Genomic DNA, 108,070 nt, shown 5'->3' on the forward strand with positions numbered 1-108,070 from the left:
AATGGAATTGTCCGGAATGCCAGACAAGCCATGACCGTGACATTAATGCGGCACGGAATATAAAAGCTGCCGGGCTGGCAGCGTTAGCCCACGGAGAGCCTGTAAATCCTGAATCGCATCAAGCGGCTTAGGTTCGACTCAGTGAAGTGGGAATCCTCGCCCTTTAGGGCGGGGAGCAGTCAACTGCGCATGTATAATGGGCGCGTGCCGAAATGCCATAGCGAGATGAGATGAAACCACATCAGGGCGAGATGCCCCACTACCTGCAAATCAAGGATCAGTTACAGGCACGCATCACCCAGGGTGCGCTGCAGGCGGGTGACAAGCTGCCTTCTGAGCGTGAGCTGTGCGCCATTTTTTCCACCACCCGCGTGACGATCCGAGAAAGCCTGGCACAGCTGGAGGCCACCGGTGCGATTTACCGCGCCGACCGCCGCGGTTGGTTTGTTACGCCGGAACGGCTGTGGCTGGATCCGACGCAGAACACCAACTTTCACCGATTGTGTCTGGAGCAGGGGCGCACGCCGCGTACCGAGTTATTATCCGCTGAAAAAACTACCGTACCGCTGGATGTGATACAGCCGCTGGCCCTGGAGCCGTTTGATCAAATCTATCTGCTGCGCCGCGTGCGCCATGCCGACGGACGGGCGATTTGCTACTGCGAAAACCACTGTCTGCCGCAACGGGTGCCAGACCTGCTCAAACAGGATCTCAACGGCAGCCTGACCGAGATTTATCAGCAACACTACGAGCTGATTTACCGCAAAATGCACCTGTCGTTTTATCCGACCGCCTTGCCCTACCACGCGGCCACTGCCCTGGGCGCCATGGTTGGCTTGCCCGCACTGCTGCTGCGCCGGCTGAATTACGATCAGCATGGTCACATACTAGACTTTGATATCGAGTACTGGCGCCACGACAGCCTGCGCATTGAAGTGGATACGCTGTAGCTCTTGGTATAGACCAAAAAAAAGCGCTGCCTGTGTATGGCAACGCCTTTTAATGGGTAACAATGGGATCAGAATGGGTAGTGGTGGTAACCCATTTGCTCAGAAATATTGCGCGCGGCGGTGTGCAGACGTTTGACGTAATCTGCTCTGGCGTCTTCAGAATAACGAATGGAGGGGAATGAAATGCTCAGGCCGGCGGTCACCACGCCGAAGCGGTCAAACACCGGCACCGCGATACAGCGCAGTCCTTCTTCCTGCTCCTCTCTATCTTCACCCACGCCTTGCTCACGCACCTGATCCAACAGCGATAACAGCGCCGCGGCGTCGGTCAAAGTATTCGGGGTGCTGCGGGTAAACTCAATCTGCGACAGGATTTTTTCCACTTCAGCCCGATCCCGCCAGGCCAACAGCACTTTACCGATCGCAGTGCTGTGCAGCGGGTTGCGACGACCAATACGCGAATACATGCGCAGGTTATACATGGCATCAATTTTATGGATATAGACAATGCTATCTTCATCCAGCGCCCCGAGGTGAATAGCTTCGCGGGTGTGATTCGACAGTTCACGCATTTGGATATCGGCGCTGCGGATCAGATCGACGCTCTGCAGTGACTTGGCTCCCAGTTCAAACAGCTTGAGCGTCAGCGCGTATTTTTCCGACTCGTCCTCCTGCGATACATAGCCCAATGACTTCATGGTCTGCAGAAAACGGTAGACGGTGCTTTTGGACATCATCACCCGTTGCGAAAGCTCAGTAATGCCGATCTCGCGCTCTTCGCCCAACGCCTGCAAGATACCGAATACCTTCAGCACGGACGAAACCGCATCCGGTTGTTTATCTGAGTCTGCGTTAACCATAGTCAATATCCTACCCGGCATTTTCTGTTTTAAGAAATTTGAACAAGGGTTTCAGTATACGCGGTACCTCAGAGGCCACGCAATCTGCCCCAGGGATAAATGCCTGAGCAAGATCGTATTGGGCGCGGTGCTCTCATCGGTTATTACAATTACGCGGGAAACTGTGGATGCAATCGCAGACGAATATGATTAGCATGTTAATACTCCCACGGATTAATACCTTTGAGATCACCATGCGTTCTTGTACTGACGGCCTGCCCGTCCCGCAACGCTATGGGGCAATCCTCGCCATTGCCCTGGGCATTACCGTTTCAGTGCTGGACGGCGCCATTGCCAACGTGGCCCTGCCGACCATCGCCCGCGATCTGAACGCCAGCCCGGCCAGTTCCATCTGGGTGGTTAACGCCTACCAGTTGGCCATCACCATTTCGTTGCTGTCCCTGGCCTCGCTGGGCGACCTGATTGGCTATCGCCGTATCTATCAGGCCGGTCTGTTGGTGTTTAGCATTACTTCGCTGTTTTGCGCCCTGTCCGACTCGCTGACGACGCTGACCATCGCCCGTGTGCTGCAGGGCTTTGGCGCAGCCGCCATCATGAGCGTCAACACCGCCCTGATCCGCATTATCTACCCGCAGCGTTTTCTCGGCCGTGGTATGGGGATTAACTCGCTGATTGTCGCCTTTTCCTCGGCGGCCGGCCCCACGGTAGCGGCGGCGATCCTGTCGGTCGCTTCCTGGCAATGGTTGTTCGCCATCAACCTGCCGATTGGTATTGTGGCGCTACTGTTGGGGATGAAGTACCTGCCCGGCAATAGCCAGAAAAGCTCCAACCAGCGCTTTGACCCGACCAGCGCCGTGATGAATGCTTTAACCTTCGGGCTGTTGATTACCGCCATCAGCGGCTTTGCCCAGGGCCAGAGCCTGACGCTGATTTTCGGCGAAATCGCTGCGCTGCTGGTGATTGGCTTCTTCTTTATCCGTCGCCAACTGCGCCAGGAGTTCCCACTGCTGCCGGTAGACCTGCTGCGCATCCCGATTTTCGCCTTGTCGATGGGCACCTCAGTTTGTTCATTCGCCGCACAGATGCTGGCCATGGTCTCGCTGCCGTTCTTCCTGCAAAGCACGCTGGGCCGTGATGAGGTCGCCACCGGGTTGTTACTGACTCCCTGGCCTTTGGCGATTATCGTCATGGCGCCGCTGGCAGGGCGGCTGGTGGAGCATATCCACGCCGGATTATTAGGCTGTATCGGCCTGGCGGTATTTGCACTGGGGCTGTTCCTACTGGCACTGCTGCCGCATAACCCGTCGGATCTGGATATCATCTGGCGCATGGTGCTGTGCGGTGCGGGCTTTGGCTTGTTCCAGTCACCCAATAACCACACCATTATATCCGCCGCCCCGCGCAACCGTAGCGGTGGCGCCAGTGGCATGCTGGGCACAGCCCGACTGTTGGGACAAACCTCCGGTGCCGCCTTGGTGGCGTTGATGTTTAACCTGTTCCCCACCTCCGGCACCCACGCCTCGCTGATCCTGGCCGGCAGCTTCGCCGCGCTGGCGGCGGTGGTCAGCAGCCTACGCATTACTCAACCGCGTGCTCAACAGGCAGAGAACAGCCGCCCCGCCAAATAGCAGGCATAAAAAAACCCCGGCAAGCCGGGGTTTTTAACGTTCTCAGGGTTACTTCAGATACTGACCGGAACGCAGCGCTTCGATACGTTTATCGAGCGGCGGGTGCGACATGAACAGTTCGCTGAACGACTTGGATTTGCCGTTGATGCAGAACGCCATCATGTTGCCCGCTTCCTGCGGTTCATAGCTGGTTTTCAGCCGTTGCAGTGCGGCAATCATCTTCTCGCGACCCACCAGTTTGGCGGAACCTGCGTCAGCATAGAACTCACGGTGACGTGAGAACCACATGGTAATAATGCTGGCCAGGATGCCGAAGACCAGCTCCAGTACCATCGACACGCCGAAATAGATCATCGGGTTGCCGTTACCTTCCCCTTCGCCGTCACGGTTGCCCAGGAAGCCGGCGGCCGCCTGTGCGATCAGCCGCGAGATGAAGATAACGAAGGTGTTCACGATGCCCTGAATCAGCGTCATGGTGACCATGTCGCCGTTGGCAACGTGGCTGATTTCGTGGGCAATAACCGCTTCCGCTTCGTCACGGCTCATGCTTTGCAGCAGGCCGGTACTGACGGCAACCAGCGACGCATTACGGCGCGCACCGGTGGCGAAGGCGTTAATGTCTGGTGCGTGATAAATAGCCACCTGCGGCATGGCAATGCCTGCCTGCTGCGACTGACGGCGTACCGTTTCCAGCAACCAGTTTTCGGTTTCGTTACGCGGCTGTTCAATCACTTCCCCGCCGACGGAGCGCAGCGCCATCCATTTGGACATCAGCAGTGAGACAAACGAGCCGCCGAAGCCGAACAGACCGGCCATGATCATCAGGCCCTGAACGCTACTGGATTGGATTCCTGTCAGGCTGAGCACCAGCCCGAAAACCAACATCACCGCCAGGTTGGTGAGCAGGAACAGAGCTATACGCATCATAAAATGTTTACTTCCTCATAAATGTTAACAAAACGCTGCCTCGGATACCCTAAATGGTATGGGCATTCGTCACAGTTTCAAGAGTTGCACGCCATTAACCTACTAAAAATACGAAACTTTACAAAAACGGCGCTCAAGCAATACTTTTCAAATTGTAAACGATTGTTGCGCAAAACGGTGGCTTTTTGGGTACGCAATCAGCGTCGTGGGTTATTCAAACGCCCAAGGTGAGTATAGGCAAACCCTTCGGCATATTTCAGCCCGTAACCCAGCGTGCGATCAAAACCGATATGAGCACACCAAATCAACGCCGCCATCAGCCAGCCGGGCTGTTGGAACCCCATAAAGGCCAGGCCACACAGCGCCGGCCCTATGTATGAATGGGCAATGTTGTAGCCTATGGCCCCGGCCTTTTTACCCAGCACATAGGCCAGGAAAGAGATATCGGGTATCAGGAAGCAGGCAGCGAAAAGCCCCCAACCATAGTGCTGGCTGTGATAGACCACGACCGACAGTATCAGGGCCAGTAGTGCTTCCAGCCGCAACAGCCTACGCATCGGGGGGGTTAAATCGCTCATCATGACCTCACAGTATGTTGAATGCCAGTCAGCGTGCCCTCAGGAGCGCTCATTAAAAAACGCACCCGAAGGTGCGTTTTTCATTACTGATACCCGGCTGCGTTATTTCGCCGCCGCTGGCTGCGCCTGTTCAAGGTGCGCCAAATCCAGGGCGATGTGCACGGTTTCATCCAGGTATGGATCGGGTTCCTGGTAATCCTTCGGCAAATCGTCCAGTGCCTTCAGCGGCTTCTTACCGGCGCGCTGCAGGCGATCATTAACGCGTTGCAGACGGGTCGCGTCATCGTCGTGGTTCTCTTTCTCACGCTGGGCAAGGTTGAGTGAGACGATGTTACGCTTATCCTTCAGCGCCTTGTAATGAGCAATATCCTGCGCGATGTACTGGAACTCCGGATCCTTGGCGATACGCTGCTCATGGTCTTTCAACAGCTCAGGTTCGAACGGTTTCAGATCACCGGTTTTGGTGTAGGTCGCTGCATTGATGCTGTCCCACGGCATGGCGTTGTCTTCAAACGCTTCACCGGTTTCCGCCGGATCGACACCGCTCGGCATCAGGATATCCGGGGTAACCCCCTTACGTTGGGTACTGCCGCCATTAACGCGGTAGAACTTCTGAATGGTGTATTGCACCGAGCCCAACGCCGGCCATTCCGGACGCAGCATCTGATCGTAAATACGGTTCAGCGAGCGATACTGCTGCACGGTGCCTTTCCCGAAGGTTGGTTCACCGACAATCAGCGCGCGACCATAGTCCTGCATCGCAGCGGCAAAGATCTCGGAAGCCGAGGCGCTGAAACGGTCAACCAGTACCACCAGCGGTCCCTTGTAATAGGTCACGCCGTCGGTGTCCGCATCTTCACGCACTTTGCCGTTGTTGTCACGCACCTGCACTACCGGGCCGCTCGGAATGAACAGGCCGGACAGCGATACCGCTTCAGTCAGTGCGCCACCGCCGTTAGTGCGCAGATCGATGATCAGGCTCTTGACGTTCTGCTTGGCCATCTTCTGCAACTGAACTTTCACGTCATCGGTCAGGCCAACGTAGAAGCCTGGAATGTCCATCACCGCGACTTTCTCTTTGCCGACGGTCTTGATGGTCATTTTCACCGCGCGGTCTTCCAGACGGATACGCTCACGGGTCAATGTGACTACCCGGGTTTTGGTGCCCTTGCCGGCCGGCAGGATATCCAAACGTACCTTGCTGCCCTTCGGCCCTTTAATCAGGGAAACCACGTCGTCCAGGCGCCAGCCGATCACATCGACCATCGGCTTGCCCGCCTGGCCAACGCCGACAATACGGTCACCCACGGTGATCGCCTTGCTCTTCGCCGCCGGGCCACCTGGCACCATGGAGTTGATCAGGGTGTAGTCGTCATCCATCTGCAACACCGCACCGATACCTTCCAGTGACAGGCTCATTTCGGTATTGAACTGTTCGGTGTTACGTGGAGAGAGATAGTTGGTATGCGGGTCGATTTCATGCGCAAAGGCATTCATCGCCAGCTGGAAAACGTCTTCGCTGTTGCTTTGTGTCAGGCGCTTGATAGCGAACTGATAGCGTTTGGTCAGCGTTTCACGGATTTCCTTGTCGGTCTTGCCGGTCAGCTTGAGGTTCAGCTCGTCATATTTGACTTTAGCGTTCCACAGCGCGTCCAGTTCGGACTTGTCTTTCGGCCACGGCGCTTTGCTGCGGTCGAGATCGATAGTGTCGTTACCGGTGAAGCTCATTGGCTTTTCCAGCAGCGACAATGCATAGGTATAACGCTCAAAACGGCGTTTCTGCGCCAGATTGTACAGCGCGTATGGCGTATCCAGCTTACCGCTTTTCAGCTCTTCGCCCAGCTGATTGCGCTTGTTGGCGAATTGCGCCACGTCGGAGGCCAGCAGCACGTTATGGCTGTAGTCCAACATATTCAGGTAACGATCGAAGATCTTGCCTGAAAAGTCCGCGTCGAGGGCAAACTGACGGTAATGAGAGCGAGTGAAGCGCGAGGTTACGCGCTCACTCACCGTTGCATGTTGCGGTTCCTGCTGAAGCTGAGGCAGTTGATCGATGCGGATGTTGGCTGGTTCCGCTCCGTAACTGACACCCGCCCACAACAGACCCGCGACTGCTGTTAATCTGACAAATTTGTTCATGCCTTGGTTGGCCTCCGTATCAGAACTGCAAGTGTTCTGCGCGCACAATCATCGCCAGACCGGAAGAGAGCTGCACACGTACGCCATCTTTGGCGATTTCAAGTACGGTTGCATCCATCGCACTCTGGCCTGCTCTGACTTTGATTTCTTGGCCAATTTGCAGTTTAGAGATATCCGTGACTGGCACACGACGCTGCTGGCTTTCCTCTTTGACTTCACGAGGTTGGCGAGCGGGCTGTGGGCGAGTTTGTGGGCGCGGCTTGCGGTTCTCCGGTGCGGCTCCGCCTTCGCGACGTGCAGCAGGTTTTTTACCGGCTGGACGTGGACGACGAGGTTCCACAGCGGCTGATTCACCGGCAGCTTCACGTTTTTTGGCGTTTTGCTCGGCACGCTGTGCCTGAACTCGCGCTTTTGCTTCTTCAAGCTGTTGACGGGCATGATCGACATGCTGCTGTTCCAGCTCACCGCACGGGTTACCGTCCAAATCGACGCGCTGGGCGCCAACTTTGACACCGTACAGGTAACGCCAGCTTGAGGTGTACAGGCGCAGTGCAGAACGCAATTGCGTTTTGCTTAGGTTTTCTTCCCCCTGAACACGCTCGACCAGATCCTGAAAAATACCGATTTTCAACGGGCGAGCTTCGCCCTCGGCGCTAAAGCAGAGCGGAAAACGCTCGGCAAGAAAAGCAATGACTTCTTTACTAGAGTTCAACTTAGGTTGATTTTCCATGAAATTTCCTGATTACAACGGGTTTGCCAACCAGCGCAGGCATGAACAGGCGTCATTATAATGACGCCATCGGTAAATGCCACGTTAACCGTAGATCAACTTGCTGCCACAGTGACATATTTCGCACTATCACACTGCTCCAGCTGCGCGCAAAGCCCCGCCACCACTGCTTCCAGGCCCCTTTCGTCCTGTTCGTCGAAACGTTGATAAACTGTGCTGTCGATATCGAGAACGCCGATAATCTGACCACCCACATTGAGCGGCAGCACAATTTCTGCATTACTGGCCGCGTCACAGGCGATATGACCAGGGAACTCATGGACATCACCAACCCGTTGCACGCGATTTTCCGCCACTGCGGTACCACACACTCCCTTGCCGACCGGAATACGCACGCAGGCGATTTTTCCCTGGAACGGACCCAGCACCAGTTGTGTGCCATCCATCAGATAGAAACCGGCCCAGTTGACGTCGTCAAGACGCTCGTTGATCAACGCACTGGCGTTGGACAACGCGGCGATAAAGTTGGTTTCCCCGTCAAGCAGCGCGCACAAATCACGTTTTAATTCCGCGTAGAATTGTTCTTTTGTCATGTGTTAACCATTAATACAGTGAGGATGGCCACTAGCCCAAGTCTTAAGCCCTATAAAATAAGCATTAAATGCGTATAGCCACAAGGTTAATCATCTGTTGCTTCACAAAACCCTACCGGGCGAGGTATGTTTGCCGGTCGGAAACCCTGTTTTGCCGTCCGGTGCCTGGCCTTATAAGGTACAGACAGATTTATTTTTCAGCTACGCTAACCGAATACGGCGAGCTCTGGGGCAGCTTTTGTCATGATGAAAATACACGCGATCACCGGTCCGCTATCCAAAGCACGTCACCAGCGCTGTTGCGAATGCGACCTGCTGTTTGTGTTGCCCCCCCTGAGCAGCAAGCAGGCGGCCTACTGCCCGCGCTGCGATGCCAAGATCGTGAGTGGCCGTGACTGGTCGATGACCCGCCTGACCGCTATGGCGGTCACCATGCTGCTGTTAATGCCCTTCGCTTTCAGCGAGCCATTGATCAGCATCCGCTTGCTGGGGGTGCGCATAGATGCCAGCCTGCTGGAAGGCATCTGGCAGATGAGCCACCAGGGAGATCCTCTCACCGCCAGCATGGTGGCGTTTTGCACCGTTGGCGCCCCACTGACGCTGGCACTGTCGATACTTTACCTGCGTTTCGGTCACGCGCTGGGCATGAACCTGCGCCCGGTGCTGCTGATGCTGGACCGATTGAAAGAGTGGGTCATGCTCGATATTTACCTGATCGGCATGGCGGTCGCGACCATCAAAGTTAAAGAATATGCAGATATCCAGGCCGGCAGTGCGCTGATCGCCTACCTGTCGCTCACCCTGCTCAGCATCCTGACGCTGATCCACGTCAATCTGGAACAATTGTGGGAGCGCTATTATCCGCAGGAACAACCGAAAGGCCTGCCGACGGCGCTGCATATCTGCCTGTCGTGCCATTTCACCGGCTACCCAGACCCACGTGGCCGCTGTCCGCGTTGCCATATTCCGATGTGTCACCGGCAGCCCTACAGCCTGCAAAAAACCTGGGCGGCGCTGATTGCGGCGATGATTTTACTGATCCCGGCCAACCTGATGCCGATCTCCATCATTTATGCCAACGGCGCACGCATGGAAGACACTATCTTCTCTGGCGTGGTCTCGCTGGCGACCTCCGGCAATGCGCCGATCGCCGCCATCGTGTTCATTGCCAGCGTACTGGTGCCCTTTACCAAGGTCATTGTGCTGATCACCTTGCTGTTCAGCATTCAGTTCAAGACCTCGCACAGCCTGAAAACGCGTATTCGCCTGCTGCGCCTGGTCACCTGGATCGGCCGTTGGTCGATGCTCGATCTGTTTGTGATTGCCTTAATGATGTCGCTGGTGAATCGCGACCAATTGTTATCTTTTACTATGGGGCCGGCAGCCTTTTACTTTGGGTCTGCGGTTATTTTAACTATTCTTGCCGTAGAGTGGCTGGATAGCCGATTGATTTGGGATGCACATGCAACAAGAAACGCCGAATACACCGACTGAAGCGCGGGTCAGAAACAAGCGCCGTATTTCGCCATTCTGGTTACTGCCGTTTATTGCCCTGCTGATCGCAGGGTGGCTGGTCTATAACAATTTCCAGGAACGCGGCACCACGGTGACCATTGATTTCCAGTCCGCGGCGGGCATTGTCGCCGGGCGCACCCCGGTGCGTTATCAGGGGGTGGAAGTCGGCACCGTACAGAGCATCAGCCTGAGCAAGGATTTGCGCAGTATTGTGGTCGAAGTCAGCATCAAGAGCGACCTGGAAGACTCCCTGCGCGACGGTACCCAATTTTGGCTGGTGACGCCAAAAGCCTCATTAGCGGGCGTGTCTGGCCTGGATGCCCTGGTAGGCGGCAACTACATTGGCATGATGCCGGGCACCGGGCAACCGAAGTCCCACTTCACCGCGCTCGACACCCAGCCCAAATACCGCTTGAACACCGGCGAGCTGATGATTCACCTGCACGCTGACGATCTCGGCTCACTCAACACCGGCTCGCTGGTGTATTACCGTAAGATCCCGGTCGGTAAGGTGTATGACTACACCATCTCCGAAGGCAATAAAGGCGTCACTATTGACGTACTGATCGACCGCCGCTTTACCCATCTGGTGAAAAACAGCAGCCGTTTTTGGAATGTTTCAGGTTTCAAGGGTGACTTCAGCCTCGCCGGTGCCTCGGTACAGATGGAAAGCCTGACCGCACTGGTCAACGGCGCCATTGCCTTCGACTCACCGCTCGACGGCCCACAGGCCAAGGCCGATCAAAGCTATACCCTGTATCCGGATCTGGCGCACAGCCAACGCGGTGTGAACATTACGCTGGACTTGCCGAGCGGCAATAATCTGAGTGAAAACCGCACCCCGCTGATTTATCAGGGCCTGCAGGTCGGCACCCTGACCAAGCTGACGCTGCAACAGGACAGCAAGGTCAGCGGTGAGCTGACCATCGACCCGTCGGTGGTCGATTTAATGCGTAGCGGTACGCGAATTGTCATGCGCAGCCCACGCCTGAGCCTTAACGATGCAAAACTCAGCCAGTTGCTCACCGGCAATACGCTGGAACTGGTACCGGGCGATGGCGAACCGCAACAGCATTTCAACGTGCTGGACAGCAGTGAAACCCTGCTGCAGCAACCGGGTGTGCTGACCGTGACGCTGAACGCGCCGCAAAGCTACGGTATTGACGTCGGTCAGCCACTGGTGGTGCATGGCGTCAAGGTCGGCCAGGTAATGAGCCGGGCCCTGACGGATAACGGCGTGGTCTTTACCGCCGCCATCGATGCGCAATATCGTCGCCTGCTGCACAAAGACAGCAAGTTCGTGGTCAACAGCCGGGTCGACGTCAAACTGGGCCTGGACGGCATGGAAGTGCTGGGGGCCAGTGCACAGGAGTGGCTAGACGGCGGCGTGCGTATCATCCCCGGCAGTAAGGGTGAACCAGTCGGCCAGTATCCGCTGTATGGCAACAGTGAAAAAGCCGAAGCCGGCATTATCGGCAACAGCCCGACGCCAACCCTGACGCTGAACGCCGTCAGCCTGCCGGATGTTCAGGCCGGTTCGGTGGTGCTGTACCGTAAATTCCAGGTGGGCGAAATTGTTAACGTTCGTCCGAAGGCCAACGAATTTGAAGTTGATGTCTATATCAGCCCGGAATACCGCAAGCTGCTGACCAACGAAAGCATCTTCTGGGCCGAAGGCGGTGCCAAGGTGCAATTGAACGGCAGCGGCCTGACGGTACAGGCTTCACCGCTTAACCGGGCGCTGAAGGGGGCTATCAGTTTTGATAATTTGCAGGGCGTGACGCTGAGCAAAGGCGCCAAACGCGTGCTGTACGCCACAGAGACCGCCGCACGTGCGGTGGGTAGCCAAATTATCCTGAAGACCTACGACGCCAGCAAGCTGTCGCCGGGCATGCCGTTGCGTTATCTCGGCATCGATATCGGCCAGGTGGATTCGCTAAAATTGGCGCCAGAGCGTAATGAAGTGCTGGTCAAAGCGGTGCTGTACCCGGAATACGTGCAGACCTTCGCACGCCTGGGCAGCCGTTTCGCCATCGTATCGCCGGAGATTTCCGCCGCTGGGGTCAGCAACCTCGACACCTTGTTGCAGCCGTACATTAATGTGGAACCGGGCCGTGGCCGTGAGCTGCGCAACTTTGAACTGCAAGAGGCCACTATCACCGACTCTCGCTATCAGGACGGTCTGAGCGTGATCCTCGACGCCGCCGAAACCGGCTCGCTGCAGATTGGCACCCCGGTACTGTTCCGCGGTGTGGAAGTGGGCACCGTCACGGGCTTCTATCTGGGCGCCATGTCCGATCGCATCCACGTCGCGCTGCGCATCAGCAAGAAGTACCAGTATCTGGTGCGTAACAACAGCGTGTTCTGGCAGGCTTCCGGCTACAACCTGCAGTTCGGCCTGACCGGCGGCGTGATCAAGAGCGGGACCTTCCAGCAGTTCATTCGCGGCGGCATTGCTTTTGCCACCCCACCGAGCATTCCGCTGGCACCGAAGGCGACGCCGCACAAGCACTTTATGCTGAATGCGGAAGAGCCAAAAGACTGGCGAGAATGGGGCACCGCCATCCCTAAAGAGTAAATTCGTCTCACCTCAAGGGCTCAGTAATGCTGGGCCCCTACTGTTTCCCGCTTTGTGGTAAACTCCCGCCCTTATTTTGATAGCTGCCAGAGAGCTCACCCCGTGGCCAAACCTGCCTCCGTTTTTTTGCCGCCCGCCTTTCTCGACGCGACGCGCGCCATCATGCCCGCCGACCTGTCGATGGACGATTTCATTGCCGCCTGCCAACGCCCGCTGCGCCGTAGTCTGCGGGTCAATACTCTGAAGATCAGCGTCGCCGATTTTCAAGCGCTGGTGCAGGACTATGACTGGCAATTGGAACCCATCCCCTGGTGTGCGGAAGGCTTTTGGATCGAACGCAAGGACGAAGAACTGCGGCTGGGCAGCGCGGCAGAACACCTGAGCGGCCTGTTTTACATTCAGGAAGCCAGCTCGATGCTGCCGGTCAGCGCGCTGTTCGCCGAGACTGAAATGCCGCGTCGGGTGCTGGACGTGGCCGCTGCGCCGGGTTCCAAAACCACCCAAATTGCGGCGTTGATGAACAACCAGGGCGGCATTGTGGCCAATGAATACTCCGCCAGTAGGGTCAAGGTGTTGCACGCCAACATCAGCCGCTGCGGCGTGAAAAACGTGGCGCTGACCCACTTCGACGGTCGGGTGTTCGGCGCGGCGTTGCCGGAAAGCTTCGACGCCATTTTGCTGGATGCCCCCTGTTCCGGTGAAGGGGTGGTACGCAAAGATCCGGACGCCATGAGCAACTGGTCGCCGGCAAGCGTAGCCGCCATCGCCGACACCCAGCGCGAACTGATCGACAGCGCCTTCCATGCTCTGGCTCCGGGTGGCGTCATGGTCTACTCCACCTGCACGCTCAACGCGCAGGAAAACCAGCAGATCGTCAACGGACTGCTGGCGACCTACGGCGACGCGGTAAGCATTGAACCTCTGGGTGGACTGTTCCCTGGCGCAGAACGGGCGTTAACCGCCGAAGGTTTCCTGCACGTATTCCCGCAAATCTACGACAGCGAAGGCTTCTTTGTGGCGAGATTGCGCAAGCACCACTCGGTTACCGCGCTGGCGAAGCCAAGCTATAAGTTGGGAAAATTCCCGTTTACCCCGCTTTCCGGCAAAGATTCCGCCGAGATCGCTCAGGCCGCAGCAGCCTCTGGATTAGCCTGGGATGAAACCAGTCGCCTGTGGGCACGCGATAAAGAAATCTGGCTATTCCCTACCGAGCTGGAGGCGCTGGTTAACAAGGTGCGTTTCTCGCGTATCGGGCTAAAACTGGCCGAACGTTTCACCAAAGGCTACCGTTGGCAGCACGAAGCGGTTATCGCGCTGGCGGTTGCCGAGGGCAAACAACGTTTTGAACTGGACGCCACGCTGGCGCAGGAGTGGTTCCACGGCCGCGACCTGTACCCAGAGCCACCGCCACTGACCGATGAATGCATCGTCACCTACCAGCAACAGCCGTTAGGCATCGCCAAACGCATCGGCAGCCGGATAAAGAACAACCTGCCGCGCGAACTGGTTCGTGACGGTACGTTGGATTTTCATCAGTAAATCCATCATCATGGGTTGGAACTGGCCGGAAAATTCCGGCCAGTTAATTTCGCTAATAATATTCCGACAGGCGAATATTATTATTCTAATCATTTTACTCTCTCGGTATTATCCCCTCCTCTCTTTGAACGATAGCGACATCTTTCAAAAATAAAGAAAATTTTCGGCCCCCTACCAAGACATTTCTGACTTCTTATTCTATTAATTAAACTGTAAATAAATTAATGCGTTTATCCTTTTCTGGATGGCGTTTTTTGGGGCTCACCTTTACACAGCAAGGAAAAAGACATGAAGAAAATTCTGATGGCATTGACCTCGGCAGCCACCTTGCTGTGCGCAAGTGGCGCAGCCAACGCAGCAGGCACTATTCAGGGTAATCTGGGTGTAACCCTGACCATCGGCGCAGGCTGCGTGGTCGGCGGCGGTGACAGCAGCGGTAGCGTTAACGACTTTGGCGCCATTAGCTTCGGCACCTATTCTTCCCTGTCCAACATTATCGACGCCAGCGCAACCGGTTCCGGCGGCGCAGGTACCCTGTCGCTGACCTGTACCACAGGGACAGCCTACACCGTGGCGTTGAACAACGGTCTGCACGTGGGTGCCGGTAACCAGCGCCAAATGGCCAGTACGGCGGGTGCCTTGATCAAATACAACCTCTATCAGGATCAGGCCCGCGCGACCGCCTGGTCAAGCGGCGCCAATGCCCTGACCGGCACCGGTACCGGCGCCGCAGTCCCCTTGATTGTCTATGGCCGTGTCCCGGCGGCCACCACCACGCCCGATCCGGACACCTACAACGATACCGTGACGATGACGGTAACCTGGTAACAGTGCGGCAGGTTGTTTTGGTTTGTGGATTGCTGGCGTTAAGCCTGGCGGTGAATGCCGATAGCAAAACCGCCACTATTGGTGTCAGCGCCACTTTGTTGAAGGCATGCGAAGCCGGCAGCAGCTCGGGGGGCAATGTCAGCTTTGGCTCGCTGGACTTTGGTACGGTCTATTTCCTCACTACCAACGTCAGCATAGCCGGACAACAAAACGCCGGCGCCATCCGCGTCAAGTGCAACAACGGTACCAGCTACAACGTCCTGCTGGGTGGCGGGCAAAGCGGCAACACCGCTGCCCGTTACCTGAAAAGTGCCGCCGGACAACAGGTGAACTACAACCTGTATACCAGCAGCGCCCACAGCACCATTTGGGATAACCTGACCGGGGTGTCGCAAACCGCCAACGGTCAGGATAACTGGTTACCGGTGTACGGCATGATCCCGGTGCAATCCACCCCGCCGATCGGCAGCTACACCGACACCGTGCAGGTCACCATCAATTGGTAAGGGTAATGCGTATTTTAAGCGGTGGTTTACTGCTCTGGATGATAACGCCGCCGGTACTGGGCGACACGGGTGTCAACGATCAGCAAAAGACTCAGGCGCTTACCGTCAACGCGACGGTAGTGAAAGGCTGTATTTTGGGCAGCGGCAGCAGCGATGTCACCACCTTCGGCAGCCTCAACTTTGGACAGATCTCCTCGTTAGCCAGCAATATCAGCATAGTTTCCAGTTCGGGAGCCGGCTCCGTGCTGTTTCGCTGTAATCCAGGGCTGAGCGTTACGCTGGCGCTGGGTATCGGCAACAACGTCACCGGTTCTATCTCCGCCGGGCGCAAATTGAAAAATACCCTTACTCCGGAGACTCTGATTTACCAGCTCTACCAGGACAGTAATTATTCCACCATTTGGGGCGATGGCAGTAATGGCGGCACTACAGAAATCGTCGCCGCGACCGGTAGCACCCAGGAAATAAAAGTTTATGCCCGTTTGTTCTCGACCAGTACCCTGCCCACCAGTGGCACTTACAGCGATACGGTCTTACTGACGGTCACTTATTAGTATTTTGAAATAAGGATGTAGCCATGCATATCCCCTTCCGACTGCCTTTAACGGCAGCGCTGTTGATCGTCGCCCAACAACAGGCGCTGGCCGCCGCCTCTATTCTGATTTGGCCCATCGATCCAGTGATTGAAGATCAACAACCCGCGACGGCGCTGTGGTTGGAAAACCGCGACAGCAAGCCGGTCTATATGCAAGTGCGCGTGCTCGGCTGGAAGCAGACCGCCGGCAAAGACGACTACAGCAACCAAAGCGAAGTGATCGCCAGCCCACCGGTTGCCTCAATTGCGCCAGGTAAACGCCAACTGATCCGACTGGTTAAACAAACACCGCCGCCCGCCGGGCAGGAGCGCGCCTACCGTATTCTGGTTGATGAAGTCCCGGTAAAAGATTCAGGCAGTCAATCCGCGCCAGAAGGCGCGCAGATGGGGCTGAAATTCCAGATGCGCTATTCAGTCCCCTTGTTTGTCAGCGGCAAGGGAGTCTGGACCAAACAAGATTCAGAAAAACCGCGCGATTACGCCACCGCCAGCCAGCCGCAACTCAGCTACCGTCTATTGCAACAGAGCAGCCAGCGTTGGCTGGAGGTGCGCAACCAGGGCATCGTACATGCGCGCATCTCCAAAGTGACGATACAGGGAAAGACGCTTAATGCCGGCCTGATGGGTTATGTGTTGCCCGGTTCGCAGATGCGCTTTGCCCTGCCGGCATCGGGCAGTTTCAGCAGCGGTCAACTGCAAGCCACGGTCAACGATAACAAGCAGCCGATAACCCTGACTGCTTATTGAGCTTCGTGTGCCGTTAACCAGGATGCCGTCCCCAAGGCGTAACGGGTTCGGGCTGAAACCGTTAGCATTCGCCGTACTGTGCGCAGTGGCCACGCCGTGGCTACCGGACGCTTGCGCCGATGATTTGCCGCCGCCGCCCAGCGCCATCAGCATGCCGGATACCACGTTGTATCTGGAGCCGGTGGTCAATGGTCGTCAGACCGGAAAAGTGGTGCCGGTGACTTACCGCGGCGGCCACTATTACCTCACTCCGCAGCAATTGCTCGACGCCGGTCTGCCGGTAGCGGATAAACAAGCAAAAGAAATTGCGGTCGACCAATTAGAGAAAGTGGACGTCACCTACAGTGGTGAAACCCAACAGTTGATGATCAACGTCCCCAACGACTGGCTACCCAATCAGAAATTCAACGCTCAGAATCCCCTGGATCGCCTGCCGGCGCAGAGCAGCCTCGGCCTGTTGTTCAATTACGATCTTTACGCCAGCCAAAGCAGCGCCAACGGCCAGCCGGGCTATCTTTCTGCCTGGACCGAACAACGGCTGTTCGATGGCTTTGGCGTGGTGTCCAATACCGGTATTTTCCGCGGCAGCTTTAACACCTCCGCCAACAGTGACCAGGACAACCGCTATATCCGCTATGACAGTCAGTGGCGCTACAATGATGATGACCGCCTGCTCAGCTATACCGCCGGCGATCTCGCCACCGGCGCCCTGACCTGGAGCAGTTCGGTGCGTATCGGCGGCGTCCAGCTGGCGCGTAATTTTGCCTCCCGGCCCGATCTGATCACCTATCCGCTGCCGCAGTTCTCCGGCCAAGCGGCACTGCCCAGCAGCGTCGATCTGTATATCAACAGTTATAAAAACAGCAGCACCAGCGTTAACCCCGGTCCTTTCACCCTGGATACCGTGCCCTACATTAACGGCGCAGGCCAAGCCACCGTCGTCACCACCGATGCACTGGGCCGACAAGTCAGTACCGTGGTGCCGTTTTATGTCGCCAGTAATCTGTTGCAGGCCGGCATGAGCGACTTCAGCCTGTCCTCCGGTGCCCTGCGGCGCAATTATGGCATTAGCTCTGCCGATTACGGCCAGTGGGTGGCCAGCGGCAGCGGACGTTACGGCGTCACGGATTGGTTAACGCTGGAAGGACGTGCCGAAGGTGCCGCAGAGCTGGCAGTGGGCGGCGCCGGGGCCAATATTCGTGTTGGACAATGGGGGGTGTTTAACGCCTCTTACAGCTACAGCCAGGCCAGCGATAACGCTTTTAATGATTATCAGCCTTCGCAACAGCCCAACTACTACGATCCGCTGACCGGTCAACCTATCCCTCAGCCCGATCCGCAGCCGGTCTATCAGTACAGCACCAACCATGGCGGTCAGAGCAGCATCGGCTACACCTACAGCAACCGCTATTACAGCCTGAATGCCCAACGTATCCTGCGCAGTGCCGGTTTCGGTGATATTTCGGTGTATAAAAGCGACTACCGTCTGAGTCGTCGCACCGATCAACTGACCGGCAGTATCGGTCTTAATCGTTTCGGTAGCATTGGCGCCGGCTATTTTGATGTCCGTGACGCCATTGGCCAACGCACTCGCCTGGTCAACTTCTCCTACAGCATTTCACTGTGGCGTAATACCAGCCTGTATGCGTCGGTGAACCGCGAAATCGGCAGCAGCGGCTACAGCGCCCAACTGCAACTGTCCATTCCGTTCGACAGTTGGGGTACCGCCAGCGTCAGCGCCTCTCGCGACAACAACAATCGCTGGAACCAACGCGTCAGCTACAGCCGCGCGGCACCGACCGACGGTGGTTTAGGCTGGAACCTAGCCTACGCAGATGGACAGAGCAGCGACAGCTATAGTCAGGCCGATATCACCTGGCGCACCCGCCTGCTCGAAGCCCGCGGCGGGATGTACGGCAACAGCGATGATTATACCCGCTGGGGGGAAGTGAGCGGTTCTCTGGTGGCAATGCAAGGCGATCTGTACGCTACCAATACCATTAACGACGCCTTCGCCCTGATCTCTACCGAAGGTTACCCGGATATTCCGGTGCGTTATGAAAATCAGTTAATCGGCGTGACCAACGCCAAAGGCTATCTGCTGGTGCCCACCGTCACCTCCTATTACCACGCCAAATTCCAAATCGACCCGCTTAATCTGCCGGCGGACGTGGCGGTTCCCACGGTAGAGAAAACCGTGGCGATCCGCGATCACAGTGGGTTCCTGATCGATTTCCCTATCCAGCAAATTTCCGCCGCCGACGTCAAACTGGTCGATGCACAGGGTAAACCACTGGCTAATGGCAGCGAGGTGGCCGTGGTCGGCAGCAATCAACAAAGCTATGTTGGCTGGGATGGCATGGTCTATGTGGATCCGGTGCAACTGCAAAACCGGCTGAGCGTCATTCCGGCAGACGGCAGCGCGCCCTGTCAGGCGCAATTTAGCCTGACCAAAACCCAGGGTATCCAAAGCATCGGACCTATTGTTTGCCAGTAACTCATGATGGAGAAAAAGATGATTAGTGGATCCAAAGCGTTATTACTGGCGCTGCTGCTGCTCACCGGTCAACAGGCGCTGGCCGACTGCACCACCACCAACGGCAGCGTCACCTTGCCAGGCAGCAGCACTTTTGCCGTTTATAATGGTTCTCTCAGCGCCCAGGGCACCGCCGGACTCAACTGCAGCGGCCTTGGCCTGTCATTGTTGACGCAAAATACCGTGACGGTAAAAATCAACTCAACCACTCACAATATGGCGTTGGCCAATACTGACGGTTCCGGCGATACCATTCCCTACCTGATTTATCCCGATGCGAATTACCAGTATCCCTACAGCGTCGGGCAAACCATCGATTACAGCTCGTTAAACCTGTTGACGCTGATCCTGATCTCCCCCAACGTCAACTTTCCGCTGTACATCAAGACCACCGCCGGGGCCAATGTCCGCTCCGGTACCTATACCGATACCGTCAACCTGGTGTGGAACTACCACATCTGCGGGCTGGGTTTGATCGGATTGTGTATTTGGTGGGATGGCACCAATAAACCCAGTACCGTGACGATTAGTCTGATCCTTACCAAAGACTGCCTGTTCGGCACCGCGCAGAACGTCAACTTTGGCAGCATGGCGCTGGTCGGGCAGTTTAACCCGGTCAACCAAAGCATTACCCTCACCTGCACCAAAACCGAGGGTTATAACACCTACTTTACCGACGGCAATAACCCGGTCACCGGCTGGCGGCAGATGAAAAACGGCACCAGCAACTATATGCAGTACCAAATTTACCTGCCCAGCAGTACCACGGTGTGGAACAGCACCAACAAGCAAGCCGGGGCCGGTACCGGGCTGGCACAAAGCATCCCTTACCTGGCGCAAATCAACCCGGCGCAAACCGAAGTGCCGGTGGGAACCTACCAGGACAACATCAGTTTTGTGGTGGAGTATTAAGCCCCTGCGCTAGCTACGGATCGTCAATGTTGCCAGTTTGTATTTTTTATGTGGCATTTTTTGCTCATTTGACTATGCTGATGATGACGGCCTCAACTGGTCACACCTCATACCAGCAGTTCAAGCAAGGAGTTCCAATGGGCAAAACCGTGGTGAAAATAGGCAGTTTCGAGGTCGATGACGCGCATTTGTCCTCCTCGTCCGAGCAGGCCAGCACGCTGGCGATCCCTTGCAAGTCGGATCCCGATCTGTGCATGCAATTAGACGGTTGGGATGAGCACACCAGCATTCCGGCGATACTGGATGGCAAGCAATCGCTGTTGTACAAGCAACATTACGACCGGCAGAGCGATGCCTGGGTGATGCGATTGGAATGAACGACGACAAACTGAAGAACGCGCGGTGTCCCCTCAGGAACACGGCGCGTTTTTTTATGTGATAACAATACCGCGACCGGCGAAGAAACGACCAAAACTGCTCAGCGGTAAAGTCACCTGTTGGCGCGTAGCCGGGCTGTCACCGGAAGGATTATGGAAGGTTACGCAATCGGCCTCAACGGCGGTCACCAACACCAGATGGCCGCCACGCTGGGGTGGCGTCTGCTCAGGCCGGCGAATGCCGGGATGCACCGAAGCGATAAAATAACGCCGCTGCGACAACACCTGTGGCAAGTCTTCAGGCTCGATACCGACCCTCACCTCAGACTCCAGCGCAAACTGCTCCCGCACATACTCGACAAAAGGCGCGTAAATCAGCCCCTTGATACGCTCGCCTTCACGTACATAAGCACCGTACGGCAGACTGCGGCGTGCCAGTTCTAACAGCGAAGGGGCCTCACCATCGCGATGGCTAAGTACCATTTTCAGACAGGCCATGCCACAGACGTGGTTGGCCCATTCGATGTATTCCGCCCGATCGCGCGCACCGCTGCGCGCCCAGTTAACATCATCCGCCAGCGTCACACGCCCGGCAATCAGATCGGCCGCCAACTCGGGCGTCGCCCATTGGCAGACGTAAGGGACAGAGGACAGCAAATCAGAAAGTCTCTGCCACTTTGAAATTCATCAGCACCAGTGTCATATCCGGTGAGAACAACTCATATTCTTCAAAGAAGCTCTGCAACTCTTTACGCCAATAGGCCAGAGAACGGTCACCTTCCCCTTCGGCAAAAGCATGGGCTTCATCAACCTGATCGTAGGTCTTCATCTCTACCGACGTCAGTTCTACCGCACACACCGGGTCACCTTTACCATCCACCACCACAAACACGTCGCCGGCCAGTGGGATGCCTTCGCCATCAAGATTGGCACAGGTTGCCGTCTTGATCCCGTTGAGGATCAGCTTGACCACGTCATCGGCCTGCTGCTCGGTGTTGCCGAACGCCCAACGCTCGGTGTTTTCGTATTTCTTCGGAATTTCGCTCGCCATTGCCATACCTTATTGAATGAATCATTGTGCAGACAGAATAGTACAACGTATTCCCTGCGGCCTCCACCTGCCGAATTCACGCCACTGTGGCCTATTCCCCCATCTTTTATAGGCCGTTTCGGGTAAATCCCTGTGCCTGCGTCAGCACAACAGGCATACTGTGGACGCAATTCACTCCATGGCTTTCGGCCAGGCGGCAACAAATGAAGAATGACGACAAAGACCCTGACGACACTTTCAGTGACTTGTTAAAAGTGCTGACGGTGGTGGTGATTATTATCTTTGTTATCGTCGGCTGGTATTTCAGCTAATCAGCAACACAGGAGGTCACATTGGCAACGAAGCGCATGCGCACCAAGCACTGGAAGATGTTTTTGATCCTGTTGCTGATCTGTCTCGCCCTGCTGTTATTACGCTGGGCAGCGATAGTCTTTGGTTAATAGCAGGGAGCAAAACAAATGGCAAAACGTAATGGCAACGGCGTACAAATCGCCTTACTGCTGCTGGCACTGGTTATTCTGGTCTGCGGCATTTTAATGATTACCACCGACCTGGGTCATCAGGTACTGGAAGAAATCGAGGATATTCTCGAGTAACGCCAGCCCGGCCGGACACTGGCGTCCCCCCCTCTTATCCGCGTTCCCGCTCTGCCGGTTGTTTGGCCTCCGGCTCCAGCAGCTCGCGCAAATAGGCGATCCGTGCCTCCCCTTGTGGCAACCACAAACGATACAGCCAATGCCGCACTTCGGCCCCTTGGCTCCGGCGATGGTACTCAGCCAGTTGCTCGACCAGTTTCATTATTCGCCCTCCGCAGATTCAACAAGGTCAGTATTGGGCGAAAAAACCAGAAGAAATACTGATGGCTTATTTTTTATGCTTCCTGATTTAATATTGTGCGATCGGTGCGGTGGCGAACCCCTGGCTCAACTGCTACATTGACCAAAAATCACCCAGCCGAGGTAAGCGATGATGTTCTCGGAGCAGGAGATAAAACCCGTGTGGGATGAAGTGGCACGTTTGATCGGCGACAGCGTGATGCAGTTGCGTCATCGCGGCGAGGTTTTATCGGTAGAAACGCTGGCAAAACACCTGACGCAACAACTGGCAGACTGTCATGACATTGAACGCCGGATCCTGATTGGCGCAGCGATCAACATGCTGAAAGATGGAAAATGAATCGCCAACCGGAAGGGTTGGCGATTCGGCAGAAGCCCGAGGTATGCAAGCCCGGCCTTCTGTGCGCTACTATGTCAGGCTAACATGACGGAATTAATAGGAATTATCGGGTTTTTCCTCAAAATGCCGAATTTTTATTGCCATCTATCCTCAGGCCAGCACGAAATCACTGGTTTCCAGCGGCTGACCCACCACTTTAACCAGAAAATCGCTGCCGTCAAAACCACCGCCCAGATTGATGGCTAAATCGCTGACGTGCGCCTGCGCGTCGTAGCTCAGCATTGCCTCACCAGCCTTGCCGCTGAACTGGTTCACAAATTCGATGCCATTGCTGCCACCGGTGTTAAACAACGACAGATCAATCTTGTCCTCACCGCTAACAAAATCCACGATCCAGTCCGGTGCATCAGCGCGCGACTCGTTGGCAGCGAAATAAACGAAGGTGTCTTTGCCTCCATTACCAAACAGATGATCCGACTCGCCACCGCCGTACAAAATGTCGTCCCCGGCGCCGCCCATCAAAATATTATTGGTGTCGTTGCCGATAATCACATCGTTTCCGGCACCGCCAAAAGCGTTCTCGATGGTCACGCCGGCAGCAATCGAAACGTTCCCCTTCAGTCCCCCCACGTCGGAGAAAGACTGCTCGTTAAGGTTAATACGCTGATTCTGGCTAAAGCCCGAGAAATCGAAAGTGTCCGTACCGCCAGCGTCCCAGGCGCTAAACACAATTTTATCCTGTGCGCCGGTGGCGGTGAGGAAATCGCGATCGGTGTTGGAGTTGAAACCGTAGGTCGTATCACCACTGCGGGTGGTCATGTTGGCGCCATAGAAATGCTGGATGGCCGTAATGTCATTTAACAACGGCGCAGAGGAGTACGCGCCCTGGAAGTCCTGGCCAGTGCTGCTTTCGCTGAAATAACTCATTACGCTGTGGGCGCGACTGTCCTCAAAATAAGTCGCATCCTTGCTGTAAGTAATACTCACACCCGGTGCGGCATTGTAATCCCCCGGATGCTGCAATCCGAGCGCATGGCCAATTTCATGGGTTAGCGTCTGACGGCCATATTCATTTTCATGGATCAGATTATTGGCGAAGACATTACTTTTGGCGTTATACCAGGTTTGGCCCGCCACCGACGCAGAAGAGTCCGGGTTATACGCAAAAGCATAAGAGCCGCGAGAACTGACATCAAACAGGCCAAATTTGATATTGGCGCTTTGGGTATTGCTGGTCTCGGTAAAAGTGATATTGGCAACGTCTGACCAGGATTGCAGTGAAAGTTTCGCCTGTTCACGCTGTTGCTGATTAAAGCTGCTGAACCCACTGATCGCCATACTCGACATATTGCCCGGTGCCTGTTCCCAAAAACTGTAACTCAGGTTAACCGGGGTATCGGTCACCCCTTTGTCGTGCCAGCTCCGGTCGCCACGGATCAGTTCCAGCCCCGCATTTTCAAAACTTTTTGAGGGATGAATCACGTTCAGCAGCGGATCGCTATCGGGTTTATAAGCCCCCTGCAGGGCCAATACGCTGATAGCTTCAGCGGAGGCGTTAGCCTGTTGATTGCTTGATGACATACCAATATCTCCATATTTGTCATTTCAGTGTGTCGACGACATCACTGACGGATGGCCTTAATGGCCCGGGTCCGGTGCTGAATAAATACGGGGATATCGGTAATGCGGCTGGCACCCTCCATGAGTACTCTTGATGAGAACGATAATCCCTTAAATAAAAGAATAGACGCTTTGGTTTAAAATACAGAATTATCTGAGGAAAAATAATCTCGACTATTCCATCTCCATTTGGCTGCTTATTATTTTCAATGGCACAAATAATAAAACCGGGGCAATCCACCCCGGTATCTATCATTCAGTCTGGACTCAGATTATCCAACCCAACAACAGCGTGGCACCAATGACGGTGGACGCACCGCCGATACGCGTGGCGATTTGCGCAAACGGCATCAATCCCATACGGTTGGAGGCGGAGAGGATCGCCACGTCGCCGGTCCCGCCTAACCCACTGTGGCAGCAGGTGACGATCGCCGCTTCAACCGGGTACATTTTCAGGTAAGGCGCAATCAGAAAGCTCACCAGCCCCATCGACAACACCACCGAACCGCAAACCACCACATAGCCTACCGAGAAGACCGCCACTACGCTTTCCAGCGGCACATACAGCATGCCCAGGCCAATCATCAGCGGCCACACCAGCGCGGTTGAAACAAACTTATAAAAACTGTGCGCGCCAGTTTCCATTGAAGCTGGGATCACCCGGCAGTATTTGCACAGCACCGCAAACAGAATCATCAGCACCGGGCCGGGAATATGCACGATGTGTTCGAACAGACCGCCGACGATAAAGAAGGCGCAGATCACCAACAGCCCACCGCCCATCAGTTGGAAATCGACGTTGCCGTTGGTTTCCTTGATGGCAAACACCGCATTTTCCTGTGCCGAACGGATCAACATGCCGTCACCGCTCAGCGCCTTGCGTTTCATCCCCAGACGCGCCAATACCCCTGCCGCCACAATGGCGAAGATATTGCCCAGCACCGCCGCCGGGGCCAGTTGCGCCACGTACACGTCAGGCGTCGATCCCAGAATGGCAGAATAAGCCAACGACAGCGGCAATATGCCCTCACCGATACCGCCACCGATAATCGGTACAATGATAAAGAAGAAGGTATGGTAAAAGGTGAAGCCAAACAGCTTGCCCACCAGCAGCCCGGTCGCTACAGCGGTCACCGTACCGATCACCAGCGGCACGAACATGCGGATCATGCCCTGGATCAGGATCACCCGGTTCATGCCGAGAATGCTGCCGACCACCAGACTGGCGATAACAAAGTACAGCAGGTTGGCGTCTTTCATCAGCAGATGGACGGTCCCCATCACGTTCGGCTGGAAGAAATTAAAGTAGACCAACACCGAAGGCACCATCAGGCACAGAATGGCCGGACCGCCGATATCCCGCAGCACCGGAATGCTTTTGCCTAAATGCGCCAGTGCAAAACCCAGCGTCATAATCACTGCCAGACCACCGATCATATTCTTTGGCAAGAAGTTGGCATAAGCCGAAACGGCAACAATGGCACAAATAGTGATAAACAACGCCACCGGCACGGCACCGATATTCATTTGCCGGATTTGGTTAATTACTCCTGATGGATCAGGCTGCAACGCTTCTTTCTCACAGGTAATTTCTGCATTTATTTGTTTCATTATTCACCCTGCTGACCAGTGTTCAGTGTGGAGCGGATCGTCTAACGACATATGAAATAATTTAAACAGTTAAAACAAATTATTATCATAGACACGATGGAAACTTTGATTTTTTATAATGATAAAAATAGTAGACAGCCCAGACGATATGATAAAAAATAAAAATACGTAATCAAATTACGCCTTATTAATTCAATATTGTGAGCCCCCACTGATGTTGGTTTTAATTAATTATCGTCAGCGTTTTGTAATTAAAATAATCAGGCGTAAATTCGCTGCTATGCTATAGATGGAAGTAAAAATCCGTGCGTTTATTAATGAGAACCGGAGCGGTAATTAGCTGAATCCGGTCAGCTGTACCCGAGCCTGCCCCTGCACGCGGCACCGTGCAGAAAACAGGCAATAATCTATGCCCACTGCTTTCAGGTTGTTGCCGACAATAGGGTACTCTGAAAGCCGGCAGGCATAGCACTAATAAGGAAGTAGGATATGTCTTCAATCGCGATTACCCCACAAACGCTGGCCCGTTACGGCATCCATCAGGCGACCGAAATCGTCCATAACCCAAGCTATGAGCAACTGTTTACCGAGGAAACCCGTGCCGATCTGCCGGCACTGGAGCGCGGTACGCTGACCCAGCTTGGTGCGGTCAACGTCGATACCGGCGAATTCACCGGCCGTTCACCGAAAGATAAATACATCGTTCGTGACGACACCACGCGCGACACCGTCTGGTGGTCCGATAACGGCACCGGCAAAAACGACAACCAACCGCTGTCGCCGCAAGTGTGGCAGCATCTGAAAACCCTGGTGGGTAACCAGCTTTCCGGCAAGCGTCTGTTTGTGGTGGACGCCTTCTGCGGCGCCAATGCCGACACCCGCCTGAAGGTGCGTTTCATCACCGAGGTGGCCTGGCAGGCGCACTTTGTCAAAAACATGTTTATCCGCCCGACGGATGAAGAACTGCAGAATTTCGAACCGGACTTCGTGGTGATGAACGGCGCCAAATGCACCAACCCGGACTGGCAACAGCAGGGGCTGCATTCAGAGAACTTCGTCGCCTTTAACCTGACCGAACGTATCCAGTTGATCGGCGGGACCTGGTACGGCGGCGAAATGAAGAAGGGCCTGTTCTCAATCATGAACTACCTGTTGCCGCTGCGGGGGATCGCCTCGATGCACTGTTCGGCCAACGTCGGCGAACAGGGCGATGTGGCGGTGTTCTTTGGCCTGTCCGGTACCGGCAAAACCACCCTCTCCACCGATCCCAAGCGTCAGTTGATCGGCGATGACGAGCACGGCTGGGATCATGACGGCGTGTTCAACTTTGAAGGTGGTTGCTACGCCAAGACCATCAAGCTGTCGCAACAGGCCGAGCCGGAGATCTATCAGGCGATCCGCTGTGACGCGCTGTTGGAAAACGTGCAGGTGCTGGCCGATGGCAGCATCGATTTCGATGACGCCAGCAAGACTGAAAACACCCGCGTCTCCTACCCGATTGAGCATATCGAAAACATCGTCAAACCGGTGTCCAAAGCTGGTCACGCGAAGAAAATCATCTTCCTGACTGCGGATGCCTTCGGGGTGCTGCCGCCGGTGTCACGCCTGACGCCGGAACAAACCCAGTACCACTTCCTGTCTGGCTTTACCGCCAAGCTGGCCGGTACCGAGCGCGGTATCACCACGCCAACCCCAACCTTCTCCGCCTGTTTCGGCGCCGCGTTCCTGACGCTGCATCCGACGCAGTACGCCGAAGTGCTGGTGAAACGCATGGAAGCGGCAGGTGCGCAGGCCTATCTGGTGAACACCGGCTGGAACGGCAGCGGCAAACGTATTTCGATTAAGGACACACGTGGCATCATCGACGCTATTTTAAACGGTGAGATTGAGCACGCCGAGACCTTCACCCTGCCGATCTTTGGTCTGGCGGTCCCGACGGCACTGCCGGGGGTTGATCCTTCTATCCTCGATCCGCGCAAAACCTACGCTGACGAATCCTTGTGGCAGGAGAAGGCGCAGGATCTGGCGCAACGCTTTATCGATAACTTCGCCAAATACACCGTGACGCCAGCCGGCGAAAAGCTGGTCAGCGCCGGTCCCAAGCTTTAAGACTGCAAGGCCTGGTGGTTAAATTGTAGGGGCCCATCGGCCCCTTTTTTACGCCAGTTGCGTATCCAGATTGAGCAGCGCCAGCGCCAGCACCCTGGCCCCATCGGCCAACTGTTGCTCGGTAATCGACTCCTCTGGGCAATGACTGCGCCCGTTCAGACAGGGAATAAACACCATCCCCACCGACCCGGTGGCTGCCATATACACCGCATCATGTCCGGCACCGCTCGGTAGCCGACGGCTGGCCAGTCCAAGCGACTGCGCAGCACCGTCGATCGCCTGCATCACCGTTTCCGCACAGGCCGTGGGCCGTGCCCGGCTGACATGTTGCAACTCCGCTTGCAAACCCAGGCTCTGCAAACGTGGCTGACAACTTTCCAGCAGTAATTCAGGGAAGCTATCCAACACCTGCTGACTGTCGCTACGCACCTCAAGCATCAGCTCCACCCGGCCCGGCACCGCATTAGGCACGTTGGGCGTCATGGCAATACGGCCCACGGTCGCCACCACATAGTGCGGATTACCGCTCTGCTGCGAGGCTGCCGCATGCGCCTGTTCGATCACCTGTGCCGCTCCCACCAGCGCATCACGACGAATATCCATTGGCGTAGTCCCGGAGTGATCCGGCTGGCCAATCACCGTCACCAAGACCCGGCGAATACCGACAATGTGCGTCACCACGCCAATCGGCAATTGCTGGCGCTCCAGCACCGGTCCCTGTTCGATGTGCAGCTCAACATAAGCGGCGGTGCCATCAGGCAAGCGCAGCGGCTGGGTCAGTTTTTCCGGCTGAGCGCCAATTCGCGTCATCGCCGCCGCCAGCGTTTCCCCCTGCGCGTTCTTCGCCGCCAGCATACCGCTGTCCAGTTCACCACTTAGCGCCCGGCTGCCCACGCAGGAAATCCCGTAATCACTCGGCTCCTCGGACAAAAAATCGATCACCTCAAACGGGTGCTGCAAAGTTATCGCCTGCTGGTGCAGGCAGTGGGCGATCTCAATGCCCGCCAGTACGCCGATAATCCCGTCATAGCGGCCGCCGCCAACCACGGTATCGCAATGCGAACCGGTGACGATCGGCGCCAAATCTTTGCGCAAGCCTGCGCGGCGACCAATCAGATTGCCGCCCTCGTCCACCGTCACCGTCAGCCCGGCCTGTTTCATTTGTTCTGCCAGCCAAACTCGCGCCTCGCTGAACAGCGGCGTAAAGGCGCGGCGCGTCCAGGGCACCTCCGGCAGTGTCATTTGCGCCAGGTGATTGACCCTGGCCCACAAACGCTCGCTATTGATTAATTCGGTCATTGACCTTCTCCTTTCGCGGCATGTGGGCGCAAAAACTGGCCCGTCCCCGGCGAATTGACAATATGGCCATCGGTAAACACCGCCTGACCGCGACAATAGGTGGTTTCCACCCGCACACTGAACTCCATGCCCTCAAAGGCGCTCCACTTCACCGCCGACAGGCTGTTGGCAGGATCGAAGCGGTAATGCTCAGGCTTCAAAATAACGAAGTCAGCATCCATACCGATATCGAACCCGCCTTTACGATCGTCGAGCAGGAAATGGCGCGCCGGGTTGCGGCACAGCAGTTGCGCTACGGTGGTCGGCGCAATGCCATGCTGTTCACAGCCGGTCCACAGCGCCGGTAATAGCGTCTCCAGCCCCGGTCCGCCAGAGGCATTTTTGAATACGTTGGCATCTCCTTTACGTTCCAGCCCCCAACTGACGTGGTCGGAAGAAACAAAAGTGCAGTTGCCCTGCGCAATATGGCTCCACAGCAGTTCGGTTTCCGCTTTCGGGCGGATCGGCGGGTAGTGCTTGGTCTTGGCGCCAAACTGACGCGTGTGCTGCTCGTGGTTCAGCATCAGGTACTGCACGCAAGTCTCAATGCTGACCGGATAGCCCGCTTGCTGATACATCCGGTACAGTTCGAAACCGCGTGAGGTGGAAACATGTACTGCGTGGGATCGCGCGCCGCTTTCTGCCCCCATTTCATAGATCAGCGCCGTCGCCAGATTCTCGATCAACGGCGTGTGAGCGCGCATAAAGGCATCCCAGCCGGTGTCACCCGCTTCGATCATCCGTTGGATATTCTTGCGCGTCAGTTCCTGCATTTGGTTGTGTACCGCACAGGCCAGCCCGGTCGGCGCAATCAGCTGAAAAGCATGCATCAGGTCGTCTTCATCTACCCGTGGGAAGCGGCCCGGTGTGGCTTCAAAGGTGGAGAACTTGAAGGCGCAGACCCCGCCTTCAATCAGCCCGGCAGCGGCGTCAAACCCGTAGGTGGGGTTCAGGGTGCCAAACAGCGCCACATCAACATGGCAGTCACGCTCTACCTCGGCAATTTTGGCCTCCAGCAGGGCACGGCTTGCCACCGGTTCCGGGTCGTCATAGGGCATATCGACCATCACCGTGATGCCCCCCGCCGCCGCCGCCCGCGATGCCCAACCCAGGCCTTCCTGATTGGCCTGGCTGCCCGAGTGCACCTGACCGTCAATCACCCCCGGCAGGATCCACTTGCCGCGGGCGTCGATCACCTGTGCAGCCTCAGGTGCCTGTCCGCAGCCGTTGCCAATGATTTTACCGCCGGCAATCGCCAGCCAGCCGTCAGGCGTCACCCGCTCGGCATCCACCAGGTTGCCCTTGACCACCAGCTCTGGCCGTTGACTCAAATTCATAGCGCCTCACCCCTTATTTCAATGCGCCCGAGAACTGCATAAAAATGCACGCTTCTCAGCTTATCAATCGGCCTGTTGTGCCGATGCCAAGGCCAGTGTAGGGTGAGGCTGTCTATTCTGTCTTATGCTTGTTTATCACTCATGCATAACAAAATGTTAACCATTGTGGAGGGTGTGTGCGTTTAAACCTCAAGCAAATCGAAGTGTTCCGCGCCATCATGCTGACCGGTTCGATCAGCGGTGCCGCCAAGCTACTGCATGTTTCCCAACCGGCGGTCTCACGGTTGATTGCCTATACCGAGCAGCGGTTGGGCCTGACGCTGTTTGAACGCATCAAGGGCCGCCTGTACCCGACACCGGAGGCTCGTCATCTGTTTGTCGAGGTCAACTCGGTGTATCAGGGGGTGCAGCGGGTCAACGAAGTCGCAGAGGATCTGATCCAAAACCGCATGGGCCACCTGCGAATTGCCTGCAGCCCAAGCCTGGGCCAGGGTCTGATCCCCTGTGCCATCGCCAAGTTCCATGCACAGTTGCCCGAAGCTCGGGTGATCCTGCACACCATGATCCCAGACGTCTTGCTGCAGGCGGTACTGACGCAGCAGGTCGAGCTGGGCGTGGCCTTTCTGCATGAAGGTCATCCCAACGTCCATTCACGCCAACTGTACGAAAACCGACTGGTGGTGGCACTGCCCGCCACTCACCCGCTGACCGCCAAAAATGTGATTAGCATCGAAGATTTGATCGACCAGCCGTTTATCGGCTACGGCAGCGAGATCCCTATCGGCCAACTGGTGCGCAAGCTGCTGGATGACGCCAATATGATCCTGCGCCCTACCGTTGAGGTACAGCAGATCCACGTGGCCTGTGCGCTGGTGCAGGCCGGGGTGGGCATCGCGCTGATCGACGAGATTACCGCCAACGGCCCGGTGTGGACCAAAGTGGTTTTCCGGCCGATAGAACCCACCGCCAAAACCCCCATCAGCATCGTACATGGCATGTACGAGCCCTTGTCACGCCTGGCCCAGGCGTTTATCACCACCCTGGAGTCGGTGCAAATCCACTGGTCACGCTAAACCCTTTTAGCGCTTCCCTTCCTGCCGCTTTCCCGAGTGATGGCGGCATAACTCATTCACCTGCCCCATGGGTTAACATTTTGTTATACACAGGTGATAAAAAGTAATGCGACATTTTAGTTAACCGCCCCCTAGTATCGAATTCCGGTAGCGCAACTATTCATAGATTATTCATTCAAGCGCAATCTCACTGATACTTTCAGGAGCAAAGACCATGGGGCGTGTTTTAACACTTAATGATGTGGAGGCCGCGGTAAAAGGCGGTTCGGTATTTGCCTGCGGTGGCGGCGGCTGGGTTGCCCACGGCCTGGAACTGGGGCGACTGGCGGTGACCATAGGTCGCCCGGAATTGGTCAGCCTCGACGAATTGGCCGATGACGCCTGGCTAGCCACCGCGGCGGCGATTGGTGCCCCCGGCGGCCTGACCGACTGGCAGATGCTTGGCGTCGACTACGTCAAGGCGGTGCAATTGGTGCAGCAGGAACTGGGTGCGCCGATCGCCGGGCTGATAGTCGGCCAGAACGGCATGTCCAGCACCCTCAACGGCTGGCTGCCTGCCGCCGTACTCGGTTGCAAGGTGGTCGATGCGGTCGGCGATCTGCGCGCCCACCCAACCGGCGATATGGGCTCCCTCGGTCTGGCTTCCAGCCCGCAGCCGATGATCCAGGCCGCCGTCGGCGGTAACCGCGCCAATAACGCCTATATCGAGCTGGTGGTGAAAGGCGCCACCGCCAAGGTGTCGCCGGTGCTGCGCAAGGCGGCCGACATGTCCGGCGGATTTATCGCCAGTTGCCGCAACCCGATACCGGCCGCCTACGTGCGCCAACACGCCGCGCTGGGAGGCATCAGCCTGGCGCTCTCATTGGGTGAAAGCATCCTGGCGGCACGGGGTAATAGCGTGGTCGATGCCATCTGTCGTCACACCGGTGGCCAGATTATTGGCAGCGGCGTGGTGGCCGCCAACAGTCTGCGCTATACCGAAGAAGCGTTTGACGTCGGCATTGTGACCATTGGTCAGGGTAACGCCCTGCGCCGCATCCACGTCATGAACGAACACATGGCGGTCGAGGACGCCCACGGCGAGCGCATCGCCAGCTACCCGGACGTGATCACCACACTCGATAGCGCCGGTAACCCGATCAGCGCCGGGCAATTGAAGCCAGGCATGGAAGTGGTCATTTTCCATATGCATCACTCACAGTTCCCCCTTTCGTCGTCGGTCACCGATCCGGCGGTCTATCCCCCAGTGGAGAAAACCCTGGGTATCGATCTGCGCAGTTACCTGCCTACAGGAGATGCCGCATGAAAAGAACCTTTGAAGTGACTTCGGGCAGCACGCTGCGCTGCCTTGGCTGGCGACAAGAAGCGCTGCTGCGCCTGCTGGAAAACGTGCTGGCGGTCGGTGAAAACCCGGATGAACTGGTGGTGTACGCCGCGCTGGGCCGCGCAGCACGCGACTGGCCGTCACACGATGCCATTGTTCACGCATTAAAAACCATGCGTGAAGACCAGACCCTGCTGGTACAGTCCGGCAAGCCAATTGGCCTGCTGCAAACTCACGCCAACGCTCCGCTGGTGATCATGGCCAACTGTAATATGGTCGGCCAATGGGCGAAGGCGGAGAACTTTTACCGCTGGGAAAAAGAAAACCTGATCTGCTGGGGCGGCCTGACCGCCGGTGACTGGCAATATATCGGTTCGCAGGGGGTGATCCAGGGTACCTATGAAATCTTCTCGCGCATCGCCGAGCGCCATTTCGACAACGATCTACGCGGACGCTTTATCCTCACCGCCGGGCTGGGTGGCATGGGCGGCGCACAGCCGCTGGCAGGCACCCTGGCCAACGCCGCGATCCTGACCATCGAAGTTAATCAGGCCAGCATCGACAAACGGTTGAAAAACGGTTTTCTGCAACACCAGGCGGCCGATCTCGACCAGGCGCTGATGATGATCGCCGCCGCGCAACAGCGCAAAGAAGCCCTTTCGGTCGCCCTGCTCGGTAACGCCGCCGAAGTCTACCCGGCCATCCTGGCGCGCGGCGTGATCCCGGACATCGTCACCGATCAGACTGCCGCACACGATCTGGTGTACGGCTACGTTCCCGCCGGTTACAGCCCGGAACAGGTGGCCAAACAGCGCGAGGAAGATATCAATGCGCTGATGGACGCCAGCCGCCGTTCCATCGTTCAGCACGTACAGGCGATGATTGGCTTTATGGATCGCGGGGCGGTGGTGTTCGACAACGGCAATCTGATCCGCACCCACGCTCATCAGGGCGGCGTTGAGCGCGCCTTCGAGATCCCGATTTTCACCGAAGCCTTTCTGCGGCCGCTGTTCTGCCGCGCCATCGGCCCGTTCCGCTGGATCGCCCTGTCCAACAACAGCGACGATATTCGGGTCATCGATGACTACTTGCTCGAGCGCTTTGCCGACAACCGCATCGTCAGCAACTGGATCATCCTGGCGCGCCAGCATGTGCCCTTTGAAGGCTTACCGGCACGCATCGCCTGGCTCGGTCACGGCGAACGCACCGAGCTGGCACTGGAAGTCAATCGCATGGTGGCCGACGGCCGTCTGTCCGGCCCCATCGCCTTTACCCGCGATCACCTCGATGCCGGGGCGATGACCCACCCGAATATCATGACCGAAAAAATGAAGGACGGCTCCGATGCGATCGCCGACTGGCCACTGCTCAACGCATTGGTCAACTGCGCCTCAATGGCCGACCTGGTGGCGATCCACTCCGGTGGCGGCGGTTACAGCGGCTATATGACCAGCTCCGGCGTCACTACCATCGCCGACGGCAGTGACGCGGCGGCACAACGTCTGCAACTGTCGATGACCAATGACACCACTACCGGCGTGATGCGTTACGCCGATGCCGGTTATCAGGAGTCACTGGATGAGATAGCTGACAAGTCCTTGCCGTACATCTCACTGCCTCGCGGAGAGTAATAATGATCAATAAAAGCACGGTTCCGCCCACCGCCCCCCTGCTGGTCGCCGATGCCGCCGCCACGCCGCGTAAAAGCAGTGGCCGCAAGGCGATTGCCGCCGCCTCGGTGGGCAACGCGCTGGAATGGTATGACTTCTCGGTGTACGCCTTCTTTGCGGTGTATATCGCACAGAACTTCTTCCATCCCAACGATGCGGGCACCCAGCTGTTTGAGGCCTTTCTGGCCTTCGGGCTCGGCTTCGTGATCCGCCCGCTCGGCGCTTTGGTGATCGGTGCTTACGGTGACCGGGTTGGTCGCAAGGCGGCCCTGACGCTCACCATCATGACCATGGCAGTCGGCACTGCAATCATTGCCTTTGCACCGCCGTACAGTGCTATCGGCATCGGTGCGCCGCTGCTGATCCTGTGTGGCCGGGTACTGCAGGGCTTTTCCGCCGGTGGCGAAGTGGGTGGCGCAGCGGCATTTTTGATCGAGCATGCCCCGGCGCATCAAAAAGGCCAATACGCTTCCTGGTTGCAGGCCAGCATGGGGATCTCCAATATCCTCGGCGCGCTGGTGGCAACCGCGGTTACGCTGACGCTCAGCCACGAGCAGATCGGTGACTGGGGCTGGCGTATTCCGTTCATCATCGGCCTGTCGATCGCACCGATTGGCCTGTGGATGCGTAAGACGCTGGAAGAAACGCCGCTGTTCGCCGAAGAGCAGGCTCGTCAGCAGCGGGAACCCCGCACGCCGGAAATGCCGCTGCGCTTGCTGTTCCGCACCCATCGCCGTGCGGTGCTGCTCGGTACCGGGCTGTCGATCCTGTGGGCGGTAAGCATCTATGCACTGATCATCTACATGCCGATTTATGTTCAGCGGGTCATGCACTTCGAGAGCCACCAGGCGTTTCTGGCGGCGCTGATCGGCAACTGCTTTATGGTGGTGTGTTGCGTGGCGGCCGGGGCCTGGTCAGACCGTATCGGCACCCTGAAAATCCTGCAGGTCGGAGCGCTGCTGTTGCTGGTGGCCAGCTACCCGCTGTTGTTGTTGCTCGATGCCTACCACACCACCGCGATGCTAATCCTGGTGCAGACACTGTTTTGCATACTGGTGTCGCTGTTCGTCGGCGTGGCCCCTGCGGCACTGTCGGATCTGTTCCCTACCCAGGTACGAGCCAGCGGCATGTCGGTGTCCTACAACCTGGCGGTAACAGTGTTCGGCGGCTTTGCCCCGGCGATCCTCACCTGGCTGACCCAGAATACCGGCACCCGTTTTGCCCCGGCCTGGTACGTAATGATCGCCAGCCTGCTGGCACTGATCACCCTGTATTTTATCGCCCGCCATCCGGCGCGGCAGCCCTGAACACAACGCAATAACAACATCACAATAATCAATAATAAGGATTCACTTATCATGCCTGGAAAACTCGCTTTATCGCTGCTGGCCGCGCTGACGCTCGGTTATAGCCAGCTTGGGTTGGCTACTGTCACGCTCGACGGCCACTCCATTACCCCGCAGATTATCGCCAACGTCGCCGATGGCGAAGCGGTGATTGTCTCTCCTGCCGCTATGAACCGCGTAACGCGGGCACACCAGGTGTTGCTTGAGGCGGCGCAAAACGGCTTGAAAATTTATGGGCTGACGGTCGGCGTCGGACTGAACAAAGACCGGCCGATGGTCGACGTGCATGGCAAATTGACGCAGGAAGTGATAGAGGCATCGAAACAATTTAACGTCGGCCTGCTGCATGCCCACTCCGGCGGTATCGGCGAGCCTATGAGCATCCGCGTGGCGAGAGCCACGATGGTCACTCGACTCAATGCCCTGCTAAGCGGTGGCGGTGGCGTTCAGCCGGCGATTGTCGATGCCTATGTCGCGTTCCTCAACAAAGGTATCACTCCGGTGATCCCAAAGGACGGTTCGGTAGGTGAAGGTGATATCACGGTGATCAGCCATGTCGGGTTGGCCATGCTCGGCGAAGGCGAGGTCTATTACCAGGGCAACAAAATAGCCGCCAGCGCGGCGCTGAAAAATAGCCAAACGCCGGCCATTACCCCCTGTGCCAAAGACGCATTAACGATCCTCAGTTCTAATGCCTATTCCGCCGCCAGCGGCGCGCTGACACTGAACTCGCTGGCCCACCTGATGCAGGTCAATACCCTGACCTATGCGCTCAGCCTACAAGCGCTGAACGGTAACGTATCGCCATTCCTCGCCAATACCCTGGCGCTGCGCCCCTATCCTGAAGTGGCGGCCATGGGGAAGAACTTGCGTGAACTGCTGGCTGGCTCCAGCCTGTGGCAGCACGACGACAACCGCCCATTGCAGGATCCGCTCAGCTTCCGCTCCGGCGTCTATCTGCTGGCGGAACTTCAGCTCAGCTACCAGCAGGCTTACGACCAGTTGCTGGTGCAATTAAACAGCTCTGAAGACAATCCGGGAGTCGCGCTGGACGTCACGGCGCCATCACAGCGCCCACAGGAAGCAATCGGTTACGTCAGCCAAGGGGACCTGCAGGGCGCGGTGCTGCCAAGCGCTAACTTTGAGCCACTACCCTGGGTACTGGCCTTTGAGCAGTTGGGACTGGCAATGGCGCACAATTCGCTGACCAGCGCCCAACAGGTGGTCAAACTGAATAACCCGGCGTTTACCGGCCTGACCCGCTTCCTCGGCACCGACCACACTGTGCACGCCTTTGGCGCGATGGAAAAACCGGTGATGATGCTGGCAATGCGCAATAAAGAGCTGGCGATGCCGGTTTCGCTCGATTACTTCCCGGTCGCCGGCGATATCGAAGACATCGCCACCAATGCCCCGACGGTGGTTGAGCGCGTTCAGCAGCAGGTGGATAACGCTTATCAACTGTTGGGCATCCTGCTGGTGCACGACGCCCAGGCGGTGGATCTGCGCCAGCAGCGGCATAATGGCTTTACGCTTTCTGCCCCCACGGCCGCACTCTACGCGGCGGTACGCAAACAGGTGCCGTTTATCGAAACCGATCGCTCGCTGGCTCCCGACTTCGCCGCCGCAGAGCAGGTGCTGCGCCAGTACGGCCGGTAATTACCCCTAATACTGGCGATATTGTCCCCTCTCCTTTGGGAGAGGGTTAGGGTGAAGGGATAGGTACTGAAGCTAAAGCCCCCACTCACAGTTCCCGCTGAAAATAATTGATTGTTTTGTCATAAGAATTTAGAACTGACTGACAATAATTCAAACGCACGGGAATGGGGATGAGCACACAAACGACGGTTATTGACGCACGCCAGTCGCGTCAGGCGTTGCTGGCCGGATCGGTTGGCAACTTTATCGAATGGTATGAATTCGGCGTGTACGGTTTTCTCGCGACCGTGATCGCCGCCAATTTTTTCACCCTGCAGGGTGAAAGTGAAATCACCAGTCTGATCCTCACCTATGCCGCCTTTGCGCTGGCCTTTTTCTGCCGCCCGATCGGGGCAGTAATTTTCGGCCGCATCGGCGACCGCATTGGCCGTCGACCGACGTTGATCGCCGTATTGCTGCTGATGACGGTGGCTACCGCGTTAATCGGCGTAATGCCGACCTATGCCTCTATCGGCGTCGCCGCCCCGCTGCTGTTGACCCTGCTACGCATGTTTCAGGGATTGTTTGCCGGCGGCGAGTTTGGTGGTGCAGTATCGCTGATGACCGAATTTGCCCCCAAGGGCAAACGTGGCCTGTTCGGTGCATGGCAGTCACTGACTGTGGCGTTCGGGCTGCTGGCCGGTGCCGGCTTGGTGGCTCTGTTGGCCGCGCTATTGACGCCGGAGCAGTTGCACGACTGGGGCTGGCGTATTCCCTTCCTGCTGGCGTTGCCGATGGGGGTGGTGGCGCTGTGGTTGCGACTGAAACTGCAGGAAACGCCGACCTTTACCCAGGCGCAGCAGACCCGCGGCTCAACCACGCAGCCACCGGTGGTGAAACTGAGCGGCGTAGCAAAAACCATTGCTCTCGGCATTGGCCGCATGATGGGCTGGTCCGCCGCCGGTTACACCTTCCTGGTGGTGATGCCGTCTTACCTGCAAACCTCGCTACACGCCACCTTCCAGCAGGCGCTGGTGGCCACGGTGCTGGCCAACGTCGGCTTCGCCCTGACCATTCTGCCCGCCGGTATGCTCAGCGATAAGCTGGGGCGCAAAACGGTAATGTTGACGGCAGTAGTGGCGGTGATCCTGTTTACCTTCCCGCTGCTGCACCTGCTGCAAGACCCGCAAAGCTCACTGCTGGCCAAAGGCATCGCGGTGATGATCGCCGGGGCGGTGGTCGGCTTGCTGGCCGGGCCTGGCCCGGCAATGCTGGCAGAAATGTTCCCCACCCAGGTGCGTTATACCGGCCTGGGGCTGGCCTATTCGCTGTCCAATGCGGTGTTTTCCGGCTCAGCGGGGTTAATCATCACCGGCCTGATCAAACAGACCGGCAATCTCGATATCCCAGCCTACTACGTGGTGGCCACCTCGGTGGTCAGCCTGTTCGCACTGATGACCCTGCGGCGCGACGATCATCTGCGTTCGCTTAACCAACATTAATTCCTGTCGGGCGCCCTGTGCGCCCTTTTCCTCTTCGGTGATTTTGATCACACCCATAAAATGTTAACGTTAACTTTTGTGATTAACATCGCAATACCTCGCTTTGATGGCTTTATCTGGCTTAAAGTTAACGTTAACAATAGAGCCAATTTCATCCATCAGGGCATTTGACATGAACCGCGAAACAAAAAAATATTATGTGCTCCTCAGCGGCCTGTTGTTTTTCTTCTTCTTTACCTGGTCGTCCAGCTTTTCACTGATCTCCATCTGGCTGAACCAGAAAATCGGCCTGAAAGGGACAGAAACCGGGCTGATCTTCGCAGCGATGTCGATCATGGCGCTGTGCGCCCAGCCGCTGTACGGTTTTATTCAGGACAAGCTTGGGCTGCGTAAGCACCTGCTGCTGTTTGTCGGCGTGCTGCTGTTGCTGACCGGCCCGTTCTTTATCTACGTCTACGCCCCGCTGCTGCAGAGCAACCTGGTGGTTGGCGCACTGGTGGGCGGCGTGTTTGTCAGCCTGGCATTCAATGCCGGGATTGGCGCGCTGGAATCCTATACCGAACGAGTCAGCCGCATCGTCGGCTTCGAATTCGGCCGGGCGCGCATGTGGGGGTCATTGGGCTGGGCCAGCGCCACCTTCTTCGCCGGTTTTAACTACAATATCAACCCCAATATCAATTTCTGGATCGCCTCGGCCTCGGCGGCGGTGTTCCTGCTGTTGCTGTGGCAGGTGCGCGAGCTGAAACCCAACGCCATGGCCGGGTTGGAGTACGGCAAGCCGGAGAACCTGAAGCTGCAGGACGCCCTGGCGCTGCTGCGTCTGCCGGGGTTCTGGGCGCTGGTAGTGTTCGTGCTCGGCACCAGCATCTACGGCGTGTTTGACCAGCAGTTCCCGGTGTATTTTGCCTCGCAGTTCGCAACCCACGAGGAAGGCAACCGCATGTACGGTTTCCTCAACTCGCTGCAGGTGTTTCTGGAAGCCGGCGGCATGTTCCTTGCTCCTCTCTTGGTTAACCGTCTTGGGATTAAACAGAGCCTACTGCTGGCCAGCAGCATAATGGCGTTGCGCATGTTCGGCTCTGGCTTTGCCAGCGGCGCACTGATGATTTCCGCCATGAAACTGCTGCACGCCGTAGAATTACCCATCCTGCTGGTGGCGATGTTCAAGTACATCACTACCCGTTTCGACAGCCGCCTGTCCGCCACGCTGTACCTGGTGGGCTTCCAGTTTATCAGCCAGATCGTCGCCGGTTTTCTGGCACCGTTGGCCGGCTATGGCTACGACCGCATCGGCTTTGCCGACACCTACTTGCTGATGGGTTGTGCGGTAGCGGCTACCACGCTGATTTCCTGCTTCATGCTGCGCGGCGAGACTGTCGCCAGTGCGCCTCAATTTCAATCCACGTTAAAATCAAGTGAGCCCACCCAATGAAAAATGCCTTAGCTCAAGCCGATCATGCGGTCGAAGCCCTGCGCGCTCAGCGTCAGGATCTCTACTACCCGCGCTTTCATCTGGCACCGGCCGCAGGCTGGATCAACGATCCCAACGGCCTGGTCTGTATTAACGGCGTCTATCACGCGTTCTACCAGCACCACCCCTATGACCAGAACTGGGGGCCGATGCACTGGGGCCATGCCACCAGCCGCGATCTGGCGCACTGGCAACACCAGCCGATCGCCCTGGCCCCCGGCGACGACTATGACAAAGACGGCTGTTTCTCCGGCTGCGCGGTGGATGATAACGGCGTGCTGACGCTGCTCTACACCGGCCACGTCTGGTTGGGTAAGGAAGGAGACGACGATCAGGTGCGCGAGGTGCAGTGTCTGGCCACCAGCGAAGACGGGATCCATTTTGTTAAACACGGGCCAGTGCTGTTGCCGCCGGAAGGCATCCAGCATTTTCGCGATCCTAAAGTCTGGCGCACCGCTGACCGTTGGTGGATGGTGGTCGGTGCCAAGGAGAATGGGCTGGGACAGGCGCGGCTTTATCGCTCCGACGACCTGCGCGACTGGCAGTTCGACCGCGTGCTGAGCGGTGCGCAGACGCTGCAGCAGGGCTATATGTGGGAGTGTCCGGACTTCTTCCCGCTGGGAGAAAAGCAGGTGCTGCTGTTCTCGCCGCAGGGGCTGGCAGCCCAGGGTTACCGTCATCGTAACCGCTTTCAGAACGGATATTTGCTTGGCCATTGGCAACCGGGCAAGGATTTCAGCGTCACTCAACCTTTCTGCGAACTGGACAACGGGCACGATTTCTATGCGCCGCAAACCTTCACCGCCGCCGATGGCCGCCGCATGCTGTTCGCCTGGATGGACATGTGGGAATCCCCGATGCCGAGCAAAGCGCAGGGTTGGGCCGGCGCCCTCACTCTGCCGCGCGAATTGACGCTGGCAGCCGAGGGCAACCTGCTGATGAACCCGGCGCGGGAGCTGGTGGCGTTGCGTGGTCAGCCACATTCACTGGCCGCGGTCAGCTTACGCAACCAACGGCAGGCTCTGGACGCCGAGGTGCAAGAACTGACATTGACACTAAAACTGGCCGACAGCGATGCCGAACGCTATGGCATTGCCATCGGTAACGCGGCACGGCTGTACGTCGACAATCAAGCCCATCGTTTGGTGTTGGAGCGTTTCAGTGAGGATGCGGGCCTGTGCGGCTGTCGCAGCGTCCCCCTGCCGGAAGGTGACGAGCTGTCGCTGCGAGTCTTTATCGACCGTTCATCGCTGGAGGTGTTCGTCAATCAGGGCGTAGCCTGTCTCACCAGCCGTATCTACCCGGCGGACGGCCAACTTGGTATTAGCCTGTTTGCCGAAAGCGGACAGGCGCAGTTTGCTGCATCACAGGCCTGGGAGTTGGAGAGTATCTGGGACTGACCGCCCAGAAATGGATTATCTGGGCGTGATTATCACGCCCAGTTTGATCACAGAGATTCGCGCAACAACAACGGGCAAGCCACCTTTCGCGTCTCCCGGTGTTCCAGCTGATTAATCAGATGCAGCGCCGCCTGCCGCCCCAGCTCGTAATGCGGTAATTGCACCGTGGTCAGCGGCGGCAGGAACAGTTGACCGATGCCGACCATATTGTCATAGCCCAAAACCCCCACCTGCTGAGGGATCTTCCAGCCCTGCGCCAACAGCACCTGATACACCATAAACGCCACCCGATCGTTGCCGCACACCACCACATCACAGTCGCGCTGCCCCGGCGAAAAGTGCCGCTCCAGCAGTTCCACGCTGTCGCGGTAGTGCTCATCGCCGTCGGTCAAATCAAGATGATATTGTCGCAACTGCTGAACATCACCCCCCGCGTCACACCAGGCGCGCTCCAGCCCACGACGGCGCAGCCCGGCCGCCAGGGTGGTTTCCGGCAGGTGAATACACAGCGGCGCGCGATACCCTTTGGCAATCAGTGTTCGCATGGCATCGTACTGGCCCTGCTCATCATCCGGGATATAACTCGCCACCGGGTTCTCCGGACTGACGCAGTTGGCCAACACCAGTTTTTTATCCAGCAATTTGGTCGGCAGTGTCACCTGCCGCAGCCCCATGGTGGTGAAAATCACCCCGTCCGGCCGGTGTGCCAGCAGCAGATCGATGGTGTGCTCCGCGCTGTCATCAGCGAACAGATTAACCACAAAGCTGTTCCAGCCGTGTTCGCGCGCGGTTTTTTCAATCGACAGGATCATGTCTACCGAGAAGGGGGTGGTCGCAGTATCCAGCGCCAGCACGCCGAGCGTTTGTACCCGGCTACTGTCACCACGAATACGCCGTGCCGCGAGATCGGGCACGTACTCCAGTTGGTCGATCGCCAGTTTGACGCGTTGGTAGGTTTCCGGCCGCAGCTTATCGGGCTCGTTGATGGCGCGGGATACCGTCATGAGCGATACCCCGGCAAGTTTTGCAACGTCTTTCAGCGAGGCCATGCGCCCTTCTCTGTGTGGGATAGAAAACCAAATAATCCCACAACTTAGCGCCGGACTCTAGCCCGGCTTAACCGGGTGTGATGTCGGCCCACAGAATAACACTCTCCTCCGTCAGCGGCGTCAGGGAGCCGGAGTGCTCGCCTGCCGCCCACCAGCCACCTTCACCTGCTGCCAGGGTGACGCCGTCCGCCACTGCCCAGCGCCCCTCCAACACATACAAAACGCCCGCATGTTGCCCCGGCAGCCGGGTCGCCGTCGTTACGCGCTGCACTCTGGCGGCCAAGCGGCCGCGCCGGGTCATGATGTTAAAGTCCTGACTGCTGCCCCCCAGCAAGGTTGCCTTTAGCGCCACATCGCCGGAGAAGGCGAACGGCTCACCGACCTGCGACAGATGATGGTCAATTTGTCCTGCGCTGAACAGGCGTACGCCGTCGCCTTCCAGCAGGGTGATCGAACGATCGATACCGCTGAATGCCGAAAACGGGCCGTCCTGCGCAATGGTGGCGATGCTGGCGCGCCAGTCAAAATCCTGAGCCCCCGGCGGCCAGCAGGCAATCTCGCGGGTTTCCCCGCCGCCATTGCGCCACGGCGTGACCGGCAGCGAAGCAAAATCAAAACGCGTCAGGCTCATTATGCCTCCTGCTGGAAGGTTTTCAGCACCTGCAAGAACTCTGCGCTGCTCTGTTGTTGCAAGACGTGGCGACCCTGATCGATCACCTGACGCCCGCCAACAAACACGTCACGAATTTGTTCCTTGCCGCCGGCGAACAACCAGCGATTCAGAATGGAAGCATCCGGCGCGGCAGCCAGGTAAGGATCGTCGCCGTCCAGCACCAGCCAGTCGGCACGGTAACCGCTTTGCAAACGGCCGATAGGGGCACCACAGGCCTGCGCCCCACCCTGCAAGGCCTGCTGGTAGAGCACATCCGCCACCGCCGGCTGTTCCGGCGTGGTCAGGCGGTTACGGCGCTGATCGCGCAGCCGTTGACCGTATTCGAACCAGCGCAGCTCCTCCACCACATTGAGCGAGACATGGCTGTCGGAACCTATGCCCCAACGGCCCTGATGTTGCAAATAGCCGTCGCCGGGGAAGATGCCGTCGCCCAGATTAGCCTCGGTGGTCAGACACAGGCCCGCCACCGCCTTGCTACGTGCCAACTTTTCCAGCTCGTCACGGTCAAGATGGGTGGCATGCACCAGACACCAGCGGCTATCCACCGGCAGATGCTCATACAGCCAGGCCACCGGCCGACGACCGCTCCAGGCCAGACAGTCGTTGACCTCTTTCTGCTGCTCGGCGATATGAATATGCACCGGCAGCGTGCTGTCCGACGCCGCCAGGATCTGCTGCATCTGGCTCAGTTCCACCGCACGCAGTGAGTGAAAACACAACCCCTGATTCTGCAACGGCTGGTCCGCCAACTGACGCGCGATCACCTGCTGCTGCTCCAGGTAGCGATCCGCATCCTGAATAAACCGTTTTTGCCCCACCTGCGCAGGCTGGCCGCCAAACCCGGCGTAGCTGTACAACACCGGCAACAGCGTCATACCGATCCCCGCCTGTGCCGCCGCCTGGCTGAGGCGACCGGTCATTTCACCGCGATCGGCATAGGGGTTGCCGTCGGCACCGTGATGCAGGTAGTGGAATTCTGCCACCTGGGTATATCCGCCTTTCAGCATTTCGATATACAGTTGGCGGGCGATCACCTCGACCTGCTCCGGCGTCAGCCGCTGCACCAGGCGATACATCAGATCGCGCCAGGTCCAGAAACTGTCCTGCGGGTTGCCCGCCACCTCCGCCAGCCCGGCCATCGCACGCTGAAAGGCGTGAGAATGAAGGTTCGGCATGCCCGGCACCACGTCGCCGTGCAGTCGGGTGCAGCCTTCGGGATCGGCGTCGACAGTCACCTGGGTCAGGTGGCCTTGCGCATTGACGTCCAGGCGAACGTTATGCGCCCAGCCTTCGGGGAGCAGAGCACGTGAGGCAAAATAAGCAGGCATGGCAGTATTCCACTGTTAGTGTAACGGCTAATAACGCGCGATAATCACGCATCAGAAAATGCACTGGCCCATCGCATTGCTGTGGCGAACCGGCCCTTAGTTGTATATACATATACATACGCCGACACCAACAGTAAACTGGTGTTATTATTTTTTTATTTGACGAGGTTAACGTCTTGGTTGATCAACAGACCGTGCTGCAACTGGCTGCTGCAATGAGCGATACCCCCGCCCCGATTTATCAACGGGTCAAGCAGGCGATCGTAAACCAAATCCGTGCGGGCCATTGGTTGCCGCACCAACGTGTCCCCTCGGAAAGCGAACTGGTGGCCGAGCTTGGCGTTAGCCGCATGACCATCAACCGCGCACTGCGTGAACTGACCACCGAAGGCTTCCTGATCCGCATGCAGGGCGTGGGCACCTTCGTCGCCGAAGCCAAGGCGCACACCGCGCTGCTGGAAGTGCATAACATCGCCGACGAAATCGCCGCCCGTGGCCATCGCCACAGCAGCAAGATCCTGCAGCTGAAAGCCCGCCCGGCCAGCGAAGAAGAAGCGCTGGCGTTAGGCATTCAACCCGGCCAACAGCTGTTCTATTCGCAGATCGTGCATTATGAAAACGACCTGCCGGTGCAGGTGGAAGACCGCTGCGTGAACCCCCTGATCGCGCCCGATTACATGAAGCAGGATTTCGACCGCGTCACACCCTATATCTACCTGACCCAGGCCGCACCGCTGACTGCCGGTGAGCACATTGTCGAAGCCGTGGTACCGACCCACCATGAGCGCGAGCTGCTGCAACTGGAAGACCACGAACCGGGCCTGCTGATCCACCGCCGCACCTGGTCTGGCAAAACCGTGGTGACCTCGGCGCGCCTGCTGTATCCCGGCAGCCGCTATCAGCTGTTTGGCCGTTTCACCAACGACGTCTGATCCCCCGCGGGTGCTCTTTTGCACCCGCTCTTCCACAACGATCACATCCCGATAACAAATTTTTATCCTGCCTCTTGTGACAACTCGATGAATGCGCTAGGTTGTTTTTAATTGTATATACAACCATGTGGGAGCCAAGGCTCCGGCGGAGAAAAGCCATGACTTCTGAGATTCACTGCGACAGCCTGTGGCACGGGGCCGACATCGTCACCATGCGCGACGGCAAGTATCACACCCTCAGCAACGGCGCGATCGCCGTGCGTGACGGCAAAATTGTCTGGCTGGGTGAATACGACGCGCTGCCGGCGACGCTGACTGCGGATGAAAAGGTGAAATTCGACGGCGGCATCATTACGCCGGGCTTTGTCGACTGCCATACCCACCTGGTGTTCGGTGGCAACCGCAGCGGAGAATTCGAACAACGGCTGAACGGCGTCAGCTATGCCGAGATCGCCGCTCAGGGCGGCGGCATCATTTCCACGGTCAGGGCCACCCGCGACGCCGAAGAAGAACAACTGCTGGAGCAGGCGCTGTTCCGACTACGGCCGCTGCTGGCAGAAGGCGTGACCTGCGTGGAGATCAAATCCGGTTACGGCTTGACGCCGGAAAGCGAACTGAAAATGCTGCGCGTGGCGCGCCGATTGGGCGAACTGCTGCCGGTAGAGGTGAAAACCACCTGTCTGGCGGCGCACGCGCTGCCGCCGGAATACGCCAACCGTGCCGACGACTATATCGATTTGGTGTGTAACACCATTATTCCTCAGGCTGCCGCCGCCGGACTGGCGGACGCGGTTGACGCCTTCTGTGAACATCTCGCGTTCTCACCGGCCCAGGTGGCACGGGTGTTCGCCGCCGCCGAAGCCGCCGGCCTGCCGGTTAAGCTGCACGCCGAACAACTTTCCGCGCTGGGTGGCAGCGAATTGGCCGCGCAGCACCATGCGCTGTCTGCCGATCACCTCGAATACGCCACCGAACAGGATGCGCGGGCGATGGGCGATGCCGGTACTGTCGCAGTGTTGCTGCCGGGCGCTTATTACCTGTTGCGCGAGACCCAATGCCCACCGGTTGATTTGTTCCGCAAACACGGCGTGGCGATGGCGATTGCCAGCGACGCCAACCCAGGCACCTCACCGGCACTGTCGCTGCGCCTGATGATCAACATGGCCTGCACGCTGTTCCGCCTGACGCCGGAAGAAGCCCTGGCGGGCGTTACGACACACGCGGCCAAAGCGCTGGGCCTGCAGGCAAGCCACGGTACGCTGGAAACCGGCAAGGTGGCTGATTTTATTCACTGGCCGCTGTCGCGACCGGCTGAACTGGCTTATTGGCTGGGTGGACAACTGCCCTGCACGGTGATTTTCCGAGGAGAAATACGTCAATGACTGTTCGCGACCCTTTTGATTTCCACGCCGGTAGCCTGCCGCTGCTGATCAGCATTCCCCACGCCGGTACCCGACTCACTCCGGCGGTCGAGGCCGGTTTAACCGAAGATGCCCAACCGCTGCCTGACACCGACTGGCATATCCCGCAGTTATACGAGTTTGCCCGTGCGATGGGTGCCAGCGTACTGGTCGGCAATTACTCGCGTTTTGTTATCGATCTGAACCGCCCGGCGGACGATAAGCCGCTGTACACCACCGCCACCACCGGCCTGTTTCCGGACGTGCTGTTTGACGGCCGCCCAAGCTTTCTGCCGGGTAAGGCCCCCTCGGACCAGGAGCGCGCCGGTTATCTGCAGCAGATCTGGCAGCCGTATCACCAGCAGTTGCAGGACGAACTGGCGCGGTTAAAGGCAAAACACGGCTACGCACTGCTGTTTGATGCCCACTCTATCGCCTCGGTGATCCCGCGTTTGTTTGATGGCAAACTGCCGGACCTCAACCTGGGCACCAACGGCGGTGAAAGCTGCGCCCCAGCGCTGAGCGATCGTCTGGTGGCCTGCTGCGAACAACAACAGCAGTTTACCCATGTGCTTAACGGTCGCTTCAAGGGCGGTTACATCACCCGCGCTTACGGCCAGCCACACGAGCAGCAGCATGCGATCCAACTGGAGTTGGCGCAGGTGAACTACATGTCCGAAAGCTACCCGTTTGCCTTTGAGCCCCAGCGTGCCGCCGCTCTGCAGCGCCTGCTGAAACAAATGATCGACAGCCTGCTTGCCTGGGGCGGCCAGCCGCGTTAAGCCTTTTCTAGCCTGATACGGGGTGACACTGTCACCCTGCATCCTCCCTTTCTCCCCCGCAGCTAACTTCCTGATTTAGTGACAGACCTCTGGTATCCCTGCTCGCCATCGTTTCGATTTGCGTACTGCATCGCAGTTTTGACTGAAAATCCCCCAATCTGGTCGGAACAGCGCACAAAACAGCGGCCCACGGATTTCGCGGTGCGCGACAATCTGGCGAAAAGTCCGCTGAGTCACAAATCGATCATTCACTCTGGAGGCAAAGTATGTCTGAAACCCCGCTAAACTGGCGCGCCGCACAGGCAGTCGCCGAGCGGCTGCTGGCTGACTGGCAGCCCGACGGCGAACCCGGTGGAGCGATTACCCTGTTCGACGCCGCGCAAATCCGGGCAACGGCCAGCGCCGGCCTGGCCGATCTGGCGCAAAACACCCCTTTTACCGCCGACAGCGTGGTGCGTTACGCGTCGGTCACCAAACATATATTTGCCGCGCTGGCGCTGAATGCCACCGACAACGCCCTGAGCCTGGATGACCGCCTTGGCGACTTGCTGCCAGAGCTACACGCCCCGCTGGCGGACGTCACCGTCGGCCAGGCGCTGGATATGACCAGTGGGCTGCCTGACGTGCGGGAAACCCTCGGGCTGCTGGGCATCTCGGTGCATACCCGCAGCGAGGCACAACCGGTGATGCAGTTCCTTCAGGGGCTGGGTGGGCTGAACTATCCGGCCGGCAGCGAAATCACTTATACCAATACCGGCTACCGCCTGGTTGAGGCGGCCCTGCAGGCCAAGGGGTATGACTTTGACCAACTGGTGCAGCAACACATCGCCCAACCGCTGCAAGTGCAACTACGGGCGCCTGAGAGCTGGTTTGACGTGGTGCCGGGGCTAACGCCCGGTTACTGGCGCTCAAAGCAGGGTTGGCAACTGGCCAGCGCCGGCCTGCATCTTTCCGCCTCCGGCAGCCTGACCGGCAGCGCCAATGCCCTCACCTGCTGGCTGCAGACACTGCTGGCCGACCAGGGCCCGGGGCAAGGCGTACTGGCACAGCTGAGCGCACCGCGCTATCTCAATCAAGGCCAACTCAGCGCTTACGGGCTGGGACTGGCGCAAACGCCACTCGGTAAACAACGCCTGCTGGGGCACGGTGGTTCGCACGCCGGTTACAAAACCTATTTCCTGCTGGCCCCCGACCGACAAGCCGGTGTGGCGCTGGTGGCCAACCGGGAGGACTGCGACAGTTTCGGTATCGCGCTGCAGGTGATGGCCGCCTTGCTGGACGAGATGCTGCCACAACGCAGCACCGCCATTCCCGATGGCATATACACCACGGTGGCAGAACCCTACTGGCTGGAAGTGAAGGACGGCAACGTCGCCTATCTGGGCAGTGATGAACCTTTGTATCAAGCCGATGACGGCTATGCGGTCTCGCTTTCCGCCCATATGCCAATACGGCTGAAATGGACCGGTGAAGCGGTTGAGGGCGAAGTGTGCCATGTGGCCCGCAATTTCCTGCCGGTCACGGCTAATCGCGAATGCCTGAAGCACGTGCAGGGCCTGTGGTATCACCCGCAATACCGCACCGCCTTCGAGATTTGCGGCGACCAGGTGCACATTGGAGTGGGGCCGGCGGCGCAGACTGGGACGATCAGCTCACTGGGTCAGGGCCGCATGCTGGTCGAAAGCCGTGATGGCCCGTGGCAGAAACGCTTTTGCCTGTATTTTCGCGGCTACAGCGTGGACTTGATCGCCAATCGCAGCCGGGTGCTGACCTTTCAGCGCAGCGAAGCCGGTTGCGACTAACGCCGGTATCACCCCGCCTTGCCGACCCGAACGGCCAGTAAGGCGGTAAACAGACGCTGCTTATCAGCATCGCTGAGGTTGGCCTGAGTGATGGCATCAATAAAACTGCCTCGTGCCGCCTCGGTCAATGGACCGGTTTTCAACTGCTGCGCCAGCCGTTGCAAAATACGGCTGCTGAGTTCGGCAATCTGCGGTCTTACGCTATCCAACGGACGCGGCTGCCAGCCACTTTCCGGCTGCGCCAGCCAGTCTGCGCGATAGCGGTACTGAATCGCCTTGGCGGCATCCATTTGCGCCAGGATAAATGGCCGCACCGAAAGCGGATCCAACCCCAATCGCTCCGCCTCTGCTTGCGTGCTGGCCAACACCCTGGCCTCCTGAGCCAAATCCTCGATCGGCAGATGCTGCTGCGCCTTGTAACCGGCAACGTCCTTCATATAAGCCAACCGCTGATTGACCAGTTCACCCAGCGCCGCACCGCCGTCCGCCAGCGCAGAAAAGCTGACCAGACAACAGGCAATCAATAACATCCTCAACATCACCCTTTCCCTCTCTACTCGAAAATCAGGAAAAGAGTTCACCACGTTCCCCCTGCTTCAGGCAAATAAAAAGCCTCGCCGAAGCGAGGCCTTAAAGCGGAATAGCGGAATAGCGGAATGTTAATTAAAGACACCGTTGATCACCGAGGCCACCAGGGCGGTGCTCAGAGCGACCAGCACCAGGTCGTCACCGGCAATACGCCATTCGTAACCCGGGTAGTAAGGCAGATCGTGCAGCATCGATGACGGCACCATTTTCTTGGCGATGCCTGGAGGCAACGGCTTGCCCCGAGCCAGATTCTTAGCAATGCCCGGCGGCAAAGAGCCATAACCGGTAAGGCCATAGTTTCGCGCCAGGGAACGTGCGTGCTCACGGGAAATACTGACGGAAACCAGCCCTTGGTCGCCATCATTACCTTTGGCTTTATTGCCATGCTTGCCGCTATTGCCGTTATTACCATGATTACCGTTGTTGCCGCTATTACCATGATTGCCGCTGTTGCCATTACCATTGCCGCCTTTATCGGCCAGCGCCGGTGCGGATGACAGGCCCAACGAAGCAATCAGCGCCAGCACTGTAAGAGTAGTACGACGTTTGCTCATAATGTCACTTCCTGCAGGGGTTATTAGCTTCACTATAGGCGTAATTCCCCACATAAAGCATGCGGAAAACTCTGAGAGTTTGATCACGTGTAGCGACATAAGGCTAGCCAGAGGGCCAAATATTATTCCAGCGCAAAACTATTCGATAAAACCGAATTTAAAACCCAGATTTTTCTTGCAGCGAAATAAGCCTTGCCGTAGTTTGGCTAAGTCACAAAAAAGAGTTAGCGAGCTCTTTTTCGTTGCACCTCAAATCATTTTTTATCACTCCGTGTGATAGTACTGAATACTTCCCGCCGTTCCGTGCGGGATTCTTTTTACCGATAAATCGACATCAGATGCACCAATACGGTGCTTTTTGTTGAGATTTGGTTGCCAATACTTTAAATTCGGCGTCTGAGAAACCTTAACCTCCCGCGGTGGCCAGTTGGCAACGGGTGGGCGTTCAGGAGCAAAAGACATGCAAATGACCCTCATGGAATACATCACGCAGCACTTTAATGGCGATCTTCACCGCTACGCGCAATCCGAAGGCGTGAGTCGTGAACAAATCATCAGTTGGATTGATAATGAATGCCACGTAATCAAAGGACGATTATTTATGCCGGTGAGGCATTTACCCGGCGAACAAGCGCAGTGATGACGAAAAAAAACCCCGCCAAAGCGGGGTTTTCTGTTTCTGATACCACGGAAAATCAGAAGTTATAACCCGCCACCAGGTAGTAGCCCCAGCCGGTAGATTTAATTGGACCCTGTGGGGTGCCGATATCCGCCCCATCCTGCCATTGGCCGCCGTTATGGAAATAACGTGCCACGAAGGAGTAGTGCCAGTGATCGTAGTTCAGCGCCAGAATATGGCTGGAAGCGATCGAGTTGCTGGTGCGAACCTGTTTGCCGGTGCCGTCAGTCCAGTTGCTGTCTTTGCCCAGATCGGAACCAAAGTCAAAGTTGGTAAAGCCGATGTAGCTCAGATTGCCGCCCCACAATTGGGTCAGTGGTACAAAGTATTTCACCTTGAAGCGGTAACCGTCCCAGCTGTTCTCATTGGCAGCCTGGTAGTTTTCCCACTGGTATTTGGCATAGATGTTCATCGACAGGCTCATTGGCAGGCCGGTATCGATATCTGTGCCCAGACCCATGTACCAGGTGTTCTGGCGGCCGTCGGTGTTATGACCCAGGTCATAGATGTAGTTGTTGGCGAAGTACCATTCTTTGAATGGACCGAAGCTCAGATCGGTGTTGGTCAGTTTGTCGATCGAGAAACGAGGTTCGATCTCCATAAACATCGGTGAGCCTTTGTCCCAGATGCCGCGGTCCGGGGTGTTGCCGACGCCGAAGAATTTAGGCACATCGACATAACCATAGAAATCAAACCAATCTTTTTTGGCGAAGGCTTCGTATTCCAGATAAACATCGTTGTTCAACTGAGGTCCGAAACGGGTGTGGTAGCTGCCCACCACGTTAACGCTCTGGTGCCACCAATCCGAGACGTATTGGCTGTCTTTGCTATCAGCCATTGAAGATGCACTGTAAGACGCTGCGAGCAGGATACCTGCTGCGAGAGCTATTTTTTTCATTTTATTACCACATGCTTAAAGGGCCATTTCCTGCCCGTTAGAAAAGATGACAATGAGTCTGACGACACCTGGCGTTGCCTCCGCTTACAAACTTCTCGGGCGACGCGCGCATTATAGAAATCACTGGGTGTAAGAATCTGTGATCCAGTTATGCATTTTGCGAATAGGTAATCGATTGCGTTCACATTTGTCAAATTATGTTTCATGCAAATTCACGATCGCTGTGATTTTTGTCATGCCCGGTGATTTTTAAAGCAGTTTTTGTGCCAATTGTGTGCAATGCAAAAAAGTAACCAGGTCTGTCGCAGAAATGAAAATGCCGGTGTTTTTAGCACCGGCATTTGTTGGAAATGTGACTGAGGGAAACGGAGGATCGAAAACCCGGGTTAAGACTCAGCTAATCGAGGGGATCGCTTTGGCGATATTTTCCTTACGGAAGACCACTTCTTGACCCGGTTCGATCTCCCACTCTTTGGGTGGAATATCCACCTTGGGTGCGGCGGCGATCACCGAACCATAAATCAGCTTGTCTACCCGGCGCAGAATGCTGACATCAAGCTGGTATTCATGGCGCAGATTGGCGGTGGTCAGACGCACGGTATCACCGCGTATATAACTTGCATCATCAATCACAGGTTGCTGAATGAATTGGATATCGTCTCTCATTTTTATGTTCCTTCATGCAAGATCGCTAGTTAGATTCTAGTTCAACATTGAGCAACCGGCGGATAATTTCCGTTAGTTTCCTCGGGTTGCCCGCCAACAGATTAACGATCCCAGGGTCACCATCACCACGCCCTGCCAGAAACTGGCGTTCAATGCGGTATCCAGCACCAGTGCGGCAAACACCGCCGATAACACCGGGGTAAAGTAAGATACCGTCGCCAGCAGCGTCATATTGCCGTGCAGAATACCCACGTTCCAGGCCGCGTACCCCGCCCCCATCGCCATGCCGGCACACAGCAACGTCAGGGTCACCGGCAGAGTGAACTGCATGCCGCTTTCGCTGCTGAAGGCATATTTGATCCACAGCGCGACGGCGGTCAGCGTAATAAACAGCACCACGCCGTTATGGCCCTGGGCAATTTTCTTGGTCAGATTGCAATACACGGCCCAAATCACCGCCCCGGCGAAAGCCAGCGAATAACTCAGCGGATTACTGTGCACGTTCGCCAGCATTTGCGCCGGTGACCAACCCCCCTCGCCGCTCATGATCCAGCCAATGCCGAACAACGACAGCAGCAGCCCGGGCAGCAACCACCATTTGGCCTTTTGACCGTTGAAAGCCAGCGCCATCAGCACGGTAAAACAGGGCCAGAGATAGTTGATCATCCCCACTTCAATCGCCTGCAGACGAGTATTGGCGTAACCCAGCGACAGCGACAGGCAGATTTCATAGCTGACAAACAGCAGGCTGCCGAGGATCAGATAAGCACGCGGAAACTGTCGAAGGTTTGGCAGGCGCAGTGCCAACAGCAAAAAAATCGCGCTGACGCTGTAGATCATCGCCGCCCCGCCGATGGGCCCCAACCCTTCGCTGACGCTGCGGATCAGGCCGACCACGCTGCTCCACAGCAGGATCGCCAACAGACCGAGCAAGGTGGCTTTATACGAAACGGGGAGTGAAGACATAAAGATGATCCAATCGGTTATTTTTTATCAGTATTTTCACTCTACTGTCCGACGGACAAAAAAGAAAGGCGGGAAACCCCGCCTGACTCAGTTATTGCTGTGGCTGTCGTTCCAGCTGCGGCGGCGGCTGACGGAAGCGCCGGGTGAGATACGCCAGATAACCAAAGCCCAGTGCCGCCCAGATCAACCCCATGGTCAGCGAACTTTTTTCCAGGTTTAGCCAGAGCACGCCGACCGTCAGCGCCCCCACCAGCGGCAGGAACAGATAGTTAAAGCGGTCTTTCCAGCTTTTGTTACGCCCCTCGCGAATATAGAAATGGCTGATCACCGACAGGTTGACGAAGGTGAAAGCCACCAGTGCACCAAAGTTGATCAACGCCGTGGCGGTAACCAGATCGAAAGACAGCGCAGACAATGCCACCAGCCCCACCAGCAGTACGTTCAGTGATGGCGTGCGCCATTTCGGGTGGATATAGCCGAAATATTTTTCCGGGAACACGTTATCGCGCCCCATCACATACAACAGCCGTGAAACGCTGGCATGTGACGCCAGGCCCGACGCCAGGGTGTTGATAAAGGTGACGCACAGGAAAATCGACTGGAACAGCTTGCCGCCCACGTACAGCGCGATTTCCGGCAGTGCCGCATCCGGCTGATGGAAACGTTGGATAGTAGGGAAAAACAGTTGGATAAAGAACGACACGCTGATGAAGATCACCCCACCATACAGCGCCGTCAGGAAGATGGCCCGCGGGATCACCCTGGCGGCATCGGGCGTTTCTTCACACAGCGTGGTAACGGCGTCAAAGCCGAGGAACGAGAAACACAAAATGGTGGCACCGGTGATAATCGGCAGCAAATGCGCATTTTCACTGACGAACGGTTGCAAGCTCCACACCGTCCCCATGCCTTCCCCACTGTGCAGACCGCGCACCACCAGGAAGATAAACACCACGATGATCGCGACCTGGGCCAGCACGAACAGGGTATTGAAGTTGGCCACCAGATTGACGCTTTTCAGGTTGATGGCGGTAATGATAATCACAAAGCCCACCACCCAGACCCACGGCGGGACTTCAGGGAACAGCGCGGTCAGATAGATTTTCGCCAACAGGGTATTGATCATCGGCAGGAACAGGTAGTCGAGCAGCGATGACCACCCCACCAAAAAACCAACGTGCGGATTAATCGCCTTTTGTGCATAGGTGTAGGCAGAACCGGCGGTCGGGAACTGGCGCACCAGCTTACCGTAGCTGATGGCGGTAAACAGCACGCCGGCCAGCGCCAGCAGATAGGAAGCCGGTACGTGGCCGTCAGTCAGGCCGGAAACAATACCGAAGGTGTCGAACACCGTCATCGGTGTCAGATAGGCCAGGCCCATCATCACCACTTGCCACAGTTTCAGGGTTTTACGCAGTTGCGGCTTGGCCGCTTGATTACCGTCAATTGCATTAATCGTCATGACTCTTCCCCTCTTTGTCCTCTGCTGGTAACCGTTTAACGTCATTCAGAGAGGCCGCGGGGATACTGCTGCTCAGGCGGCGGGAAGTCGAAGAATCTCGGCCAACGGATGGCCCGTATTCACTGCGGCACGGGCTAATGCCCGCGCAAACTGAAGAAACAGTTAAGGCTGTCATGGTTCTTTCCTCGCCGACGTCCTGTACGCCAAAGTGGAAGAAATGCTTTACCGCTGCGCGTAGCTTCGCAGGCCACAGGATAGCCGGCGGAATGCGCCAGACGCGCGCGGTATCATGAGTTCGAGCGGGTTTAGGCGTTTTTCAGCATCCACTCGATTTCGGTTTCGGTGATCAGGCGCTCAAATTGCACCAGCTCATCCGTTTTACAGGCCAGGTAAACATGGCTGAACCTTTCCCCCAACAGCGCATTCAGCACCGGCTGATGCTCAAACTCATACAGCGCATCGCTCTGACGGATCGGGAACGGCAACCCTTCCTGCTCCAGCCCGTTGCCGGTGACCGGTTCTTGCAGCGGCAGCGTGGTTTCCAGACCGTAGACGATGCCGGCCAGAATGGTCGCCATCACCAGGTAAGGGTTGGCATCGGCCCCGGCCACGCGATACTCCACGCGATGGCTGTCGCGATCGCCACAGGGAATACGCAGCGCCACGGTACGGTTGTTATGGCCCCAGGACGCCTGAGTCGGCACGTACATGCCCGGCTGGAAGCGGCGGTAAGCATTGACGTTCGGTGCCAGCAGCGCAATAGAAGAAGGCATCAGGGCAATCATCCCGGCCAACGCCTGTTTCAGCAGTACGGAGTCTTCGCCGTCATCGTCGGCAAGGACGTTGTTACCCTGCCTGTCCAGCATGCTGATATGCACGTGCATGCCACTGCCAGCGTGTTCCTCGTAGGGCTTGGCCATAAAGGTGGCCTGCATGTTGTGGTTTTCCGCCACCATGCGGATCAGCCGTTTTAATGCCAATGCGTGGTCGCAGGCTTGCAGAACGTTATCGGTATGGTGCAGGTTGACTTCAAACTGGCCAGGCGAGGCTTCGGCCACCGCCCCGTCTGCCGGCAGGCCCTGCATGCGTGCCAGTTCGTCAATTTCACTCAGCACGTCGGCAAAGTGGTTAAGATTATCGACGGAGTACACCTGACTCTGGGTGTTACGCTCCTGGGTGCCCGGCGAGCACGGCGGCTGCAAATAGCCTTCCGAATCGCGTTGGCGATCGATGAGATAGAACTCCAACTCTACCGCTACTACGGGGGATAGCCCGCGCTGACGCAAACGCTGCCAAACTCGGTTCAGCACATTGCGCGGTTCAACGTCAAAGGGAGTACCATCTTCATCCAGCATGGTGAGCAGCACCTGGCCGATATATTGCGGATCCGCCGCCGACGGTGTCAGGGTGCCCAAGACCGGTACACAAATATGATCCGGCTCACCCAGTTCCTGGCCCAGCCCGGCCTCTTCAACCACATTCCCGAGAATATCCATCGCAAACACCGACGCCGGGAAGTAACAGCCCTTCTCCAGCTTGCTCAGCCCGCCCACCGGAATGCGCTTGCCACGGAAGCTGCCGTTAAGATCGGTCAGCAGAACGTCAACGTGCTGAGTTAATGGATAACACTCCAGGTACTTCTTCACTTCACGTTGGAACGCGCTACTTCGCTTTTCTTCGTGGTGCTGAACAAAGTTTTCCACTTCTACTATGTTGGTCTGCATGATTCACCCGCCATGTATGTTTTTGTCTGTGGTTCTCACACTTATTGCCGTCGATGTTTTTTGACCATCTTGCTCAATATAATGTCCACCAATGAAACATAGATGCAACAAAATTGTTTTGCAAGTGTTACTTTGAGTTTGAATATTGCCCATTTGACTGCTAGATTTATAAAATATTGAACGAAAACGGCAGTGGAGAAGCTTATCGTTCATAATTTCGAACATACCAAGGGGACAGCATGGGCAATATATTTAACAGACCAGTGGTCGGCGTAGTGATGTGCAGGTATAGGTTAAACGGGCATCTCACTCAGACCTTGCAAGAAAAGTACCTAAATGCCGTCGTGGCCGCGGGAGGGTTGCCAATCGCCCTGCCACACGCGCTGGCGGAACCCAAACTGCTGGAAGAATTGCTGGAGCACCTCGACGGTATTCTGCTGCCGGGCAGCCCCAGTAATGTGCAGCCGCACCTTTATGGTGAAAACGGCGATGAGCCTGACGCCGATCCTGGGCGAGATGAATTGAGCCTGGCGCTGATCCGCCACACGCTCGACAGGCGCATTCCCCTTTTCGCCATTTGCCGCGGTATGCAGGAAATGGTGGTCGCCAGCCAGGGCACCCTTCACCGTCGGCTGTTTGAACTGCCCGAACTGCTCGAACACCGTGAAGATCACGACCTGCCGCTGGAACAACAATACGCCCCCGCCCACGAGGTCATCGTTCAGGAAGGCGGCTTACTCTCGCAACTGATACCGGATTGCAATCGATTCTGGGTCAACTCACTGCATGGCCAGGGAGCAAAAACCCTCGGCCCCGACGTACGCATCGAGGCTCACGCGGCCGACGGATTGGTGGAAGCCATCAGTCTGCGCGACCAGCCCTTTGCGCTGGGTGTGCAATGGCACCCGGAATGGAACAGTGAAGAGTACGCCCTGTCGCGCCTGTTGTTTGAGGGGTTCATTAGCGCCTGCCGGAACCATCAAAAGGAAAAACGCCCATGAGCGATGTCAGCTTGGCACCGGGAAAACGTCTGTCACAAATCCGCCAGCAGTTGGGATTGTCGCAGCGCCGAGCGGCCGAACTGTCTGGATTAACCCACAGCGCCATCAGCACCATCGAACAGGACAAGGTCAGTCCGGCCATCAGTACCTTGCAAAAGCTGCTGACGGTGTACGGGCTGTCACTGTCGGCGTTCTTCGCCGAACCGGAAATTCCGGATGAACCGCAGATTGTTATCGACAGCCAGGATCTGATCGAGATTGGCAGCCAGGGGGTATCGATGAAGTTGATCCACAACGGCGACCCCAATCGCACTCTGGCGATGATGATCGAAACCTATGAACCGGGTACCACCACCGGCGAACGTATCAAGCATCAGGGGGAAGAGATCGGCACCCTGCTGGAAGGCGAAGTGGTACTGCAGGTCAACGGGCAGGCTTATCACCTGCTGGCCGGCCAAAGCTACGCTATCAACACCGGCATTCCCCACAGTTTCAGCAACACGTCGGCGCGGATTTGCCGGATTATCAGCGCCCATACGCCGACGACATTCTGATCAACGGAGCAAGGTATGGACTTCCACCATCTGCAGTATTGGCAACACCGGGCGCAAGCCCTGAAAATTGAGAACCGACTGTTTATCAATGGCCGCTATCAGCAGGCCGCCGAAGGCCAAACCTTTGCCGTGGAGGATCCTGCCGGGCAACGTGAGTTGACCCAGGTGGCCCGGGGCAGCAGCGTCGATATTGATTTGGCGGTCAGTGCAGCGCGTGAGGTGTTTGAGCGCGGCGACTGGTCCAGAGCGGCCCCGGCGCAGCGCAAGGCCACTTTGCTGAAGTTGGCAGAATTGATGGAACAACACCATGAAGAGCTGGCGCTGCTGGAAACGCTGGATACCGGCAAGCCGATCCGCCATAGCCTGCGCGACGATGTGCCCGGCGCGATCCGCTGCCTGCGCTGGTATGCCGAAGCGGTCGATAAGGTTTACGGTGAAATCGCCCCCACCGGCGGCGATGCGCTGGCGTTGATCGAACGCGAACCTATCGGTGTGGTCGGTGCCATCGTACCCTGGAACTTCCCACTGTTATTGGCCTGCTGGAAACTCGGCCCGGCGCTGGCCACCGGTAACAGCGTGATCTTGAAACCCTCTGAAAAATCCCCGTTAACCGCAATCTATCTGGGCAAGCTGGCACAACTGGCCGGGCTGCCGGACGGCGTGCTGAATATTGTCCCCGGCTACGGTCACGATGCCGGTAAGGCGCTGGCGCTGCACAACGATGTCGACGCCCTGACCTTTACCGGATCCACCCAGGTCGCCAAGCAACTGATGATCTATGCCGGTCAATCCAATATGAAACGGGTATGGCTGGAGGCTGGCGGCAAGAGCGCCAATATTATCTTTGCCGACTGCCCGGACCTGGACAAGGCTGCCCAGAGCGCCGCCGCCGGCATTTTCTATAACCAGGGACAGGTGTGCATCGCCGGTACCCGACTGTTGGTGGAAGAGAGTATTCAGCAAGAGTTTTTGCAGGCATTGCGGCGGCATGCAGCAGCCTTCACGCCGGGCGATCCGCTCGATCCGACGACGGTGATGGGCACGCTGATCGACCAGGGCCACTGCGAGAAAGTGGCCGACTATATCGAGCAGGGGCTGAGCCAGGGTGCCGCGCTGTTCCTGGACGGCCGCGAGCATCCACAGAACGGCCATGTCGGCTACCTGGGCCCAACCATTCTGACCCAGGTAGATAACGCCATGAGCGTGGCGCGTGATGAAATTTTTGGCCCGGTGCTGGCAGTCACCAGTTTTAGCGGCGAACAACAGGCCATGCAGTTGGCCAACGACAGCGACTACGGATTGGGTGCCGCCATCTGGACCCGCGACCTGTCGCGTGCTCACCGGCTAGCTCGCCAGTTAAAAGCCGGCACGGTGTTCGTCAATAACTACAACGACGGGGATATGACGGTCCCGTTCGGCGGTTACAAGCAAAGCGGCAACGGTCGCGACAAATCGCTGCACGCGCTGGAAAAATTCACCGAACTGAAAACCACCTGGATTTCGCTGGAATAAGGGCAGATATCATGACTGAACACGTAAAAAGCTATTATGCGGCCTCGGCCAACAGCCACGCGCCCTACCCGCAGTTGAATGACTCTATCGAATGCGACGTCTGCATCGTCGGCGGCGGCTACACCGGTCTGTCTTCGGCGCTGTTCCTGGTGGAAGCCGGTTATAACGTGGTGGTGCTGGAGTCCGCACGCATCGGCTTTGGCGCCAGCGGCCGCAACGGCGGCCAACTGGTGAATTCCTACAGCCGCGACATCGACGTGATTGAACAGCGCTACGGTGCGGAAAGCGCCCGTATACTCGGTGGCATGATGTTTGAAGGCGCAGAGATCATTCGCAGCCGTATCCAAAGGTACGCCATCGAATGTGACTATCGCCCCGGCGGTATCTTCGCCGCACTGAACAACCGGCAATATCACGCGCTGATCGAACAGAAACAGCACTGGGAGCGTTACGGCAATACCCAGCTTGAACTGCTGGATGCTGAGCGCATCCGTCAGGAGGTCAACAGTGAGCGCTACGTCGGTGCACTGCTGGATCACAGCGGTGGGCATATTCATCCTTTGAATCTGGCCCTCGGTGAAGCCGAAGCTATCCGCTTGCAGGGCGGGCGCATCTTCGAACAGTCGGCCGTCACTAACATCCGTCACGGTGAACCGGCCATCGTCAGCACGGCCAGCGGCCAGGTGAAGGCGCGCTATGTGATCGTGGCCGGTAACGCCTATCTGGGTGATAAGCTGGAGCCGAGACTGGCCAAGCGCAGCATGCCGTGCGGCACTCAGGTGGTGGCCACCGAACCGCTGGCACCGGAAGTGGCGCAGTCGCTGATCCCGCAGAATTACTGTGTCGAAGACTGTAACTATTTGCTGGATTATTACCGTATCACCGGTGATAACCGCCTGCTGTACGGCGGCGGCGTGGTGTATGGTGCGCGCGATCCGGACGATATTGATAACCTGATCCGCCCTAAACTGCTGAAAACCTTCCCGCAGTTGAAAGGCGTGAGTATCGATTACCGCTGGACCGGCAATTTCCTGCTGACGCTGTCGCGCATGCCGCAGTTCGGTCGCCTGGAAAATAACGTCTATTACATGCAGGGCTACAGCGGCCACGGCGTGACCTGTACCCATCTGGCAGGCAAGCTGATTGCTGAATTAATGCGAGGCGATGCGGAAAGATTTGATGCCTTTGCCAAACTGCCACACCTGCCGTTCTTCGGTGGCCGCAACCTGCAAATTCCGTTTACCGCGATTGGCGCGGCTTACTACCAACTGCGCGATCGGATTGGGGTGTAAAGCATGCAGGCCCGGCGTTTAGCTCCGCCGGGCCTGAGGATTAATGCTTAAACAATCTTCGGTTGGCCGTCTGAAGCGGTCGCCCCACCATCCACCGGAATGTTGGCACCGTTGATAAAGCTGGCGTCGTCACTGGCCAGGAATGCCATCACCGCCGCCACTTCCTCCGGCTCTGCCGCACGCCCCAGCGCAATACGTTCGTTGAATTTATCGCGAATTTCCTGCGGCCAGCCGTTGGTCATATTGGTTTTTACCAGGCTCGGGCACACCGAGTTCACCCGCACGCCGTCACCGCCGTGATCCAGCGCCATGGCACGTGTCAGGTTTACCACTGCCCCTTTCGCCGCACAGTAATAGGCCGCCCCCCAGTCGCCACCCAGGCCAGAGACCGAAGCGGTGTTAACGATGCAGCCTTTGGTTTTCAGCAGATAAGGCATGGCGAATTTGGAACAGAAGATCACGCCGTCGATGTCTACCCCGGCGATGCGACGCCAGTCAGCCACGCTGGTTTCCAGCACGCTGCCCGCCACGTGCACGCCGGCATTGTTCAGCAGCACGTCGATGCGGCCCAAATTTTCCGCCACTTCGTTCATCATTTTTTCAACCGCGACGTGGTCAGAAACGTCGATATGCACCGCCAGCGCCTTGCCTTTCGGCAGCGAGGCCGCCACTTTGTCTACCGCTTCTTTCGCCCAGTCAGCCAGCACCACGGTAGCACCCTCAGCGGAAAACCGACGTGCTGCCGCTTCCCCCATCCCGTTGCCTGCGCCGGTGATGATGACTACTTTATTGTCGAAACGCATAAGAACTCCTCCATGTGAATGTATTCTGATAAGTCATACAAATCCTGATTGAATCGAGGATAAAACTCATGGGCGGAGAGGGACAGTCAAAATGTGCGGTTTTCTAATCAAAAAGAGGTATTCACTGCAAATTCAATGCGTCAGAACAATCAATATCAGAATTAAGCCAACCATTTGATGAAATTGATAAAATTCTCTGGCGTGACTATTTATAGGCCGCACTATCAGCCATCAATAAGTTCAGTCACGGCCCTATATCGCCGTTTACCGGTAAGCAGTGGTAATCAAAACCCGGGCCGCTGAGGGATGGCGGCCACGGGCAGGCTTATTTTTTCTCAATCGGCACCACCAGCAGATCGACTTGCAGGTTGTTGATCGCCTGCCGTGCCGACGATATCCACCGGCTCCAGATATCGTGATGATGACCGAAGAGGATCAGGTCGCAACCCTTGTCTTTTGCCGCCCGATTTAACTCCTCCACCAGGTCGCCACGCCCGATAATCACCTCTTCAACCGGGTAAGACGAGTGGTCTTTAATCGCATTGAGCATATTTTTCACGCGTTCGGAAAAGGTGCGATCCGTGTAGTTGTATTCGCCTACGCCCAGTTCGGCGTAATAGCCAGTATGATGAATATCGATATAGATCAGGGATAATCTGGCATTCAGCGCTCCAGCCAGTTTGGCGCCTTTGCCCAGCAAGAACTCGGCATCTTCGCCGAGATCGGTTGCGACCAGGATATGTTGATAAGTCATGATAACTGCCCTCCGCATCGAGCCAGTAAACAAGATGGCGCTCCCTGCCAGAGGCTGTTCGCAGGTTTCTTTTGCAACTTAAGTTTAGTTCAGCAATGAAATCATCGCCTGCCTGCACCATCGTTCTGCTGATGGAACGATGCATCCTAACTTTCCCCTCTAGCGGAAATCCCCCTTCTCCCTACACTAAAGCTTAGAACTGAGGCCCAACCCTGGTTCTTAAGCCTTAATGAGTATCCACACCTAGCGATGACAGAGGAATTTAAAGATGAGCACTCCCGCAAACTTCAATGGTCAGCGTCCTGTTATTGATGCTAATGACGCCGTCATGCTGTTGATCGACCACCAGAGCGGCCTGTTTCAAACCGTCGCTGATATGCCAATGACCGAACTGCGTGCCCGCGCTGCCGCACTGGCCAGTATCGCCACCCTAAGCAAATTGCCGGTGATTACTACGGCCTCAGTGCCACAAGGCCCAAACGGCCCGCTGATCCCAGAGATCCATCAGAATGCGCCGCACGCACAGTATGTTGCCCGTAAAGGGGAAATCAATGCCTGGGATAACCCGGATTTCGTCGCCGCGGTCAGGGCGACCGGACGTAAAACTTTGATTATCGCCGGTACCATTACCAGCGTCTGCATGGCTTTTCCGTCAATCAGTGCCGTCGCAGAGGGCTATAAGGTCTTTGCCGTCATCGATGCCTCAGGCACCTATTCAAAAATGGCGCAGGAAATTACTCTGGCCCGTGTAGTGCAGGCTGGCGTAGTACCGATCGATACCGCCGGCGTAGCCTCTGAACTTCAGGGCAGCTGGAATCGCGAAGATGCGCAACAATGGGCCGAGGTCTATACCAAAATCTTCCCGGCGTATCAGTTACTGATTGAAAGTTATGTAAAAGCGCAAGACGTCGTGAAAAACAATGAGGTGCTGGATTCCCAACGCTGATAACGACCACCGTTCAACAGGCCGGTTTTACCTTGAGTCTGTTGAACGGCAGGCATAAAAAAACCCCGGCACAGGCCAGGGTCATCAATGTTTGTCGGTCACTTTCCCGACTGTCATGTTATGGCGTAAGCGTCCGTCCAACACTCCAACCTTACGCAGCCTAAGCACAACTTTTTCACAACAGAAAAACAGACTGAATCACTGTCGATATTATTATTACGACGCCAATCTTTTTTGCTGTTGCCAATAACCATTGCTATTGGAATATTCTGAATATAAATATTTTAGATAAACTCCGGGTAATCCCGGAGTTTATTCAGGTAATTCTTTTATTTCTTATCTGCTCCGGTTTACACCTTCTTCGCTATCGTAAGAAATAAAACACTACCTATAAATTATAAAACTACTACGTTACCGGCAGAAGGACCCTTCTGACCGTTTTCGATAGTAAATTCAACGCGCTGACCTTCATCAAGCGTTTTGAAATCATTGCTCTGGATAGCAGAGAAGTGCACGAACACGTCTTTGCTGCCGTCTGCCGGAGAGATAAAGCCAAAACCTTTACCTGCATCAAACCATTTTACCAAACCAGTCATTTTAGTAGACATAGATATTTCCTTTATATTTTTGAGACGCCATAAGGCGATTGAGGTCTGTTTTTATTGGAAACTTACTTGGGCACTAGAGAAGGAAATTCGCGGAAGAAGAGGTATCTATGGGATATCACTAATACTGAGAACTGCTTTACTAAAACTGCTTTCATAAGGTCTGTACTACAAACCGATGGCGTTATTTATACACGAGGGAATTATTTAAGCAAGGAATATTTATTATAATATTTATACACACCATTTATTATTTATCCACCACCGCGTCCTTGGCCGCGCCCAGTAAGGGCCTAACGGCCCTATAGTGCAAAAAGGCTTAGCCGATAACCGCAATTCCCAGCCGTTCCATCATTTGAAACACCTGGTAGCTGTCCAGTTTCACGCCCTGCAGATCGGTACTGCGCAGGTCCAGCTCCCCCAGTTCCGAGTTGGTCAGGTCACATTGGGTAAAGTTGGCGGCACGCCAGTCAAATGAAGAGAATTCGCCGCCGGACAGATCGGAGCCGCTAAACGTCGCGCCGAGGATTTGCGCGCTGTTCCAGCGATTTTCCCACAGCTCACACTTCTCCAGCACCACTTTTGAAAAGTTGGCGTAGCTCAGGTTACTTTTGGTGATGTAAGCGCTGCAAAACCAGGTGCGCGGCGTGATCATATTCATAAAGCTGGTGCCGCGAAAATCCGCCCCCTGCGCCCGGCACTCGCGGATTTCGATACCTAGTGCACTGGCGTTTCTAAAGTCCGCCATCGACAGGTCACAGTTTTTGAAACTGGCATCCTTCAGCAAGGCACGGCTGAAATTTCCCCCCTGCTGGCTTTCGCGATCGTAAAACTGACAGTCGATAAATTCGGTACCGGTCAGGTCAGTGCCCGAAAAATCGCAGTTGATAAAACTGCCGTTTTCAATTTTCTCGCCGGTAAACCGGTTACGAGCAATCTTTTCACCCTTCAACGCCAGCGTCATCGCGACACACCTGTTTATTTGTACAGTCAGTGGCGCATTATAAGCAGAACTGCAGGCCGGAGAAAAATGCTTTGGCCGGTTTTTTCCGGCTCACAGCACAAAAAAACACAACGCCGGGTGAGCGCGGTTAAGCCTGTCGCACCTGAAGTCGGTTCATGTTCACACCGCCAGTCTGCGCCTGCAATACGCCCTGTTCAATCAACGCGTACAGCCGAAAATTCAGAAAGGTGTCGCCTACCCCGTAGGGCGAATTCACCATCGCGTTACCCACCACCCGGGAACCCTGGGTAAAGTCGCTCGGGCAATGTTGCAGCAACAGTGGGTCATGGAAATCCAGCGTTTTCCCCTGCACCTCACATTGCGTAAAGATCCGCACCGGGGCGTTCTCCTTCAGCAGACGGTGCCAGTCGGCAATGAGAGCAGCTTTGTCTTCTGCCGTCAGCTCAGACCGACGAACCCACAAGGATTCGAGCGTTTCAATCGGACAACTGCCAGTGGCTTCGCTTCCGGCAAGTTCAGTGACGTTGACGATAAACACTGAACGCTCCCCCAGCAAAGGCAACAACGCGCGCAACATCAATTGCTCATCGGGATTATCGCTAATCCACAGCGTCATCTGCCCGCTGACGGCGGACAACTGTGTTCTCAAGTTTTCCATCGCCGTCAGGCGCTGGGAGGAAGAGTCCCATTCGGGGGCGTGAATAGAGTGATGCAAATCTTGAAACCAGCGGGCACGGGCCTGCAGACCCCGATCGTCATCCAGCGCGTACAGCGGCCCAAATGACAGATTATCGGTGAAATCCAGTACGTTCTCTCCCGGGTAAGCCAACCGCACGCAGCCGCCCGACAGGGCAATATGCACATCCTTCATTAACGCTCTCCTCCGCCTGTTCCCTAAAATAATCCTGGGGTGAATTTTGCCAACTTTCTCCCGCTGTCACTAGACAAAAAATCCTAATTTGTCCGGTTGAATGGCATAAAAAAAACCGCCCTGGGGCGGTTGATTATCGGTAGCGGGAATTATTTCAGCGCTTTCTGGATGGCGTCGGCCATCGGGCCAAGGTGTTTTTCAGCGGCTTTCAGCTGAAAATCCACGCCCCGTCGGTGGGCGCTACGGCCCTTCATGGCGACCCGGCGGCGTTCTGACCATCGCTAAACGCCACCTTGACGAGGCTAAACTCGCGCGTGCGATCGGCATTGGCCGTATCGGCAAAGAGACGAGGATAACGTGAATTGACGACCCAAACCTCGCCATCCTTGACGGCCGCCGCAGTGGGTCCATCCAATCCCGGCGGCGTGGCAACCGCGGTAATGCGGGCGCTAGCCCAGCCGTCGGATGAAGAAAGCAGCGTCACATCCCCCGACATGCCCTGCCCGACGCCAGGGAAAGACTGTACCACCACCAGGGTGTCAGGGCTTTTGAGACGTAATCCGTCGGGCCCTTTCAGACGCTGTGGCAGCTTGATTTCGCTTAGCGCGTGCGTTCCATCCAGCGCCACCTTCCACAACAGACCACGGGAATAGTCCCCGGCGATCAGATAGCCGTCCGGGTGGTAAACAATGCCGTTGAGATAGGGTTTAGCCCCCGACGCCGCAGTGGTCGCAACCGGCATCAGGCGTTCGGAACGCACCAGTATCGAAACCGCCTTGGTTGTCTGGTCGATTTTATAAATCTGCGGTTGAAAACTATCGGTAACGTAGACATTGCCTTGCGCGTCGATGGCCAGATCGTTGGCGAGCGTCGGTCCTTTGCTCAACGGCGAGAAATCATATACATGCTGCAGTGCACCGGTGTCGAGATCAAACTCAAGCACCTGCGCGACGCGATTGCGCGTACCGGGTGAAGATTTGAGCGCAATGCCTACATCTTCGTTGCAGACCAGCACGCGGTTGCGCACGGCGTCAACGACAATACCGGAAGTCGTGATTTGTGAACGACCGGCGGCGAAACGCTTGTAGCGCCCATCCTCATAAACCAGGCCAATCTGCCCGCCGCGCAGCGACGAAACCAGAAACGCCCCGGCGCGTTCATTCCAGGCAATGCTCTCGGGATACCCCCCAGCGACATCGGGGACAAAGGTGATAACCTGCGCGCCCTGGGTCGGCGCGACAGTCGCAAAGAACAAGACGAAGCTGACCAGCAGCGTAATCCCACCAAAGCGCAGCGGTGAAGTTGATGATGATACGGTGTTCTGGAACATGACAGGAAACCTGGTAATTAACCGGATCTGCATAGTAGGTTGGGGCTGAAAACAGCACTAGTCGGAAAAAAGGCAATACGCTAATGAAAAAATCACAGCAATCATGCGGTGGGTTGCTCGACGTGGTTCGCCAGCGAAACGGCACAAAAAACCGCCCTGGGGCGGTTGATTAACGGTAGCGGGAATTATTTCAACGCTTCTTGAATGGCGTCGGCCATCGGGCCAATGTGTTTTTCAGCGGCTTTCAGCTGAAAATCCACGCCGTTACCGTCGTTGGTATCGGACAGCGTGGCCTTGATCAGTTCCAGCGCCGCTTGCACCGCCACCAATCTTTTATGCTGCTCATCCGTGATCGGTTTGGAGCTCATCGTGGCCGGGTAGTATTGCTCTAACATCGTTCTCTCCTTGTGATTACGCTAGTGACTAACTTAACAGAATTTAAAGGTATTTCTAATGGGTCGAACCACAGAATCCTCACTCTCCACGCTGATATATGCCCCCGCCAAATCAATCTGGTGAATAAGTGAACTATAATTGCTCAATCTGAGTTTTCCAGCAGGTGAACCATTATGTCCTTTAAAGGAAGCTGTCACTGCGGCGCCGTCACCTTTACGGTGAACGCCGATCTGCCCCATGAGGCCCTGAGTTGCAACTGTTCAATCTGCCGCCGTAAAGGCATGTTGCTGGCGTTCTTCCCGATCGACTGCTTTGTACTGAACAGCGGCGAAGACTTACTGCGCGGTTACACCTTTAACAAACACATCATTCAGCACCAGTTTTGCCAAACCTGCGGCACCGAGGCCTTCGCCTATGGTAAAGGCCCGGATGGCGCGGCAATGTGCGCCGTTAACCTGCGTTGCGTACCGGAGCTGGCACTGGACTCATTGAAGATCCATCCGTTTGACGGTGCCAGTGCCTGAACGGAAATCAGGCGGGGTAACCCCCGCCTGCCCGCTACTCCAGATAAAACACTTCGGTTAACGCCTCACTCACAGGGCTGTTATCGGCATGACTGGGCATCAGTTCACGCATCGACAGCCACCAGCGTTGGCATACTTCGGTCGCCGCGACGGCCTGCCAGCGTGCTTCCGACTCAATCTCAACCACGGCAAACAGCAGGCTGCGATCGCTATCAAGGAAGATACTGTAGTGATGCGCGCCGTGTTGCTTTAGGGTCTGCGCCAACTCAGGCCAGATCGGCGCATGGCGACGCTGATACTCCTGATGCGCATCAGGGTTTACCTGCATCACAAAGGCCTTGCGGATCATAGCTCACGCACCACATTGAGCGCCGCCGCCCAGGGCTTCACCTCAAAACGTTCGCCTAGCGCAATCAACTGCGTTTTACTGATGGTTTGCTTCATCCCCTGCATCGACAACACCTTCACCAGTACCTGCGCCGATTTTTCAGCGGTATCGATCAGGCCGAAGGCGTCGTCCAATGATGGACCGCTGGCAAAAATACCGTGGAACGGCCACAGTACCAGCGAGTGTGAACACATCTGCTGCGAGGTGTGCTCACCCATCTCGTCGGTGCCCGGAACCCTCCAGGGCACAATACCCACACCGTCGGGGAACACCACCAGACACTCGGTGCTGCCTTCCCACAACATGCGGGTGAAGCTTGCCGAGTCCAGCTCCAGCACGTAACTCAGGGCAATCAGGTTGGTGGCATGACAATGCATAATCACCCGATCGCGTCCCTCGGTCAGGGTTTTACGCACGCAGTGTGACTGGAAATGTGATGCCAGCTCCGAGGTTGGCACACCGCCGTTAGTTAGCCCCCAATAAATGCTGTAGGCGTGGCCGTCCTCGCTAATCCGCAGCAATACCAGGCTGTCGGCCGGATCGAGCTGCACATTGCGGAAAAACTTGCCGGAACCGGTCACCAGGAACCAGCAGTTGGCCAGTTCCACCGCCGGTTGGCTCAGTTCGACGCGGCGCGGCTGCGGATAAAAATCCGCCGCGAACGGCTGCACCTCCTCGTCCAGCAGGCGCAGGCTGACGTTGCCGCCGTTGCGTTCGTCCCAGCCTTTCAGCCACATATCCGAGGTGGCTTTCACCATGCCCTGAACAAACCATGAAGAAAGAAGTTGTTGCATACGGCGCCCTTAACGTTGATTGAGAATTTGTTTTTCGTACTGACGAACTTCGCCAAGCCAACCGGCATCGGCGGGTACTTCATGGCGCAGGCAATACATTTCCCAGACCGCCTGCCACGGCAGCGATTTCTGCTCTTCCAGCATTGCCAGCCGGGCGGTGTAATCGCCGGCGTTTTCCAGACGGCGCAGCAATTCCACCGGTTCCAGCAACGCGCGTAGCAGTGCCTTGCGGGCATTGCGCGTACCGATCACCCAGGCAGCGATGCGGTTAATAGATGCATCAAAGAAGTCGAGGCCGATATGCACCTTGTCAAACAGACCGTGACGCACAATTTCATGGGCGATGGCCTGGGTTTCGTCATCCAGCAATACCACATGGTCGCTGTCCCAGCGCACCGGACGGCTGACGTGCAGCAACAGGCGTGGCACGAACAGCATGGCGGTGGAGATCTTGTCGGAAATCACTTCGGTTGGATGAAAATGCCCGGCATCCAGCGTCAGCGCCACCTGGCGGCTGGTGGCATAGCCCAGATAGAACTCGTTAGAGCCGACGGTGTAGCTTTCTGCGCCAATGCCAAACAGTTTGCTTTCCACCGCGTCGATATGGTGCCGGGGATCCAGCGGTTGGCTGATCACCTCATCCAGTGCGCTTAGCAGGCGTTGTCGTGGTGCCATCCTATCAACGGTGAGATCTTTCATGCCGTCCGGCACCCAGATATTCATCACCGACGGCGTGCCGAGCTGCTCGCCAAAATAGGCCGAAATGCGGCGGCTGGCCTGGCAGTGTTCGATCCAAAAGCGCCGAATCGCCGGATCGGCGTGCGCCAGGGTGAAGCCGTCACTGCTCAAGGGATGTGAAAAACAGCTCGGGTTAAAATCCAGTCCCAGATGATGCTCCCTGGCCCATTCCACCCAGTGGCTAAAATGCGCCGGTTCAATGGCATTACGCTCCACCGGCACCTCGCTTTCCAGATAGATCGCATGCAGGTTCACCCGCTTTGGCCCCGGGATCAGCGATATGGCGCGTTCCAGATCGGCACGCAGCTGGTTGGCGTTGGTTGCCCGGCCCGGGTAATTGCCGGTGGCCTGAATGCCGCCGGTCAGGGCCGCCTGCGGGTTTTCAAAGCCGCGCACGTCATCGCCCTGCCAGCAGTGCATCGAGATCGGAATGCTGTCCAACTGCGTCAGCGCCAGCTCGACGTCGATGCCGAGATCCTCAAAACGCTGTTTGGCGAGCGCAAACGCCTGTTCAATAGGTCGGGTCATAAGCAAAGCTCCTTGATCGCGGGATTAAGCGTCTGAAACCGCAGCCAGCCGGCCGTAAAGACCCCGAACGGCTGCGGTGAAAAAATCTGTTGCGGGAAGTTTTCAGCCACCAACTGCCGGAAGGTAGCGACATCTGCCACCTCACCCAGCGCGATCAATTGGCTGCCGATGTTGCCCAACGTCGAGGCTTCGACTGGCCCGGTTGACAGCGGGATCCCGCAGGCGTCGGCACAAAGCTGGTTGAGTAAAGGGTTCTGGCTACCGCCACCGACGATATGCAAGTGGCTGAAGGGTCGCCCGCGCAGGGCCTGCAACTCGCCCAGCACCTGTCGGTAAAGCAGCGCCAGGCTGTCGAAAATGCAGCGCGCCAGCGCCGGAGGACTATAAGGCGTCGGCATGTCCTGCTCGATACAGGCCTGCTGGATCTCAGCCACCATCGCCACCGGGTTGATAAAGCGCGGATGATTGGGATTGATCAGCGATCGACAGCCCGGCTGCGCCGCCGCCTGCTCGACCAGTTGGCACAGGTCCGTGATATTCAACTCCTCACACACCCGCTGCAGCAGCCACAGCCCCATAATGTTCTTCAGCACCCGGTAACGCCCTTCGACGCCGCCCTCGTTGGTGATATTGGCCGCCTGTGCTACCGCACCGGTGTAAGGGTGCCGACTCTCAAAGCCCATCAACGACCAGGTACCGGAGCTCAGATAGGCGGCGTGTTGACCCTGCAGCGGCGTCGCCAGCACCGCACTGGCGGTGTCATGAGTCGCTACCGCAATCACCGGCACCTGCGTCCCACTGGCCATCCGCCAATGCCCGACGGTATTCCCCGGCGCTGTCGGGTGACCGAACCAGGCGGCTTTGGCACCGGCCCAGGCCAGCAATTCAGGATCCCAGTCGCCGCTGTGAATATTCAGCAGTTGGCTGGTAGTCGCGTTGGTATATTCCCAGTTCAGTTGCCCGGTGAGCCGGTAATGCAGGTAATCCGGGATCAGCAAGGCATGGGCGACTTGACTCAGTAATTCGGGATGACGTTGGCTGAATGCGCGCAACTGATAGAGGGTATTGAAAGGTAAAAACTGGATGCCGGTGCGTTGATACAGCCATTGGGTGCCCATCTCGCGCTGTGCCTGTTGCATCAGCCCGTGGGTGCGGCCGTCGCGGTAGGCAACCGGCAGCCCGACTCGCCGCCCTTCGCTATCCAACAGCAGATAATCCACGCCCCAGGTGTCGATCCCTATGCTGTCCGGCGTGATGCCTTGCTGATCCAACTGCTGCAGCCCCTGACGAATGGCGTGCTCCAGCCCGTCGATATCCCAACAATCGTGGCCGTCGATCGACACCAGTTGATTACGAAAGCGGGTGACTTCTTGCAGGCTAATGGTCCGGTCGTCGGACTGATAGCGCCCCAACATCACACGGCCACTGGAGGCACCAAGATCGATGGAGACAATATTGCGAGTGCTCATGGGGTTGCTTCCTGATGAATCGATGGCATCAGTCTAAAACCCCAGGCAAACGACACCTTATCACCACTGCCAGCCGGCCAGGCGGGTTGGCAATACGGCAAAGATTTACGCGATACAGCTCACGTTTTGTTTTTTTACCGCCTGTGATGCCGCGCGCACTTTGGCTTTTTTCCGCGCCATTCTTGATAAATGAACGCAGTGTGACGCCTTTTTGCGTTGCAAATTAAAGGCGACCGCCCGACGCCTCCTTTAGTATCTGTTACAAATTGGTTAACGGAGATCGAAAGATGGCTATCCTGCACGGCAGTGATTTTTTCGCTTCAAGCCCCTACCCGGTCGTGATTGAACCGCGGGAACCCCAGTCGAGCTTTCCTGAACATCATCATGATTTTCACGAAATTGTGATTGTGGAACAGGGTGCCGGAACCCATGTGCTGAACGGTCGACCGCAAACGCTGTGCAGCGGCTGCGTGTGTTTTATCCGTGATTGCGATCGCCATCTCTACGAGCAAACCGATAACCTGCATCTGACCAACGTGTTGTACCGGGGTCCTAACGCCTTCCGCTTTCTCGCCGGGCTGGATCCACTGTTGCCGCTGACACAGGATCAGCAGCCGCACTGGCGTATCAACAATAAATTGCTGGCACAGGTGCAAATTATTATTCAGCGGCTGGAGCAGACCCCAGTGACATTCAGCCTGGAGCATTTGGCGCAGCAGGAACTGCTGTTTATGCAATTGCTGGTGCTGTTACGACAGGGCTGTATAGCCACTGCCGTTGACGATCAGGAAGGTCGTCTGCGGCAGCTATTGGACTGGCTGGCGGATCACTACAGTGATGAAATCAAATGGGATGAGTTGGCGGATCGTTTTTGCCTGCCCTTACGCACCCTGCATCGCCAGATGAAGAAGCAGACCGGCAACACTCCGCAGCGTTACCTCAACCGGCTGCGGCTACTGCAGGCGCGGCAAATGCTGCGGCAGGATGAAACCCGCATCACCGACATTGCCTACCAATGCGGATTTGGTGACAGCAATCACTTTTCCACGCTTTTCAAACGTGAGTTCGGCTATTCCCCCCGTACTCTACGGCAGAACGATTTCTTAACCTGAGGTGCCACGGTGAAAAGCCCACTTCTGTTGGCCAAAGAGGATTATCTGCCATCGGCACTGATGCCGGTGGCGGTTGCCGATCGTGCGCCCCAATCGTCATTTCCGCCGCACATTCATGAGTTCAGCGAAATCGTCATTGTCTGGCGCGGTAACGGCATGCACGTACTGAACGATCAGCCATGGCGGGTGACCTGTGGCGATATGTTTTATATTCGCGACCACGACTGCCACAGCTATGAATCGGTCAATGATCTGGTACTGGACAATATTCTCTACTGCCCGGAACGCTTCCAACTGGCGATTGGCTGGGCGGAACTGCTGCCACCGGACCGGGCTCAGCATCAATCTCACTGGCGGCTGACCACCCGGGGAATGGCACTGGCACGCAGTGTGATCCAGCAGTTGGCACTGGAAAGTTGTAAAACCGACCTGTTGTCGATCCAGCTCACCGAGGCGCTTTTTCTGCAACTGGTGCTGATCCTGCGTCGTCATCGCTATGCAGTCGGCCAGGACGATCAATTACCGGAAGGCGAACAACTGGATTTGCTGATGGCAGCCGTTCAGGGAGACAGTGGTGCACATTTTGAGCTGGAGGCATTCTGCCGACATCATCACCTGGCAGAGCGCAGCCTTAAGCAGCTGTTTCGACAGCAGACCGGCATGACCATCAGCCACTATCTGCGCCAGTTGCAACTCTGCCGGGCAAAATCCCTGCTGCGCGGCAGTGATGAACTGATCGGTGAAGTGGCCGCCCGCTGCGGCTTTGAGGACAGCAACTATTTCTCGGTGGTGTTTACCCGTGAAACCGGCGTCACCCCCAGCGCCTGGCGTCAGCGTTTTAAACGCGCCGAACGCCCTGCCGCCGGGGTAAAACGCTGATCAGCCCGCCATGCCCAAGCCAACAACGTTGGCGGCCAGAATGATCGTCAAGCAGCCGATACACAATACGCTGACCGGGCGACGGCCGGCGTTTTTCCACTCTCTTAGCAATAATCCCACCAGACCGCCACACAGCACATAGAAACTCATGTGCAGCATCCAACTGATAAAGTCGTACTGCGCGGGAATGTTGGCATGGCCCCAGGCATAGAAGAAGAATTGCAGGTACCACATGGTACCGCCGAGCAATGAGAACAGTACGTTGGCCACCAGCAGCGATTTGGCCTGCGAGAAATCAGCCTTGACTGATAGATCCGCTTTGACCGCCAGGCGAATAAAACAGTAGGCCAGGTTAACCAGTGCCCCGCCCCCCATGATCACCACGTAGCTCGGCAACGCCACATACAGCGGATCAATCCCCAGATTCGCGGCAGCCTGGTGCATGGGTTTAGCGGCATCCATCGCAAACGACATACCGGCGGAGAAAATGCCGCACATCACCGCCAACAGCAGTCCTTTGCGCAGATTAAACTCTTCGGCGCGAATGCCCATCGCCCGCTCTTTCAGCACCCCGGCCCACGAAACAATCACCACGCCAATCAGGGCAATGGCAACGCCCAGCAGCGTCAGCTTGCCACCGGCGGAGCTGAACAACGCCACAAAGCGCCCTTGCAACAGTGGGGTCATCAGCGTGCCTACCACCAGCGTGATGCCAATGGCGATACCAATCCCCATCGACATGCCCAGATAGCGCATGGTCAGGCCGTAGTTGACGTTACCAATGCCCCACATGGCGCCAAACAGGAACACCGGCAGCAGAGTCGACAGGCTGAAAGCACTGTAATAGCGCCAAAAGTCCGGCAGCAACACATAGCTTACCGCCCAGGGCAGGATCAACCACGACATCAGGCCACCGATCGACCACATGGTTTCCCACGACCAGCGACGAACTTTTTTGAACGGGGCATAAAAACAGGCGGCGCTGGCAGCGCCCACCAGATGCCACAGGATTCCCAGCATGACAGCGTTATTCATTATTATTGATTCCTTCATTGCTTGTGATGAGGACAAAAAACAGGCGTGAAGGAGTCTATGAATATTGTCCGGCGCGCAACCTTAGCCTGACTGCCAGTTCTGACGGAAGCTGGCAAAATCCAAGGGGTAACGCTGACCGGGATCACAAATTCATCTCAAGGCTGCACAGGCGAAAGGCAGTGGCCTGAAGAAGAAGGTCTGGCTGCCATTCTGGCGGCGAAGCTGGCAGTGAGGCAAAGGTTTTTAACACCCGAAGGTCATTACCATAACAAGGCATTAATAATAATCCTGTGGAGCCCTCTCATGACCCAGAACCAAAAACGAATGTATATAAACGGTGAATTTGTTGCCCACCACACTGGGCGCTGGATTGATGTCATCAACCCGGCCACCGAGCAAGTGATGATGCAAATCCCGCAAGGCGGTGCGGACGAAGCCAGACGGGCCATTGATGCCGCCGAGGCCGCACAACCTGGCTGGGAAGCGCTACCCGCGGTTGAGCGCGGCCAGTGGCTGCATCGGCTGGCCGCCGGCGTGCGACGCAGAGAGCCGGAACTGACGAGGTTGATCGTCGCCGAAGGCGGGAAAACGCCCGAGTTGGCCAAGGTGGAAGTACTGTTTACCGCCGACTACCTCGACTATATTGCCGAGTGGGCGCGCCGCTATGAGGGGGAGATCATCCAGAGCGATCGGCCGAATGAAAATATCTTCCTGTTCAAAAAAGCCATTGGCGTGGTAGTCGGCATCCTGCCGTGGAACTTCCCGTTCTTCCTGATTGCACGCAAGGCCGCACCGGCACTGCTGACCGGCAATACCATCGTGATCAAACCCAGCGAACTGACGCCAGGCAATGCGTTGCTGTTTGCCGAGATCGCAGATGAGATCGGCCTGCCGTCCGGCGTGTTTAACCTGGTGACCGGCTACGGGCCGGAACTGGGCCAGGCGCTGACGGCTAACCCGAAAGTGGGCATGGTCAGCCTGACCGGCAGCGTCGGCGCCGGTGTCGCCACCCTGCACGCCGCCGCAGACAACGTCACCAAGGTATCGCTGGAACTGGGCGGCAAAGCCCCGGCGATTGTGATGGCCGACGCCGATCTCAGTCTGGCCGTCAAAGCCATCGTCAGCTCACGCGTCATCAACAGTGGCCAGGTGTGCAACTGCACCGAACGCGTTTACGTGCAGCGGGACATTTATCCGCAGTTTATGGCCCAGTTGACCGAGGCTTTCCGTCAGGTCACCTTTGGCGATCCTAATCAACAAACCGGGCTGGATATGGGGCCGTTGATCAGCGCCGAGGCGCTACAGCGAGTAGAAGATAAAGTGGCGCGAGCGGTCAGCCAGGGCGCGACGCTGGTGATGGGCGGCCAGCGCGCAGCGGCTACTTTTTTCCGCCGACGATCCTGAGTGACGTGCAGCAAGAGATGGAGATCATGCATCAGGAGATTTTCGGCCCGGTGCTGCCGGTCAGTTGCTTCGACAGCTTTGACCAAGCTATTACTATGGCCAACGACAGCGAATACGGTCTCACCTCGTCTATTTTCACCCGAGATCTCAACGTGGCAATGATGGCGATCAAGCAATTAAAGTTCGGTGAAACCTACGTCAACCGTGAAAGCTTTGAAGCGATGCAGGGCTTCCATGCCGGCTGGCGTAAGTCCGGCATTGGCGGCGCCGATGGCCGCCACGGACTGGAGGAATATCTGCAAACCCAGGTAGCCTATCTGCAATTCCAGTGATTAATGCCTATTACGGGGCCCCATCACGGGGCCTCAGCGGTAAACGGAGAACTTTTTGGTCAGTGGCTTAAGCTGTTCGGTATCCCCATACAGTGCTACCGCCACGAACTCCAGCTTTTCATATTCGGTATTGGCGGTATCGGCGATTTGTTGCTCTGCCGAATGTGACAGCATGGTGGTGGTAAAGAAGTTGGCCAGGACTCCCTCTTCCTTGCATTTCAGGACCAGATTACTGAGCTGACTGCTGTTTTTTGCCTGCAGGATCACGATCGGATAATGGCTCATATTGGCGCTTACGCCTTCGATAGCGCTGGGATAATGATGAAATTCGCGCTGTTCGATCAGATCGGTAATACCCGCCGTCAAATGGCAGGACGCATTGAACAGGGTTGCCGGTTCATGGTTGCGGTTCAGGATGATATAGAACTTCTTCTCGTTGTCGCTGTACATACACTTCTCCTTGGTGAAGCAAGTGTTTTACCCGTCCATTAAATAAGTTTCAATGATGTAGATCAGCCAAGCACGGCTACAGGGGAATAGCACGGCTCAGCAATAAGCTCGAAATGTGCGGTTCTGGCGGTAAATAGCGCCACAATTGAACTGTCGATAATTTCGGCATAACGCATAGTCTGGGTTTTATCTCCCGGGAAAAAATCATGACTGCGAGCAAGCCCAACGCCGTGGACTCAGCGCCAGCCCCCGCCACTCAGTGGCCGGCAATCATCAATGTGCTGTTCGCCGGCATTGCCGTTGCGTTGCACGTAGGTAAAGCGACCATTGCCTTGCCGGAACTGCAGCGCGAATTCGGCCGTTCGCTGGAGTCCCTGAGCTGGATTATTTCAGCCTTTCCGTTTATCGGCGTGTTCGGGGGCATCGCCGCCGGACAGCTGGTGCGCCGCTGGGGCGATCGACGCTTGCTGGGGCTGGGCTTGGTGATCGTCAGCGTCGCCAGCTTCGCCGGAGCGACTCAGCACGACTTCACCGGCTTGATCGTCACCCGCGTTATCGAAGGGATCGGCTTTGTCATTGTGGTAGTGGCTGCACCGACCGTGCTCACTCGGGTGGTGGCACCGCAACAACGTAATCTGGTGTTCAGCATCTGGAGCACCTTTATGCCGGCAGGCATGGCGATCTCCCTGTTCTTCGGCCCGCATTTCGCCGACTGGCAACAAAGCTGGATCGCCGGTGGTATCCTGACCCTGCTGGCAGCATTGTTGCTACCGTTCACCACGCCGCGCATTGTGACAACCGCCGTTGCGGCCACGACGGTGAAATTGCGTCAGGCGCTGGCCAGCATCCTGCGTGCCCGGCAACCGCTGCTGCTGGCCCTGATCTTCACCACCTATAACCTGCAGTTTTTCGCCGTGATGGCCTTTCTGCCGATATTCCTGATGCAGCGCATCGGACTGACACTGGCCGCGGCCGGCGGTGTCAGCGCAGCGGTGATTGCGGTCAATATTCTCGGCAATCTCTTCGCCGGTATATTGCTGTCGCGTGGCTTGCGTGCCCGTACCCTACTCGCCATTGCCAGCATGTTGATGGGACTGACCGGAGCCAGCGTCTTCCTTTCGGCCACACCGAATGCCATGCTGGTCCCACTGTGTTTATTGTTTAGCGGTATCGGCGGGATGCTGCCCGCCACCATTCTGGCAGCCACACCGGCGGCCGCACCTGAGCCCACGTTGATTCCCCTGAGTCTGGGGTTAGTGATGCAAGGCATTTATCTCGGTCAGGTGATCGGCCCGATTGTCTTGAGCACTCTGGTGGCCTATGCCGGGTGGACAGCGCCCTCCTTTATGGTGTTGGCCGCTGCGGTTCTGGGAAGCCTGTTGGCGTTAACGCTGACATCCGGGGGCAAAAATCCGCCAGGCAGCGCATGACTCATTACACCATGTATAAAATCAAATGACTCTGAGCCCATTTTTCTCTTCACGCAAAAGCATTATCGTTTCAGCCATACCAATAATGGCTATACAGAGAACAGATAATGGACAGAGTAAAAACGGTTATTGTTACTGGCGCATCCAGCGGGTTGGGGTTCGCTATTGCACAGGCTTACCTGGCACGCGGTTACAATGTGGTGGGGAATGCACGCTCGCTGGAGCGTTTGCAGGCGGCAGCAAACCAGCTCGGTAATCCTAAAAACCTGCTGCTGGTTCCTGGTGATATTGCCCAGCCGGAAACCGCAACTCGTCTGTTCGAACAAGCGGAAGAAAACTTTGGCCAGGTCGATATTCTGATCAACAACGCGGGGATTTTCCTGTCCAAACCGGTGACAGACTATACGGAGGAAGATGTCGACGCGATGCTGGCCACCAACCTGAAAGGTTTCTTTTATCCCTCACAGGCCGCCGCCCGTCACATGATGCCGCATGGCTCCGGGCATATTGTCACCATCACTGCCGCCATCGCCATGCAGCCGATCAGCAAGGTCCCTCCTGTGCTGCCGATTATGGTCAAAGGGGGGCTAAATCAAGCCACCCGTGGGCTGGCACTGGAAATGGCACCGCATAATGTGATGGTCAACGCCGTCGCGCCCGGCATCATTGCCACCCCAATGAACAATCAGGATGAGCAAAGCCTGGCGTTTATGAAGCAGATGGCACCGACCCAGCGCATTGGTCAACCGCAGGATATCGTCGATGCGGTGCTGTACCTGACGGATTCCAACTTTGTCACCGGCACCATCGTCACCGTTGACGGCGGCACTACCGCCGGCGTCTGGTAATCAAGGAGAACCTGCAATGCCTTATGTAAATATTAAAGTCACCGACGAAGGGGTCACGGCGGAGCACAAGCGCCAGTTGATCGAAGGCGTCACCGAGTTGCTAGAACGCGTACTGAACAAGCCTCGCCATGCGACCTTTGTAGTGATTGACGAAGTCGCTACCGACAACTGGGGCATCGGCGGTGAAACCGTCACTGCCCTGCGAACCAGGGAGCGGGCTGCGATTAAGCGATAACACTCCCCGTTTATTGCCCCCTCAATCCCCCCACCTTGACCATGCAACCCGAATCTGAAAATGGGATTGGATTCGTCAGGCGCGGGGGATTTTGTACGACTTCCCGGCTTAAATATCCCTACAAAATAAAACATTATTAATAAGTTTTATTAATTGTTCGCGCATAAAATCCGCTACCTGTTACGCGTTTGTGATGATAGGGTTTGTTCTTCAAGAAGTGTCAATGTCAGTGAATACTGGCCTTGGCAGGCAAAATCTATCATCAGAGGGACGGGTATGATGTCTAAGGGTATTTCAAAGGGATTCTTTATTCTGATCCTTTTTATAGTGACCGCGGCTTTTTTGGACGTATTGGGTCCCTATTACTCGTCAGTGTTGTGGGCCATCATCCTGGCGGTGATTTTCCATCCGGTGAAACAAAAACTTAAGCAGTATCTGGGCGACCGCAATGGCCTGGTGTCGCTTTTGACGGTCGCAGTGATCTGTCTGATTGTATTTACCCCGTTGGCTATCATCGCTTCTTCATTGGCGATTGAGCTCAACGTCGTCTACACCAAGTTACAGGGTAACAATACCCAATTCCCGGTCATTCTGGCCGATACCCTCAAGTTGCTCCCCAGTTGGGCGCGTCATTTCCTGACTGAACACAACCTCGACAACGCAGCTGAGATACAAAAGAAACTTTCAGAAGTGGCGCTGCAGGGTGGGCAATACCTGGCCGGTAGCGTGTTCCTGATCGGCAAAGGCACGTTCAACTTTGCCGTTGGCTTTGGCGTGATGCTTTATCTGCTGTTCTTCCTGCTGAAAGATGGCCCTTATCTGGTTAATCTTACGCTCCAGGCGTTGCCGTTATCCGAACACGTTAAACATCATCTGTTTGTGAAGTTCGCGGCCGTTTCCCGCGCGACGGTGAAAGGCACGGTCGTGGTAGCGGTAGTGCAAGGCGCGCTCGGCGGCCTGGCGTTTTACTTCACCGGCATCGAGGGCAGCCTGCTGTGGGCCGCGTTGATGGCGTTCCTGTCGATCATCCCTGCCGTCGGTTCTGCCATTATCTGGGTCCCCGCCACCATCTATTTCTTCGCTACGGGGATGCTGTGGAAAGGCCTGTTCCTGGTGGGCTTCTTCGTGGTGATCATCGGTTTGGTCGACAACATCCTTCGTCCGCTGCTGGTGGGTAAAGACACCAAGATGCCGGATTATCTGATTCTGATTTCGACCCTGGGCGGCATGGAGATTTACGGCATTAATGGCTTCGTCATCGGCCCGCTTATCGCCGCCCTGTTCATCGCCTGCTGGAATATTCTTTCCGGCCGCGACAGCGCAGCAACCACCGATGAGATTGATGAAGATTTTATCGAGGAAGGCAAGAATCATCCTGACGCCACCAAGGTTGATTGAAACATTGCCCCTGTCGGGCTAGCTGTAAAACAGCAGTAAACAACGGGAGCCCTTCGGCTCCCGTTGTTGTTCAAATGCTTAAACACAATTACATGCTTTAACGATAGTTTCGTCATTCAACTACTGAGGGCGAAATTCGAGTACGGAATTTTTAAAAGCATCGTAAACCGCTTGTGACGGTGGCTTGGGAAAACGGGTATTTATGATTGCCTTTATAGCAGCCTGGCAAAGGGCAGGATCACCACTTTCAGGCCGGACAGCCAAAAGCATCCCATCTGGGGCAAACTTCATTCTGATAGTACATTGCTTGCCGGCATAGGCGTTGGCATCATAGAAATGGCTCTGAATCGCAGCGCGTACCTGCCCGGCATAGTTGCTGACCTCATCCCCTGCTGCGGGAGTTGCTTTGCCGTCAAGGGCAGCAAAAAGATCATCGACACCGTTTGCAGACGGCCCAGCGTTAGCCACAGCGTTCGTCTTGGTACAACCTGTCAGCCATAGTGAGACGACAATAAGCATTAATGCCGGCAGGTTTTTTTTAAATCCTGAATGAACGCTATTCATGATTCCCTTCTTTTAGAATAGTCACTGGAAAGAACAATAAAAAACGGGAACCATCAGGCTCCCGTTATCATTCAAGCGCAAAAACACAATTACATGTGTTTAACGATAGCGTCGCCAAACTCTGAACATTTCAGCAGTTTAGCGCCTTCCATCAGGCGTTCGAAGTCATAGGTCACGGTCTTGGCAGCGATTGCGCCTTCGGTGCCTTTAACAATCAGGTCAGCCGCTTCGAACCAGCCCATGTGACGCAGCAGTAGATTGCAGTATAGTTCATAACCAATTGAATATAATAATAAAAACTACATTTAATCTATGTGGTTGTATCATTTTAGGTAATTCGTAAGCCTTTGATTATAATTAATGTTTATCTGGTTTTGATAATTCCTTTACTGCTACTACGCTCACCGTCATGGGGGTAGCGCACAACGGTATACCAGCGGACAGAGAGGCTATCGAGGAAGTACTGCAGGAAACATGGAAAGTGCGGGTGACTGGTTTCATCGTAGAAATTTCGCTTAAAGCTCAACGATCGTTTTCAGCGATCAATCATGCACAAATCGATCGGCAATACCCATTTGCAACTCCAAGAAAATACACGCAACATTAACAATGGTTTACATATGGAGGTGTATCATGTCTGCATGCAACATGACGTTTTGCAGAACGTGCGGGTTATGGATAGCAGAAACCACCAGTTGGGCTAACGCCGAACCGGCCTACTGTGAGAAGTGCAAACCAGCATCGATTTTAAAGCGAGTGGTAACAAGAATCGGAAACCTTATCCGAGCGGTATTTATTGGTATTGTGAAAAAGCAACAGTAGAAACAGCAAGCCAGATTGATAAAAGAGGCGAATTAACCCGCCTCTTTTATTATTAGTTATCACGATAACATATACGCAATTAAGAATACGTCAGCGACAGAAGTTAATTGTAAATACCTGTGTAGATAATTGGTCCAACCTGCATTCATTAGCTTCAACCAACAGAGTCACCATACCCACAAGATCCGAAAATGAACCTACATTTATCCATCATGACCTGCATTACCCCCCATTAACAGTTTCAGGAATGTTCTGTGTCATCAGGTATACGACCGTTTTTTGATAAGCTTTCCCGCCAGCGGCCGCTTTCAGAAGCCCCTCGGGATACAAGCGTAAGAAATATCCCGATCGCTAACGGTATGATAAGAAGCATTGATTTTGTTGAAATTGCATACCCATAAATATAATTTTCCAGACTTACCGCAATTAGAGGAAAGATAAGGAACACAAGTGAAGCTTGAAAGGCAGTAGCTTTTTGCTGAAGTGCAAAGTAACACAGAATTCCAAAAACACCGGCAAATGCCCCGAGATACACTGTGGCTAATATTGAATTAACTGAAAAATTCGACAATAGCGGTCTTTCGAAAAGGTACCCTGCCATAGTCAGTATTAACCCAGCTAAAAAGCATGGGAGCGCGTTAAATGTTATAACAGAAACAGCAAAGCTTCTTTTCTTGCATTGAGTATATATTGTCGCATGTATAATCACGGCAAGAACAAGTGCAAGTATCCCCTGCCAGTGACTCTCTGAATTTGTATTCGTTTCATTTAGGAGAATCCCCATCAGTGCCACTATAGCAATAGCTAAGCCACCTATCTGTATAGTGTTTGTCTTTTCATTCAGGGACAATATAGATGCGATCAAAACTGCCACAGGCATATTCGCAAATATAATAGAGGCAAGTCCTGAGCTGACATAAGTTTCACCATAAATCATTAATGAGAAAGGAATTGCAAAATAGAAAATGCAGATCACCAACTGAAACAATCGCTGTCCGGGCGGAAATAATAGAGGTGTTTTCTTAAGCCATGCAATACTGATTAAAAAAGGTGCTGCAAACATAAACCTCATCCCCGTTGCAAATACAGGAGGAATTGTTTCAGCGGCAATCCGCATCGCCAGCCACGTCGTACCCCAGGTCAATGCAACCAGTAAAAATAATATTGACACTGTTACTTTACGCATAATGCTCCCTCAGGCAAAGAAACTAATGTAACTTTTCAAAAGGAGAAAAATATTGTTTTCTTTATTGTTTTTTTATACGTTTAGAGAAGATTTTTCTATGTCACAAGGATGGACTTATGCTGGACAAGAAAGACAAGGAACTACTAAAACTGTTGCAATGCGACTGTACCCTGAGTCTGCAGGACCTGGCAGAGGCTGTCAATTTAACACCTAATCCATGTTGGAAACGCATAAAACGTCTTGAGGACGAAGGGTTCATTATTGGTCGGGTTGCCCTGCTGAGTAAGATCAAGCTTAATTTATCGCTTACAGCCTTTGTGATGATAAAAACCCGCAACCACAGCCATGAATGGTATAAGGACTTTGTTTCACAGGTCGATGATATGGTTGAAGTGATCTCCCTTTTTCGTACCACGGGAGAATATGATTATCTCCTACAGGTGGTAGTTTCAGATATGAAGGGTTACGATGATTTCTATAAAAAACTAGTAAGGTTAGTTAATGAATTAAGTGATGTCACATCCAGTTTCTCCATGGAGGAAATAAAATACACCACTCAAATTCCATTACCAGGTTAACTGTTTCGTTATTTATTTTTAATGTCAGTTGCCATAAAACAAGCGTTTTATGGCAACCATCCTCTGACATTCGCGATCTGAATAGCGTTAATCGAAATAGCCAATACCATCGGATTTCTTTTTCCTCTTCGCGCCTTTACTGCCGGTAGGTGGTTTAATATCTGTTGCCAGGTTAAACGCCATCGCCAGGCCTGAGCTGCTCAAAGAGAACGCCAGGGACTCGATTAACCAGGTGCGATCCTCTTCCTCACCAAATCCCGCCGTTGTTATCCGGCTTTCGGCCGTCAACGGCACATACTGCGGCCGGCCCGGGCCGCTTAGCGTCATTCGCCTTTCGTTCCGGTTGGCCTGCGTCATTTTTGATTTGGCGCTGCTGTCCGCCTGGGCTTTGCTCGGCTGCGTGAAGGGGTTGGACTGGTCAGGCCCATCATGCTCCAGCGATTGCGTTTTAGTTCTACCATCAGCGGGGTCGAAATAGGCAACGCTCACTTTGCCCTTTTTGCCCTTACCGTCTGCCGTCTTCGCCGGCTTTCCCGTTGTGGCCCCGCGCTGGCCATCTGAATAGCTCCACGAGGATAGCGCCTCCCGGGTTATCGTTACGTTACTGAGGGCGCCACCGCTGGCGGTGGTCGCCTCCCCCTGCTCCAGGAACAACCAATAACCACCGGCGGCCTTGCTTACCGCGTTATGCGCACGCGCCAGGCGGGTCATCAGCGCCGCGTCGGACTCTCTCACCTGGTCAATGTGTTCTATCGCGATGCCGGCCAGCTGCGTGGCTATTTTGGGGATGAGGCCGTTATCGGTTGCCACCGTTTTCACAATGTCCCCCAGCGTCACGCCGTCCCAGCTGCGGCTTTTCTGGCTCTGCACATCACCTGGCTGTTTTTGCGCGTTCATTGGGGCCGATGTGGCGTAAAGCTGGATCTTGCGCGGTGGCCCGCTACTGGCGCGGCCAGACACCACAAACCAGCCCTTATCGACCAGTTGGCCATTAAAGCCCAGGGCAACGCTCAGGCGGGCGCCTTTGGACGGGAGTTTTAGCGTTTCCGACAGGAGGGTAATTTGCAGTTCATCAGTTTTGCCCGTGGCGCCGCCGTTGTCCGTTAAGCTGAGATCCACCAGGTTTTCACGAATGATCGCGGTTATATCCCGCCCCTCCGCAATAATGCGGAATTCTGGCCGGAATTCGGCCGGCTGTTTTTGTTGCATCGGTTAATCCCATAGCTGGATCGGTGATTCAGGCGTTGGCGTCTCTATGTCCGGCAAGGTAATGATTAACCCTGCCGGATAAACAGCCCCCAGCGCCGCCAGTTCGCGATTAGCGCCTAAAACCGTTACAACGGTCTGCGAAAGGTTCTCCGTGCCGTAGTGGGCCGCGCAGACGGCATCCAGCACGTCACCCTCACGGGTTAGATAGGTCATCGGCATAATGTTTTATCGTGATCGAGTAGGTTTTCTTGCGGGGGGCGCCACCCGGTAAAAACAGCGGCGTTGTGTCGGAAAATTCGGTAACAACCCACCAGCCCAGCACATCGCCGGCGCTGCTCACCAATTGCTGAGGCTCGGCTTTGTCGGCCAGATCATAAAGCGCATCGATGCCGGCCACACCGTTCCGAAACTGAGAATGCGCTTCCCCGTCCATTTTGACCGTCCTGGCGGATTTCCCTGTGTACTGCAGCAAGTCCTGTTTGCCGATCCGCTCCTGTTCACTCCAGCGCCAACTTGCCTCCCGCGTCAGTTGGTTATAGGTCGCCGTGTCGATAGAAAACTCAAAGTTGCCGAGCATCATCATAATGCTGGCGCTGTCCGCCGGCCGTCGTGCATCGTAGGCGCCCGTGATTGTACCGATAATGTCCACCATTACCAGACCTCCGCAGGGTCATGCATTGCGTTGTTACCGTTAAATACATCCAGGTTTTTCATTGACGTTACGGCGCTATCCGCCACCGCCTGCGGGTCCTGGCCTGGCTGAGCGATCACCGTCATATTGACCTGCTGCCGGCGATTGTCCGTAACCGGCGCTTTCTCACTGCTACCCGAGCCGCTAATACTCCCTATCATTTCTGAGAATTTACTTAATACCGGATCACCTGCACCGTTATCGGCGGTCTTGCTGTAAATATCATCGATACCCTTATCAAAGGCTTTATTGTCCTGAAATAACCACCCTTGCGAATCGGTATTAGCTTTAACCGCCTCTTTTAATAAGTTGGGATTAGCCTGCAATTGTTTATCAAACCACTCCCCCAAACCGCTTCTTTCTGCCGTTTGTCGGGCTATGTCCGTTGAACCTGTACGGCCCAGCGAACGCAATACATCTTTTTTATCCTCATTTTCATCAGGGACGAATTTAGATAAAAATCGGGCAACGCTCATGGCTACTTTGCTAAATGTGATTAGACCATTACCAAATTCAATTAACGCAGGGATCCAGGATTCTCTAATGGTGGAGGCGATAACCTCAATACCTCCATTTTTAAACCAGTCGGATAACTCGTCCGCCAATTCTGTCACCATCGGCGCCAGGTCGTTACCTAACTTGCCGGCGATTTCTTCAACAGAGGATCCCCAGACCGTGCGCAAGTTATTGAAAGCAATGTTGCCACGAATGGCCCCATCAGCGCCCTCCTTCGTCACAAGGTTGTATCGTTTCTGCTGATCCATCATCTCCTTGTAACTTTTGCCGGTCAGGCGCATGTAGGTCAGGATTTTATTGGCTTCCCCCCCCATCAGCATATCGACCGCGGACGCCGCCTCCTGCTCGTCTTTATGCGTCAGCGCACGCCCTATTATTTTTTCAAACATCTGCTCATTGTTCATGCCGGCCAAATCGCCGGCACCGAACCCCAGCATTTTAAAAGCATCATTGAGGGAGCTTTGTTCCCCGGTCGCTTTATACTCGCCGACCTTGTTTTTTAACTCTTCCAGCAAGTCGCCAAAATTTTCACCATTCAGCCCCATCTGCTGCGCATAACTATCCCAGGCGTTATAGGTTTCAACCCCCACCCCATAGGTGCGGGCCTTACCTACAGATTCAGCCGTTTTTGCATTCATACTGACAGGGGTCATTACGGCACCAATGCCGGCGCCAATTAAACCGCCTATTGCGGCAACCCCTAACCCCGTTCCGACCGTCCGGCCCAGACGCCCGCCGAGCTGCCCTACTTTTCCCCAGCGCTCGCGGCGCCGCTCCAGTCGCTCGGCCAGTTTTAAATTGCGATTCAGTTCCTCCTGCTCATCATTGGCCCGCTTGATGGCGCGGCCCACTTTGTCGTATTGCAACTTTAATTCATTAATGTTTTTCCCTTCATTTTTCGCCTTTAAAATTGCTTCCCGCAATTTCTTTTGCTGCGCGGTCAATTTTCCCGATTGTTGGGTAACGGTTTTTAAGCCTTTATTTAATCCGGCTGTAGATTGTCCCCAGCTTGAGTCGATATTGCCGCCAAAATTAATGGAAGCATTCATTTTCTGGCTAATGCTTGTCATTTATATGCTCCAATTCAATTTCTATAAATTGACAAAACACTGAGAATGGCATGGTTAACCAGTCTGCCATTGTGTAATGCAATCGACGGCCCATAAGCCTTAACGCTTTTTGGATTTCGCTTTCTGTCGCTCGTCCGGTGGCAGCAAAAAACGGTTAAATACAGCCTCCAACTGCGCATAGTCTGCGGCTGTCAATGAATACACATCCTCTATATTCATATCGCAAAGGTTCGCCATCATTCCCGCGTCTTTTTCGACTGCGTTCCCAGGGTTTTTAGAATAATCGAGGCGGTCCCTTAACAACGGCTCACGCATATAGACGCTTGTTAATTGACTGCCATCCTTCAACGTTAGCGGGGTGAAAAATTTAATTTCTTCTTTCTGACCTGGGTAATTCATATAAAGCTCCAATAAAAAAGCGGCCCGTGGGCCGCTTGATAGCAAGGGTGATTAAGGATTAAAGGCGGATTTTGGCGGCGATGCCGCGCAACTGATCTACGCCATTCACACGGCGAATAAAGCGCTCCGTGTCGATTTCGAACAGCTCGCGGCCTTCAAACGTTTGTTTGTAGTAATTGATCGCGATTTCGACCGTGGTGGCCTTTTCTGACAGTGCCTGGTTATCGCGGGCATCCGGCGTAATTTTCGAGACAAATCCCTCTATCTCGTCAATCGAACCCAGCGCCCGGCCGTTACTGAGATAGCCCTCGTAGGCCGCAAAGCGATTGCGATTACCCGTCACAAAACCAAATCGGGTCAGCATATCCGTATCGATGCCGTAAAACTTGATCTGGCAGATTAACGCTTCCATGCCGTCGTCCATCGGCGTGGGGGCATCCTGCGCGCCGGTGCGCAGGTCTGTTTTAACGATCGACAGCTCCGGCGGCGTGTACTCATGCGCGCCCTGGATACGAAAACCGCCGGCGAAAAATGTCCAGGCTCTTACCGTTGCTTTATCGCTCATACCGTCCCCAGCTCCTCTACTGCATATTGGTTGTTAATGCGAACCCGCATCGTGATCCGTTCAGTGGGTGATTTCGGCCCAAAGTCATAATCGATATAGACCTCACCGGCCGCCAGCGTTTCGGCGGTGTTCAGTTCCTCATCCAGCCAGGCGCGCCCGCCAAAAATGGCTTTGAGCTTGGTCAGCGTGCGCATATAGGAGTTAATCGTGCCCAGGATGTCATCGATGTTCTCCAGGTCGAGCGGCCGATCGACGTACAGCAAGGCCGTCTCCTGGATGCTGTCCTCGATAACGTCTGCAGTACGGCGCACTGATTCAAACTGCCATTGCGGATCCTGGATACACAGGCGGTTGCCCCAATGCCGAAAACCATCACGGCGGATAATGGTCGTGACGTTTTCCATGTTCAATAAGTTGGCCTGGCAGTTACGATCGCCGAGGATAAACTCGTCCACTTGTTCAACGCCGAGGATGTTCGCGATCGCCTGATTGGACTTGCTCCACCACCAGCCCTTTTCTAAGTCAATCCGCGCGCGCAGGCCGGCAGCCGACGCGGAATAAGGGCGAAAGGTGATTTCACCGTTGGCTTTCACTTTCGAGACGCGCGGGCGTAACAGTTCCACCCGGGCGCCATACATTTGGCGGCGGGTCACAACCTCCTGAGCCGTGGCCATCGATTCACAATCAACATAAGTCACCGCGCGCAATTTGTTTGCGGCCGTTTCCAGCGCCTTCCCGATCGCATCGTCTTCACTGAAACCCGGAGCAATCAAAATGCGCGGCCGGTAACTGGTGACAGATTCGCTTAATGACCAGGCAGCCATAGCGGCGATAAGACTGGCCCGCACGTCGGGATCCACCGAAAACGTCTGCTCTGTGAGCAATTTCGCCCCGCCTTCGGTCGTTAACTTCACACCCTTCTCCGTACTGAGTACGGCAGCGGCTTTACCTTCCGCTTTATCCGCCGCACGCACGACGATGATCAACGCGTTCGTTTGGTCGGTGATGTCCGTGATCGCCTCGCCCAGGGTGCCACCAGCGCCGAGGGCGCTTAATTGGGTGCCGCCAATCACGGCCACCGGCGTATTCAGCGGAAACGGCTCATCGGTCCCGCCGGCTAACAGGGCTGTGAATGGCGCCACAATCCCCGGGGCCGTGGTTTCAACGGCAATGATTTTGCTATCGGCCACGGCTTTCACCGCTGCAGCCACCTCGCCAGCGGTCGCGGTTATCACGCCCTCAGTATCTGCGCCCAGGATGATCGACAGCACCCCGGCCGCGTAACTGGCCGAGGTTTTCGCCTCTGCAGCGCCGGCAACCGCCTTAACGCTGTATTGATTGCCCAGGCGCCCCGGCTCCAAGGCGTTAAACGTCAGTTCATTATCCAGTAACGGGGTGCCCGTGGTCCGGCTTGCTGCCGTCCCTTTAGACGCGTTTGGCGCCGTACCCACCAGCCCGATAATCGCGGTCTGAATGGTTGTCACGGCTACCGAGCCGATATTCAGCTCTATTGTTTCCACACCATGTAAATCTGCCATTGTTATCTCCAGGCATAAAAAAACCGCCGGCGGCGGTCAGGGGGTTGTTTTATCAGGCTGGCAGCGCGGGCCAGGGGATATCGGGGGCCTGGCCGATATCAACACGGCTTAACAGCACGCGGTATTTTTTCCAGTTGGCCAGGCGTTGATCGTCGCCCTCTTCGCTCATTCCTGTCTCTGCAGCGTCGTTAAGCAATTCAATCTGCTGATCTGCCTGCTGCCGCAACTGCTGCCGGATTTGCGCGGCTTGCTCTACAGCGGCCCGCTGTTGGGCATCGGTATCTGTTACCCACTGCTCACCGTCCCACTGGTCCCAGGGCGTTGCCGGCGGCGTAAAGGTGCAGTCAGGGGGCAAGATAAAATAGGGGTCGGGCACTGCCTGGGGGCGACCGTCGGCGGTGTAGTAGGTCTGCCCTGATCGGTCTTCAATTTGCTGCCAGCCGTCGCCCGTATGCAAAACTGCATGGCCAGGTTCTGCAGCCGGCGGCGCGGCGGTTACGGCCCATTCAGGCAGCGCGGCCAGCTCCATCATGACAAACTGATTTCCACGCTGATCCCAATAGGTTGATCCGCGCACATCGGGAATATACGTCCAGCTTGTGCCATCCCATACGCCCGCCTGGCCCGCCTTCGGGTTACACTTCAACGGGGTGCAATTCGCCGGTAGTCCCGTGTGCGGTGCTACGTAAAAATTGAGGGAGCCGGTAAAAATGCCGGCATCGTCAAAGCGGTAAACCCATACCCAACGGGGAATATCCGAAAACTCAAAGCTCTCTGTCATGCCAGCCTCACAATGTAGTTAAATGCAATGTTATCAACGGTGTTTCTTGCTGCACCGAACGCATCGATACGCAGGCCGTGGCCGTGCTGGCCAATATCTACCCAGTGGGAGTGATTGGGTGTTGCCTCTACCAGAGGGAAGTCTGATAAATCTCGGCCTAATTCAAATGAAAACCGTTCACTCCAGCCGCCATCAATCGCAGTGTTTGAGTGATAACCGCGAATTTTTGGCTGAAATGCCCCGGCTTGCGTCGTTTCTTTACTGCCCAGGTCAGCACCGGCCACTTCACCGCCGTGGCCGTGACTCTTAACCTCACCATCAGCCAACGATAACGGGACGCGATCATCCGGTTTCCCCAAAATAGTCCGGCCTCGCATGTCGGGGAAAACACCCGACGGGTACGCCTGCGCCGTGCGCGGATAGGCGTTTTTATCAAAAGCCTGCCCCAGCATTAATGCATGGCCAGGCGGCGGGGAATCACCCGAAAACGGCAGCGGCACAATCGGTTGCTGTTCTTCTATTGCAAACGTCCCGGCTTTACTTCTTAGGCCTCCGGTTTGGGTATCAAACTCCCATATGCATTCCTGGCCACTGTCGCCAATTGCATGGATAACCGGATGGGCGTGCATATCAACGCCGGGCATGATATAGCCAAAGCTAACGGCCGTTGGCCATCCCTTGGCCTTTCTCGTACAGCGCCCCTTCACCAGGGGAACATAAGCCCCCCCGGAATTAATTGGCCATTGATAGTCAGGCGAATAAAACGGGGCGCGGTTGTTTAATTGGTCCTTATACATGCCAGAGCCTTCCGGCACGCCATTAGTGCCGTTTGCCTGGAACATTGGGGCGCCGAGATCCCCCGTCGCCGTGTCGCCCTTCCTGAAAAGATAACGGCCGTCTGCTTCTTCAATAGTCAGCACCGATACATTCGGATCAATCTCCAGCACCACGCTTTCCGCGTGTACCAGCGGCATGGCAAAGCTAATCACCAGCTCTTTTACGATGGAGTCGTTTTGCTCCGGTAAATAGCTGTCGGGATAGGCGCCATAGGCAATCAGAACGCCGGCGCTACTCATCAGCCCGAACTCACGGACCACTTTCCCTGGATATTCACGGGCGTTTATGACTGCCTGGCCGGCAATCATGCCGCTACCCGAATCCCCCTGCGTAAAGGGCACATCCCCAAATTTATTAACCAGCTTGGTTACTGCAGGGTCAGGGGTCACAGAGGCCCCGCCACCATCACCAAACGCGACGATCGGGATAGTGACCACCTCACCGGCCTGATAAGCCGTCTCTATCGCCTCGGCGCCGACGGCGGTTAAAATTAATCCTGAGGCCATTATTTTTTCTCCTCTTCAATCACTGCAGCCGTCGAATAATCGTTAGGGTCCCACGGCGAAACGCTGCCGGTTGTCGCAGAGGTTAACCGCACAAACCGACTGTAATTTGAGGGACTCCCCGGGGAAGCAGTAACCCAGCGGGCTTCCTCCGAGGTTGAACCCATCCAAAACTTGCGCCAGCCGTAGGCAGCCATGTTTCCCCACTCCCCCCACAGATGCCCCATTTCGCGGACCTTTGTTCCGCCGGCTTGTGGCCAACGAATTAAATCCTCAACCAGGCACATTCTGCCGCCCTGTTTTTCAATAAACGCGGGCATCTCAGACTGGCTAAGCTGAATATCTGCCGGCGTGGGAACAAGATAACGAGCAGGGTTGATTGCGTGGCTGATCGAGCGGTTACGAGCATCTGTCCCCGTGATAGCGACTGCCCCGGGACCGGTGATTGTTACCGTTCCGTCACTGGCCACCGTCGCCGGGCCTGTTACGTACCAGGTGATCGCGCCAAAGTTGCCTTGCGTTACCAGCGTGTAAACAGCCCCATCAAACGACGACGTAGGCGCAAACTCCGACGTCATCCAGCCGTTGATATGTACGCCGATAAACTCAAACACAGGGATGATTGAGAATGACTCAGATGCAATCATGTAGCCGGCTAAAATCGCCTTACCGTCCAGGCTGCCTTTAAACGACACATCGAACCAGGAGCGCAGGTTTTTACCTTTCATTACCGCGCTTTTCAGGTCCTGCACGTCCGTTAACGTGATCGGCCGGTCGTCCTGGGTCACATCGAGAGAGAACGTGTAAGGCTCTCCCCGGGGCGTTTTTTCGAACCACTCGACTACATCGCTGGCGAACGGTGAAGAGGATAGCGACATTTCGATCGCCGCCCGGGTCCCTCTGTGCCGATGGATATACGCCGCCCGGGCGATTGCCGCCCGTTTCTCCGCCTCTGTCCAATCCGTGTTCCAGGTATCCACGCTGTACTCCCACGCCAGCCACGGCAGCAGATCAACAGGGCACAACGCCGGATTTTTCACTATCCGGATCAGATCAGGGATAGAGAGCACCTCCTCAATTGTCGCCTGCTCCAGGGCGCGCTCTGCCGGGATGGCATTGGGCGGGAGGAGGGTTTTAAATTTATTCGGCATTAATGATCACCTTACGCAGCGTCACTTTTGAGCATCGCGGCGCCTGCCCCATTGCCATGCTGATATCTGCAGCGGGTGAAGTGAGTTTTACCGTCACTATTCCGGCTTGATGCAATGCGCGGTCAATGGCCGAGCACGACACTAGCCGGCCGAGACGGTTAACAATGGCCATGTACTTGGCCAGCTCATCCTCTGCCGCTTTCATCACCGTGTTAGTGTCCGGGCCGTAGGGGATTTGGATATCTGCAATGACTTCAAAATCCACCATTTCCGCCGGCTTCACCGTGACAAAATCGGTCAGCGGCCGGACCTCTTTTTTATTGACCGCTTCGGCAACCTTTTTCAGCACCTCCGCCGACGGGATCCCCCCATTGGTCCGGGACAACACATAGAGATACACCTCGCCAAGCAGTTGATGATCTTCGGGGCCGTATGCCCGAACATCTAAAACGTCAGGGTCTGCAGACGCGGCAAAAAAGGTGTAGGTGTTTTCGGCGCCGGCGGTACTTAACCGGGACCATGCCAGTTGTATCCGGGTTCTAAACGCCTCGTCGTCTTCATAGACTGGTGCCACTGGCGGGACGGCGTTCGGGTCGCCCGGTGTTATCAGCAAGCGCAACACATCAAAATTAGCGCCCAACTGATCCAGGTCGTTCCCTTGGGCGCTGGCCAACAGCACCGCACGAATAGAGTCATTCATGCCCTGGCGGATCAGTGTTGAGTGATACGCCAGGACCTCCCCTTGTTTAAACACCGGGTCAGACTCCAGCAAGGCATCATAATCCGGGTCCAGCTCGCGGAGTCGCGCCAGCCAGCCGGCAAAAATCAGCGCGGGGTCAGGGACTTTCACCGCGTCAGGAACGGGCAATTCTGAAAGGTTAATCGTCGCGGAATTGGTCGCCATTTATCGTTAACTCCTCCAAAGTGATCGGGTAGCCCGTTTCTGTGTTGATGCCGTAAATCGTCAAATCAAATTGCCCGTCGCCGGCAAACTGGACCGCTACCGTTTTCACCTGCAGACGCGGCTCCCACTTCGCCAGGGCGCTGGCCGTGGCGGCGATGATATGCACCCGTGTGCTTTCGTCCTGGGGGTTGTCCACCAGGTCCAGTAAATCGCTGCCGTAATCCCGGACCAGAACGCGGCTACCGATCGGCGTGGTCAGGATGTCAAAGACGGACTGGCGCAAGTGAGACGTATCCGCCAGGCGTTTACCGTTGGCTGCATTAACTCCCTGCATATTGCCCCCATAAAAAAACCCGCCGGAGCGGGTTACATTTCGTTGTTCGGTTTGTCGGTGTTCCCGCCATGCGGATCGGGATGTGTGTGGGTGTTGAAAATTTCCCGGATCCGGTCCAGAGAGCTTTTGCCGTCGGAGATTTTCCCTGTGGCGGACAGGTCCCCGGTGACTGCAGTATCCGCCTGCAGCTCCGTTTTCCCTTTCACCGTCAGCGTGTCCGTTATCTCTACCGGCCCGCGTAACGTCCCTTTACCGATAATTTCATAGGTGCCGCCCTCCGGCAGTGCCAGCGTAAAGGCGTGGTCTTCGCGGTTGTAGCGAAACTCGCCGCCGTCGCTGTATCGGGTGATGTGCTCCGCCTCGCTGCCTTCTGGCGCCGGCATGACTCCCGTATTACCGCCGGGAAGCACTCGCCCGTTATTCAGTTCGCCAGCCTCAGATAACACGGTCACAGGGTCCCCAACTGCGCAGGGGTTGGACTCCGTACGATTTGCGCCTGAAAACCCCATACATAGAGGAAGCCAGGCTGTGATGATGTCGCCCAGTTCGACGCGGCAGGTCGGTTGCTGGCCATGCTTTACCGAATGAATAACTCCCCGGCGGACCATATTGGCAACCCGGCGCTGCAGGTCTGATAACGCGTCATCACTCATCGCCGGCGTCCTCTTTTTTTTCGTAGATCAGCCGATAGTCGTCAATGTGCGCGCTGCCGATATTCGGAGCCTTGCCCAAAAATACCTTTTTCAGCGGGCCGGCTTTCGACTCAAACGGATCTTCACCCATAGCGGCCACCTGGGTAAAAGAAACCCGCCAGACGATATAATCATCCAGCGCCAAATCAAAATCATCGGGTCCCACCCGGTCAAGTTGCGCAGGCTCCAACCCTTCAAGCCCAAACGTTTTGCCCTCTATCCATTGGCTAAGATCAGCGGCAGCCGTGCGGATATAAACCTGGGGTTTTGTGATTTCATTGGTGACGGAGCGGTCAACAACAACAAAAAGATCGTGCTCAAACTCAACACGTAATTGGCCATCAGAGCCGTCAGTTTTTTCCCAGCCGGCAATAGACAGATACACCGCTGGCGTTTCCAACTGCGTGACCACTTCAGGGTAATCATCGGCATAAACTACCCACTCAATTTCGCGCAGCGCAGACAATATCGCGTCGTGATAGCTGGCCATTAGAATCGGTTTTGGCATACATCCCTCACACGTTGATCCGTGCCTTAATACGGCCTTTTAAATCCGTTTCAAAGTGATGGAAAAAGATATCTGCGACGTCTGAAAACACATAATCTTCGATGTGATCCAGCACAGGGGCGTAAATATCAATTTCAGCCTCTTTTGCTCTCCGGGTTTGTGGGTCCCGAATTACGATTGTGCGCCGATTCTCACGCTTGCTACGGGAGATTTCACCATCTGTGAATGTTTTTGCCGATAGCAAAGCACCTTTAGGCTCAAATCCTACAGCGGCTGTATTTCTGCGCTTCCGGGCTTCGATGAAACGCCCCGTATTTGGGTCCCTACGGTCATGGCGACGACGCATACGGCCTTTCACCTTCCCCTTTAAATCCTTCACTTTGATCGCATTAAGGCCAAACCATACCTTGGCCTCATCAAGGCCTCCGTTTCTGGTTAACCGGAATGACAATAGACGACGGCGAATAATCGCCGCGCTACGAGGTTCAATCCCTGTTTTCATGACCTCAACGGCACGCTTTCTCACCGTCACCGCCGTTCGCTTTAATGCCCTGCTATATGCATTCCGGTATTGCTTATGATTGGCGCGGGCAGCAACCGCTATTCGCTGCAGTACCTGCAGATCGATATCTATCGGTAAATTTCGACGCAATCGGCTTTCACGGGCCATATCATTTACTCCATTTGTCGATCGCCGGCGCGGGCTTCCCTGGCACTCCGCGCGCCAATGTAACAATACAGGTTCCTGTGTCGTCCGGGCCGACCTTCACCACCCAAAAGGACTCTGCGCCAATCTCCACCCGATCTTTCGGTTTCAGGCCTGCAATCAGCGCCGTTTTAACAAATAGCCGAGGGGCGACATCCTGAACCGTTGCGGCGCCATAAGGCAGGGAGGTATCAGCGGCAGGCTCATCGAAAACGGCACGGACAGGCGTCGGCGCACCATTGATAGACACCACCATTTCCCGCCCCATCACCTCAATAATTCGGCTGTCAGCATCGAAAAGGGCCTCATCAAAAAGGTTATCGAACCCATCCATGCCGCCCCCTTAAAGCTCTGTCGCGTGGCCAGCGTCTTCCAGCTCGTCCACGTCCGAGGCCAGAACGCGGACCGTATCGCCGGCATACGCCATTTTCACCGGTTGATTTCGCGTTTCATGCAATGCATTGATATGCAACGTCGTCAGCACGCGAACCGGTACCCACTCGATTTCGCCTTCTGATTTTGGCGCCATTGGCTGGCGTTGTTCGGTGGTCGTCTGCAGCAACGGACCGGAACCAGACGCCCCACCGGTGCCACCGTCTGTACCGTCGCCGTCTTCCTCCAGAGCCTCGATTTCCTCTTCGGCTTCACGGATCCGCAGTTGCAGATCTGCGATAGTCCCTTCTGTGCTCAGCTCACGGCCCAGCACCTTACCCAGCTCGTCCAACTTGGTGATCAACTCGTCTTTATTAGCCATTGTGTTCTCTCTCTAAAACAGGGGGAAAGGGGCCGTAGCCCCTGCCTGATTAATCGGCGTTATGCGATTGTGATGACAACGAAATTGTCAGGCTCTGGCAGCACCATGAGCGGGGCGGATTGAGTCATCGTGTATTCGCTGCTCACGTCGCCTTTTGTGATCCAGTTTTTCGGATAACGTTTAGCGACGGTGATCCCTTCTGCGACAAATTCCGCATCATGGATCATGCCGTAACAGCGGATACCATCAGCCAACGTATTCCCCAGCACAATGGTGTTATCCGGCATATAGCGCGCTGTTTTGCCGTCCTCTTTCGCGTATTGGCCTTTTGTCACAACAATAGCCAGGTCGCCGTAATAGCCTTTGAAGGAGACAATCGCCCCCAGGTCTTTCAACGCCGTTTCCAGCTGAGAATTAGACCCGCGACGGGTATCCATCTTTTCACGGAACAACTTGAACCCGTTCAAGACGCGCCAGGACAACCCGTCCATCACGGCAATATTGATGGCCCCGTTACTTTGGTCAGCGTACATATCCAGATCAAACGTTGGGTCAAAGGTGTCCTGGTCCTGTTTTGACCAGGCCGCCGCGCCGCTCTGAATAATGTTGTTTGCAGGGTTCCGACCAAAATCGACTTCAACTTTCTCGAATTGCTCCCCCTCCATCAGATATTTACCCTTTAATACCGCCTGAACAGCCTGCATTTCTTCAACCTGAACAATGGATTCCTCTTCCTGTTTCAGATTCTGCGCAATAACACGTTCACGCCTGTACGCCGGATCCGCCAACATTGCAGGGTCCTCGCCCGGCAAACGGTCAACGACCATATCCGGTGTAACCTGGTGTTTCGGTTTGACATACCCGGGCTTTAGCGTGCGTGTCATCCCCCCCAAATTACGTAAAACCTTGCCCTCTACCTGAGGAGAAACGTACATGGCTATCGGCGCCCGACCGGTAATTTTGTCCAGCATCACCTCTTTGGTATCGAAAGTGATTTCACGCTTAAAAAACAGATTCAGGAACAACGCATTAAACTTGAGTTTGTCCTGGGTTACGCCAATCAGTTGACGCGTGGTAAACAGGCCCATAGGCCCTCCTTCTGGTAATAAAAAGGCCGCCAATTGGCAGCCTTTAGTTATGAGGGGGAAACCGTCTTAAGCAACGCTGATGGCGGTACCAATAAACGCATTTTGTTTTAACTGATCGGTCACACCGTCAGGCCAGGCGATCGCCTCAATAGCAAACGTCCCCGACTTGTAATAGGTCAGCAAGGGTGCGATGCCATCATGTGGTAGCGCCAACACGGCGATAGCCGTTCCTGCCGCTGCGCCATCCCAGGCCACCAGTAAACCACCTTCGGCCGCAAGCATCAGAGGCGTCAGTGCCAAGGTTGCCTTGGTCAGCCCACTGCTGGCCTTTGCGGTGTGTGCCGTATCGCTGCCGGCAAAAACTCGATGATCATTACGCTGTTCTACGGTCATGCATTTTCCCCTTGCGTTAAGAATGACGCTAAACGCGATACCCCGTCTTGCGCCTTGTTTTCACCGCTCCCCTGGCCCAGCGCTTCAGGAGAATCAGCCATCAGGCGATCAAGTCCCGTTTCAGTCCGGGCCTGAGCGCTTTCCGGCATACTGGCAAGAATGCGCTGGGCATTTTCTACCGTCATGCCTGGCGTAGCTGCCAGGGCACGCGCTGAGACGCTACGGCCTTTGGCCTCATCACAATCTAAAATCCCCATGATGCGGGCATTTTCGGCCTGAATGGCATTATTAACGGCCGCTGTTACACTTCCTGCGGGCTGAGCCGCTGCCGGATCCGCTGCCGTTTGTGCTGTGGCCACTTCCGACCCGGTTGGCGTATCCGCTACGGTTTGGGTTTGATTTACTGACATTTGGCCTCCTATAGACCGGGTTACTTTTGAGTTACTGATAGCCTCACGCATGACCGCTAACGCATCGGTGTTGATAACCAGTTCATCAGACAGACCTACGTCTATCGACTCCTGGCCGGTATACACGGCCGCTTCGGTATCGAGCACCGCCTGAACAGAAATACCGGTATAGCCCGATACTTTGTCCGCAAAGGATTGCCGGATGGCGTTCATTTTTGCCTGAAATGTTGCCCGGACTTCCTTTGGCAAGGCTTCCCAAGGATTCCCGTCCACCTTGTGAGCACCGGCAAAAATAAGGGTGATATCGACGCCGGCTTGCTTCAGATTGCCGGCGTAATTACTGTGGGCCATCAACACCCCGATAGAGCCGGCTTTAGCCGTTTGCGTGACCAGGCGCCGAGTGCACGCGCTGGCCAGCAACTGCCCGGCGCTGCAGTTCATATCGTTGGCCAATGACCAGATCGGTTTTTGATTACGTAGGCGGGCGATCATATCGGCCGCATCAAATCCGCCGGCGACCATTCCGCCCGGGGTATCCATATCAAGTAAAATCCCGTCAACGCCGGGATCGTTAATTGCCGCTGTTATCCTGGAAACAATCCCGTTGTAGCCGGTCATGCCAGAGTACGGACGCAAAGCGGCGGACTTGCTGACCAACGTCCCCGATATCGGGACAATGGCGATCCGGTCCTGGATGTCATAGCCGTTATCCGAGATAGTCACTCGCCCGGGACCATAGGACGCGGCTAATTCAGTCATTTGCGGCGGTGATAAGACCGTGTTTGTTGTGCCATCTATCAGGCGCCCCACGCCCAGCTCGTTACCCAACGCGCAAAAGAAAACCCGCGCGTAGGCGGGTTCTAATAAAAGCGGCTCATTGAGTGCCATACTGGCGATATGGGGCAAGTTACGCGCTTGATCCACGCTGACCTCCCTCGTTTTGTGTTGAGTTCTGCAGCTGAGCCTGAAAAGCTGCAGCCACCCACGCAGGCTGTGTTAAGCCGGCTGCCTTGCGTTCTTCTGCCTCCCGAACCTGCTGCCGGAAAATTTCCTGATAGTCTTCGCCCAGCTTGCCGCATTCCTTTTCAAAGGTACTTAAGCCCGCCTCTATCAGCATGACGGACTCCTGCACCTCTTTCAGGCCATCAATGGCCATGCGGCCGGCGCCGATCCATTCTGAATTACTCCAGGCACATCGCGCCTCACTGAATGAGAAACGTGCGCGGGATGGCATTTTTACCACCCCACGGATCAATGCTTCCTCCAGCCAGCAGGAAAACATCATGCTCGCCTGGCGTGACGCAATAAACTTGCGGCGACCAAGGAAGTAACGCCAGGATTCGTTAGCCGATGCCCGGGCACTGGAATAACTCACCTGCGAATAATCACGGGAAAGCTGCTCGTAGGACACGCCCAGGCCGGCAGCGATGTATCTCAGTAACGACTGTTCAAAGACTGAATAGCCGTTATCCGCGTTCTGCGCGGTTTTCAGTTCCAGTTTGTCCCCTGGGAACAGGTGCGGGACTTTCGCGCCGCCAAACTTCACTTGCGCGGCCTGGTAATAAATCAGGTATTGCTCCAGGAATTTATTCATAGGGGGTTCCTGGCCTTTCACGTTCCCCGCCCCTAGGATGTAATCAAACGCCTTTTCTGTATCCAGCTCCGACTCAATGGTTGCGGCATACATCGCCTTAACAATCGCACTCTGCAGCTGCGTATTCTGCAGTGTATCGAGCATCTTCATTTGCTCCATCACGCTGTAGAATCGATTGGCCCCACGCGTCTGGCCATCCTCCAGGGGTTCAAAAATGTGGATCATCGCCGGCCGACCATTTGCCAGCTCACGGGGCACGTAGGAAACGCGGCGGGTGCCCCAGCTCGGATAGCTGTCATCCACCACGTTGTAACCAATGGCGGCACCATATTTGTCCAGCGAAACACCGGCGCGCTGCGTTTTGCTGTCGAGCACTCCGGGCGCGTTTCGGATACGTTTGGGGCTGACCATTTTAAACTGGGTGCGAAACAGTCGATGCGGAGCACGATCCCAGCAAGGCTGGGTAAAGACCTCCCCGTTAAACGCGTGCATGGCCACGCCTTCACGGATCATCATCGTAAAGGTACGTTTGCGCTCCACGTCCAGGCAACAATCAGGGTCCTCTGCGTACTCTCGCCAGGCCGCCTCTATCTCGTCAGAAAACGCCCGAGACTCTTCCTCAGCGATACCGAGATAGCGCCAGTTTGGGCGATAGCTAAGGCGAAAGAATGAGCCGACGATATGATCCTGGTGCAACTGCACGCCATTGGCTGCGTAGCCGTTATTTCGTACCAGGTCATCAGCCCGGGCGTTCCCCCGTTCAAATTGCGGCAGTAATGCGGCGTCTACGCTTTGTGAAGACGGTTGCCAGCCGGCAATTTGGCCACCAAAGCCCACACCGCCACCGGTATAACCGGCATACTCACGCAGCGGCGTCGCGCCATCTGGGCCGAGTAAAGTTAGATTTTTAGTCATACCCCGAACCCCACCGGGCCACGGCGCCGACTGGCTAACCCCAGTTGAACCTCTAAATCAGAGATATAGGCGCGCAGCTCGTTTAACGTGGCGGAGGTGAATGTCACGGCGCGCCCGTCTTTTTGAATCGATGCCACACGTTTACCCGTCAGCAGTTCGTGCAAGGCTTTTCGGGCTTCTTCCAATTGTGCCAGTGTCGCCACGTTATCCTCCCAATTGAGCCGCCAGGGCGGCCAAGTCATTATTATTTCTGGCCTGCTGGCCGGACGGTGATTGTTGGCGGCTGGCCAGTAACACATCCAAATCCAGCTGCCAGCGCGAAACGCTGATACGCAAAGCCGCCAGGGCATAAACAAAACAGTCGAGGGCCTCGTTTCGGCGTTTTTTGGCGTCCCAGAGCAATTTAATTTTCCCTTTCTCATATTTTTCTATGAGTTCCTCTGCCGTCATCTGCTCGGCTTCGGTCAGGTCGAAAACCGCCGGATTATTCGGGTAGTGGATAAGCCCAGGAACGGGGGAGCCATCAGCGGAGCGTTCCAGTTTGTAGCGGCTGTAAATGACTTCTTTGGCGACGTCAGTGCCGATTTCTGTCAGAAAAACGCCGTGGCTGTTTTTCTTGCGCGGCATGTTGGCCACTGGCTTCCCATAAACGCTGGCGCCCTTGATCGGGATTACCCGAAAGAGGCCCAGTTTTTTCGAGCGGTTATAAACTATCGTCTGGTCGATACCGCCGGTGTCCCAACAAACGCGGCCAATGGTCATGATCGTGCCGTCGGCCAGCTGATACTGTTTGTTGATGGCCTCATCAACACGCAGCAACGTTTCCTCTTCATCGTGCCGCCCCATGATAATCACGCGGTCGATCAGGAATGCCTCTTCACCTGGCGCCCAGCCCCAAACACGCATTTCGTAACGGTCGAGCTGGGAGTCAATGCCGGCAGTGAGGTAAACCACACGATCGGGCACCTCTGCCCGGTAATGTTCTGCCAGTTCAACCAGGGTTTCAGGTAACGGCCGCTCCCCCACTTCCTCGGCCCAAGTTTCGCCTAGCGTCGTGTTGGTGAACGTTTTCAGCTTGCCCGGGTCGCCCTTCGTCTTTCTAAAGTCCTTAACGATTTGCGCCCAGGTAGTAAACGAGCTGTAAGCGGTCCAGATGTGAAAGGATACTGATTCAGGGGGATCAACCTCCTGCCCCGTCGATTCGAACCAGCGGAGGCCATCAGACGTGTAAAGGCCCGTGTTTTCACAGATATAACGCGCACCACTAAAATTAAGTTCCTGCTGGCGTATCACGCAGGCGTTATGCTCACAGAGATAAAAAACCGTCTTCGGCTTCCCTGATTCCCACTTAAAACCGTATGGCGTTTCACGATCGCCGAACTTTAAAAACTGCTCCTCGCCGCAATGTGGGCATTTCACATGAAAACGCATCAAATGCCCGGATTCACTGGCGGCGCGTTCTATCTGGCATATGCCCCTGATTTTCGGTGTAGATCCGCGTATCGACTTTGGCCACACTGAGCCTTCTATGCGCTTATCACCCAGGAACGTCGGTGAACCCTCTTTCTCCACATCCTCATCAAAGGCGGCCAGTTCGTCATAGCCAACATAATCGACCGATTTTTCACGGTAGTTTTTTGCCGCTTTACCTCCCAGGCACCAGAAACCCCGACCGTTCGAAAAACGCTTCATCGAAAGCGTGTTATCGCGGTGTTTTTTTCCGTACCAGGGCGCCATTGCCAAGAGACTGGGAACGTCGCGGATCGTCGGTTCGACGTGCGACTTCATAAAATTTTCAGCGTCGCCATCCGTCGGCTGCCACAACAGCCCGTTTCGCTGTTTGTGCTGGATAAAATACGCCACGACGGCCAGCAACATTTTTGAATAGCCGACGCGCGCCGACTTAATCAGGTTTACCTCCCGGATGTCATCGCTCCCCATTGCGTTCATGATCGCAACCTGAAACGGCATCGTTTCCCAGCGCCCCTCTTGATAGGAGGATTCTTTGGGGAGGTAATAAAATTCGTTAGCCCATTCGACCGCCGTCATAGGAACGGGGCGGAATAGCGAACGCAGACCGGCGGCAACCCAATAACGCAGCCGATCAATCCGTTTGTTCGATATACTCATTCAGCAACCCCGGAAGAATTTCATCCAGCGCAGCCGCTTTATTCATGGCTTTCACCACATCCCGCTTTAAAAATTCGATATGCCGATTTTCCAGTTCAGGAAAGCGCCGCTGCATTGAGAGAGGAATGCCGTCAAGAATGCCGGCAATCTCCCCCGCAACCTTTGACAGGACAAACATGCAGAAGCCGGTTTCCACTACCTCGGCGGAGTCTTTAGCATTCTTTAATTCCTGGCCGTCGGCCTGAGCACGGGTTAAACGGTAGCGCTCATAATCGATAGTGCCGGGCTGCAAGGCCTCATCCCCGCTTTGCTGCAGGGCGTCCAGCTCTTTACGCAATATCTCGTTTTCTAGCGAGGCCTCGCGGTCGGCGTACCAGGTAATAACGCCCTTTGTCGAATAGGTATTTTCCCCGCCTTTACCGCCGTTCCCCTCGCCGGCCACTACCGGCATTCCTTGCGATTGCCATGTGGTGATCGTGCGCGTTGAAACTTCGAAGAGATCCGCCAGTTGTGCCTTTGTTACATTCATAAATCCCCCCGAAACCCCTTTTTATTAACATTTTTTTAACCGGGAAGTGATTTCCCGAAAATCGAGAGGATCTCGATAGGATCACTTCCCGCTCTGGCTATAGGTGAATTAAGTAAAAACAATGCGTTAGGTGTTAAGTGAGAAGGAAGTGGGATCCGCGTCCAAAAAGCTCATAAATAGCGACTTTTCGCGCGTCTCCCGCCCCTCGGTGTTTTCAGCTCCAGGAAGGACCCGTAAAATTGAGAGTGATTCTTACTTATGAGACGAGAAAGAACCACCAGCCTGCCGATGCTCTAGGAGCGCGGTAGGTGCAGGGTGATGGCTTTGGTTACAGCTCATTATGCAACGTCAGATTTGGCACTCTGTGATGGGCAATAAAAACCCGCCGTAGCGGGTCGTTAGAGATGTTGTGTTACCACTTACCGTTGGCCTCAGCCATTTGCTGATTAATTCATCGGTAACAAACATCTGCTAAGATTGCTTTTCTTTACGATAGTCATGGAGGGCGCCAATGAAGATGTTTTTACTCGCCGTAGTTTTACCACTCGTAGCTATTGCGGGATGCTCTGACAAGCAGCAAGAAAGTTTTAACCCATACCCCGATGAGACACCTGAATGCCGTAGCTACCGCGTTATGACTGGTGCACCGATGTTGCCTGATGCATACGCAAGACTCAGAGATAAGTGCGAAGCATCTATGAAAAAATAGTTATCTCTCGGCGGCCGGCCGCCATTGGTTCAGCGTGGTCACTTGGCCGGCGCAAATTGATAAAGCTGTTTGCAGCGCCAGCGCGTAGCTGAGTGCATCGCCCCAGGTGTCACCCTGAAGCGTTGGTTGCTCACATGGGGTGAATACGGACTCAGGCGGTAGCAGCACGACCTGTTTCGGTACCGGTGGCAGCGTTTTGCTGCAGGAGGTCAATAACAGCGGCAGGCATAGGACTATTCCCACATTTGTCGTTTTTAAGTGCTTCACGTAATGCCCTCTGATAGCGTTCACCCTGCTGGCGCAGTTGCTGATTATTCTTTTGCTGTTCGGCCATCAGCTTGCGGTTACGGGCGTCCTGTTCCTGCATGGTGGCAATCAGTCCTGACTGCTGCGCCAGCGCCTCTTTCTGCTGCCTAACCTTCTCACCAGCCTCTACCGCATTACCGTGGAAGTAGAACGCCAACCTGCCAGCAACAATCAACGCCACCAGCAGCAAACCGAACGCCATCGTTCGAAAACTGAATGAGGTGTTCATGACAAAAACAACTCACGTTCTGCCGCCCTACGCGTCACCAAGCCGTGACGTTTCACGCCACCAGCATTTACCCATCGGCCGAACTCGTTAGCTGCGCCCTGCTTATCACCTGCATTCAGTTTTTGCAGCAGCGTCGAAGTGCTCAACGAACGCAATCCAAGGTTATAAGCAAAGCTCACCAGCGCATCGAACTGGCCCTGAGTGATTTTCACCATCACCAGTTGATTAACGCCCTGTTCAAACTGAACAATGCCGCATTTCAACAACCGATCGGCAGTTGCCTGATCAATCTGCATGCCGGGACCGACTTTCTTTCCATCAACCGGCTGTGTCCATCCGTAGCCAATCGTCCAGACGCCCACCGAATCCTGATAGGCTTTAAGTCGCAGACCTTCAAAGCGCTTTATCAGCTCAATACCTGTTTTACTTATCTGCATCACTAACCCCCTTCCTGTTCAAGCCGCTGATGCGCTGCAATAGTGAAATAGCCGCTTCGCGGATTACCCTGGCACCGATAACCCCCAGCACCGAGAACACAAACAGTTCGATTTTCATCGTCTCAGTTTTGGATAGCACGTCTCCCATGCCCGGTAGCATCTCAATGGACCGAACTAATAAAGGGGATAGGACAGGAACAGTAGTCACTGCTATAAGGCCGGTGAGTAATGCATCCACCAAAGCTGTGCGGATCTTACCGCCGTAGAAAAGGACGCGCCCAAATGCCAAGGCCGATGTAATCACCATCCCGTTTATCCAGTTAGCATTGCTCGAATAGAGATTTGCCAACCAGCCAAGGAAGGCATTGTCATTGTGGGGCATTTTCATACCTCCCCCTTCCGGGGCTCTGTCCCGGTACCGGGTGATGAAAAAAATCCCGACATAAGCCGGGATTGATTTATTTTGGTTATGCCGGTTGCGAAACCGGAATATGTTGAGTAATTACTTGGTCGGCGTAACTTTCGAGCAAGTAAAATGGATACTTGAATTCCCAGGAGTCTCCTGCTGCTGATACCGTCGGAGCGCCTACACCAGAAAAACAACGCCCCTCGACAGAGATTGCCAGCGAGTATGCAGGTACGGTGTTCTGAATAGACCCTAGTTTCCTAGACTGTTCCGTGCCTCATGAACCAGGCACTTTCATAAACTGCAGGGGGTTGATC

The 108,070-nt window shown here is 55.7% G+C and carries 109 protein-coding genes and 2 pseudogenes; 44 read left to right on the forward strand and 67 right to left on the reverse strand.

Translation table 11 applies throughout. The features are described from left to right. Both OC597_RS23900 and phnR read left to right on the forward strand, forming a co-directional pair. On the forward strand, window positions 1-131 hold a 131-nt coding region (locus OC597_RS23900; RefSeq protein ID WP_262210859.1), incomplete at its 5' end, for a zinc ribbon domain-containing protein. Between the two features lie 99 nt (window positions 132-230). After that, entirely contained in the window at window positions 231-950 is a 720-nt protein-coding gene (phnR, locus tag OC597_RS23905) for a phosphonate utilization transcriptional regulator PhnR (RefSeq protein WP_262210747.1), read from the forward strand. A gap of 68 nt (window positions 951-1,018) precedes the next feature. Here the strand turns inward: phnR and kdgR are convergent, their stop codons facing one another. Continuing rightward, complete coding sequence (kdgR, locus tag OC597_RS23910) at window positions 1,019-1,810, reverse strand: DNA-binding transcriptional regulator KdgR (RefSeq protein ID WP_261423720.1); 792 nt, start codon at window positions 1,808-1,810, stop codon at window positions 1,019-1,021. Window positions 1,811-2,043: 233 nt separating this feature from the next. Between kdgR and OC597_RS23915 the strand changes: the two genes are divergently transcribed. Beyond that, window positions 2,044-3,438, forward strand: a complete 1,395-nt coding sequence (locus tag OC597_RS23915; RefSeq protein WP_261285157.1) for an MFS transporter — start codon at window positions 2,044-2,046, stop codon at window positions 3,436-3,438. 48 nt (window positions 3,439-3,486) lie between these two features. Here the strand turns inward: OC597_RS23915 and htpX are convergent, their stop codons facing one another. The 5 genes from htpX to msrC form a co-directional block, all read right to left on the reverse strand. Continuing rightward, window positions 3,487-4,365: a protease HtpX gene (htpX, locus tag OC597_RS23920; RefSeq protein WP_012144856.1), complete on the reverse strand. Its 879-nt coding sequence runs from the start codon at window positions 4,363-4,365 to the stop codon at window positions 3,487-3,489. A 197-nt stretch (window positions 4,366-4,562) separates the two neighbouring features. After that, complete coding sequence (locus OC597_RS23925) at window positions 4,563-4,946, reverse strand: DUF4260 domain-containing protein (protein ID WP_261284420.1); 384 nt, start codon at window positions 4,944-4,946, stop codon at window positions 4,563-4,565. 99 nt (window positions 4,947-5,045) lie between these two features. Beyond that, on the reverse strand, window positions 5,046-7,082 hold the full coding sequence (gene prc, locus OC597_RS23930) for a carboxy terminal-processing peptidase (protein ID WP_262210751.1): 2,037 nt from the start codon (window positions 7,080-7,082) through the stop codon (window positions 5,046-5,048). Between the two features lie 19 nt (window positions 7,083-7,101). Next, a complete protein-coding gene (gene proQ, locus OC597_RS23935; protein ID WP_261284419.1) occupies window positions 7,102-7,812 on the reverse strand; it encodes an RNA chaperone ProQ in 711 nt (236 codons plus the stop codon). Window positions 7,813-7,907: 95 nt separating this feature from the next. Continuing rightward, entirely contained in the window at window positions 7,908-8,405 is a 498-nt protein-coding gene (gene msrC, locus OC597_RS23940; RefSeq protein WP_261284418.1) for a free L-methionine (R)-S-oxide reductase MsrC, read from the reverse strand. Window positions 8,406-8,651: 246 nt separating this feature from the next. Here msrC and yebS point away from each other — a divergent pair, with 246 nt between their 5' ends. The 10 genes from yebS (at window position 8,652) to OC597_RS23990 (ending at window position 20,538) form a co-directional block, all read left to right on the forward strand. Further along, the gene (gene yebS / locus OC597_RS23945; protein ID WP_261255797.1) at window positions 8,652-9,899 is read left to right on the forward strand and encodes a membrane integrity lipid transport subunit YebS; all 1,248 of its coding nucleotides are present in this window, start codon (window positions 8,652-8,654) and stop codon (window positions 9,897-9,899) included. After that, window positions 9,868-12,498 (forward strand): PqiB family protein, encoded by a 2,631-nt coding sequence (locus OC597_RS23950; RefSeq protein WP_261255427.1) that lies wholly within the window; start codon window positions 9,868-9,870, stop codon window positions 12,496-12,498. Before yebS ends, OC597_RS23950 begins: the two co-directional genes overlap by 32 nt. 102 nt (window positions 12,499-12,600) lie before the next feature. Then, on the forward strand, window positions 12,601-14,037 hold the full coding sequence (gene rsmF / locus OC597_RS23955) for a 16S rRNA (cytosine(1407)-C(5))-methyltransferase RsmF (RefSeq protein ID WP_262210754.1): 1,437 nt from the start codon (window positions 12,601-12,603) through the stop codon (window positions 14,035-14,037). Between the two features lie 288 nt (window positions 14,038-14,325). Then, a complete protein-coding gene (locus tag OC597_RS23960) occupies window positions 14,326-14,865 on the forward strand; it encodes a Csu type fimbrial protein (RefSeq protein ID WP_261255431.1) in 540 nt (179 codons plus the stop codon). 2 nt (window positions 14,866-14,867) lie between these two features. After that, window positions 14,868-15,371, forward strand: coding sequence for a Csu type fimbrial protein (locus OC597_RS23965; protein ID WP_261255433.1), 504 nt, complete (start codon window positions 14,868-14,870; stop codon window positions 15,369-15,371). Between the two features lie 5 nt (window positions 15,372-15,376). Further along, window positions 15,377-15,925, forward strand: a complete 549-nt coding sequence (locus tag OC597_RS23970; protein WP_261255436.1) for a Csu type fimbrial protein — start codon at window positions 15,377-15,379, stop codon at window positions 15,923-15,925. 23 nt (window positions 15,926-15,948) lie between these two features. After that, complete coding sequence (locus OC597_RS23975; protein ID WP_261255438.1) at window positions 15,949-16,713, forward strand: fimbrial biogenesis chaperone; 765 nt, start codon at window positions 15,949-15,951, stop codon at window positions 16,711-16,713. 22 nt (window positions 16,714-16,735) lie between these two features. Then, window positions 16,736-19,210: a fimbria/pilus outer membrane usher protein gene (locus tag OC597_RS23980; RefSeq protein ID WP_410071727.1), complete on the forward strand. Its 2,475-nt coding sequence runs from the start codon at window positions 16,736-16,738 to the stop codon at window positions 19,208-19,210. Window positions 19,211-19,228: 18 nt separating this feature from the next. Continuing rightward, complete coding sequence (locus OC597_RS23985; protein WP_261255439.1) at window positions 19,229-20,161, forward strand: Csu type fimbrial protein; 933 nt, start codon at window positions 19,229-19,231, stop codon at window positions 20,159-20,161. Window positions 20,162-20,298: 137 nt separating this feature from the next. Next, window positions 20,299-20,538, forward strand: coding sequence for a YebV family protein (locus tag OC597_RS23990; RefSeq protein WP_085116412.1), 240 nt, complete (start codon window positions 20,299-20,301; stop codon window positions 20,536-20,538). A gap of 54 nt (window positions 20,539-20,592) precedes the next feature. On the opposite strand, the gene OC597_RS23995 is transcribed toward OC597_RS23990, so the two are convergent. Both OC597_RS23995 and OC597_RS24000 read right to left on the reverse strand, forming a co-directional pair. Then, window positions 20,593-21,195 (reverse strand): C39 family peptidase, encoded by a 603-nt coding sequence (locus OC597_RS23995; protein WP_262210757.1) that lies wholly within the window; start codon window positions 21,193-21,195, stop codon window positions 20,593-20,595. A 1-nt stretch (window position 21,196) separates the two neighbouring features. Next, entirely contained in the window at window positions 21,197-21,589 is a 393-nt protein-coding gene (locus OC597_RS24000; protein ID WP_262210759.1) for an ASCH domain-containing protein, read from the reverse strand. A gap of 332 nt (window positions 21,590-21,921) precedes the next feature. Between OC597_RS24000 and yniD the strand changes: the two genes are divergently transcribed. Beyond that, the gene (gene yniD, locus OC597_RS24005) at window positions 21,922-22,029 is read left to right on the forward strand and encodes a small membrane protein YniD (protein ID WP_012144841.1); all 108 of its coding nucleotides are present in this window, start codon (window positions 21,922-21,924) and stop codon (window positions 22,027-22,029) included. Window positions 22,030-22,047: 18 nt separating this feature from the next. After that, the gene (locus OC597_RS24010) at window positions 22,048-22,185 is read left to right on the forward strand and encodes a hypothetical protein (protein ID WP_153263172.1); all 138 of its coding nucleotides are present in this window, start codon (window positions 22,048-22,050) and stop codon (window positions 22,183-22,185) included. 34 nt (window positions 22,186-22,219) lie between these two features. Here the strand turns inward: OC597_RS24010 and OC597_RS24015 are convergent, their stop codons facing one another. Further along, the gene (locus OC597_RS24015; protein ID WP_261255443.1) at window positions 22,220-22,387 is read right to left on the reverse strand and encodes a hypothetical protein; all 168 of its coding nucleotides are present in this window, start codon (window positions 22,385-22,387) and stop codon (window positions 22,220-22,222) included. Window positions 22,388-22,555: 168 nt separating this feature from the next. Between OC597_RS24015 and OC597_RS24020 the strand changes: the two genes are divergently transcribed. Beyond that, window positions 22,556-22,765 (forward strand): hypothetical protein, encoded by a 210-nt coding sequence (locus OC597_RS24020; protein WP_261088587.1) that lies wholly within the window; start codon window positions 22,556-22,558, stop codon window positions 22,763-22,765. Window positions 22,766-22,915: 150 nt separating this feature from the next. Here the strand turns inward: OC597_RS24020 and OC597_RS24025 are convergent, their stop codons facing one another. Together OC597_RS24025 and OC597_RS24030 are read right to left on the reverse strand one after the other, a co-directional pair. Then, window positions 22,916-24,346, reverse strand: a complete 1,431-nt coding sequence (locus OC597_RS24025; RefSeq protein ID WP_261255445.1) for a serralysin family metalloprotease — start codon at window positions 24,344-24,346, stop codon at window positions 22,916-22,918. A 306-nt stretch (window positions 24,347-24,652) separates the two neighbouring features. Next, entirely contained in the window at window positions 24,653-25,996 is a 1,344-nt protein-coding gene (locus tag OC597_RS24030) for a 2-hydroxycarboxylate transporter family protein (RefSeq protein WP_261284410.1), read from the reverse strand. A gap of 489 nt (window positions 25,997-26,485) precedes the next feature. Between OC597_RS24030 and pckA the strand changes: the two genes are divergently transcribed. Beyond that, window positions 26,486-28,105, forward strand: coding sequence for a phosphoenolpyruvate carboxykinase (ATP) (gene pckA / locus OC597_RS24035; RefSeq protein WP_262210762.1), 1,620 nt, complete (start codon window positions 26,486-26,488; stop codon window positions 28,103-28,105). A gap of 48 nt (window positions 28,106-28,153) precedes the next feature. Here pckA and ertE read toward each other — a convergent pair whose 3' ends face one another. Then, on the reverse strand, window positions 28,154-29,404 hold the full coding sequence (gene ertE, locus OC597_RS24040; protein ID WP_262210764.1) for an N-carbamyl-l-glutamate amidohydrolase ErtE: 1,251 nt from the start codon (window positions 29,402-29,404) through the stop codon (window positions 28,154-28,156). Continuing rightward, window positions 29,401-30,780 carry a hydantoin-5-propionate amidohydrolase gene (ertD, locus tag OC597_RS24045; protein WP_262210766.1) on the reverse strand — a complete coding sequence of 460 codons (1,380 nt, stop codon included), beginning with the start codon at window positions 30,778-30,780 and terminating at the stop codon, window positions 29,401-29,403. The genes ertE and ertD overlap by 4 nt, the downstream gene beginning before the upstream one ends. 176 nt (window positions 30,781-30,956) lie before the next feature. On the opposite strand from ertD, the gene OC597_RS24050 reads away from it, so the two are divergent. The 8 genes from OC597_RS24050 (at window position 30,957) to OC597_RS24085 (ending at window position 42,204) form a co-directional block, all read left to right on the forward strand. Continuing rightward, window positions 30,957-31,853 carry a LysR family transcriptional regulator gene (locus tag OC597_RS24050; RefSeq protein ID WP_262210768.1) on the forward strand — a complete coding sequence of 299 codons (897 nt, stop codon included), beginning with the start codon at window positions 30,957-30,959 and terminating at the stop codon, window positions 31,851-31,853. Between the two features lie 214 nt (window positions 31,854-32,067). Then, window positions 32,068-33,159, forward strand: a complete 1,092-nt coding sequence (ertC, locus tag OC597_RS24055) for a thiohydantoin desulfurase (RefSeq protein WP_261255458.1) — start codon at window positions 32,068-32,070, stop codon at window positions 33,157-33,159. Next, on the forward strand, window positions 33,156-34,808 hold the full coding sequence (ertB, locus tag OC597_RS24060; RefSeq protein WP_262210770.1) for a thiourocanate hydratase: 1,653 nt from the start codon (window positions 33,156-33,158) through the stop codon (window positions 34,806-34,808). The genes ertC and ertB overlap by 4 nt, the downstream gene beginning before the upstream one ends. Window positions 34,809-34,810: 2 nt before the next feature. Continuing rightward, window positions 34,811-36,154 carry an MFS transporter gene (locus tag OC597_RS24065; RefSeq protein WP_261255464.1) on the forward strand — a complete coding sequence of 448 codons (1,344 nt, stop codon included), beginning with the start codon at window positions 34,811-34,813 and terminating at the stop codon, window positions 36,152-36,154. 51 nt (window positions 36,155-36,205) lie between these two features. Then, on the forward strand, window positions 36,206-37,852 hold the full coding sequence (locus tag OC597_RS24070) for an HAL/PAL/TAL family ammonia-lyase (protein WP_262210773.1): 1,647 nt from the start codon (window positions 36,206-36,208) through the stop codon (window positions 37,850-37,852). A 170-nt stretch (window positions 37,853-38,022) separates the two neighbouring features. Further along, complete coding sequence (locus tag OC597_RS24075) at window positions 38,023-39,333, forward strand: MFS transporter (protein WP_261284404.1); 1,311 nt, start codon at window positions 38,023-38,025, stop codon at window positions 39,331-39,333. A gap of 172 nt (window positions 39,334-39,505) precedes the next feature. Next, window positions 39,506-40,765 carry an MFS transporter gene (locus OC597_RS24080; RefSeq protein ID WP_261255470.1) on the forward strand — a complete coding sequence of 420 codons (1,260 nt, stop codon included), beginning with the start codon at window positions 39,506-39,508 and terminating at the stop codon, window positions 40,763-40,765. Continuing rightward, on the forward strand, window positions 40,762-42,204 hold the full coding sequence (locus OC597_RS24085) for a glycoside hydrolase family 32 protein (protein ID WP_261462432.1): 1,443 nt from the start codon (window positions 40,762-40,764) through the stop codon (window positions 42,202-42,204). The genes OC597_RS24080 and OC597_RS24085 overlap by 4 nt, the downstream gene beginning before the upstream one ends. 47 nt (window positions 42,205-42,251) lie before the next feature. Here OC597_RS24085 and OC597_RS24090 read toward each other — a convergent pair whose 3' ends face one another. The 3 genes from OC597_RS24090 to OC597_RS24100 form a co-directional block, all read right to left on the reverse strand. Then, window positions 42,252-43,253 carry a LacI family DNA-binding transcriptional regulator gene (locus OC597_RS24090; RefSeq protein WP_261255473.1) on the reverse strand — a complete coding sequence of 334 codons (1,002 nt, stop codon included), beginning with the start codon at window positions 43,251-43,253 and terminating at the stop codon, window positions 42,252-42,254. Window positions 43,254-43,320: 67 nt separating this feature from the next. After that, entirely contained in the window at window positions 43,321-43,884 is a 564-nt protein-coding gene (locus OC597_RS24095) for a HutD/Ves family protein (protein ID WP_261284401.1), read from the reverse strand. Beyond that, window positions 43,884-45,254, reverse strand: a complete 1,371-nt coding sequence (locus OC597_RS24100; RefSeq protein WP_262210778.1) for a formimidoylglutamate deiminase — start codon at window positions 45,252-45,254, stop codon at window positions 43,884-43,886. Before OC597_RS24100 ends, OC597_RS24095 begins: the two co-directional genes overlap by 1 nt. Window positions 45,255-45,430: 176 nt before the next feature. Between OC597_RS24100 and hutC the strand changes: the two genes are divergently transcribed. From hutC to OC597_RS24120, 4 genes are all read left to right on the forward strand, one after another. Further along, complete coding sequence (gene hutC, locus OC597_RS24105) at window positions 45,431-46,186, forward strand: histidine utilization transcriptional repressor HutC (RefSeq protein ID WP_112348329.1); 756 nt, start codon at window positions 45,431-45,433, stop codon at window positions 46,184-46,186. Between the two features lie 158 nt (window positions 46,187-46,344). Then, window positions 46,345-47,568, forward strand: coding sequence for an imidazolonepropionase (hutI, locus tag OC597_RS24110; RefSeq protein ID WP_261255482.1), 1,224 nt, complete (start codon window positions 46,345-46,347; stop codon window positions 47,566-47,568). Next, a complete protein-coding gene (gene hutG / locus OC597_RS24115; protein ID WP_261255484.1) occupies window positions 47,565-48,368 on the forward strand; it encodes an N-formylglutamate deformylase in 804 nt (267 codons plus the stop codon). Before hutI ends, hutG begins: the two co-directional genes overlap by 4 nt. A gap of 266 nt (window positions 48,369-48,634) precedes the next feature. Then, complete coding sequence (locus OC597_RS24120) at window positions 48,635-50,170, forward strand: serine hydrolase domain-containing protein (RefSeq protein WP_262210781.1); 1,536 nt, start codon at window positions 48,635-48,637, stop codon at window positions 50,168-50,170. Between the two features lie 8 nt (window positions 50,171-50,178). On the opposite strand, the gene OC597_RS24125 is transcribed toward OC597_RS24120, so the two are convergent. Then, window positions 50,179-50,709, reverse strand: a complete 531-nt coding sequence (locus tag OC597_RS24125) for a chorismate mutase (RefSeq protein WP_262210783.1) — start codon at window positions 50,707-50,709, stop codon at window positions 50,179-50,181. Window positions 50,710-50,829: 120 nt separating this feature from the next. Further along, complete coding sequence (locus OC597_RS24130; protein ID WP_262210786.1) at window positions 50,830-51,312, reverse strand: anti-virulence regulator CigR family protein; 483 nt, start codon at window positions 51,310-51,312, stop codon at window positions 50,830-50,832. 460 nt (window positions 51,313-51,772) lie between these two features. Between OC597_RS24130 and OC597_RS24135 the strand changes: the two genes are divergently transcribed. After that, entirely contained in the window at window positions 51,773-51,952 is a 180-nt protein-coding gene (locus OC597_RS24135; protein ID WP_017892577.1) for a hypothetical protein, read from the forward strand. A 55-nt stretch (window positions 51,953-52,007) separates the two neighbouring features. On the opposite strand, the gene OC597_RS24140 is transcribed toward OC597_RS24135, so the two are convergent. From OC597_RS24140 to OC597_RS24160, 5 genes are all read right to left on the reverse strand, one after another. After that, window positions 52,008-52,889, reverse strand: a complete 882-nt coding sequence (locus OC597_RS24140) for a nucleoside-specific channel-forming protein Tsx (RefSeq protein WP_261423703.1) — start codon at window positions 52,887-52,889, stop codon at window positions 52,008-52,010. A gap of 393 nt (window positions 52,890-53,282) precedes the next feature. Then, window positions 53,283-53,555: a hypothetical protein gene (locus OC597_RS24145; protein ID WP_262210790.1), complete on the reverse strand. Its 273-nt coding sequence runs from the start codon at window positions 53,553-53,555 to the stop codon at window positions 53,283-53,285. 72 nt (window positions 53,556-53,627) lie between these two features. Further along, window positions 53,628-54,521 carry an aromatic amino acid DMT transporter YddG gene (gene yddG, locus OC597_RS24150; protein ID WP_261462427.1) on the reverse strand — a complete coding sequence of 298 codons (894 nt, stop codon included), beginning with the start codon at window positions 54,519-54,521 and terminating at the stop codon, window positions 53,628-53,630. A gap of 91 nt (window positions 54,522-54,612) precedes the next feature. Then, window positions 54,613-55,983 (reverse strand): APC family permease, encoded by a 1,371-nt coding sequence (locus tag OC597_RS24155; protein WP_261415909.1) that lies wholly within the window; start codon window positions 55,981-55,983, stop codon window positions 54,613-54,615. Between the two features lie 305 nt (window positions 55,984-56,288). Further along, a complete protein-coding gene (locus OC597_RS24160) occupies window positions 56,289-57,707 on the reverse strand; it encodes a glutamine synthetase family protein (protein ID WP_099065571.1) in 1,419 nt (472 codons plus the stop codon). A gap of 239 nt (window positions 57,708-57,946) precedes the next feature. Between OC597_RS24160 and puuD the strand changes: the two genes are divergently transcribed. Genes puuD through OC597_RS24180 form a run of 4 tightly spaced genes read left to right on the forward strand, consistent with a single transcriptional unit; the run spans window position 57,947 to window position 62,066 of the window. Then, window positions 57,947-58,708, forward strand: a complete 762-nt coding sequence (gene puuD / locus OC597_RS24165; RefSeq protein ID WP_262210793.1) for a gamma-glutamyl-gamma-aminobutyrate hydrolase — start codon at window positions 57,947-57,949, stop codon at window positions 58,706-58,708. Continuing rightward, entirely contained in the window at window positions 58,705-59,262 is a 558-nt protein-coding gene (gene puuR / locus OC597_RS24170; RefSeq protein WP_085116363.1) for an HTH-type transcriptional regulator PuuR, read from the forward strand. The genes puuD and puuR overlap by 4 nt, the downstream gene beginning before the upstream one ends. 15 nt (window positions 59,263-59,277) lie before the next feature. Then, a complete protein-coding gene (gene puuC / locus OC597_RS24175) occupies window positions 59,278-60,774 on the forward strand; it encodes an aldehyde dehydrogenase PuuC (protein WP_261255500.1) in 1,497 nt (498 codons plus the stop codon). An 11-nt stretch (window positions 60,775-60,785) separates the two neighbouring features. Beyond that, window positions 60,786-62,066 carry an NAD(P)/FAD-dependent oxidoreductase gene (locus OC597_RS24180; protein ID WP_261462425.1) on the forward strand — a complete coding sequence of 427 codons (1,281 nt, stop codon included), beginning with the start codon at window positions 60,786-60,788 and terminating at the stop codon, window positions 62,064-62,066. Between the two features lie 47 nt (window positions 62,067-62,113). Here OC597_RS24180 and budC read toward each other — a convergent pair whose 3' ends face one another. Further along, window positions 62,114-62,869: a meso-2,3-butanediol dehydrogenase gene (budC, locus tag OC597_RS24185; RefSeq protein ID WP_262210795.1), complete on the reverse strand. Its 756-nt coding sequence runs from the start codon at window positions 62,867-62,869 to the stop codon at window positions 62,114-62,116. Between the two features lie 325 nt (window positions 62,870-63,194). Beyond that, the gene (locus tag OC597_RS24190; protein WP_262210797.1) at window positions 63,195-63,623 is read right to left on the reverse strand and encodes a universal stress protein; all 429 of its coding nucleotides are present in this window, start codon (window positions 63,621-63,623) and stop codon (window positions 63,195-63,197) included. Window positions 63,624-63,891: 268 nt separating this feature from the next. Here OC597_RS24190 and OC597_RS24195 point away from each other — a divergent pair, with 268 nt between their 5' ends. After that, window positions 63,892-64,569: an isochorismatase family protein gene (locus OC597_RS24195; RefSeq protein WP_261255507.1), complete on the forward strand. Its 678-nt coding sequence runs from the start codon at window positions 63,892-63,894 to the stop codon at window positions 64,567-64,569. 395 nt (window positions 64,570-64,964) lie between these two features. Here OC597_RS24195 and cspE read toward each other — a convergent pair whose 3' ends face one another. The 5 genes from cspE to OC597_RS24220 all read right to left on the reverse strand — a co-directional run bounded on the left by cspE (window position 64,965) and on the right by OC597_RS24220 (window position 68,734). Beyond that, the gene (gene cspE / locus OC597_RS24200) at window positions 64,965-65,177 is read right to left on the reverse strand and encodes a transcription antiterminator/RNA stability regulator CspE (protein WP_012006483.1); all 213 of its coding nucleotides are present in this window, start codon (window positions 65,175-65,177) and stop codon (window positions 64,965-64,967) included. A 316-nt stretch (window positions 65,178-65,493) separates the two neighbouring features. Continuing rightward, window positions 65,494-66,138, reverse strand: a complete 645-nt coding sequence (locus tag OC597_RS24205) for a Qnr family pentapeptide repeat protein (protein ID WP_261284393.1) — start codon at window positions 66,136-66,138, stop codon at window positions 65,494-65,496. A 127-nt stretch (window positions 66,139-66,265) separates the two neighbouring features. Next, window positions 66,266-67,009 carry a DUF3658 domain-containing protein gene (locus tag OC597_RS24210; RefSeq protein WP_261255510.1) on the reverse strand — a complete coding sequence of 248 codons (744 nt, stop codon included), beginning with the start codon at window positions 67,007-67,009 and terminating at the stop codon, window positions 66,266-66,268. A 250-nt stretch (window positions 67,010-67,259) separates the two neighbouring features. Then, entirely contained in the window at window positions 67,260-68,339 is a 1,080-nt protein-coding gene (locus OC597_RS24215; protein ID WP_262210801.1) for an SMP-30/gluconolactonase/LRE family protein, read from the reverse strand. A gap of 185 nt (window positions 68,340-68,524) precedes the next feature. After that, a complete protein-coding gene (locus tag OC597_RS24220; protein ID WP_037422351.1) occupies window positions 68,525-68,734 on the reverse strand; it encodes a hypothetical protein in 210 nt (69 codons plus the stop codon). 174 nt (window positions 68,735-68,908) lie between these two features. Between OC597_RS24220 and OC597_RS24225 the strand changes: the two genes are divergently transcribed. Next, the gene (locus OC597_RS24225) at window positions 68,909-69,259 is read left to right on the forward strand and encodes a GFA family protein (RefSeq protein WP_262210804.1); all 351 of its coding nucleotides are present in this window, start codon (window positions 68,909-68,911) and stop codon (window positions 69,257-69,259) included. 34 nt (window positions 69,260-69,293) lie between these two features. Here the strand turns inward: OC597_RS24225 and rhaM are convergent, their stop codons facing one another. Genes rhaM through rhaB form a run of 4 tightly spaced genes read right to left on the reverse strand, consistent with a single transcriptional unit; the run spans window position 69,294 to window position 73,176 of the window. Next, window positions 69,294-69,608, reverse strand: a complete 315-nt coding sequence (gene rhaM, locus OC597_RS24230; RefSeq protein WP_261255514.1) for an L-rhamnose mutarotase — start codon at window positions 69,606-69,608, stop codon at window positions 69,294-69,296. Further along, window positions 69,605-70,441 carry a rhamnulose-1-phosphate aldolase gene (gene rhaD, locus OC597_RS24235; protein ID WP_262210806.1) on the reverse strand — a complete coding sequence of 279 codons (837 nt, stop codon included), beginning with the start codon at window positions 70,439-70,441 and terminating at the stop codon, window positions 69,605-69,607. The genes rhaM and rhaD overlap by 4 nt, the downstream gene beginning before the upstream one ends. Before the next feature lie 9 nt (window positions 70,442-70,450). After that, complete coding sequence (locus tag OC597_RS24240) at window positions 70,451-71,707, reverse strand: L-rhamnose isomerase (protein ID WP_261462418.1); 1,257 nt, start codon at window positions 71,705-71,707, stop codon at window positions 70,451-70,453. Next, window positions 71,704-73,176, reverse strand: a complete 1,473-nt coding sequence (rhaB, locus tag OC597_RS24245) for a rhamnulokinase (protein ID WP_262210808.1) — start codon at window positions 73,174-73,176, stop codon at window positions 71,704-71,706. The genes OC597_RS24240 and rhaB overlap by 4 nt, the downstream gene beginning before the upstream one ends. A gap of 287 nt (window positions 73,177-73,463) precedes the next feature. Here rhaB and rhaS point away from each other — a divergent pair, with 287 nt between their 5' ends. Further along, complete coding sequence (gene rhaS / locus OC597_RS24250) at window positions 73,464-74,288, forward strand: HTH-type transcriptional activator RhaS (RefSeq protein ID WP_262210810.1); 825 nt, start codon at window positions 73,464-73,466, stop codon at window positions 74,286-74,288. Window positions 74,289-74,297: 9 nt separating this feature from the next. Then, window positions 74,298-75,167: an HTH-type transcriptional activator RhaR gene (rhaR, locus tag OC597_RS24255; protein WP_261423690.1), complete on the forward strand. Its 870-nt coding sequence runs from the start codon at window positions 74,298-74,300 to the stop codon at window positions 75,165-75,167. Here rhaR and rhaT read toward each other — a convergent pair whose 3' ends face one another. Continuing rightward, on the reverse strand, window positions 75,168-76,202 hold the full coding sequence (gene rhaT / locus OC597_RS24260) for an L-rhamnose/proton symporter RhaT (RefSeq protein WP_262210813.1): 1,035 nt from the start codon (window positions 76,200-76,202) through the stop codon (window positions 75,168-75,170). Between the two features lie 303 nt (window positions 76,203-76,505). On the opposite strand from rhaT, the pseudogene aldA reads away from it, so the two are divergent. Beyond that, window positions 76,506-77,938 (forward strand): annotated as a pseudogene (gene aldA / locus OC597_RS24265) (aldehyde dehydrogenase). A 33-nt stretch (window positions 77,939-77,971) separates the two neighbouring features. Here the strand turns inward: aldA and OC597_RS24270 are convergent. Beyond that, the gene (locus OC597_RS24270; protein WP_099064856.1) at window positions 77,972-78,388 is read right to left on the reverse strand and encodes a DUF2000 domain-containing protein; all 417 of its coding nucleotides are present in this window, start codon (window positions 78,386-78,388) and stop codon (window positions 77,972-77,974) included. 206 nt (window positions 78,389-78,594) lie between these two features. Here OC597_RS24270 and OC597_RS24275 point away from each other — a divergent pair, with 206 nt between their 5' ends. The 4 genes from OC597_RS24275 (at window position 78,595) to OC597_RS24290 (ending at window position 82,299) form a co-directional block, all read left to right on the forward strand. Then, window positions 78,595-79,818, forward strand: a complete 1,224-nt coding sequence (locus OC597_RS24275) for an MFS transporter (protein ID WP_262210815.1) — start codon at window positions 78,595-78,597, stop codon at window positions 79,816-79,818. Between the two features lie 107 nt (window positions 79,819-79,925). Further along, the gene (locus OC597_RS24280; RefSeq protein ID WP_262210818.1) at window positions 79,926-80,666 is read left to right on the forward strand and encodes an SDR family NAD(P)-dependent oxidoreductase; all 741 of its coding nucleotides are present in this window, start codon (window positions 79,926-79,928) and stop codon (window positions 80,664-80,666) included. 16 nt (window positions 80,667-80,682) lie between these two features. Then, the gene (locus tag OC597_RS24285; RefSeq protein WP_261255532.1) at window positions 80,683-80,901 is read left to right on the forward strand and encodes a tautomerase family protein; all 219 of its coding nucleotides are present in this window, start codon (window positions 80,683-80,685) and stop codon (window positions 80,899-80,901) included. Window positions 80,902-81,177: 276 nt separating this feature from the next. Then, entirely contained in the window at window positions 81,178-82,299 is a 1,122-nt protein-coding gene (locus tag OC597_RS24290; protein WP_261284382.1) for an AI-2E family transporter, read from the forward strand. 120 nt (window positions 82,300-82,419) lie between these two features. Here OC597_RS24290 and tolA read toward each other — a convergent pair whose 3' ends face one another. The 3 genes and pseudogenes from tolA to OC597_RS24305 form a co-directional block, all read right to left on the reverse strand. Then, window positions 82,420-82,863, reverse strand: a complete 444-nt coding sequence (tolA, locus tag OC597_RS26675; protein WP_409977209.1) for a cell envelope integrity protein TolA — start codon at window positions 82,861-82,863, stop codon at window positions 82,420-82,422. An 89-nt stretch (window positions 82,864-82,952) separates the two neighbouring features. Continuing rightward, window positions 82,953-83,117 (reverse strand): annotated as a pseudogene (locus OC597_RS24300) (NADP-dependent isocitrate dehydrogenase); the annotation flags it as partial. Window positions 83,118-83,926: 809 nt separating this feature from the next. Beyond that, on the reverse strand, window positions 83,927-84,871 hold the full coding sequence (locus OC597_RS24305) for a DMT family transporter (RefSeq protein WP_012006469.1): 945 nt from the start codon (window positions 84,869-84,871) through the stop codon (window positions 83,927-83,929). Between the two features lie 116 nt (window positions 84,872-84,987). On the opposite strand from OC597_RS24305, the gene OC597_RS24310 reads away from it, so the two are divergent. Then, window positions 84,988-85,449 carry an Lrp/AsnC family transcriptional regulator gene (locus tag OC597_RS24310; protein WP_262210821.1) on the forward strand — a complete coding sequence of 154 codons (462 nt, stop codon included), beginning with the start codon at window positions 84,988-84,990 and terminating at the stop codon, window positions 85,447-85,449. 87 nt (window positions 85,450-85,536) lie between these two features. On the opposite strand, the gene OC597_RS24315 is transcribed toward OC597_RS24310, so the two are convergent. From OC597_RS24315 to OC597_RS24445, 28 genes are all read right to left on the reverse strand, one after another. Then, the gene (locus OC597_RS24315) at window positions 85,537-86,658 is read right to left on the reverse strand and encodes a contractile injection system protein, VgrG/Pvc8 family (RefSeq protein ID WP_012006467.1); all 1,122 of its coding nucleotides are present in this window, start codon (window positions 86,656-86,658) and stop codon (window positions 85,537-85,539) included. A gap of 3 nt (window positions 86,659-86,661) precedes the next feature. Then, entirely contained in the window at window positions 86,662-86,877 is a 216-nt protein-coding gene (locus OC597_RS24320) for a tail protein X (protein WP_041418928.1), read from the reverse strand. Continuing rightward, window positions 86,852-87,310 carry a phage tail protein gene (locus OC597_RS24325; protein ID WP_012006466.1) on the reverse strand — a complete coding sequence of 153 codons (459 nt, stop codon included), beginning with the start codon at window positions 87,308-87,310 and terminating at the stop codon, window positions 86,852-86,854. Before OC597_RS24325 ends, OC597_RS24320 begins: the two co-directional genes overlap by 26 nt. Further along, a complete protein-coding gene (locus tag OC597_RS24330) occupies window positions 87,310-88,935 on the reverse strand; it encodes a hypothetical protein (protein WP_262210825.1) in 1,626 nt (541 codons plus the stop codon). The genes OC597_RS24325 and OC597_RS24330 overlap by 1 nt, the downstream gene beginning before the upstream one ends. Before the next feature lie 99 nt (window positions 88,936-89,034). Continuing rightward, window positions 89,035-89,334: a phage tail assembly protein gene (locus tag OC597_RS24335; protein ID WP_262210827.1), complete on the reverse strand. Its 300-nt coding sequence runs from the start codon at window positions 89,332-89,334 to the stop codon at window positions 89,035-89,037. A 58-nt stretch (window positions 89,335-89,392) separates the two neighbouring features. After that, entirely contained in the window at window positions 89,393-89,899 is a 507-nt protein-coding gene (locus tag OC597_RS24340) for a phage major tail tube protein (protein ID WP_262210829.1), read from the reverse strand. Continuing rightward, window positions 89,896-91,437 (reverse strand): phage tail sheath C-terminal domain-containing protein, encoded by a 1,542-nt coding sequence (locus OC597_RS24345; RefSeq protein ID WP_262210830.1) that lies wholly within the window; start codon window positions 91,435-91,437, stop codon window positions 89,896-89,898. The genes OC597_RS24340 and OC597_RS24345 overlap by 4 nt, the downstream gene beginning before the upstream one ends. A 52-nt stretch (window positions 91,438-91,489) precedes the next feature. Then, the gene (locus OC597_RS24350) at window positions 91,490-92,218 is read right to left on the reverse strand and encodes a tail fiber assembly protein (RefSeq protein ID WP_262210832.1); all 729 of its coding nucleotides are present in this window, start codon (window positions 92,216-92,218) and stop codon (window positions 91,490-91,492) included. Continuing rightward, on the reverse strand, window positions 92,215-93,561 hold the full coding sequence (locus OC597_RS24355; RefSeq protein ID WP_262210834.1) for a phage tail-collar fiber domain-containing protein: 1,347 nt from the start codon (window positions 93,559-93,561) through the stop codon (window positions 92,215-92,217). The genes OC597_RS24350 and OC597_RS24355 overlap by 4 nt, the downstream gene beginning before the upstream one ends. Further along, window positions 93,561-94,709 (reverse strand): phage tail protein I, encoded by a 1,149-nt coding sequence (locus OC597_RS24360; protein WP_262210836.1) that lies wholly within the window; start codon window positions 94,707-94,709, stop codon window positions 93,561-93,563. Before OC597_RS24360 ends, OC597_RS24355 begins: the two co-directional genes overlap by 1 nt. Next, window positions 94,699-95,613 (reverse strand): baseplate assembly protein, encoded by a 915-nt coding sequence (locus OC597_RS24365; protein ID WP_262210838.1) that lies wholly within the window; start codon window positions 95,611-95,613, stop codon window positions 94,699-94,701. The genes OC597_RS24360 and OC597_RS24365 overlap by 11 nt, the downstream gene beginning before the upstream one ends. Continuing rightward, a complete protein-coding gene (locus OC597_RS24370) occupies window positions 95,588-95,947 on the reverse strand; it encodes a GPW/gp25 family protein (protein ID WP_122078357.1) in 360 nt (119 codons plus the stop codon). The genes OC597_RS24365 and OC597_RS24370 overlap by 26 nt, the downstream gene beginning before the upstream one ends. Before the next feature lie 32 nt (window positions 95,948-95,979). Then, window positions 95,980-96,600, reverse strand: a complete 621-nt coding sequence (locus tag OC597_RS24375) for a phage baseplate assembly protein V (RefSeq protein WP_316044876.1) — start codon at window positions 96,598-96,600, stop codon at window positions 95,980-95,982. Beyond that, entirely contained in the window at window positions 96,593-97,147 is a 555-nt protein-coding gene (locus tag OC597_RS24380) for a hypothetical protein (RefSeq protein ID WP_262210841.1), read from the reverse strand. The genes OC597_RS24375 and OC597_RS24380 overlap by 8 nt, the downstream gene beginning before the upstream one ends. A 7-nt stretch (window positions 97,148-97,154) precedes the next feature. Then, window positions 97,155-97,817, reverse strand: coding sequence for a hypothetical protein (locus OC597_RS24385; protein WP_262210843.1), 663 nt, complete (start codon window positions 97,815-97,817; stop codon window positions 97,155-97,157). A 1-nt stretch (window position 97,818) separates the two neighbouring features. Next, window positions 97,819-98,187, reverse strand: coding sequence for a head-tail joining protein (locus OC597_RS24390; RefSeq protein WP_262210845.1), 369 nt, complete (start codon window positions 98,185-98,187; stop codon window positions 97,819-97,821). A 9-nt stretch (window positions 98,188-98,196) separates the two neighbouring features. Next, window positions 98,197-98,607 carry a DNA-packaging protein FI gene (gene gpFI, locus OC597_RS24395; protein WP_122078196.1) on the reverse strand — a complete coding sequence of 137 codons (411 nt, stop codon included), beginning with the start codon at window positions 98,605-98,607 and terminating at the stop codon, window positions 98,197-98,199. 59 nt (window positions 98,608-98,666) lie between these two features. Next, window positions 98,667-99,695 carry a major capsid protein gene (locus OC597_RS24400; protein ID WP_122078792.1) on the reverse strand — a complete coding sequence of 343 codons (1,029 nt, stop codon included), beginning with the start codon at window positions 99,693-99,695 and terminating at the stop codon, window positions 98,667-98,669. 66 nt (window positions 99,696-99,761) lie between these two features. After that, window positions 99,762-100,088 (reverse strand): head decoration protein, encoded by a 327-nt coding sequence (locus OC597_RS24405; RefSeq protein ID WP_262210849.1) that lies wholly within the window; start codon window positions 100,086-100,088, stop codon window positions 99,762-99,764. Continuing rightward, window positions 100,085-101,386 (reverse strand): S49 family peptidase, encoded by a 1,302-nt coding sequence (locus OC597_RS24410; RefSeq protein ID WP_262210866.1) that lies wholly within the window; start codon window positions 101,384-101,386, stop codon window positions 100,085-100,087. The genes OC597_RS24405 and OC597_RS24410 overlap by 4 nt, the downstream gene beginning before the upstream one ends. A 19-nt stretch (window positions 101,387-101,405) precedes the next feature. After that, complete coding sequence (locus tag OC597_RS24415; RefSeq protein ID WP_122078189.1) at window positions 101,406-103,007, reverse strand: phage portal protein; 1,602 nt, start codon at window positions 103,005-103,007, stop codon at window positions 101,406-101,408. Then, window positions 103,004-103,210: a phage head-tail joining protein gene (locus OC597_RS24420; RefSeq protein WP_238387439.1), complete on the reverse strand. Its 207-nt coding sequence runs from the start codon at window positions 103,208-103,210 to the stop codon at window positions 103,004-103,006. Before OC597_RS24420 ends, OC597_RS24415 begins: the two co-directional genes overlap by 4 nt. Window position 103,211: 1 nt before the next feature. Beyond that, complete coding sequence (locus tag OC597_RS24425) at window positions 103,212-105,137, reverse strand: phage terminase large subunit family protein (protein WP_262210852.1); 1,926 nt, start codon at window positions 105,135-105,137, stop codon at window positions 103,212-103,214. Then, window positions 105,112-105,666 carry a terminase small subunit gene (locus tag OC597_RS24430; RefSeq protein ID WP_012006463.1) on the reverse strand — a complete coding sequence of 185 codons (555 nt, stop codon included), beginning with the start codon at window positions 105,664-105,666 and terminating at the stop codon, window positions 105,112-105,114. The genes OC597_RS24425 and OC597_RS24430 overlap by 26 nt, the downstream gene beginning before the upstream one ends. A gap of 709 nt (window positions 105,667-106,375) precedes the next feature. Continuing rightward, on the reverse strand, window positions 106,376-106,642 hold the full coding sequence (gene lysC, locus OC597_RS26715; protein ID WP_456320472.1) for an Rz1-like lysis system protein LysC: 267 nt from the start codon (window positions 106,640-106,642) through the stop codon (window positions 106,376-106,378). After that, complete coding sequence (locus OC597_RS24435) at window positions 106,527-106,910, reverse strand: DUF2570 family protein (RefSeq protein ID WP_262210855.1); 384 nt, start codon at window positions 106,908-106,910, stop codon at window positions 106,527-106,529. Before OC597_RS24435 ends, lysC begins: the two co-directional genes overlap by 116 nt. Then, a complete protein-coding gene (locus tag OC597_RS24440) occupies window positions 106,907-107,347 on the reverse strand; it encodes a lysozyme (protein ID WP_112363775.1) in 441 nt (146 codons plus the stop codon). Before OC597_RS24440 ends, OC597_RS24435 begins: the two co-directional genes overlap by 4 nt. Next, window positions 107,334-107,735, reverse strand: coding sequence for a phage holin family protein (locus tag OC597_RS24445; RefSeq protein ID WP_112347593.1), 402 nt, complete (start codon window positions 107,733-107,735; stop codon window positions 107,334-107,336). Before OC597_RS24445 ends, OC597_RS24440 begins: the two co-directional genes overlap by 14 nt. Window positions 107,736-108,070 lie beyond the last annotated feature (335 nt).

It is taken from the genome of Serratia proteamaculans, assembly GCF_946227095.1.
Lineage (GTDB): Bacteria > Pseudomonadota > Gammaproteobacteria > Enterobacterales > Enterobacteriaceae > Serratia > Serratia proteamaculans_E.

Excerpts from the sequence above, each read along its gene's own strand:
- phnR (WP_262210747.1), top strand. The coding sequence starts at position 231 with ATGAAACCACATCAGGGCGAGATGCCCCACTACCTGCAAATCAAGGAT.
- kdgR (WP_261423720.1), bottom strand. The coding sequence starts at position 1,810 with ATGGTTAACGCAGACTCAGATAAACAACCGGATGCGGTTTCGTCCGTG.
- OC597_RS23915 (WP_261285157.1), top strand. The coding sequence starts at position 2,044 with ATGCGTTCTTGTACTGACGGCCTGCCCGTCCCGCAACGCTATGGGGCA.
- htpX (WP_012144856.1), bottom strand. The coding sequence starts at position 4,365 with ATGATGCGTATAGCTCTGTTCCTGCTCACCAACCTGGCGGTGATGTTG.
- OC597_RS23925 (WP_261284420.1), bottom strand. The coding sequence starts at position 4,946 with ATGATGAGCGATTTAACCCCCCCGATGCGTAGGCTGTTGCGGCTGGAA.
- prc (WP_262210751.1), bottom strand. The coding sequence starts at position 7,082 with ATGAACAAATTTGTCAGATTAACAGCAGTCGCGGGTCTGTTGTGGGCG.
- proQ (WP_261284419.1), bottom strand. The coding sequence starts at position 7,812 with ATGGAAAATCAACCTAAGTTGAACTCTAGTAAAGAAGTCATTGCTTTT.
- msrC (WP_261284418.1), bottom strand. The coding sequence starts at position 8,405 with ATGACAAAAGAACAATTCTACGCGGAATTAAAACGTGATTTGTGCGCG.
- yebS (WP_261255797.1), top strand. The coding sequence starts at position 8,652 with ATGAAAATACACGCGATCACCGGTCCGCTATCCAAAGCACGTCACCAG.
- OC597_RS23950 (WP_261255427.1), top strand. The coding sequence starts at position 9,868 with ATGCAACAAGAAACGCCGAATACACCGACTGAAGCGCGGGTCAGAAAC.
- OC597_RS23960 (WP_261255431.1), top strand. The coding sequence starts at position 14,326 with ATGAAGAAAATTCTGATGGCATTGACCTCGGCAGCCACCTTGCTGTGC.
- OC597_RS23970 (WP_261255436.1), top strand. The coding sequence starts at position 15,377 with ATGCGTATTTTAAGCGGTGGTTTACTGCTCTGGATGATAACGCCGCCG.
- OC597_RS23975 (WP_261255438.1), top strand. The coding sequence starts at position 15,949 with ATGCATATCCCCTTCCGACTGCCTTTAACGGCAGCGCTGTTGATCGTC.
- OC597_RS23980 (WP_410071727.1), top strand. The coding sequence starts at position 16,736 with ATGCCGTCCCCAAGGCGTAACGGGTTCGGGCTGAAACCGTTAGCATTC.
- OC597_RS23985 (WP_261255439.1), top strand. The coding sequence starts at position 19,229 with ATGATTAGTGGATCCAAAGCGTTATTACTGGCGCTGCTGCTGCTCACC.
- OC597_RS23990 (WP_085116412.1), top strand. The coding sequence starts at position 20,299 with ATGGGCAAAACCGTGGTGAAAATAGGCAGTTTCGAGGTCGATGACGCG.
- OC597_RS24000 (WP_262210759.1), bottom strand. The coding sequence starts at position 21,589 with ATGGCGAGCGAAATTCCGAAGAAATACGAAAACACCGAGCGTTGGGCG.
- OC597_RS24010 (WP_153263172.1), top strand. The coding sequence starts at position 22,048 with ATGGCAAAACGTAATGGCAACGGCGTACAAATCGCCTTACTGCTGCTG.
- OC597_RS24015 (WP_261255443.1), bottom strand. The coding sequence starts at position 22,387 with ATGAAACTGGTCGAGCAACTGGCTGAGTACCATCGCCGGAGCCAAGGG.
- OC597_RS24020 (WP_261088587.1), top strand. The coding sequence starts at position 22,556 with ATGATGTTCTCGGAGCAGGAGATAAAACCCGTGTGGGATGAAGTGGCA.
- OC597_RS24025 (WP_261255445.1), bottom strand. The coding sequence starts at position 24,346 with ATGTCATCAAGCAATCAACAGGCTAACGCCTCCGCTGAAGCTATCAGC.
- OC597_RS24030 (WP_261284410.1), bottom strand. The coding sequence starts at position 25,996 with ATGAAACAAATAAATGCAGAAATTACCTGTGAGAAAGAAGCGTTGCAG.
- pckA (WP_262210762.1), top strand. The coding sequence starts at position 26,486 with ATGTCTTCAATCGCGATTACCCCACAAACGCTGGCCCGTTACGGCATC.
- ertE (WP_262210764.1), bottom strand. The coding sequence starts at position 29,404 with ATGACCGAATTAATCAATAGCGAGCGTTTGTGGGCCAGGGTCAATCAC.
- ertD (WP_262210766.1), bottom strand. The coding sequence starts at position 30,780 with ATGAATTTGAGTCAACGGCCAGAGCTGGTGGTCAAGGGCAACCTGGTG.
- ertC (WP_261255458.1), top strand. The coding sequence starts at position 32,068 with ATGGGGCGTGTTTTAACACTTAATGATGTGGAGGCCGCGGTAAAAGGC.
- ertB (WP_262210770.1), top strand. The coding sequence starts at position 33,156 with ATGAAAAGAACCTTTGAAGTGACTTCGGGCAGCACGCTGCGCTGCCTT.
- OC597_RS24065 (WP_261255464.1), top strand. The coding sequence starts at position 34,811 with ATGATCAATAAAAGCACGGTTCCGCCCACCGCCCCCCTGCTGGTCGCC.
- OC597_RS24070 (WP_262210773.1), top strand. The coding sequence starts at position 36,206 with ATGCCTGGAAAACTCGCTTTATCGCTGCTGGCCGCGCTGACGCTCGGT.
- OC597_RS24075 (WP_261284404.1), top strand. The coding sequence starts at position 38,023 with ATGAGCACACAAACGACGGTTATTGACGCACGCCAGTCGCGTCAGGCG.
- OC597_RS24080 (WP_261255470.1), top strand. The coding sequence starts at position 39,506 with ATGAACCGCGAAACAAAAAAATATTATGTGCTCCTCAGCGGCCTGTTG.
- OC597_RS24085 (WP_261462432.1), top strand. The coding sequence starts at position 40,762 with ATGAAAAATGCCTTAGCTCAAGCCGATCATGCGGTCGAAGCCCTGCGC.
- OC597_RS24090 (WP_261255473.1), bottom strand. The coding sequence starts at position 43,253 with ATGGCCTCGCTGAAAGACGTTGCAAAACTTGCCGGGGTATCGCTCATG.
- OC597_RS24095 (WP_261284401.1), bottom strand. The coding sequence starts at position 43,884 with ATGAGCCTGACGCGTTTTGATTTTGCTTCGCTGCCGGTCACGCCGTGG.
- OC597_RS24100 (WP_262210778.1), bottom strand. The coding sequence starts at position 45,254 with ATGCCTGCTTATTTTGCCTCACGTGCTCTGCTCCCCGAAGGCTGGGCG.
- hutI (WP_261255482.1), top strand. The coding sequence starts at position 46,345 with ATGACTTCTGAGATTCACTGCGACAGCCTGTGGCACGGGGCCGACATC.
- hutG (WP_261255484.1), top strand. The coding sequence starts at position 47,565 with ATGACTGTTCGCGACCCTTTTGATTTCCACGCCGGTAGCCTGCCGCTG.
- OC597_RS24120 (WP_262210781.1), top strand. The coding sequence starts at position 48,635 with ATGTCTGAAACCCCGCTAAACTGGCGCGCCGCACAGGCAGTCGCCGAG.
- OC597_RS24125 (WP_262210783.1), bottom strand. The coding sequence starts at position 50,709 with ATGTTGAGGATGTTATTGATTGCCTGTTGTCTGGTCAGCTTTTCTGCG.
- OC597_RS24130 (WP_262210786.1), bottom strand. The coding sequence starts at position 51,312 with ATGAGCAAACGTCGTACTACTCTTACAGTGCTGGCGCTGATTGCTTCG.
- OC597_RS24135 (WP_017892577.1), top strand. The coding sequence starts at position 51,773 with ATGCAAATGACCCTCATGGAATACATCACGCAGCACTTTAATGGCGAT.
- OC597_RS24140 (WP_261423703.1), bottom strand. The coding sequence starts at position 52,889 with ATGAAAAAAATAGCTCTCGCAGCAGGTATCCTGCTCGCAGCGTCTTAC.
- OC597_RS24145 (WP_262210790.1), bottom strand. The coding sequence starts at position 53,555 with ATGAGAGACGATATCCAATTCATTCAGCAACCTGTGATTGATGATGCA.
- yddG (WP_261462427.1), bottom strand. The coding sequence starts at position 54,521 with ATGTCTTCACTCCCCGTTTCGTATAAAGCCACCTTGCTCGGTCTGTTG.
- OC597_RS24155 (WP_261415909.1), bottom strand. The coding sequence starts at position 55,983 with ATGACGATTAATGCAATTGACGGTAATCAAGCGGCCAAGCCGCAACTG.
- OC597_RS24160 (WP_099065571.1), bottom strand. The coding sequence starts at position 57,707 with ATGCAGACCAACATAGTAGAAGTGGAAAACTTTGTTCAGCACCACGAA.
- puuD (WP_262210793.1), top strand. The coding sequence starts at position 57,947 with ATGGGCAATATATTTAACAGACCAGTGGTCGGCGTAGTGATGTGCAGG.
- puuR (WP_085116363.1), top strand. The coding sequence starts at position 58,705 with ATGAGCGATGTCAGCTTGGCACCGGGAAAACGTCTGTCACAAATCCGC.
- puuC (WP_261255500.1), top strand. The coding sequence starts at position 59,278 with ATGGACTTCCACCATCTGCAGTATTGGCAACACCGGGCGCAAGCCCTG.
- OC597_RS24180 (WP_261462425.1), top strand. The coding sequence starts at position 60,786 with ATGACTGAACACGTAAAAAGCTATTATGCGGCCTCGGCCAACAGCCAC.
- budC (WP_262210795.1), bottom strand. The coding sequence starts at position 62,869 with ATGCGTTTCGACAATAAAGTAGTCATCATCACCGGCGCAGGCAACGGG.
- OC597_RS24190 (WP_262210797.1), bottom strand. The coding sequence starts at position 63,623 with ATGACTTATCAACATATCCTGGTCGCAACCGATCTCGGCGAAGATGCC.
- OC597_RS24195 (WP_261255507.1), top strand. The coding sequence starts at position 63,892 with ATGAGCACTCCCGCAAACTTCAATGGTCAGCGTCCTGTTATTGATGCT.
- cspE (WP_012006483.1), bottom strand. The coding sequence starts at position 65,177 with ATGTCTACTAAAATGACTGGTTTGGTAAAATGGTTTGATGCAGGTAAA.
- OC597_RS24205 (WP_261284393.1), bottom strand. The coding sequence starts at position 66,138 with ATGACGCTGGCGTTGAAGGGTGAAAAGATTGCTCGTAACCGGTTTACC.
- OC597_RS24210 (WP_261255510.1), bottom strand. The coding sequence starts at position 67,009 with ATGAAGGATGTGCATATTGCCCTGTCGGGCGGCTGCGTGCGGTTGGCT.
- OC597_RS24215 (WP_262210801.1), bottom strand. The coding sequence starts at position 68,339 with ATGTTCCAGAACACCGTATCATCATCAACTTCACCGCTGCGCTTTGGT.
- OC597_RS24220 (WP_037422351.1), bottom strand. The coding sequence starts at position 68,734 with ATGTTAGAGCAATACTACCCGGCCACGATGAGCTCCAAACCGATCACG.
- OC597_RS24225 (WP_262210804.1), top strand. The coding sequence starts at position 68,909 with ATGTCCTTTAAAGGAAGCTGTCACTGCGGCGCCGTCACCTTTACGGTG.
- rhaM (WP_261255514.1), bottom strand. The coding sequence starts at position 69,608 with ATGATCCGCAAGGCCTTTGTGATGCAGGTAAACCCTGATGCGCATCAG.
- rhaD (WP_262210806.1), bottom strand. The coding sequence starts at position 70,441 with ATGCAACAACTTCTTTCTTCATGGTTTGTTCAGGGCATGGTGAAAGCC.
- OC597_RS24240 (WP_261462418.1), bottom strand. The coding sequence starts at position 71,707 with ATGACCCGACCTATTGAACAGGCGTTTGCGCTCGCCAAACAGCGTTTT.
- rhaB (WP_262210808.1), bottom strand. The coding sequence starts at position 73,176 with ATGAGCACTCGCAATATTGTCTCCATCGATCTTGGTGCCTCCAGTGGC.
- rhaS (WP_262210810.1), top strand. The coding sequence starts at position 73,464 with ATGGCTATCCTGCACGGCAGTGATTTTTTCGCTTCAAGCCCCTACCCG.
- rhaT (WP_262210813.1), bottom strand. The coding sequence starts at position 76,202 with ATGAATAACGCTGTCATGCTGGGAATCCTGTGGCATCTGGTGGGCGCT.
- OC597_RS24270 (WP_099064856.1), bottom strand. The coding sequence starts at position 78,388 with ATGTACAGCGACAACGAGAAGAAGTTCTATATCATCCTGAACCGCAAC.
- OC597_RS24275 (WP_262210815.1), top strand. The coding sequence starts at position 78,595 with ATGACTGCGAGCAAGCCCAACGCCGTGGACTCAGCGCCAGCCCCCGCC.
- OC597_RS24280 (WP_262210818.1), top strand. The coding sequence starts at position 79,926 with ATGGACAGAGTAAAAACGGTTATTGTTACTGGCGCATCCAGCGGGTTG.
- OC597_RS24285 (WP_261255532.1), top strand. The coding sequence starts at position 80,683 with ATGCCTTATGTAAATATTAAAGTCACCGACGAAGGGGTCACGGCGGAG.
- OC597_RS24290 (WP_261284382.1), top strand. The coding sequence starts at position 81,178 with ATGATGTCTAAGGGTATTTCAAAGGGATTCTTTATTCTGATCCTTTTT.
- tolA (WP_409977209.1), bottom strand. The coding sequence starts at position 82,863 with ATGAATAGCGTTCATTCAGGATTTAAAAAAAACCTGCCGGCATTAATG.
- OC597_RS24305 (WP_012006469.1), bottom strand. The coding sequence starts at position 84,871 with ATGCGTAAAGTAACAGTGTCAATATTATTTTTACTGGTTGCATTGACC.
- OC597_RS24310 (WP_262210821.1), top strand. The coding sequence starts at position 84,988 with ATGCTGGACAAGAAAGACAAGGAACTACTAAAACTGTTGCAATGCGAC.
- OC597_RS24315 (WP_012006467.1), bottom strand. The coding sequence starts at position 86,658 with ATGCAACAAAAACAGCCGGCCGAATTCCGGCCAGAATTCCGCATTATT.
- OC597_RS24320 (WP_041418928.1), bottom strand. The coding sequence starts at position 86,877 with ATGCCGATGACCTATCTAACCCGTGAGGGTGACGTGCTGGATGCCGTC.
- OC597_RS24325 (WP_012006466.1), bottom strand. The coding sequence starts at position 87,310 with ATGGTGGACATTATCGGTACAATCACGGGCGCCTACGATGCACGACGG.
- OC597_RS24330 (WP_262210825.1), bottom strand. The coding sequence starts at position 88,935 with ATGACAAGCATTAGCCAGAAAATGAATGCTTCCATTAATTTTGGCGGC.
- OC597_RS24335 (WP_262210827.1), bottom strand. The coding sequence starts at position 89,334 with ATGAATTACCCAGGTCAGAAAGAAGAAATTAAATTTTTCACCCCGCTA.
- OC597_RS24340 (WP_262210829.1), bottom strand. The coding sequence starts at position 89,899 with ATGAGCGATAAAGCAACGGTAAGAGCCTGGACATTTTTCGCCGGCGGT.
- OC597_RS24345 (WP_262210830.1), bottom strand. The coding sequence starts at position 91,437 with ATGGCAGATTTACATGGTGTGGAAACAATAGAGCTGAATATCGGCTCG.
- OC597_RS24350 (WP_262210832.1), bottom strand. The coding sequence starts at position 92,218 with ATGACAGAGAGCTTTGAGTTTTCGGATATTCCCCGTTGGGTATGGGTT.
- OC597_RS24355 (WP_262210834.1), bottom strand. The coding sequence starts at position 93,561 with ATGGCCTCAGGATTAATTTTAACCGCCGTCGGCGCCGAGGCGATAGAG.
- OC597_RS24360 (WP_262210836.1), bottom strand. The coding sequence starts at position 94,709 with ATGCCGAATAAATTTAAAACCCTCCTCCCGCCCAATGCCATCCCGGCA.
- OC597_RS24365 (WP_262210838.1), bottom strand. The coding sequence starts at position 95,613 with ATGGCGACCAATTCCGCGACGATTAACCTTTCAGAATTGCCCGTTCCT.
- OC597_RS24370 (WP_122078357.1), bottom strand. The coding sequence starts at position 95,947 with ATGCAGGGAGTTAATGCAGCCAACGGTAAACGCCTGGCGGATACGTCT.
- OC597_RS24375 (WP_316044876.1), bottom strand. The coding sequence starts at position 96,600 with ATGAGTGATGACGCGTTATCAGACCTGCAGCGCCGGGTTGCCAATATG.
- OC597_RS24380 (WP_262210841.1), bottom strand. The coding sequence starts at position 97,147 with ATGCCAAAACCGATTCTAATGGCCAGCTATCACGACGCGATATTGTCT.
- OC597_RS24385 (WP_262210843.1), bottom strand. The coding sequence starts at position 97,817 with ATGGCCCGTGAAAGCCGATTGCGTCGAAATTTACCGATAGATATCGAT.
- OC597_RS24390 (WP_262210845.1), bottom strand. The coding sequence starts at position 98,187 with ATGGATGGGTTCGATAACCTTTTTGATGAGGCCCTTTTCGATGCTGAC.
- gpFI (WP_122078196.1), bottom strand. The coding sequence starts at position 98,607 with ATGGCTAATAAAGACGAGTTGATCACCAAGTTGGACGAGCTGGGTAAG.
- OC597_RS24400 (WP_122078792.1), bottom strand. The coding sequence starts at position 99,695 with ATGGGCCTGTTTACCACGCGTCAACTGATTGGCGTAACCCAGGACAAA.
- OC597_RS24405 (WP_262210849.1), bottom strand. The coding sequence starts at position 100,088 with ATGACCGTAGAACAGCGTAATGATCATCGAGTTTTTGCCGGCAGCGAT.
- OC597_RS24410 (WP_262210866.1), bottom strand. The coding sequence starts at position 101,386 with ATGGCACTCAATGAGCCGCTTTTATTAGAACCCGCCTACGCGCGGGTT.
- OC597_RS24415 (WP_122078189.1), bottom strand. The coding sequence starts at position 103,007 with ATGACTAAAAATCTAACTTTACTCGGCCCAGATGGCGCGACGCCGCTG.
- OC597_RS24425 (WP_262210852.1), bottom strand. The coding sequence starts at position 105,137 with ATGAGTATATCGAACAAACGGATTGATCGGCTGCGTTATTGGGTTGCC.
- OC597_RS24430 (WP_012006463.1), bottom strand. The coding sequence starts at position 105,666 with ATGAATGTAACAAAGGCACAACTGGCGGATCTCTTCGAAGTTTCAACG.
- OC597_RS24435 (WP_262210855.1), bottom strand. The coding sequence starts at position 106,910 with ATGAACACCTCATTCAGTTTTCGAACGATGGCGTTCGGTTTGCTGCTG.
- OC597_RS24440 (WP_112363775.1), bottom strand. The coding sequence starts at position 107,347 with ATGCAGATAAGTAAAACAGGTATTGAGCTGATAAAGCGCTTTGAAGGT.
- OC597_RS24445 (WP_112347593.1), bottom strand. The coding sequence starts at position 107,735 with ATGAAAATGCCCCACAATGACAATGCCTTCCTTGGCTGGTTGGCAAAT.